99 protein-coding genes, 2 tRNA genes, 1 pseudogene, 2 riboswitches and 2 other annotated features (2 of these 106 running past the window's edge) are annotated in these 115,343 nt (G+C 31.2%); of the genes and pseudogenes, 36 read left to right on the top strand and 66 right to left on the bottom strand.

Annotation, left to right across the window (positions count from 1 at the left end; translation table 11 throughout):
* Window positions 1–283, top strand: the 3' portion of a protein-coding gene (locus tag BR66_RS0116615) for a cysteine hydrolase family protein (protein ID WP_035796480.1). 212 nt of this gene lie to the left of the window's left edge; only the last 283 of its 495 coding nucleotides appear in the window; the start codon falls outside the window, past its left edge; it ends in the stop codon at window positions 281–283.
* A gap of 201 nt (window positions 284–484) precedes the next feature.
* On the opposite strand, the gene BR66_RS0116610 is transcribed toward BR66_RS0116615, so the two are convergent.
* Both BR66_RS0116610 and BR66_RS0116605 read right to left on the bottom strand, forming a co-directional pair.
* Window positions 485–567: transfer RNA gene (locus BR66_RS0116610), tRNA-Leu, on the bottom strand.
* Window positions 568–719: 152 nt separating this feature from the next.
* The gene (locus BR66_RS0116605) at window positions 720–1,964 is read right to left on the bottom strand and encodes a VanW family protein (protein WP_026883899.1); all 1,245 of its coding nucleotides are present in this window, start codon (window positions 1,962–1,964) and stop codon (window positions 720–722) included.
* Between the two features lie 181 nt (window positions 1,965–2,145).
* Here BR66_RS0116605 and BR66_RS0116600 point away from each other — a divergent pair, with 181 nt between their 5' ends.
* The 3 genes from BR66_RS0116600 (at window position 2,146) to BR66_RS0116590 (ending at window position 4,684) form a co-directional block, all read left to right on the top strand.
* Window positions 2,146–3,177 (top strand): M42 family metallopeptidase, encoded by a 1,032-nt coding sequence (locus BR66_RS0116600; protein ID WP_026883898.1) that lies wholly within the window; start codon window positions 2,146–2,148, stop codon window positions 3,175–3,177.
* A 35-nt stretch (window positions 3,178–3,212) separates the two neighbouring features.
* Window positions 3,213–4,073 carry a YitT family protein gene (locus BR66_RS0116595; RefSeq protein WP_026883897.1) on the top strand — a complete coding sequence of 287 codons (861 nt, stop codon included), beginning with the start codon at window positions 3,213–3,215 and terminating at the stop codon, window positions 4,071–4,073.
* Between the two features lie 221 nt (window positions 4,074–4,294).
* Window positions 4,295–4,684 (top strand): nuclear transport factor 2 family protein, encoded by a 390-nt coding sequence (locus BR66_RS0116590; RefSeq protein ID WP_026883896.1) that lies wholly within the window; start codon window positions 4,295–4,297, stop codon window positions 4,682–4,684.
* Between the two features lie 52 nt (window positions 4,685–4,736).
* Here BR66_RS0116590 and BR66_RS0116585 read toward each other — a convergent pair whose 3' ends face one another.
* From BR66_RS0116585 to BR66_RS0116570, 4 genes are all read right to left on the bottom strand, one after another.
* The gene (locus BR66_RS0116585; RefSeq protein ID WP_026883895.1) at window positions 4,737–5,477 is read right to left on the bottom strand and encodes an SDR family oxidoreductase; all 741 of its coding nucleotides are present in this window, start codon (window positions 5,475–5,477) and stop codon (window positions 4,737–4,739) included.
* Between the two features lie 22 nt (window positions 5,478–5,499).
* Window positions 5,500–6,078 carry a TetR/AcrR family transcriptional regulator gene (locus tag BR66_RS0116580; RefSeq protein ID WP_026883894.1) on the bottom strand — a complete coding sequence of 193 codons (579 nt, stop codon included), beginning with the start codon at window positions 6,076–6,078 and terminating at the stop codon, window positions 5,500–5,502.
* Between the two features lie 188 nt (window positions 6,079–6,266).
* The gene (locus BR66_RS0116575; RefSeq protein WP_026883893.1) at window positions 6,267–7,109 is read right to left on the bottom strand and encodes a YjjW family glycine radical enzyme activase; all 843 of its coding nucleotides are present in this window, start codon (window positions 7,107–7,109) and stop codon (window positions 6,267–6,269) included.
* A complete protein-coding gene (locus BR66_RS0116570; RefSeq protein ID WP_026883892.1) occupies window positions 7,099–8,625 on the bottom strand; it encodes a YjjI family glycine radical enzyme in 1,527 nt (508 codons plus the stop codon). Before BR66_RS0116570 ends, BR66_RS0116575 begins: the two co-directional genes overlap by 11 nt.
* Window positions 8,626–8,846: 221 nt before the next feature.
* Between BR66_RS0116570 and BR66_RS0116565 the strand changes: the two genes are divergently transcribed.
* A complete protein-coding gene (locus tag BR66_RS0116565) occupies window positions 8,847–10,037 on the top strand; it encodes a metallophosphoesterase (protein ID WP_051624278.1) in 1,191 nt (396 codons plus the stop codon).
* 102 nt (window positions 10,038–10,139) lie between these two features.
* Here the strand turns inward: BR66_RS0116565 and nth are convergent, their stop codons facing one another.
* From nth to epsC, 4 genes are read right to left on the bottom strand one after another with little or no spacing between them, the layout of a single operon-like run.
* Window positions 10,140–10,772: an endonuclease III gene (nth, locus tag BR66_RS0116560; protein ID WP_026883890.1), complete on the bottom strand. Its 633-nt coding sequence runs from the start codon at window positions 10,770–10,772 to the stop codon at window positions 10,140–10,142.
* A gap of 14 nt (window positions 10,773–10,786) precedes the next feature.
* Window positions 10,787–11,491, bottom strand: coding sequence for a lysophospholipid acyltransferase family protein (locus BR66_RS0116555; protein ID WP_026883889.1), 705 nt, complete (start codon window positions 11,489–11,491; stop codon window positions 10,787–10,789).
* 56 nt (window positions 11,492–11,547) lie between these two features.
* Complete coding sequence (queG, locus tag BR66_RS0116550) at window positions 11,548–12,531, bottom strand: tRNA epoxyqueuosine(34) reductase QueG (protein WP_026883888.1); 984 nt, start codon at window positions 12,529–12,531, stop codon at window positions 11,548–11,550.
* Window positions 12,528–13,094 carry a serine O-acetyltransferase EpsC gene (gene epsC, locus BR66_RS0116545; RefSeq protein WP_026883887.1) on the bottom strand — a complete coding sequence of 189 codons (567 nt, stop codon included), beginning with the start codon at window positions 13,092–13,094 and terminating at the stop codon, window positions 12,528–12,530. Before epsC ends, queG begins: the two co-directional genes overlap by 4 nt.
* Window positions 13,095–13,638: 544 nt before the next feature.
* On the opposite strand from epsC, the gene BR66_RS24140 reads away from it, so the two are divergent.
* Window positions 13,639–15,489 (top strand): YgiQ family radical SAM protein, encoded by a 1,851-nt coding sequence (locus BR66_RS24140; protein WP_035796476.1) that lies wholly within the window; start codon window positions 13,639–13,641, stop codon window positions 15,487–15,489.
* Between the two features lie 132 nt (window positions 15,490–15,621).
* On the opposite strand, the gene BR66_RS25805 is transcribed toward BR66_RS24140, so the two are convergent.
* The 4 genes from BR66_RS25805 to BR66_RS0116520 form a co-directional block, all read right to left on the bottom strand.
* Window positions 15,622–15,912 carry a hypothetical protein gene (locus BR66_RS25805; RefSeq protein ID WP_156946315.1) on the bottom strand — a complete coding sequence of 97 codons (291 nt, stop codon included), beginning with the start codon at window positions 15,910–15,912 and terminating at the stop codon, window positions 15,622–15,624.
* Window positions 15,913–16,361: 449 nt separating this feature from the next.
* Complete coding sequence (locus BR66_RS0116530; RefSeq protein WP_026883885.1) at window positions 16,362–17,243, bottom strand: YegS/Rv2252/BmrU family lipid kinase; 882 nt, start codon at window positions 17,241–17,243, stop codon at window positions 16,362–16,364.
* Window positions 17,244–17,392: 149 nt separating this feature from the next.
* Window positions 17,393–17,821, bottom strand: a complete 429-nt coding sequence (locus BR66_RS0116525; RefSeq protein WP_026883884.1) for a CBS domain-containing protein — start codon at window positions 17,819–17,821, stop codon at window positions 17,393–17,395.
* A 91-nt stretch (window positions 17,822–17,912) separates the two neighbouring features.
* Complete coding sequence (locus BR66_RS0116520) at window positions 17,913–18,581, bottom strand: TVP38/TMEM64 family protein (protein WP_026883883.1); 669 nt, start codon at window positions 18,579–18,581, stop codon at window positions 17,913–17,915.
* 259 nt (window positions 18,582–18,840) lie between these two features.
* On the opposite strand from BR66_RS0116520, the gene pssA reads away from it, so the two are divergent.
* Window positions 18,841–19,377, top strand: a complete 537-nt coding sequence (gene pssA, locus BR66_RS0116515; RefSeq protein WP_026883882.1) for a CDP-diacylglycerol--serine O-phosphatidyltransferase — start codon at window positions 18,841–18,843, stop codon at window positions 19,375–19,377.
* 19 nt (window positions 19,378–19,396) lie between these two features.
* On the opposite strand, the gene BR66_RS0116510 is transcribed toward pssA, so the two are convergent.
* From BR66_RS0116510 to BR66_RS0116490, 5 genes are all read right to left on the bottom strand, one after another.
* Window positions 19,397–19,726, bottom strand: coding sequence for a hypothetical protein (locus BR66_RS0116510; RefSeq protein ID WP_026883881.1), 330 nt, complete (start codon window positions 19,724–19,726; stop codon window positions 19,397–19,399).
* 29 nt (window positions 19,727–19,755) lie between these two features.
* The gene (locus tag BR66_RS25800; protein WP_156946314.1) at window positions 19,756–19,923 is read right to left on the bottom strand and encodes a hypothetical protein; all 168 of its coding nucleotides are present in this window, start codon (window positions 19,921–19,923) and stop codon (window positions 19,756–19,758) included.
* An 88-nt stretch (window positions 19,924–20,011) separates the two neighbouring features.
* The gene (gene sdaAA / locus BR66_RS0116500; RefSeq protein ID WP_026883880.1) at window positions 20,012–20,890 is read right to left on the bottom strand and encodes an L-serine ammonia-lyase, iron-sulfur-dependent, subunit alpha; all 879 of its coding nucleotides are present in this window, start codon (window positions 20,888–20,890) and stop codon (window positions 20,012–20,014) included.
* Between the two features lie 2 nt (window positions 20,891–20,892).
* The gene (gene sdaAB / locus BR66_RS0116495) at window positions 20,893–21,576 is read right to left on the bottom strand and encodes an L-serine ammonia-lyase, iron-sulfur-dependent subunit beta (RefSeq protein WP_026883879.1); all 684 of its coding nucleotides are present in this window, start codon (window positions 21,574–21,576) and stop codon (window positions 20,893–20,895) included.
* Between the two features lie 19 nt (window positions 21,577–21,595).
* Window positions 21,596–23,254: a nucleoside kinase gene (locus BR66_RS0116490; protein WP_026883878.1), complete on the bottom strand. Its 1,659-nt coding sequence runs from the start codon at window positions 23,252–23,254 to the stop codon at window positions 21,596–21,598.
* Between the two features lie 121 nt (window positions 23,255–23,375).
* Here BR66_RS0116490 and BR66_RS0116485 point away from each other — a divergent pair, with 121 nt between their 5' ends.
* From BR66_RS0116485 to fba, 3 genes are all read left to right on the top strand, one after another.
* Window positions 23,376–24,050 carry a DUF421 domain-containing protein gene (locus BR66_RS0116485; RefSeq protein ID WP_026883877.1) on the top strand — a complete coding sequence of 225 codons (675 nt, stop codon included), beginning with the start codon at window positions 23,376–23,378 and terminating at the stop codon, window positions 24,048–24,050.
* A 10-nt stretch (window positions 24,051–24,060) separates the two neighbouring features.
* Complete coding sequence (locus BR66_RS0116480) at window positions 24,061–24,441, top strand: DUF4363 family protein (RefSeq protein WP_026883876.1); 381 nt, start codon at window positions 24,061–24,063, stop codon at window positions 24,439–24,441.
* A 181-nt stretch (window positions 24,442–24,622) separates the two neighbouring features.
* Complete coding sequence (fba, locus tag BR66_RS0116475) at window positions 24,623–25,549, top strand: class II fructose-1,6-bisphosphate aldolase (protein ID WP_026883875.1); 927 nt, start codon at window positions 24,623–24,625, stop codon at window positions 25,547–25,549.
* Window positions 25,550–25,677: 128 nt separating this feature from the next.
* Here the strand turns inward: fba and BR66_RS0116470 are convergent, their stop codons facing one another.
* Window positions 25,678–26,724: a nucleoid-associated protein gene (locus tag BR66_RS0116470; protein WP_026883874.1), complete on the bottom strand. Its 1,047-nt coding sequence runs from the start codon at window positions 26,722–26,724 to the stop codon at window positions 25,678–25,680.
* A 170-nt stretch (window positions 26,725–26,894) separates the two neighbouring features.
* Here BR66_RS0116470 and BR66_RS0116465 point away from each other — a divergent pair, with 170 nt between their 5' ends.
* Genes BR66_RS0116465 through BR66_RS0116455 form a run of 3 tightly spaced genes read left to right on the top strand, consistent with a single transcriptional unit; the run spans window position 26,895 to window position 28,958 of the window.
* Window positions 26,895–27,782 (top strand): DUF5685 family protein, encoded by an 888-nt coding sequence (locus tag BR66_RS0116465; RefSeq protein WP_026883873.1) that lies wholly within the window; start codon window positions 26,895–26,897, stop codon window positions 27,780–27,782.
* Between the two features lie 31 nt (window positions 27,783–27,813).
* Window positions 27,814–28,434 carry a J domain-containing protein gene (locus tag BR66_RS0116460; RefSeq protein ID WP_026883872.1) on the top strand — a complete coding sequence of 207 codons (621 nt, stop codon included), beginning with the start codon at window positions 27,814–27,816 and terminating at the stop codon, window positions 28,432–28,434.
* 17 nt (window positions 28,435–28,451) lie between these two features.
* Window positions 28,452–28,958 (top strand): hypothetical protein, encoded by a 507-nt coding sequence (locus tag BR66_RS0116455; protein WP_026883871.1) that lies wholly within the window; start codon window positions 28,452–28,454, stop codon window positions 28,956–28,958.
* 37 nt (window positions 28,959–28,995) lie between these two features.
* Here the strand turns inward: BR66_RS0116455 and BR66_RS0116450 are convergent, their stop codons facing one another.
* Window positions 28,996–29,682 (bottom strand): uracil-DNA glycosylase, encoded by a 687-nt coding sequence (locus tag BR66_RS0116450; RefSeq protein ID WP_026883870.1) that lies wholly within the window; start codon window positions 29,680–29,682, stop codon window positions 28,996–28,998.
* A gap of 97 nt (window positions 29,683–29,779) precedes the next feature.
* Here BR66_RS0116450 and BR66_RS0116445 point away from each other — a divergent pair.
* Both BR66_RS0116445 and leuS read left to right on the top strand, forming a co-directional pair.
* A tRNA-Gln gene (locus BR66_RS0116445) sits at window positions 29,780–29,855 on the top strand.
* Between the two features lie 78 nt (window positions 29,856–29,933).
* Window positions 29,934–30,192: a binding site (T-box leader), on the top strand.
* Window positions 30,193–30,279: 87 nt separating this feature from the next.
* A complete protein-coding gene (gene leuS, locus BR66_RS0116440) occupies window positions 30,280–32,718 on the top strand; it encodes a leucine--tRNA ligase (protein WP_026883869.1) in 2,439 nt (812 codons plus the stop codon).
* Between the two features lie 78 nt (window positions 32,719–32,796).
* Here leuS and BR66_RS0116435 read toward each other — a convergent pair whose 3' ends face one another.
* Entirely contained in the window at window positions 32,797–33,915 is a 1,119-nt protein-coding gene (locus BR66_RS0116435; RefSeq protein ID WP_026883868.1) for a Ger(x)C family spore germination protein, read from the bottom strand.
* Window positions 33,912–35,315 carry a spore germination protein gene (locus BR66_RS0116430; RefSeq protein WP_026883867.1) on the bottom strand — a complete coding sequence of 468 codons (1,404 nt, stop codon included), beginning with the start codon at window positions 35,313–35,315 and terminating at the stop codon, window positions 33,912–33,914. Before BR66_RS0116430 ends, BR66_RS0116435 begins: the two co-directional genes overlap by 4 nt.
* Window positions 35,316–35,537: 222 nt before the next feature.
* On the opposite strand from BR66_RS0116430, the gene BR66_RS0116425 reads away from it, so the two are divergent.
* Window positions 35,538–36,632 (top strand): GerAB/ArcD/ProY family transporter, encoded by a 1,095-nt coding sequence (locus tag BR66_RS0116425; RefSeq protein WP_026883866.1) that lies wholly within the window; start codon window positions 35,538–35,540, stop codon window positions 36,630–36,632.
* Between the two features lie 63 nt (window positions 36,633–36,695).
* Here the strand turns inward: BR66_RS0116425 and yjbM are convergent, their stop codons facing one another.
* Window positions 36,696–37,490: a GTP diphosphokinase gene (yjbM, locus tag BR66_RS0116420; protein WP_026883865.1), complete on the bottom strand. Its 795-nt coding sequence runs from the start codon at window positions 37,488–37,490 to the stop codon at window positions 36,696–36,698.
* Between the two features lie 235 nt (window positions 37,491–37,725).
* On the opposite strand from yjbM, the gene BR66_RS0116415 reads away from it, so the two are divergent.
* Window positions 37,726–38,505, top strand: coding sequence for a DUF2225 domain-containing protein (locus BR66_RS0116415; RefSeq protein WP_026883864.1), 780 nt, complete (start codon window positions 37,726–37,728; stop codon window positions 38,503–38,505).
* A gap of 19 nt (window positions 38,506–38,524) precedes the next feature.
* Here the strand turns inward: BR66_RS0116415 and BR66_RS0116410 are convergent, their stop codons facing one another.
* The 3 genes from BR66_RS0116410 to BR66_RS26485 are packed head-to-tail and all read right to left on the bottom strand — an operon-like array spanning window position 38,525 to window position 41,683.
* Window positions 38,525–39,220 carry a metallophosphoesterase gene (locus BR66_RS0116410; RefSeq protein WP_026883863.1) on the bottom strand — a complete coding sequence of 232 codons (696 nt, stop codon included), beginning with the start codon at window positions 39,218–39,220 and terminating at the stop codon, window positions 38,525–38,527.
* A gap of 4 nt (window positions 39,221–39,224) precedes the next feature.
* Complete coding sequence (locus BR66_RS0116405) at window positions 39,225–39,497, bottom strand: EscU/YscU/HrcU family type III secretion system export apparatus switch protein (RefSeq protein WP_026883862.1); 273 nt, start codon at window positions 39,495–39,497, stop codon at window positions 39,225–39,227.
* 14 nt (window positions 39,498–39,511) lie between these two features.
* A complete protein-coding gene (locus BR66_RS26485) occupies window positions 39,512–41,683 on the bottom strand; it encodes a hypothetical protein (RefSeq protein ID WP_242841174.1) in 2,172 nt (723 codons plus the stop codon).
* Window positions 41,684–41,990: 307 nt separating this feature from the next.
* Here BR66_RS26485 and BR66_RS0116395 point away from each other — a divergent pair, with 307 nt between their 5' ends.
* The 4 genes from BR66_RS0116395 to BR66_RS0116375 all read left to right on the top strand — a co-directional run bounded on the left by BR66_RS0116395 (window position 41,991) and on the right by BR66_RS0116375 (window position 47,637).
* Entirely contained in the window at window positions 41,991–43,172 is a 1,182-nt protein-coding gene (locus tag BR66_RS0116395; protein WP_026883860.1) for an aminotransferase-like domain-containing protein, read from the top strand.
* A 1,334-nt stretch (window positions 43,173–44,506) separates the two neighbouring features.
* Window positions 44,507–44,674: a hypothetical protein gene (locus tag BR66_RS25795; protein WP_156946313.1), complete on the top strand. Its 168-nt coding sequence runs from the start codon at window positions 44,507–44,509 to the stop codon at window positions 44,672–44,674.
* A gap of 25 nt (window positions 44,675–44,699) precedes the next feature.
* A complete protein-coding gene (locus BR66_RS0116380) occupies window positions 44,700–46,259 on the top strand; it encodes a B12-binding domain-containing radical SAM protein (protein WP_156946312.1) in 1,560 nt (519 codons plus the stop codon).
* A gap of 82 nt (window positions 46,260–46,341) precedes the next feature.
* On the top strand, window positions 46,342–47,637 hold the full coding sequence (locus tag BR66_RS0116375; protein ID WP_026883858.1) for an MFS transporter: 1,296 nt from the start codon (window positions 46,342–46,344) through the stop codon (window positions 47,635–47,637).
* Window positions 47,638–48,048: 411 nt separating this feature from the next.
* Here BR66_RS0116375 and tyrS read toward each other — a convergent pair whose 3' ends face one another.
* A complete protein-coding gene (gene tyrS / locus BR66_RS0116370; RefSeq protein ID WP_423219386.1) occupies window positions 48,049–49,284 on the bottom strand; it encodes a tyrosine--tRNA ligase in 1,236 nt (411 codons plus the stop codon).
* A 56-nt stretch (window positions 49,285–49,340) separates the two neighbouring features.
* Window positions 49,341–50,429: a sensor domain-containing diguanylate cyclase gene (locus BR66_RS0116365; RefSeq protein ID WP_026883856.1), complete on the bottom strand. Its 1,089-nt coding sequence runs from the start codon at window positions 50,427–50,429 to the stop codon at window positions 49,341–49,343.
* 347 nt (window positions 50,430–50,776) lie between these two features.
* Here BR66_RS0116365 and BR66_RS0116360 point away from each other — a divergent pair, with 347 nt between their 5' ends.
* On the top strand, window positions 50,777–50,941 hold the full coding sequence (locus tag BR66_RS0116360; RefSeq protein WP_026883855.1) for a zinc-ribbon domain-containing protein: 165 nt from the start codon (window positions 50,777–50,779) through the stop codon (window positions 50,939–50,941).
* Between the two features lie 150 nt (window positions 50,942–51,091).
* Complete coding sequence (locus tag BR66_RS25790; protein WP_156946311.1) at window positions 51,092–51,253, top strand: hypothetical protein; 162 nt, start codon at window positions 51,092–51,094, stop codon at window positions 51,251–51,253.
* 81 nt (window positions 51,254–51,334) lie between these two features.
* On the opposite strand, the gene BR66_RS0116350 is transcribed toward BR66_RS25790, so the two are convergent.
* The 16 genes and pseudogenes from BR66_RS0116350 to hemB all read right to left on the bottom strand — a co-directional run bounded on the left by BR66_RS0116350 (window position 51,335) and on the right by hemB (window position 65,496).
* Window positions 51,335–52,105 carry a cobalt-precorrin-6A reductase gene (locus BR66_RS0116350; RefSeq protein WP_026883854.1) on the bottom strand — a complete coding sequence of 257 codons (771 nt, stop codon included), beginning with the start codon at window positions 52,103–52,105 and terminating at the stop codon, window positions 51,335–51,337.
* Window positions 52,102–52,818, bottom strand: a complete 717-nt coding sequence (gene cobJ / locus BR66_RS0116345; RefSeq protein WP_026883853.1) for a precorrin-3B C(17)-methyltransferase — start codon at window positions 52,816–52,818, stop codon at window positions 52,102–52,104. Before cobJ ends, BR66_RS0116350 begins: the two co-directional genes overlap by 4 nt.
* A 69-nt stretch (window positions 52,819–52,887) precedes the next feature.
* A pseudogene (cbiG, locus tag BR66_RS24135) lies at window positions 52,888–53,890 on the bottom strand (cobalt-precorrin 5A hydrolase).
* Window positions 53,887–54,639 carry a precorrin-4 C(11)-methyltransferase gene (gene cobM / locus BR66_RS0116335; protein ID WP_026883852.1) on the bottom strand — a complete coding sequence of 251 codons (753 nt, stop codon included), beginning with the start codon at window positions 54,637–54,639 and terminating at the stop codon, window positions 53,887–53,889. Before cobM ends, cbiG begins: the two are co-directional and overlap by 4 nt.
* Window positions 54,640–54,649: 10 nt before the next feature.
* Window positions 54,650–55,315, bottom strand: a complete 666-nt coding sequence (locus tag BR66_RS0116330; RefSeq protein ID WP_026883851.1) for a cobalt-factor II C(20)-methyltransferase — start codon at window positions 55,313–55,315, stop codon at window positions 54,650–54,652.
* Window positions 55,308–55,877 carry a precorrin-6Y C5,15-methyltransferase (decarboxylating) subunit CbiT gene (cbiT, locus tag BR66_RS0116325; RefSeq protein WP_026883850.1) on the bottom strand — a complete coding sequence of 190 codons (570 nt, stop codon included), beginning with the start codon at window positions 55,875–55,877 and terminating at the stop codon, window positions 55,308–55,310. Before cbiT ends, BR66_RS0116330 begins: the two co-directional genes overlap by 8 nt.
* Window positions 55,861–56,496 carry a precorrin-6y C5,15-methyltransferase (decarboxylating) subunit CbiE gene (cbiE, locus tag BR66_RS0116320; protein ID WP_242841173.1) on the bottom strand — a complete coding sequence of 212 codons (636 nt, stop codon included), beginning with the start codon at window positions 56,494–56,496 and terminating at the stop codon, window positions 55,861–55,863. The genes cbiT and cbiE overlap by 17 nt, the downstream gene beginning before the upstream one ends.
* Window positions 56,480–57,559 carry a cobalt-precorrin-5B (C(1))-methyltransferase CbiD gene (gene cbiD, locus BR66_RS0116315; RefSeq protein WP_026883848.1) on the bottom strand — a complete coding sequence of 360 codons (1,080 nt, stop codon included), beginning with the start codon at window positions 57,557–57,559 and terminating at the stop codon, window positions 56,480–56,482. Before cbiD ends, cbiE begins: the two co-directional genes overlap by 17 nt.
* An 8-nt stretch (window positions 57,560–57,567) precedes the next feature.
* Complete coding sequence (locus BR66_RS0116310) at window positions 57,568–58,194, bottom strand: precorrin-8X methylmutase (protein ID WP_026883847.1); 627 nt, start codon at window positions 58,192–58,194, stop codon at window positions 57,568–57,570.
* 28 nt (window positions 58,195–58,222) lie between these two features.
* On the bottom strand, window positions 58,223–59,530 hold the full coding sequence (locus tag BR66_RS0116305) for a cobyrinic acid a,c-diamide synthase CobB (protein WP_026883846.1): 1,308 nt from the start codon (window positions 59,528–59,530) through the stop codon (window positions 58,223–58,225).
* A 2-nt stretch (window positions 59,531–59,532) separates the two neighbouring features.
* Window positions 59,533–60,072 (bottom strand): cob(I)yrinic acid a,c-diamide adenosyltransferase, encoded by a 540-nt coding sequence (locus BR66_RS0116300; protein WP_026883845.1) that lies wholly within the window; start codon window positions 60,070–60,072, stop codon window positions 59,533–59,535.
* A gap of 55 nt (window positions 60,073–60,127) precedes the next feature.
* Window positions 60,128–61,195 carry a pyridoxal phosphate-dependent aminotransferase gene (locus BR66_RS0116295; RefSeq protein WP_026883844.1) on the bottom strand — a complete coding sequence of 356 codons (1,068 nt, stop codon included), beginning with the start codon at window positions 61,193–61,195 and terminating at the stop codon, window positions 60,128–60,130.
* Complete coding sequence (gene cbiB, locus BR66_RS0116290; protein WP_026883843.1) at window positions 61,192–62,139, bottom strand: adenosylcobinamide-phosphate synthase CbiB; 948 nt, start codon at window positions 62,137–62,139, stop codon at window positions 61,192–61,194. The genes BR66_RS0116295 and cbiB overlap by 4 nt, the downstream gene beginning before the upstream one ends.
* The gene (locus BR66_RS0116285; protein ID WP_026883842.1) at window positions 62,136–63,659 is read right to left on the bottom strand and encodes a cobyric acid synthase; all 1,524 of its coding nucleotides are present in this window, start codon (window positions 63,657–63,659) and stop codon (window positions 62,136–62,138) included. Before BR66_RS0116285 ends, cbiB begins: the two co-directional genes overlap by 4 nt.
* 1 nt (window position 63,660) lies before the next feature.
* Complete coding sequence (locus tag BR66_RS0116280; RefSeq protein ID WP_026883841.1) at window positions 63,661–64,500, bottom strand: sirohydrochlorin cobaltochelatase; 840 nt, start codon at window positions 64,498–64,500, stop codon at window positions 63,661–63,663.
* Window positions 64,501–64,527: 27 nt separating this feature from the next.
* Window positions 64,528–65,496: a porphobilinogen synthase gene (gene hemB, locus BR66_RS0116275; protein WP_026883840.1), complete on the bottom strand. Its 969-nt coding sequence runs from the start codon at window positions 65,494–65,496 to the stop codon at window positions 64,528–64,530.
* A gap of 136 nt (window positions 65,497–65,632) precedes the next feature.
* A riboswitch (cobalamin riboswitch) is annotated at window positions 65,633–65,872 on the bottom strand.
* Between the two features lie 181 nt (window positions 65,873–66,053).
* On the opposite strand from hemB, the gene BR66_RS0116270 reads away from it, so the two are divergent.
* Window positions 66,054–67,295 (top strand): Nramp family divalent metal transporter, encoded by a 1,242-nt coding sequence (locus BR66_RS0116270; RefSeq protein ID WP_051624299.1) that lies wholly within the window; start codon window positions 66,054–66,056, stop codon window positions 67,293–67,295.
* Window positions 67,296–67,361: 66 nt separating this feature from the next.
* On the opposite strand, the gene BR66_RS0116265 is transcribed toward BR66_RS0116270, so the two are convergent.
* From BR66_RS0116265 to BR66_RS0116245, 5 genes are all read right to left on the bottom strand, one after another.
* Window positions 67,362–68,540 (bottom strand): acetyl-CoA C-acetyltransferase, encoded by a 1,179-nt coding sequence (locus BR66_RS0116265; RefSeq protein ID WP_026883838.1) that lies wholly within the window; start codon window positions 68,538–68,540, stop codon window positions 67,362–67,364.
* A gap of 38 nt (window positions 68,541–68,578) precedes the next feature.
* Entirely contained in the window at window positions 68,579–69,148 is a 570-nt protein-coding gene (locus tag BR66_RS0116260; RefSeq protein WP_026883837.1) for a TetR/AcrR family transcriptional regulator, read from the bottom strand.
* Between the two features lie 167 nt (window positions 69,149–69,315).
* Window positions 69,316–70,530 carry an HlyD family secretion protein gene (locus tag BR66_RS0116255; protein WP_026883836.1) on the bottom strand — a complete coding sequence of 405 codons (1,215 nt, stop codon included), beginning with the start codon at window positions 70,528–70,530 and terminating at the stop codon, window positions 69,316–69,318.
* Between the two features lie 23 nt (window positions 70,531–70,553).
* A complete protein-coding gene (locus BR66_RS24130) occupies window positions 70,554–72,110 on the bottom strand; it encodes a DHA2 family efflux MFS transporter permease subunit (RefSeq protein WP_035796470.1) in 1,557 nt (518 codons plus the stop codon).
* Window positions 72,111–72,266: 156 nt separating this feature from the next.
* Window positions 72,267–72,893 carry a TetR/AcrR family transcriptional regulator gene (locus tag BR66_RS0116245; RefSeq protein WP_026883835.1) on the bottom strand — a complete coding sequence of 209 codons (627 nt, stop codon included), beginning with the start codon at window positions 72,891–72,893 and terminating at the stop codon, window positions 72,267–72,269.
* Between the two features lie 130 nt (window positions 72,894–73,023).
* Between BR66_RS0116245 and BR66_RS0116240 the strand changes: the two genes are divergently transcribed.
* Window positions 73,024–73,989 (top strand): phosphatase PAP2 family protein, encoded by a 966-nt coding sequence (locus tag BR66_RS0116240; protein WP_026883834.1) that lies wholly within the window; start codon window positions 73,024–73,026, stop codon window positions 73,987–73,989.
* Between the two features lie 207 nt (window positions 73,990–74,196).
* Here BR66_RS0116240 and BR66_RS0116235 read toward each other — a convergent pair whose 3' ends face one another.
* A complete protein-coding gene (locus tag BR66_RS0116235) occupies window positions 74,197–75,786 on the bottom strand; it encodes a peptide chain release factor 3 (RefSeq protein WP_026883833.1) in 1,590 nt (529 codons plus the stop codon).
* 367 nt (window positions 75,787–76,153) lie between these two features.
* Between BR66_RS0116235 and yidA the strand changes: the two genes are divergently transcribed.
* Window positions 76,154–76,957, top strand: coding sequence for a sugar-phosphatase (yidA, locus tag BR66_RS0116230; RefSeq protein WP_026883832.1), 804 nt, complete (start codon window positions 76,154–76,156; stop codon window positions 76,955–76,957).
* A gap of 201 nt (window positions 76,958–77,158) precedes the next feature.
* Here the strand turns inward: yidA and trpS are convergent, their stop codons facing one another.
* Window positions 77,159–78,172: a tryptophan--tRNA ligase gene (trpS, locus tag BR66_RS0116225; RefSeq protein ID WP_026883831.1), complete on the bottom strand. Its 1,014-nt coding sequence runs from the start codon at window positions 78,170–78,172 to the stop codon at window positions 77,159–77,161.
* A 51-nt stretch (window positions 78,173–78,223) separates the two neighbouring features.
* Window positions 78,224–78,439 (bottom strand) — a binding site (T-box leader).
* Window positions 78,440–78,490: 51 nt separating this feature from the next.
* Complete coding sequence (locus tag BR66_RS0116220; protein ID WP_026883830.1) at window positions 78,491–78,865, bottom strand: desulfoferrodoxin; 375 nt, start codon at window positions 78,863–78,865, stop codon at window positions 78,491–78,493.
* A 180-nt stretch (window positions 78,866–79,045) separates the two neighbouring features.
* Between BR66_RS0116220 and BR66_RS0116215 the strand changes: the two genes are divergently transcribed.
* The 3 genes from BR66_RS0116215 (at window position 79,046) to BR66_RS24125 (ending at window position 81,170) form a co-directional block, all read left to right on the top strand.
* Window positions 79,046–79,237: a hypothetical protein gene (locus BR66_RS0116215; protein WP_026883829.1), complete on the top strand. Its 192-nt coding sequence runs from the start codon at window positions 79,046–79,048 to the stop codon at window positions 79,235–79,237.
* 169 nt (window positions 79,238–79,406) lie between these two features.
* Complete coding sequence (locus tag BR66_RS0116210; RefSeq protein ID WP_026883828.1) at window positions 79,407–79,838, top strand: MarR family winged helix-turn-helix transcriptional regulator; 432 nt, start codon at window positions 79,407–79,409, stop codon at window positions 79,836–79,838.
* A gap of 87 nt (window positions 79,839–79,925) precedes the next feature.
* Window positions 79,926–81,170: an MFS transporter gene (locus tag BR66_RS24125; RefSeq protein ID WP_051624298.1), complete on the top strand. Its 1,245-nt coding sequence runs from the start codon at window positions 79,926–79,928 to the stop codon at window positions 81,168–81,170.
* 245 nt (window positions 81,171–81,415) lie between these two features.
* On the opposite strand, the gene BR66_RS24120 is transcribed toward BR66_RS24125, so the two are convergent.
* The gene (locus BR66_RS24120; RefSeq protein WP_156946310.1) at window positions 81,416–89,938 is read right to left on the bottom strand and encodes a GH36-type glycosyl hydrolase domain-containing protein; all 8,523 of its coding nucleotides are present in this window, start codon (window positions 89,936–89,938) and stop codon (window positions 81,416–81,418) included.
* A gap of 236 nt (window positions 89,939–90,174) precedes the next feature.
* On the opposite strand from BR66_RS24120, the gene BR66_RS0116195 reads away from it, so the two are divergent.
* Window positions 90,175–91,470, top strand: coding sequence for a hemolysin family protein (locus BR66_RS0116195; protein ID WP_026883827.1), 1,296 nt, complete (start codon window positions 90,175–90,177; stop codon window positions 91,468–91,470).
* A gap of 111 nt (window positions 91,471–91,581) precedes the next feature.
* Here the strand turns inward: BR66_RS0116195 and lysA are convergent, their stop codons facing one another.
* Together lysA and BR66_RS0116185 are read right to left on the bottom strand one after the other, a co-directional pair.
* Complete coding sequence (gene lysA, locus BR66_RS0116190) at window positions 91,582–92,883, bottom strand: diaminopimelate decarboxylase (protein WP_026883826.1); 1,302 nt, start codon at window positions 92,881–92,883, stop codon at window positions 91,582–91,584.
* Window positions 92,884–92,906: 23 nt separating this feature from the next.
* Window positions 92,907–94,106 carry an aspartate kinase gene (locus tag BR66_RS0116185; RefSeq protein WP_026883825.1) on the bottom strand — a complete coding sequence of 400 codons (1,200 nt, stop codon included), beginning with the start codon at window positions 94,104–94,106 and terminating at the stop codon, window positions 92,907–92,909.
* A 195-nt stretch (window positions 94,107–94,301) separates the two neighbouring features.
* Window positions 94,302–94,470: riboswitch (Lysine riboswitch) on the bottom strand.
* 201 nt (window positions 94,471–94,671) lie between these two features.
* On the opposite strand from BR66_RS0116185, the gene BR66_RS0116180 reads away from it, so the two are divergent.
* Entirely contained in the window at window positions 94,672–94,860 is a 189-nt protein-coding gene (locus tag BR66_RS0116180) for a hypothetical protein (RefSeq protein ID WP_026883824.1), read from the top strand.
* 50 nt (window positions 94,861–94,910) lie between these two features.
* Here BR66_RS0116180 and BR66_RS0116175 read toward each other — a convergent pair whose 3' ends face one another.
* The gene (locus BR66_RS0116175) at window positions 94,911–96,092 is read right to left on the bottom strand and encodes a cation diffusion facilitator family transporter (protein WP_026883823.1); all 1,182 of its coding nucleotides are present in this window, start codon (window positions 96,090–96,092) and stop codon (window positions 94,911–94,913) included.
* Window positions 96,093–96,299: 207 nt separating this feature from the next.
* Here BR66_RS0116175 and BR66_RS0116170 point away from each other — a divergent pair, with 207 nt between their 5' ends.
* Window positions 96,300–97,601: a M18 family aminopeptidase gene (locus BR66_RS0116170; RefSeq protein ID WP_026883822.1), complete on the top strand. Its 1,302-nt coding sequence runs from the start codon at window positions 96,300–96,302 to the stop codon at window positions 97,599–97,601.
* 121 nt (window positions 97,602–97,722) lie between these two features.
* Here BR66_RS0116170 and wsfD read toward each other — a convergent pair whose 3' ends face one another.
* From wsfD to ftsH, 4 genes are all read right to left on the bottom strand, one after another.
* Window positions 97,723–99,189: a glycan biosynthesis hexose transferase WsfD gene (gene wsfD / locus BR66_RS0116165; protein WP_026883821.1), complete on the bottom strand. Its 1,467-nt coding sequence runs from the start codon at window positions 99,187–99,189 to the stop codon at window positions 97,723–97,725.
* A gap of 66 nt (window positions 99,190–99,255) precedes the next feature.
* Window positions 99,256–100,611 carry an MATE family efflux transporter gene (locus tag BR66_RS0116160; protein ID WP_026883820.1) on the bottom strand — a complete coding sequence of 452 codons (1,356 nt, stop codon included), beginning with the start codon at window positions 100,609–100,611 and terminating at the stop codon, window positions 99,256–99,258.
* A 371-nt stretch (window positions 100,612–100,982) separates the two neighbouring features.
* On the bottom strand, window positions 100,983–103,124 hold the full coding sequence (locus BR66_RS0116155) for a HelD family protein (RefSeq protein WP_026883819.1): 2,142 nt from the start codon (window positions 103,122–103,124) through the stop codon (window positions 100,983–100,985).
* The gene (gene ftsH, locus BR66_RS0116150; RefSeq protein ID WP_026883818.1) at window positions 103,100–104,944 is read right to left on the bottom strand and encodes an ATP-dependent zinc metalloprotease FtsH; all 1,845 of its coding nucleotides are present in this window, start codon (window positions 104,942–104,944) and stop codon (window positions 103,100–103,102) included. Before ftsH ends, BR66_RS0116155 begins: the two co-directional genes overlap by 25 nt.
* Window positions 104,945–105,260: 316 nt before the next feature.
* Here ftsH and BR66_RS0116145 point away from each other — a divergent pair, with 316 nt between their 5' ends.
* The 4 genes from BR66_RS0116145 to thrC are packed head-to-tail and all read left to right on the top strand — an operon-like array spanning window position 105,261 to window position 109,440.
* A complete protein-coding gene (locus tag BR66_RS0116145) occupies window positions 105,261–105,704 on the top strand; it encodes an ACT domain-containing protein (protein ID WP_026883817.1) in 444 nt (147 codons plus the stop codon).
* A 4-nt stretch (window positions 105,705–105,708) separates the two neighbouring features.
* The gene (thrB, locus tag BR66_RS0116140; RefSeq protein ID WP_026883816.1) at window positions 105,709–106,602 is read left to right on the top strand and encodes a homoserine kinase; all 894 of its coding nucleotides are present in this window, start codon (window positions 105,709–105,711) and stop codon (window positions 106,600–106,602) included.
* 40 nt (window positions 106,603–106,642) lie between these two features.
* The gene (locus BR66_RS0116135; RefSeq protein WP_026883815.1) at window positions 106,643–107,932 is read left to right on the top strand and encodes a homoserine dehydrogenase; all 1,290 of its coding nucleotides are present in this window, start codon (window positions 106,643–106,645) and stop codon (window positions 107,930–107,932) included.
* Window positions 107,933–107,952: 20 nt separating this feature from the next.
* On the top strand, window positions 107,953–109,440 hold the full coding sequence (thrC, locus tag BR66_RS0116130) for a threonine synthase (RefSeq protein ID WP_026883814.1): 1,488 nt from the start codon (window positions 107,953–107,955) through the stop codon (window positions 109,438–109,440).
* A gap of 59 nt (window positions 109,441–109,499) precedes the next feature.
* Here thrC and BR66_RS0116125 read toward each other — a convergent pair whose 3' ends face one another.
* The 5 genes from BR66_RS0116125 to BR66_RS0116105 form a co-directional block, all read right to left on the bottom strand.
* Entirely contained in the window at window positions 109,500–111,194 is a 1,695-nt protein-coding gene (locus tag BR66_RS0116125) for a methyl-accepting chemotaxis protein (protein WP_026883813.1), read from the bottom strand.
* A gap of 235 nt (window positions 111,195–111,429) precedes the next feature.
* Window positions 111,430–112,071, bottom strand: a complete 642-nt coding sequence (locus BR66_RS0116120; RefSeq protein WP_026883812.1) for a lactate utilization protein — start codon at window positions 112,069–112,071, stop codon at window positions 111,430–111,432.
* A gap of 148 nt (window positions 112,072–112,219) precedes the next feature.
* On the bottom strand, window positions 112,220–112,756 hold the full coding sequence (locus BR66_RS24115) for a DUF1003 domain-containing protein (RefSeq protein WP_035796468.1): 537 nt from the start codon (window positions 112,754–112,756) through the stop codon (window positions 112,220–112,222).
* 46 nt (window positions 112,757–112,802) lie between these two features.
* The gene (locus BR66_RS0116110) at window positions 112,803–114,632 is read right to left on the bottom strand and encodes an ABC transporter ATP-binding protein (RefSeq protein WP_026883811.1); all 1,830 of its coding nucleotides are present in this window, start codon (window positions 114,630–114,632) and stop codon (window positions 112,803–112,805) included.
* Window positions 114,633–114,692: 60 nt separating this feature from the next.
* Window positions 114,693–115,343, bottom strand: the final stretch of a protein-coding gene (locus BR66_RS0116105) for an ABC transporter ATP-binding protein (protein WP_026883810.1). It continues 1,143 nt past the right edge of the window; the window shows 651 of its 1,794 coding nt (coding positions 1,144–1,794); the start codon falls outside the window, past its right edge; its stop codon occupies window positions 114,693–114,695.

Raw genomic sequence — 115,343 nt, 5'->3', positions numbered from 1 at the left:
AGACAATGATTTTTTTGTGCAAAAGACCTATAGCAATGCTTTTTGGGAAACACAGCTGGACACTATCCTAAAAAGTGAAGATGTAGACTGTATTGTTATAAGTGGATTTGCAGTAGAGCATTGTGTACTCTTTACTTATAATGGTGGTATTGAAAGGGGTTATAATACTTTCTTGCTGCAAAATGGTATCGCTGGGTTTGATGATGATGAAATTAAACGCATTCATTTGTTAAGATCTGTTGTAAGTTATGAAGCCCTTGAGTATTTTTTGAAAGAAATTTAAATAAATTTCTTATATAATGCAATAATCGCTAAAGCTTGATGCCATTAAAAATATTCTATTATTAATAAGGCCATTTGAATCTATTTTTATAACAATTTAAAATCATTACTCGATTTGAATAAAAACTATGTTAGCAAACACTCTAAAATAAAAAGTATAAGGCTTCCAGTGAACTCACTGGAAGCCTTGCACTTTATGCCTTGGTGCGGATAACAGGACTCGAACCTGCACTGATTTCTCACTAGTACCTGAAACTAGCGCGTCTGCCATTTCGCCATATCCGCATACAAATTCTTCTATAACATTATATCATAAATTCATAATAAATCAAAAGATGCCAGTGAATTTGTTTGCATAAATTCACTGGCACCTTTATTTTATGGGCTTTTCTGCCTTAGCAGAAACTTTTTATTAGCTTTTAATTATTAAATATTTATCAGTTTGTGTAAGTATCATTTACTATCAACTCATTACTAAGCGTTACTCCATTTTGAATAGTTTGTAGATAAACTTTAACATTCTTACCACCTGGTGCAACGTTGCTAGTCAAGCTGTAAGTTTTGCTAAGTAAACTCTTATCTGAATAAATATTAAATGTTTCAACTCCATTAGCTGAACTGGATTCAATATACATCGGAAAACTAAGAGTATTTTTAAATTGATAATCTAAATTTCCATAATCAACTGTAGCGTCAAATCCTAGTGGCACATAGGTCGATGGGATTGTATGATGCATTCTTACTGTGGATTTAACCCCTGCACGTATTACTGAATTATAAAGTGTTGTTGAAACTTGACAAATTCCGCCTCCAAGTCCCATTCCAGTTGTTTTTCCAATGTCCACTGGTGCCGCTTGATATCCTTTTGCTGCTGTTCTTTCACCAACTACACCATTAAAACTAAACGTTTCACCAGGCATTAATAAAAGTCCATTTATTGCACTAGTTGCCAGTTGAATGTTAGTTGCTCTCCCAGGGCTTGATATAGTTCCATACTGAGTACTATAAGTAGATACTAAGGTATTAACGCCTTGAAGTTTTTCCTTTGTCTTACTAGCTTTTAATGTTTCTATATTAGCTTGTACATTAGCATCTTGACCAATTTTCCCATTAATTGTTGCTATTATGTTAGTTTTTAGTTCTACATCCTTTAACTTATACCCATCAACATCGGGGGTAATTACAAAGCCAGCACCACTTTTTGTGATGGCTCCATTTTGAGGTTGCTTGTTTACAGCTACTTTTATATTATTGATAACATCATCTATTGGCTTAGGATTATAAGTAAATGATAATTCCATTGGTTTTACAACTGAATTCTTTATTAATTTATATTTATCAATAATATTTTTATCTTTCCCATAGTCAAATGCCTCTTTAACTACCTTATCAATATCATATTTTGCACCAAGTTGGGTATAATTAATTGTATAAGTTTTATCATTAGCTTTAATATTTATTTTTTTATTACCCACTGGGGTTTGATACTTATCTTCAAGTATTTTTTTAGCTTCTTCTACTGTTTTCCCTGACATGTTCTCTCCATTAATCTTTACAGTAGGATAAATATAACCATCAAAACTTTTTACTTTTGAATATACTTTATATGTAGGAATAGAAATCCCTAGAATAACAATTATTGAACTTATAATTCCCGTGATAATTACATTTTTTTTCTTCATTGATGAACCCCTCTCGTGTCTTTCTATATTATTATACTACATAATTGCCTTTGATAATACTTATAAAATCTTAATAAATATAAAGTTTTTAAAACTTTCTCTATTGTGATAAAATGATTCTAAAGAAACTTAAATAATTGCCCAATAATTAAGACACAGTAACCATTACAGGAGGTATAAAATGTATAATTTAGACAAAGTTAAATATTATCTTAACAACATCCTAACAATTCCTAGCCCAACCGGATTTACCAGTAATTTGATGGATTATATTAAAGAAGAACTACATATATTGGATATATATTACTATACAACAAATAAAGGTAATGTCGTAGCCAAATTCAATGGCGAAAATACAGATATTGTAAGAACATTTTCATCCCATATTGACACTTTAGGTGCTATGGTAAAAGAAATCAAATCAGATGGTAGGCTTGCACTTTCTCCTATTGGGGGTTTTATGATGAATTCCATTGAAGGAGAAAACTGCACTATTGAAACTATAGACTCCAAGACCTACAGTGGAACAATACAAACTATAAAACCTTCTGTACACATTCATAGTGACGCAAAAGATTTAAAAAGATCTCCTGAAAACATGGAAGTTGTCATTGATGAAAGAGTTACCTCAAAAGAGGATGTTGCTAAACTTGGTATAGATGTCGGGGACTTCATAACCTTTGACCCAAGGGCTGTATTTACTCCAAGTGGTTATATAAAAAGTAGGCATCTTGATGATAAAGCCAGTACTGCGATACTCCTGTATACTTTAAAATATATTAAAGAAAACAATATAAAATTGCCTTATACCACAAACTTTTTATTTAGTACTTATGAAGAAGTTGGCCACGGTGCTTCTTCTATCCCCGCAGATACCACAGAATTTATTGCTGTTGATATGGGTGCTCCTGGTACTGGACAAAATTCTTCTGAATATAGTGTTTGTATATGTGCAAAAGATTCCTCTGGTCCTTACGATTTAAATTTCAGAAAAAAGCTAATTGAAATATGTAAAAGAGAAAATATTTCCTATAAAGTTGATATTTACCCAAATTATAGTTCTGATGCTTCTGCAGCTTTAAAATCTGGTTATGACATAAAAACAGCTTTAATCGGAACGGGTGTTTTTGCATCCCATGGTTATGAAAGAACACATATTGATGGTATCATGGCAACCTTAGACTTAATAATAAAATATTGTACTGAAGAATAGTTCAAGATATAAACAGAACACTGGAGGCTTCCATAATGTCAACTTTTTCACAAAAACCTCACTCTAACTTAATTTATAATTTTGAAATATTATTAGGATCTTTTGTAACTGCTATAGGTTTTAATGCTTTTCTTAATCCAAATGATATTGCATCTGGTGGAGTGGCTGGTATCTCTGTTATCATTAAACATTTATTAAATATTGAGCCTGCAATAACTCAATGGGCTCTTAATATTCCATTATTTTTCCTTGGTCTATTTGTACTAGGTAAACTTTATGGACTGAGGACAGTTGTTGGTTCTTTCTTTTTACCTCTATTTATTTACTTTACAAAAAATGTCCCCCCTCTAACCACAAATCCACTTCTTGCATCTATATACGGTGGGCTAGTGGTTGGTATAGGGCTTGGTCTTGTATTTAAAGGTAATGCTTCAACTGGAGGTTTATCAATAATTGCTAGCATAATAAATAAATACACAGGTTTTAGTATGGGGAAATGCCAAATGCTTACTGACGCTTTTGTAGTAATTTCCGCATCTTTAGTTTTTACCCCTGATAAAGTATTGTATGCACTAATATCAATTTTTGTAACTAGCAAAGCTATTGATTTAGTACAACTTGGTTTTACAAGTTCCAAAGTTGCTTTTGTAGTTTCAGATAAATCTGATGACATTAGTAAGATAATTTTACGAAATTTAGACCGTGGACTTACTAAATTATCGGGGCAAGGCGGCTACACAGAAGAAAAACGAACTGTTCTAATGGTAGTCATGGAACAGTCAGAAATCACAAGATTTAAAAATTTAGTTGAGACAATTGATCCTACTGCATTTATAATTATTAGTAATACCCATGAAGTACTTGGAAAAGGCTTTAATTTACATAAACAAATTTAGAAAAGCTGTGGCAATGGTTATTTAATTTGCCGCAGCTTTTTTATTCTAAATTTAATAAGTATTTCCAATAATTCATACTCACAGAGTGTGAGTTCTATTTAACTACCACCTACGATAATCACTAAAAATGAATACATATATCAATTGTAATCATTTTACATGATGTTACTTCTATTGTAAACTATATTTAGATTTAAAAATAAAAGGAGGCATTTGAAAATATGGTTAATCAAGTAAATCAAAAAATTGCTGAAGACTTCCTATTTGCATATAAAGCTCACGACTGGGAAGGTATTAAAAGTCTTTTGCACGCTGATATCAAATGGACACTTCCTGGTGATGGAATGATTTCGGGAACTGCTGAGGGAATGGATGCTGTTATCGAACGCACTAAAAATATTATTGGAGGCGGAGTACAAACAAAGCTCCACCACATTCTTGTGGGACAAAATGGACTTACTCTATCGCTAAATAATACTGCGACATCAGCAGATGGACGCATTTTAGATGAAGAATTGGCAACTGTATTGACCGTTGCCAATGGACTTATTATAAAAATCGATACCTATCTTTCCAATGTTCCTATGATGGAAAAATATTTTTCTAAGTAAAAAAAAGATTTGTTCATTAAATTGAACAAATCTTTTTTTTATTGTAACTTATTTAAATAAATCCACCATTGACACGAATTGTTTGACCAGTTATCCATTTTGATTTATCGCTTACTAAAAATTCAATGACATTCGCGATATCTTCAGGTTCCCCAAGTCGGCCAAAAGCATTCATCTTTTTCATGCCTTCAATTTGTTGCTCAGTTTTTCCTATATTAAAAAGCTCGGTGTTAACAGGTCCAGGTGCTACTGCATTAATTGTAATTCCTTTGGAGCCAAATTCCTTTGCAAGTTGACGGGTGAATTGTTCAACTGCACCTTTTGTACCGGCATATACGCTGTACGCCGGAAACATTTGCCCTGTTACTGACGTAGAGATGTTCACTATTCTTCCACTGTTTTCCATGTGTAGCATAGCTTGCTGACAAGCAAAGAAAGTGCCTTTAACATTCACTGAAAATTGTTTGTCAAAATCGACTTCCCTTATATCTGCAAGAGGTTTGTTGATCATTAACCCTGCATTATTAATCAGAACATCGACTTTACCAAATTTATCAATTGTTTTTGTAAATAAATCTTCAACATCACCTAATTTACTTATATCAGCTTGAAGAGCTATGGCTTTACCACCTTTTTGAATGATACCTTCCATCACTTCTTCTGCTTTTTCGGGATTACTGGAATAATTAATCACCACTTTAGCACCCAAATCAGCTAGTTGTTCAGCAATTATGCGTCCAATTCCTCTGGAAGATCCTGTTATTATAGCTACTTTCCCTTCTAAAATTTTCATTTTTATTTTCCTTCTTTCTTTTTTATTTTAAACCTTTTTCAATTAAGTCCCATACATCTAAAAACTCGTTATAAATCGTTGGACTTTTCCATTCATATGCATGAGACGGGTGATGGAATCGTATCGTAGCATAAAAAATAGCATGTGCTAATCTAGATGATTCCTCAGTTTTTTTACCACCACGGGTAATTATTTGGCTCATTTGATCTGTAATATGATTAATGTGTTTATAAATTAAATCGGCAGCTTCTTCTGTTACTTTTGCATACATTTTAAACATTTCTTCATCTTCACGAGCAAAGTGATGTTTTAACTCTATTAGTGTCTGTATATATGCTTGCAAATGCTTAGGTCCATTCATTGAAGTATCATTACAAACATCTGTCAATGGATTAATGATTTTTTCATCAAGCCACTTTTCTGTAACCCCTTCAAGAAGCTCGCTCTTGCTTTTAAAGTGTCGATAAATTGTTCCGTGACTTACATTCAATATATGAGCAACATCCGTTACAGAGGTTTTTGCTACCCCAAAACGTCTGAGCGCCTCTTCTGTTGCTACAAGTATCTGCTCTTTTGTTAATATTTCTGAAAATTTTCCCATAACGTATGTTTCATCTCCTTGAAACTATAATAACACAACAAATATGGAATGACAAGTATTGTTTTTTGTCATTCCATATTTGTTTCAATGTTTTTCTACCAGAAAAAAATAACATTAGATGAAAAAATATTTATATTTTCATCTAATGTTTTTCTTCTGCCATTTATGTTTGCCACAACTTCTTTATTCTAAAGAATATACTCTACTTTTTTAACTCCTATTTTTTGTACTTTTCCTGCAAGCTCTTTCACATATTCCTTGGATGGAATATGTTTCTCCATCAGTTGTTTTTGCTTTTGGCTTAAACCACTACTATGGACTCTTATTAGTTTATATATAACTTCCGGGTAATCTTTTAAAATATTAGACACAACATTAATGGTATTTTCTATGTCCATGTATTCTTCTATAATAACTGTTCTAACCTCATAAACTTTATCTAACTTCAAAAGATATTTAAGATTTTCCAAGTTATTTTCTAAGCTACTTCTGCACAAAGTTTTTATTTGACTAACTGCCTTAATATCCACCATAAATTTGTCTGTCACCTGAATAAGATTTGATAAATGATTTTTATTAAAAAATCCATTTGTATCCACAAAACTTGTTAATCCAAGTGTTTTTACCTTTTTAAACAATTCAGTTATAAAATCCGCCCTCAAAGTTGCTTCCCCGCCGGAAACGGTAATACCACTTATAAAAAGCTTGTATTCCTGAATTATCTCAAAAAGTTCTTCAACTGTATATTCTTTTGTTCTTGGAGATGAACTATTAGGACAAATTTTTATACAAGTATCACACTCTATACATTTTTTTTCATCATAATTCACCTTTCCATTAATAAAAGTTATAGCACCTACAGGACACTTTTTTACACATATAAGGCAAGTTGTACACATATTAATTGTCTCGTGATTATGACAATAAATACAATTTGCATTACAACCTTGAAAAAATATAGCTACCCTATTCCCTGGTCCATCTACATTGGAAAAAGGTATTATCTTATTGATAACTGCTTTATTTTCCATCTTTTCTAACTCTTCTCTCAAATACGTGAGCATTACTATTGGTACCAAACCCCATCAATTCAGTATCTCTAAGTACAGGTTCCCCATTTCCTACTTGCATAACTTCACTCTTTTTAACAAGATAACCTGTCACTCTCACTAAATCAGTATTATGAAGATATGTGGTAATATATCTAGCTCCTGAAGCAAAGCTACCTTGGATAATATCCAGTACTGCATCCACATGATCTAAATAAGTTTGATCTAATGCAAACAAATCCCCTGTACCTGATGTGAAATATTCATGAAAAGGTGCTGCCTGTTTAATATGAATAGGTAGAATTGGTTCATCCCCTACAGTTATTCTATGTGCAGGTGTATTATCCTTATCCTCTTCACTGAGATTAGCTCCAACTTGTGCATGTAAAAGATATCTATTATTAGTTCTTTCACAATACACTGCTTCATGTTTACTGGCTATACAATCAACTACCTTTAAAATACTGTGACCAATTTCATCACCTCTTTTTGAAGTTCCGAATTTTTCCTCCGATCCTTCAAGTTTCAGAATGTAATTCACTGCATCTGCAAGACCAACCACCCCAAACATTGCAGAAAAATTTTCTCTACTAATAAAACCTTCCTTAACAAGGAAAGAAGTTTCGAAAAAGTTTGACTTTTCAACAATAAAACTAACTCTTTTATCCATCATAGTTGCCATGGCATTTGTTACCTTAGGAAGTCTATGATTTAAAAGTTCATCTAAAGATTTTACTCCTTTAACAATAGTTCCAAGCCTAAGCCTTGGAAGTGTATATGCTCCACCACCGTATGGAAGTGCATTATAACAGCTTACTATTCTATGATCTCCCATTTCATTTTCGTATTTTTTATTATTACTAAACGATGGTTTTGACACTCTAAGACAAGCTTCTGCTGCCATTAATGCAAAATCTCTTGGTGTTATATCCTTATCGTACCTTATTGTCATATTAGGTGTTGGATTTTCTAGTTCCACTATTGCTTTTAATATTAACTCACCTGCTCTGGTTTTTTCAGGTCCTATATCTGCATGGCAGAAAGAATCTACTATAGTTTTATCTATATGATTTAAAAATCTTTTTATTTTTATATAATCCGTTTTTTCATCACTTATAAATGGTTCCATAAGCTTGTCTAAATCTCCTATAAAAACTGGAAAAGAAGTTATAGATGGAACATGGCTGTATAAAATAAGCAAACTATCAAGAAGCTCATCTAAATCTGTTGGTGGATCGAGCTTTAGAAATTTACAACCTTTTGATAAAAGCACGTAATAATCCGGCACAATATATCTTGGCCTGTAAGGCACATAACCCTCATTCAAATCACATATCATATCATTTTCAATATACATCATTTCCTCGTCTGTGTATCCTAATACTTCTCTCGGATCTACAAGTCTCTCTGCCACATTTGCCATGTTAAATAGTTTTTGCTGGTAGGTACTGCTTTTACTTGTTGCTACATCAAGAATATCCTTCATAACTGATCTCATTTAAGCACTCCTTCTATAATTAATTAACCTGCTATATCTCACTACAATAGCAGTACACTTCTTCCAATAACTTATGATAATATTATAAACATTTTCCTACTTAAAGTCTAATAATGTTTCTGACTGTAATGTTAAAAACTGATATAATATATACATATCACCTATGGCAATAATAAGTATGGTTGTCCATAGCTGAATATTTTAGGAGTGTGATTTTATTTATGAATTCTAAAAAACTTAAAAATTTATCTTATATTGTCCCTGTGATAATATTAATTATAATATTATCTTTATACAGTTTATTAAGTTTTTATATTGGTAAACAAAATTTTTTTGCTTTTTCTTATATATATCCTCATATTAATAGATTAATATATTGGTCAATATTCTGGATAATGACTTTTTCATATATAATAGGGTTTTTGTTTAAAAAGCTTTGTAAAGATAAACTTTCAAAATTGTTTGTAAATATAGGTTTTTTTTGGTTTGGATTATTTTATTATTTTTTATTGGTATTTTCTTTAATTAACATTTCAAGATTAATAATTATAAATTTTCATTTGCTTAGTAAAACCTCAATTTTTTATAAAATTCTTGTTGATTATAATAGCTTCTCAATATTAATTATAGTAGCTATTATTAATATTTATGGTACATATGTTGGAAGACATCGTATTGTTACAAAATATAATATAACTATAGATAAAAAATGCACTAATCTTGCAAAACTTAATATTGTTTTTATTTCAGATGTGCATCTTGGCACAGGGTTTGGTAAAAAATCTTTAGAGAAAATGGTTTTAAATATAAATAATTTAAAACCAGATATTATATTCATTTGTGGAGATTTGATAGATGAAAATACTCCTGAGAATTTAAAAGATATAATAGCTCCAGTGCTTAAAAATTTAAGTTCACTATATGGAACCTATGCTGTACTTGGCAACCATGAATATGGCGCTGGAAATCTAGAAGGAACTATAAATATCTTCAAAAAAGCCAATGTTACCTTGCTAAGAGATTCTTTTGCAAAGATAGCTAATAGTTTTTATGTGGTAGGGCGGGATGATTTAAGTGTAAAAAGAAAATCTAAAGGAAGGGACAATATTACTGAAATTTTAAATGGAGCAGATAAAAATATGCCCATAATAGTTCTAGATCATCAGCCGGTAAGGCTTGACCCCTTAGAAAAAGAACAAATTGACCTTCAACTATCCGGGCATACTCATCATGGACAATTTTTTCCTAATAATCTGATTACCAAAACAATTTATGATAATTCCTATGGTTACTTAAAAGATAAAAATTATCAGCTTCTCGTATCTTCTGGATATGGTACCTGGGGACCATTAATAAGACTTGGAACTAAAAGTGAAATTGTGGAAGTACAAGTTGATTTTTTTAGCAGTTAGATGCTTATCCAATGGATACCATCCGTATTATGGTATAACGGCTGACACGTCCCCGGATAACGATTTTTAAGTTTCGTGTGGAGAAAAAATCTCCATACGAAACTAAGAAATTTGTTTATAATAAGCGCAATACTCACTAATAGGGCAGATCCCACACTCTGGCTTTCTTGACTTGCATATTTTTCTTCCGTGCCATATTAAAAAATGATGAGCTCTACTCCACATATCTTTAGGAATAGCCTTCATAAGTTCCATTTCCACCTTTAAAGGATTATCTCCAGACGCAAGTCCAATCCTCTTTGATACTCTAAATACGTGTGTATCAACTGCTATCGCTGGTATATTAAACGCATTTGACATAACTACATTTGCAGTTTTTCTACCTACCCCTGGAAGCATTATGAGTTCTTCCATAGTGTCTGGTACAACTCCACTGTATTCCATCAGGAGTTTTCTGGATGTTGCCAAAATATTTTTAGCCTTATTTCTGTAAAAACCACAAGAATGTATTTTTTCTTGAAGCTCAACATCGCTTAATTCCACCATGGTTTCAGGAGTATTATATTTCTTAAATAATTTTTCTGTAACCAAATTTACTCTAACATCTGTACATTGTGCAGATAAAATTGTTGCAATAAGAAGTTCATATGCTGATTTAAAATTTAATGCACATTCAGCATCACTATAAACCTTACTTAAAATATCTAATGTGCTCTTTATATCTTTTTTTTTCAATTTATCACCAAGCCTTATTTATTGTATACTCCTCTATACTCCTCTGGTAAAAGTTCAGCAATTTTTTTCATTGCTTCTTCTGTTGCTCTTTCCTCATAAACCTTTCTGTCTTCATCCTCGTTTTTTACAGCTATTTCAAAAGGCTTACCTATATTTACATAAACATCTGCATGATGAAAAGTCTCACTACCCATTTCCCCATCCTCACTAATTGGAAGAAGTTTTTCCGTACCATGCATACCTATAGGTACAATCTTTGCCTTGCTCATCCTCGCAAATAAACTTATACCTGGCTTTGCCTTAATTAACGTTTTTTGCCTACTCCTAGTTCCTTCTGGGAACATCAATACACTTTCTCCACTTTTAAGTAGCTTTACAATCTTTGCCATTCCTGACTTATCTGCTGAGTTAGGTATTAAAGGAGTCACCTTTACCACTACCATGCCTAAATACGTTACTGGGTTTTCATTTAATTTAACCCCAGCTACAAAGGTTGGGTCCCATTTTTTTAAAACCCTCCATAAAACAATGGCGTCAGAATTACTTAAATGATTACATATAAAAATTACTGCTCCATCTTTATCTGCCAAATTTTCTTCACCAGTAACATGTATTTTTGCATATTTATTATTTAAATGATTTAGAAACCATGTAGAAAAAGCTCTAACAACCCCCTGTGGGCAGGATTCTATTATCTTTACAAATCTTGGTGAAATTATCACCTAAATCACGTCCTTCAAGAATATAATGTTTAAAAATACCATATACTATCCTATTATAATTTATTGTATTTTAAAAGTCTATGGTAATACTCCTCTACATAGGTGGAATTTGTGCGAAAATTGTCCATGCTTATAATTTCTTTATTAGTTAATAAGTTAATTATTGCATTCCTTTGAATGATATTTTTACCTCTCCAGCCAGATGAGGTTAAAGCATACTTAGCTTTAAATATCAAATTATCTATGTTAGCTAGCTCATTTATATTAATCTTATCCATAAATTCAAATGGCCGTAGCTCCTCTAAATTTGAGTAATCTATAATTCGGTTAAATGGGCATACATCCTGGCAAGTGTCACAACCAAATAATCTTCCTTTAAACTTATGAAAATACTCCTCATCAATATGCTTTTTTTGTGTTATATATGATAAACAAACATTGGGATCACATTTCTTTTCTGAAATTGACTTCGTCGGACATGCATTCAAACATTTTTCACATTTACCACATTTACCAGTTACTAATTCATCAGGTTTAATATCTAAATCCATTATAATTTCTCCAAGAAAAGTATATGAACCATACCTTTTGTTAATAATCATATTATTTTTACCTACAAACCCTACTCCACTCTTTAATGCAATATATCTTTCAGGTAGAGCATTACTATCAACAAAATATATTGCTTTTCCACCTAAACCTTCTTCTATGAAATTGCACACTTTACTCAAATATTCTGACACAACTTTATGATAGTCACGCCCTCTTGTATATAGCGAAAAATATAACTCTTCCTTTACTTTCTTATTAAACAAATAAGGAAAGGCAATAGACATAATCGTCTTGCCTTCCTCCATATAAAGTTTTGGATTTATTCTTTTATAAATATTCTCCTCCTCAAACTCATTTTCAAGATTTAATTCTTTTCTCTTTTTAAAAAATGTCTGTGATTCATCAAATATCTGGCATTTACAAAAACCAACTTCAGAAAGTCCTAATTCATTGCAGAAATCTATAATCTCTGATTTCTTACTCATCTTAAAAAATCTACCATATCTATCACATTTTTATCTTGTTTTTTTTCTACTATCCTTGCTGGTATTCCAACTGCAGTAGTTCCACTAGGTACGTCAGATAAAACAACTGCATTTGCTCCAACCTTTGCATTGTCTCCAATTTTCACAGGTCCAAGTATTTTAGCTCCACTGCCAATTAAAACGTTATTACCAACTGTAGGATGCCTTTTTTTACCTTTTTCCTTGCCTCTACCGCCTAATGTTACCCCATGATATATTGTTACATTGTTTCCAACTTCAGCTGTTTCTCCAATTACAACTCCCATACCATGATCAATGAATAACCCATTACCTATAGTAGCACCGGGATGAATTTCTATACCAGTAAAAAATCTTCCAACCTGAGAAATAAGCCTTGCCATAAAAAACATTTTTGCCTTATAAAAAGGATGAGCCATTCTATGCCAAAGAATAGCATGAACACTTGGATATAATAAAAAAACCTCAAACCTATTTCTAGCAGCAGGGTCGTTTTCAATTATTCTATCTAAATCATATATTAAATTTTTAAACACTAACCTCACCTCATAAATTTCTCAATATTTGTAAAGTACAAAAAATAAAAAAATCCCCGTCTCTATAGAGACGAAGTCACTTAAGCCCAGCATCCACTCTAATATAATCAAAGCTACAAACACATATATGTTCAGCCGCTATAACGGGCTCTCCCGATATCTTTTACTTAATTCAAAGATATTACTCCAAAGGGCACTTCTCATAAATTTCCTTTAAGAATCTTTCCAGCTTCCGATTCTCTCTCTGTAAATTTCATTTAAGATACTTTCCTTTTTCAACGTATTTCCAAGTGATTTACTCTGTATTCTTAATAATATTATATTCTATATGGATTTTTTGTCAACAGTATTTTTTATTTTTTCGAATTGTCCCAGTACTTAACATTTATACTATAACTGGAGAGATTTTAATTCCATAAATAAGGGTTTTTAAAAGCTAGACCATATAAAAACTATGCCTCATCCCAAGAACTCTGTTTATATTTATCATTTATTATGTTAATATTACTAGATAGCAACGACAATAACTAGTCTTAAATAGGAGAGCTTAAATATGAGAGAAAAAAACATTTTTTTGCCTATAAGCAAAGAAGATTTACAAGAAAGAGGAATTAATCAACTTGATTTTATTATAATAACAGGTGATGCATACGTTGATCACCCTTCCTTTGGCACAGCAATAATTGGTAGAGTTCTTGAAAGTGAGGGATTTTCTGTAGGCATAATTCCTCAACCAGATTGGCATAATGCTGACGCTTTTAAGATTTTAGGAAAACCTAAATATGCATTTTTTATTAATTCAGGAAATATTGATTCAATGGTGAATCATTACACTGCTGCAAGGAAAAAAAGGCACGATGACTTTTATTCACCTGGTGGTGAAGCTGATCACAGACCTGATAGAGCTGTGATTGTATACTGCAATAGAGCAAGAGAAGCCTATAATGATGTTCCAATAATTATAGGTGGTATTGAAGCAAGTCTTAGACGATTCGCCCACTACGATTACTGGTCAGATAAGGTTAGAAGAAGCATACTTATTGACTCAAAAGCCGACCTTCTATCCTATGGTATGGGTGAAAAAACTACTATTCAAATTGCAAATTTATTTAAATATGGAATGGATATAAAATCTATGACAAATATTTGTGGAACAGAGTATATAACTTCTGATATAAGTGATTTGCATGATTATGTAGAGACACCTTCTTATGAAGAAGTTTCCCAAAATAAAAAGGCTTATTCAAATTCCTATAAGCTTCAGTCCATGGAACAAGACGCTTTAATCGGGAAAACTATTATTCAAAAACATGGTGATAGGTATGTAGTTCAGAATCCTCCTCAATCACCACTTACTGAAAATGAAATGGATGAAGTGTATAACTTGCCATATACAAGAACCTATCATCCAATATATGAGGCTAGTGGTGGAATACCTGCTTTAAAAGAAGTTAAATTTTCTATAACAAGCCATAGAGGATGTTATGGTGGGTGCTCCTTCTGTGCATTGACCTTTCATCAAGGAAGAACAATACAACATAGAAGTCAAGATTCTATAGTTACAGAAGCTAAACTAATGACTGAATACCGTGACTTTAAAGGATATATTCATGACGTTGGTGGTCCAACTGCAAATTTCAGGCATGTATCATGTGATGAACAACTTCAGCGTGGAGTGTGCAAAACAAAGCAATGTCTTTTCCCTGAGCCTTGCAAAAATCTTAAAGTAGATCACTCAGAATATTTATCACTCTTAAGAAAATTAAGAGAAATCCCAAAGGTTAAAAAAGTGTTTATTCGTTCTGGAATAAGATACGATTATTTGATGTATGATAAGAACACTGATTTTTTTGAGGAATTATGTAAATATCATATAAGTGGTCAACTAAAAGTAGCACCTGAACATGTAAGTAATAAGGTACTAAGTAAAATGGGAAAACCAAATAAAGCTGTTTATGATAGTTTTGTAAAAAAGTATTCTGAAATAAATAAACGTTTAGGTATGAATCAATTTCTTGTACCTTACCTTATGTCAAGTCATCCCGGAAGTGATTTAGACGCTGCCATAGAATTATCGCTATATATTAAAAAAATGGGTTATACCCCAGAACAGGTTCAAGACTTTTATCCAACTCCAGGAAGTCTTTCTACCACAATGTATTACACTGGAATTGATCCATTTACTGAAGAAGCCGTTTATAGTCCCCACAAGCAACATGAAAAAAATATGCAGAGAGCTCTACTTCAATTTTCCAAACCAGAAAACTATAAATTAGTTAAAGAGGCTCTTATTTCTGCCCATAGAGAAGATCTTATTGGCGGAGGTCCTAATTGCATTATTTCCGATTCATCAAGATTAAGACACCATCATAGATCTAATGGACATAATAGTAGAAGATCTTAGACGCAACTACTGGAGTTAAGTTATAAGTAGTAAGCAAGTGACAAGCTATGGATGATTTTTCTCCTAACGCATAAAAATCAAGGAATGCAATTAGATTTGAACAATTCTAATTCCATTCCTTTTTTTAATTTGTCACTTGCCACTTTTAACTCTTTTTCCTGGTCGCTTTACTGTTTTTGAGAGGCAGTAATCTAATGCAATAACCCAAATTAATTCTCCCATGCAATATTGTGGAATAATATTATTAAATAAATATGGAAGCATTATTATTACAATGGTAAACAATGAAGCAAAAATAATAAGGGTACCTCCAACTTTATCTGATCTATCTTTGTTAAAAATATTAACAGTTACAATCAAAAAAGCCACATTTATAAAAAGGTATATGATATCCACATACCAAAGATTATTTTTCAAATTCATGGCATACCCCAAGTTGTAATTATTCATCAATATAATCTTTACAGAAGCTCTTAATACCCATATAAAGTACATAATAATGTATAAAAAAGAGATCAGCACTACATATTTAAAATTTATATTATCATTTCTCAATAAAATGTACAAACATATTACCCCAAATATTGGTATACAAACAAAATATAAAAAATAGAATGATTCTAGCATGTACATATATTTTATATTTTCTTGAAAAATCATTATAAAAAGCGATATGTATCTTAATAACAAGATTACTAATGATATGCTACTTATAATTTTAATTTTATTTGGTACTCTTAAAGATAATTTTATTCCTACTAAAATTCCTATACTGGTAATTACTAATAAGATTATATATGTATAAAGAAGCATTTTATATCTCCTTGAACTTTTTATTACTTATTAATATTAAAACCAAATGCAATTTATTCTTATTTAACTCCTAAAACTTTTAATCCATGTTTTATGCAAGTTATTTTAAGTGGAAAATCAGGTCCTTTTTCCCCATCAATGTCAGTTACTATATTTTCATTGCTCTCTATAGTAAGCTCGTCTGTTTTAAAGTAAACAAGACTAGAACTTCTATCCAGATGATTTCCATTAAACATATCAAAAAGCAATCCTATTATATCTACTGGGTTACTTGCTTTTATTATTATTACATCTAAAAGTCCATCATCTATTAATGCTTTATATGCAAAATTTAAGTTTCCTGCTGTTTGTCCATTAAATACAAGCATCAGATATATATCTCCGTCAAATTCATTATCTTTTGATTTAACCTTAAAACTAAGTTTTCTAAAATTAGGTATTTGTTCTAAACCCTTTAAATAATATGCAAGCTTACCTATAGTATTTTTAACATTAATATCTGTTTTTTGTGATACATCTGTAAAAAGTCCCATACTAGCAACATTTATAAAATATTTGTCATTTATCTTGCCTATATCAACCTCTTTAACTTTTGAATTTAATATTTGCTTACATGCTTTATCTACATCTAAAGGCATTTTTATAAACTTTGCAAAATCGTTTGCTGTACCCGTTGGAAGTATTGCAATAGGCAAATCTATTTCATTATTTTTCATATAGTTAACTATATTATCAACTGTTCCATCTCCACCGGCTATTAATATATATTTATAATCCTCATCCAAGTCTTCAAATGCTTGTGCTATACCAAATTGCATACTTATCCTATATGGTATTATAGTATATCCACGTTTTTGGTGTGCTTTAATAACCTTGTCAATGTTATTTGCAATAGAATTTTCTCCTGAATATGGGTTATAAATAAATTTAACTTTATTCATACTTAGCTCTCCCATCTCTATGTTAATTTATGTTAATAATATCACTTTATATGTTAATAGTAAAACTTTCTATAGTTTTAACAAAATACCTGAAAAATAGTTACGCTATTTGAGATTCAAGTGACAAGTTTCAACTTGTCACTTGTCACTTAAATCACTGGTGTACATGGCTCAGACACTCCAGAAAGTGTTCCTTCAGCATCATCTTTAAGTTTAGGATCCGTAGCTATGTCACCAAGAGAAACAAACCCAACTAACTTTTCATTTTGTGCCACTGGTAGTCTTCTTATTTGTCTTTCACCCATTATCCTAGCAGCATCATGTGCATCCATCTCAGGATCAATAACCACTGGGTTAGAAGACATTATTTCACGTACAATTTGTGTTCTTGGATTTTCACCTTTTGCAACAGTTCTTAGTGTTATATCCCTGTCAGTAATTATTCCAACTACATTTTCACCACTACATACAGGTACAGAACCAACGTTGTGTTCAACCATAACCTGTGCAGCTCTCTCAACAGTATCATCGGTATTTAAACTAGCAACACTTTTCGTCATAATTTCACTAACTTTCATAATAAAACACCTCCTAAGTCTATTTTAACCAAGAGTATTTTTAATATAAGAGTTAATAACATTCATGTTTGGTAAACTATACCGCAAAAATCTACTTTGCTTTCCTACTTTTATAATTATTATAAAAATAATAAGCTATTAAAGCAATTAATATAATTGCTATAATTGGCATAATTAACTTTTTTATTATAAAATGCTTTCCTAAATTCTTACCAATATACGAATAAAGAATCATTTCTGGTATTATTCCTAAGATAGACCCTAAAATAAAGTCTTTATATTTAACTTTTGTAAGTCCACAAGCATAGCTTAATCCATCATATGGAAATACAAAAGATAATCTCATAAGTAACATTATGGGAAACCCATGTTTTTCTACACTTGAATCTAATTTTACAATTTTACCTTTAAGCATTTTGTCAACAAATGGTTTCCCTAAAGATCTTGCAAGAAAAAAAGCCACAGTAGCCGAAAGAAAACACCCAATCATGCTATATATAAACGCATAAAAAGATCCAAAAATATTACCTGCAACTATTGATAATAATGATGCTGGTATTATAAATACAATTGGTTTTAATGAGTATATTATAATAAAAATTATAGATGAAAATTTACCATAACTCAATATATAATGTTTTACATGCTTAAAGTTTATATTTCTAAATAATGGATGTAATTTAAAAATCAAAATTAATACAAAAATAATCAGTACTGCTAATCCAATATACTTTAGTTTGTCTTTAAAGAAATTCCTCATTAGTTTTTCCCCCCGAGTTATACTATATATAATATCATTTGATTAGTCCTATTTCTAGTAGTTGTAAAAAACTATCAGAATTTATTATTATATAGCAATATGGACTTACCTTATTTGACCGAATAGGTTATAATATATTATGTTGCTATTACGCTAAAACAATTAAAATATTTTTTGTTTATTTATGTTATAATAGATTATCATAAAGTTTATGGTCTTATTCTATTTTTTTATTTAAATACATAGGAGTGATAATGAAATGTCTAAAAGTGCTTTACCAAATATTTTTACATTTAGTAATTTAGGTTGCGGTATATTGTCTATTTTAATGACATTTGAAGCATCTACCAAAAACATTGCTGCTTTCAAATGGGCTTGTTTTTTTATATTATTAGCTGCGCTTATTGATAGATATGATGGAAGAATAGCTAGATTCCTCAATGTTTCAAGTGATCTTGGAAAAGAACTTGATTCACTTGCGGACTTAGTTTCTTTTGGCGTTGCGCCATCTATTCTTGCTTATAGTTTATATAATTTTTCAGTATTTGGTCCACTTGGTTATGTTTTAGTTCTATTATTTCCAATTGCAGGAGCTTACAGATTAGCACGATATAATTCATCTGAATTTGACGGTAACTTCATGGGTATTCCTATTACTATTGCTGGAGTTTTACTTGCGTTTTACTCCCTTATTATTTTAATAGTTGATTCGAAGCCTAATATACCAATTACAATAGTATTTATTATAATGTTGTCCTACCTTATGGTATGCAACCTTAAATTCAAAAAAATTTAAGAACTAAAAAAACTCCATTTTATGGAGTTTTTTTTAGTTCTTCTTCAATTTCCTCGGATATATACATTTCATCAACCATTTCTCTCATTAATTCGTCTTTTATTTTATTATATTTTATATAAGCTTTATTTCTATCATTCATATCCTGGATTATGTTATCAATAACCCCACCAAGTTTATTAACTCTTTTTATGGCATCTTTAACATCATTTTTATTTGCAAGTGCAATACCATTTAATTCACCGGCTCCACCAATGAGCAATCTATATGAATTAATAAGCTTCCCTAATAAATCAACTTGATTATTTATATCAAAATAATAATTTTCTATAACGTTTCTATTAGACAATTGTCTTCACCCTATAAATATGCTATTACTTATTTTTCTAAAGTTTCGGTTATATATTCATCATCTATAATTTGATATAAATTTTCACCTAGCTCGTTTTCTTCCTCTAATTCTTGCCTATAAAAGTTTTGGTCATCATCTATCTGTCGCATGTCAAAATTTGGAAACAAAAAATATTCAGGATAAGCTATATACATAAAATCTCCTCCCTATTTAAAATCATAAATTATCCTCCACTTAAAGCATTCCTATATTAATTTATGATTTTAAAATTGAATTGTTACTCTATTTCCCTGCCTTAATTAGATCGCTTAATTTTAGTCCGGTTTTGGTAACTGCAAGACCACCAAGTGCTGTTTCTTTTAATTCACATGGCATATCCTTTCCTATCTTGTACATTGCACTTACGCAATCATCAAAAGGTACTTTACTTTCCACTCCACTAAGGACTAAATCCGCTGTTGATAAAGCACTTACTGCTCCAGCAATATTTCTTTTTGCACAAGGTATTTCAACAAGACCAGCTATTGGATCACAAACAAGGCCCAATATGTTTTTTATAACTATTGCTGCTGCGTCCAAAGATTGTTTTACTGTCCCCCCCATCATTTCCACGGCAGCAGCTGCTGCCATCGCTGCTGCTGAGCCACATTCTGCCTGACAGCCACCTTCTGCTCCTGCTAGAGTTGCATTTTTTGCAATTAGAATACCTATACCAGAAGCAGTAAATAGTGCTTTAACAAGTTCTTCCTCTGATTTTTTATATTTTTCTCCAAGGGTTATTATAACCGCTGGTAATATACCACAAGATCCTGCTGTAGGTGCTGCAACAATTTTGCCCATGGAAGAATTTACTTCTGCACAAGATAATGCTCTTGCCATTGCCATTATCAAAAAATCCCCGCAGATGCTATTACCATTTTTTGCATAGGCATAAACCTTTACTGCATCTTTTCCGATTAATCCACTAACAGAAGAAACTTCGTGAGTCAAACCATATTCCGCTGATTCCTTCATTACAGCTAAATTTCTCTTCATTCTATTCATTATTTTTTCTTTTTCACTACCGCTTCTTTTAATTTCCTCTGATAGAGTGTATTCCCATATAGTTATTCCTTTACTAATGCATTCCTGCATTAATTCATCTCCTGTATTTACTTGCATTGTTATTCTCCTTCGATAATTGGATTTATAAATCTAATGCTTTCAATGTTTCCAAGTTCTTTTATTCTTTTATTAGTTCCCACTGGTATAACACTGTCGGTTTCAAATATCATTGCAGCACTATGTCCTCTGTCTTTCCTATATACCTTCAAGAAGGCAATATTTATTCCTGCCTCATATATGATAGTACTCACTTTTGAAATCATTCCTGGTGTGTCCTTATGCCTAATTATAAGTGTAGGATAGTTACCAGTAAACTCAATTTTTTGACCATCAATTTCAGTGATTTTTATATTGCCTCCCCCTACAGATGAACCCATAACTTCTACGGTACTTTTATTTTCTTCTATAAATACAAATTTCACTGTATTTGGATGCTCATCACCTAGGTTACTTTCTATAAATTCAAATTGTAACTCTCTTTTCTTTGCTATCTGGAAGGAATCTTTAAGCATTTCATCCCAAGGATTAAGGCCCAAAACCCCAGCAACCAAAGCCTTATCTGTTCCATGTCCCTTATAAGTTTTAGCGAAGGAACCATGTAAATAGAACTCAACTTTTGTAAATTTATTTTCACCTGCTATGATAGCCGCAATTTTTCCAAGTCTTGCTGCTCCAGCCGTATGCGAACTTGATGGTCCAATCATTATAGGCCCTAAAATATCGAAGCAACTATATTCACGCATTTTAACACCCCTATATTAATTAATATTTATAAAAACAGCTTCCACCAATAAACTCTCTAAGTATAGAATTTTCTGGTACAAATTTACCATCTACTTCTTTAAAAAAATTTAAAAAGCTCTTTAATCTAATACTTTCACTGTATACATCACTATCATGCTCTATTTTATTCAATTCTAAAATGGCATATTTTTTCAATATACATAATTCATATACCAGTGTTGAATTAAACATAACATCTGCTTCTTCTTGAAATACAAATATATTTTTTTCCTCACCTCTTCTAACCGAATCCCACATTCTTAATGTTTGTTCCCCACCATAACCTCTGGATAAATAATCCCTAACTAGTCTTCTTATCATCCTCACATCAGTTGTGGATATTCTATTGTGTTTATCAAGATTCAGTTGTGTTAATGCGCTTATATATATTTTGAATTTTTTATTTTTAGGAATAGATTGAGTTAGAAGCTCATTTAATCCATGTATTCCTTCTATAATTATTATTCCCTTATTAGGTAATTTAATTTTGGAAGAACTCCATTCCCTTGCACCATTTTTGAAATCAAACTTAGGTAATAAAACTTCTTTTCCCTCCATGAGATCCCTAAGATTCTCATTAAAAAGTTTTAAATCCAATGCATTAATAGATTCAAAATCATAATTTCCCTTTTCATCTCTTGGTGTTTCATCTCTATTTAGAAAATAATCATCTAAGGAAATTGGAACTGGAATAAGTCCATTTACCCTAAGTTGTACTCCAAGCCTTTTTGAAAAAGTTGTTTTCCCAGAAGACGACGGTCCCGATATTAGAACCACTTTTACACCTTTTCTATCGTTTATCATATCTGAAATGTAGACAATTTTCTTTTCATGGAGAGCCTCTGATACCCTTATAGTATCAATTATATCTCCACTTATAACTTCCTCATTTAAGCTACCCACATCTCCAACTCCAAGAATATTACCCCACACTTCAGTTTCATGGAAAATATTATATAGACTTTTTTGTTCCTTAAATTCAGTTAATTTAAAAGGTTCTTCACTGCTTGGGTAATTAAGCAGGAACCCTGATTCATATGGAAAAATATCGAAATTTTTTACTACACCAGTAGAAAATGCCATATCTCCATAAAAATAGTCATATCTACCATCTAACTCGTATAACTTTAACTTTTCATAGCCTACAGTTTTTAATAGTTTTACCTTATCTTCCATTCCATAGTCTTCAAAAATTTTCATTGCCTTATCCCTACTTACAGAGATTTTTTTAATTTGTAAATCACGACTTATTAGTTCTAGCATTCTGTCCTTAATTTTTAATACGTCATCCTTTGATAAAGGCTTTTCCTTATGAATTTCACCAAATAAACCTTTGCCTAAAGTGTGTTCTATAGTTATTTTAGCATCTTTAAATAAATCCAGAGTAGCCTTAATAAGTACAAATTGTAGTGTCCTCACATAGGTCTTTATTCCTATCTCACAACTTATATCAACAGTTTCAAAGACTCCATCATTTTTAACCACATCGAACAGTTCATATATTTCATTATTAAATTTTGCAAGTACTGCAGGGATACTTCCCTCTAATTTGTTTTGCATCAAAATATCATGAAAAGTTGTTCCCTGATTTACTGTTATTTCTTGTCCATTTAATATGATTATTTTCAATTGTTTCATAATTTCACCTTCAATAATTAGTTTTTAACAATATTATTATACTTTATAATTATAAATAGTGTATTTTTTTTTCAAAAGCTGCAAACATTATCTATAATAAGTAATGTAAAGGGTGGTAAATATGTTCACAATATTGCTAAGAACAATTATATTATACACACTGGTAGTTTTAATTATGAGAATCATGGGGAAACGACAAATTGGAGAACTACAGCCCTTTGAACTAGTAATAACCATAATGATTTCAGATCTGGCCTCACTCCCTATGCAAGATACTCGAATCCCTCTTATTCATGGCGTAATACCTATTGTTACCCTGTTGTTTTTAGAAATAATCATATCATTATTACAGTTAAAAAGTGAAACAGCGCGGCTTGTTATATCTGGTAAACCAAGTATTCTTATCAATAATGGAAAAATAGATATAGACATAATGAGGAATCAAAGATTAAACCTTAATGACCTTATGGAGGAAATAAGGTTAAAGGGATACTATAATCTAGAAGACATTGAATTTGCAATTTTGGAAACTAGTGGTCAATTGTCTATTATACCAAAAACAGAACTTGCCAATGCTACAAAACAAGATTTAAATATGAAATGTCCCCAAGATGTTATTCCAATTACACTGATTCTAGATGGTAAAATAAATTATAAAAATCTCAAAATACTTGGTAAAAGTGAAAAGTGGCTTATTACTACACTTCATAGTAAAAATATTACATCAACAAAGGAAGTTTTTATTGCGCTTGCAAATTCAAAAGGAAAATTCTACATGCAAACATATAAAAATTAGGAGAGTTAAAATGAGAAATGTAATTATAACAATAATTTTATTTTCAACTACAGTTTTAATTTGTTTCGTATCTGTCAAATATCTAAATAAAATATCCAACAATATTTATACTGAAAATACTTCTATAATGAATAATATTAAAGATGGAAATTGGAAAAGAGCCATGACTACATCTACAAATATGTCAAAAGATTGGCATATTTATTCTAATAGATGTTCCATATTTGTAAATCATACCTTTATAGATGACATTAGCCTAGAAGAACACAAACTGGAAGCTTACATAAAAACTAAAGATAAAGATGAGGCACTAGCTAGTGCTAATAGTATAGAATTCTTGCTTGAAAGAATAAAGAAGCTAGAAACTATAAATTTTGAAAATCTTTTTTGAAGATGCCTAAATAAACTTTCCTAACATCCTTTAAAACAATTTTATTTAGGACTATAATAGAGGTGAGGAAAGTGTCCCGCATGGGCATTATATGTCCCGCGACAACAATTTTATCCCATAGTTCTGAGGCAAAACCCACCATATGCGATAAAATATGTTTATATGAAAGGTGGAATATAAAATGGCATTAGTTACTACAAAAGAAATGTTTAAAAAAGCTTATGAAGGCAATTATGCAATAGGAGCCTTTAATATCAACAACATGGAAATAATTCAAGGTGTTGTTAATGGTGCAAAGAAAAAAAAATCACCAGTCATACTTCAAGTATCTTCGGGAGCCTTAAAGTATGCTGGTCCTAAATATTTAAAAGCAATGGTTGATGCTGCAATAGATGTTACGGGAGTTGATCTTGCTCTTCATTTAGATCATGGTCCTGACTTTGCAACTGTAAAACTTGCAATAGCTAGTGGTTTTACTTCAGTAATGTACGATGGTTCACAGTATGAATATGAGGAAAATGTAGCTAAAACTAAAGAAGTGGTAGACTACGCTCATAGTCACGGAGTAGTAGTTGAAGCAGAACTTGGCGTCCTTGCTGGTGTTGAGGATGATGTCCACAGTGAAAAACATGTATACACAGATCCAACTCAAGCAGTAGATTTTGTAACTAGAACCGGAATAGATTCTCTTGCAATTGCCATAGGAACAAGTCATGGTGCTTTTAAATTCACTGGAGAACCTAAACTTAGATTCGATATTTTAGAAGAAGTACAAAAGAAATTACCAGGTTTTCCAATAGTATTACACGGTGCTTCATCAGTTGATCCCAAATCCGTTGCAACTTGCAATAAATTTGGAGGGGATTTAGGTGGTGCTCAAGGAATTCCTAATGAAATGTTAAGAAAAGCTTCTTCACTTGCAGTTTGCAAAATAAACATGGATACGGATATAAGACTTGCAATGACAGCATCAATAAGAGAAGTATTTGGAGAACAACCAAAAGTATTTGATCCAAGAAAATACTTAGGTGCTGCTCGAGATAACATACAAGCTCTTGTTGAAGCTAAAATTGACGATGTACTTGGTTCAGCAAACAAACAACTATAATTTTTAACTATAGTTCGTTTAAAATAGCTTGTAAGTTGCCAAACAGCTTTACAATGACAAGCTACATAATAGGGATTAAAGTAGATTTCTTTGTAAATCAACTTTAATCCCTATCTTTTTCATATGTGTTATTTCTCAATATAATTCTTAACGTGCTTTATCCGCATATCAATGGTTCCATCGCCATTTCTTACTACTTCAAACTTTGTTTTATCACCATACACTTCTTCATCAATATATATGTCAATTTGCTTGTCAATCTTAAGTCTTACTCGTTTGAATTTATTTTCAATCCATTGTTTATCAACTTCTATATTTTCACTAACCCCACGTTCTTTTGCATATTGAACAAAATTTTGTGAGACGTCAGCATTATCACCAAATATATCCTGGGAAAGCTCATTTATATTAATGCTATCCTCCTCTTTAAGTTTTGTTTTAATTGATGTTCTTACTTGTTCTGCTTTATCAGCGTTATCTTTTAAATTATCTCTGGTCCATTTTTCTGTTGTCTTAATGAAATTACGTGTTGCATCCCTCTCATTATCTACAACTGTACATCCTAAAAAATTGCTAATAAAATAATTAGGGTCATAACCTTCGCTTTCCCTACTTTCCTTGCTTTTGCTCTGTTTATCAATAACCATTACATCAAATTTGTTTTCATCTTTAATTGGTTTTATAAACGCACATTTTTGAAGTCTTTGTCCTCCAGGTGGAAGACCTACAAACTGTGGTGTAATATTTATACCAATCTTATCCTCTACAAAATCAATGGTATGTGTATAATTTTTTACATAATCCATCTTTAAAATAGCCAGCATTAATCCATACTCCGTAGATATTGATACTACAATTAAATCACATGATGGAATAGTTGAATTTGATTTCATAAGCGCAAAAAGTTGCTTTGCCATTTCTTTTGACGCTGAAATCAAATCAGTATGAGCATTAAAATATTCCTGAGAAATTTCCTTTACAATATTACTATCATCATTAAAAATAGCATATTTTAGTTCCTCATCTTTAAGTGATTTTTGTATATGTTTCAAAATGTACTCGTATGTTTCGTCTACGAGCTTTAGTGGATACTCATTATAAACAGGCTCTGTGCCATTATTGTCTAATACATGAATAATCGCTTCATTTAAATTTACTTCATTGATATATTCCAAATTTACACCTTCCTAAAACGAAAAAATTAATATTCCAATTATATCATATAAACTATTATAAAACTGTTAACATTACATGTAAAAACATATATCTATTTAATTTACTATGTTATAATAAGGTAAACTTCACTGATTTGGTGAGAACAAAAGAAAGGTGTGTTTTAACTTTAATGTTTGGTTATGTTACACCATGTAAGTCTGAACTTAAAATGAAAGATTATGAGAAATTTAAAGCCTATTATTGTGGGCTTTGTTTATCTTTAAAAAAAAATTATGGAAATATACCAAGATTACTCATTAATTATGACATGACTTTTATAGCCGTGCTATTAGATGCCCTTAGCGAAAAGAAATGTGACTATACAATCGGAAGGTGTATAGCACACCCTTTGAAAAAGAGGATATTCATAGTTAATAACTCCGCCCTAAACTATGCAAGTTTTCTAAACTTAGCTCTAGCGTACTACAAACTTGCAGATGACGTAAAAGATGAAAAATCATTAAAATCAATTGTATTTACCCACATTATTAAAAACTATGTACATAAATTCCCTGATAGACTAAAAAAGCACAGTGATTTTATTAAAGGTAGACTAAATGCCTTATATAAATTAGAGGACAATGATGTTTCTATGGGTATTGATGAATTATCACATCCATTTGCTGAATTAACAGCATTTATTGTAAGTGAATACCCAGAAAATAATCTGCAAAAGGATTTGCTTTATAATCTAGGTTATAATTTAGGAAAATGGATATACATTATTGATGCTTTTGATGATCTTGAAGATGATATAGCTAGTAACAAATTTAATGCCCTAGTTAGAACACTAAATACAGATAATTTGAATTTTGAAGATTTTAAATCATCAATTAAGGAAAGAATAGACTTCATATTAGTAACTTCAGCAAGAAATTGCTTCGAGAGTTTAAACAAATTGTCACTTTGTACAAACAATGATATTCTATATAATATATTACAAAATGGATTATTAGAAAAGATGGAAAATGTATTCCATAAAAAAGATTCTACAGTAGATGCAAATTTAAATTTATAGACTTATGTATAAAACAAGGAGGAAATTTTAAATGCAAGATCCATATGAAGTACTTGGAGTCAAAGAAGGGGCTTCTCAAGAAGAAATAAAAAAAGCCTACAGGGAACAAGCTAAAAAGTACCATCCTGATCAATATGGCAATAATCCCCTAAAAGAGCTTGCCGAAGAAAAAATGAGAGAAATTAATGAGGCCTATGATTATCTTCTTAAAAATAGCTCAAGTAACAATTCTCATAGTGGTGGATTTAGTGGTAGTCAAGGTAGTCAAAACCGTTCACAAAGTAGTAATGCTGAATATAGCTCAATAAGAGTAGACATTAACAACGGAAACTTAGATGCTGCTGAACAAAAACTCAATGTGGTAAAAAGTAGAGATGCAGAATGGAACTTTTTAATGGGTAATTTATACCTTAAAAAGGGTTGGTATGATAATGCCTATTCATATATAAACAAAGCTTATAATATGGAACCTCAAAACCAGGAATACAGGAATGCTTTTCAATCTTTAGGTCAAAGAAACAACTCATATAGAAATCCCTATGGCGGCAATGGCGGCAATAGAGACAATGATTGTTTAAGCATGTGTATTTCAATCTGGTGTTCAGAACAAATTTGTGACTGTATGGGCGGTGGAATGGGTGGAGGCTGCTAAAAAGGAGATGAATAATCATGTCAAAGGCAAGCAATTTAGCTAAAGGAGGCATATTCACAGCTTTATCTATTCTGTGTATATATCTTTCTAGCATAATACCTACAACTAAATTATATGTATTAGGAATAGCCTGTTGTATTATTCCAATAGCTATCTTAACTACAAATGTGCGGAACAGTTTAGTTGTTTATGCCGCAACTTCTATTCTTGCAATTTTACTACTTGGATTTAGATGGAATGTTTTTGCCTATATACTTTTTTTTGGAAGCTATGGTTTTATTAAATTTTACATAGAAAAAATTAATAAAATTCCCATTGAAATAATACTAAAACTTGTGTTTTTTAATGTTAGTATGTTTGTATTTTACTTAATATATAAATTGCTTTTCACAGACCTATTAAATCTAAGAATCTCACTTACTTTTGTAGTTATTGGCACAGAAATCGTGTTTTTAATTTGTGACTATGCCATAACACTATTTATAGCTTATGCAAATAGACGTTTCATAAAACATATAAAATAATACTATGGCACGACAGAAGCTAAGTGACAAGTAATTGTCACTTAGCTTCTATGTTTGTAATTTGCCAATCAATACTTTCTTTTCCTATGCCTTCAAGAAATTTATTGGTTTTAGAAAAAGGTTTACTACCAAAAAAGCCTCTAGAAGCTGAAAGAGGACTGGGATGTACAGATTTTATTATGTAGTGCCAAGAATTAGTTATAAGCTTTTCCTTAGAAATGGCATTATTACCCCATAAAATGAAAACCACGGGTTCTTCTCTTTCATTTAATAATTCTATTATTTTATCAGTAAGTATTTCCCACCCAATATTTTTGTGAGAATTCGCTTCCCCAGCTCTTACAGTCAATGATGTATTTAATAAAAGTACACCTTGATCTGCCCACTTTTTTAAATAGCCGTTATTGGGTATGTAGCAGCCTACATCATCCCTAAGTTCTTTATATATATTAACTAAGGACGGTGGTGCCTTAACCCCTGGTTTAACCGAAAAACTCAGTCCATGAGCTTGATTTGGTCCATGATATGGATCCTGACCCAAAATAACTACTTTCACATCTTTAAAAGACGTAAAATGTAATGCATTAAAAATGTCATACATATCTGGGAATACAGTTTTCTTATTATACTCATTTGATAAAAAATGTCTTAGTTTTACATAATATTCTTTGTTAAATTCATCTTTCAATAAGTCTTTCCAATCATTTTTTAAATTAACTGACATATATATCACCTACCAATCAAATTATACCACAAGTAAATTTTTCCTCAAATGCTATTGACATTAATTTAAAATAAGATATAATATTAATTGTTGCTGATGCTCTATAGCCAAATTGGTAAGGCACCTGATTCTGGTTCAGGCATGTGTGGGTTCGAGTCCTGCTAGGGCAGCCAAAAGTTAAGATATTATCTTAGCTTTTTTTATTGTTGACAATTCTTTATTAATACATTATAATTTTTAATAACAATTTTATATTTGCTTTGATCAAGAGTAGTAATATTCTAGCCACCTTAAGAGAGCTGTTGGTAGCTGAAAAACAGTGATGGTAAAATATGAACTCACTTGTGAGCTTATTACGTAGCTAGTAATACGGTTAAAACCGTTATATTATAAAGTGAGGTTTTAGTTTTTCTTTGAAAAAATAGTTTTTGTCAGTTAACTGCTTTTATTTTTTCAGGATGACTTAATCTAATTAGAGTGGTACCACGGAGTATATCCTTCGTCTCTTTTGAGACGGAGGTTTTTTTGTTTTTTTAGTATATTCAAATACAATACAGCTGTATGGCACGTAAGTGCATAAATTTAGGAGGTTGCCTCATGGAAATTTACGGTACAAAGATTGATAAAAAATGGCAGAAAATTTGGGAAGATACAGATCTTTATAAATTTGATAAAGATAATCTTAAGGAAAAGTTATACGTGCTTGAAATGTTTTCATATCCTTCTGGCGCAAAACTTCATGCTGGTCACTGGTTCAACTATGCTCCTGTTGACTCCTGGGCAAGACTAAAAAAGATGCAAGGTTACAATGTATTTCAGCCTATGGGATTTGATGCTTTTGGTCTTCCTGCTGAAAACTATGCAATAAAAACAGGACTTCATCCAAAGGATTCTACTCTTAAAAATATAGAAACCATGGAAAAGCAGTTAAAAGCCATGGGTGCTATGTTCAATTGGGATGCAGAAGTTGTAACTTGTAATCCCGATTATTATAAATGGACTCAATGGTTATTTTTAAAGCTTTACGAAAAAGGTCTAGCCTATAGGAAAAAGGCTCCTGTAAATTGGTGTCCTAGTTGTAATACAGTTCTAGCAAATGAGCAGGTTATAGATGGTACTTGTGAAAGATGTGGCACTGAAGTTACAAAAAAAGACTTAACTCAATGGTTCTTTAAAATAACAGATTATGCAGATGAACTTTTAGAGAAACTTGAACCTCTAGATTGGCCTGAGAAGACAAAATCCATGCAAAAACATTGGATAGGTAAATCTAAAGGTGCTGAAGTTACTTTTAAAGCTTATGATTCTGATATTACCTTTGATGTATTTACTACAAGAGTTGATACTCTATTTGGGGTTACCTATGTGGTTCTAGCTCCAGAAAGTCCATTAACAGATAAACTTACCATTGATGAATATAAAACAGCAGTAGAGACGTATAAGCAGCATACTAAAAAGCAATCTGAAATTGAAAGACAATCTCTAACAAGAGAAAAAACTGGAGTATTTACAGGATCTTATGCAATAAATCCTGTAAACGGTAAAAAAATTCCAATATGGGTGGCTGATTATGTGCTTGCAACCTATGGAACTGGTGCTGTTATGGCAGTTCCATCACATGACGAGAGAGATTTCGACTTTGCTACAAAATATAAACTACCTATTATAAGAGTTATTGAAGGTGGAGAAAAGCTTCCATATGCTGGTTACGGTAAACTAGTAAGCAGTGAAAATTTTAATGACTTATCTGGAAATGAAGCTAAAGAAGCTATTATTAATACCCTATCCAAAAAAGACCTTGGTCGTTGGAAGGTAAACTATAGACTTCATGATTGGCTTGTATCTAGGCAAAGATATTGGGGTGCTCCAATACCTATTGTATACTGTGATACATGTGGAATTGTTCCTGTTCCAGAAGATCAACTTCCCATTGAACTTCCCTATGACGTAGAATTTACTCCTGATGGAAAATCACCACTAGCAAAAAGTGAAGACTTCGTAAATACAACTTGCCCACATTGTGGCGGCAAAGCTAAAAGAGAAGTTGATACTTTAGATACCTTTGTATGTTCATCTTGGTACTATTTAAGATATGCTGATAATAAAAATAGTGAAATGGCTTTTGATCCTAACAAGATAAATAAAATTTTACCTGTTGATAAATATGTTGGTGGCCCTGAACATGCTTGCATGCATCTTTTATATGCAAGATTTATGACAAAAGCTCTTAGAGATATGGGATACCTTGATTTTGATGAGCCTTTTAAATCTTTAAGACACCAAGGTTTAATACTTGGACCAGATGGGCAAAAAATGAGTAAATCAAAGGGCAATACAATTTCTCCCGATGATTATATATCTAAATATGGTGCAGATGTATTCAGACTTTATTTAATGTTTGGTTTTGATTTTGTTGAAGGTGGAGCTTGGAGCGATGATGGTATAAAAGCCATGGCAAAATTTGTTGATAGAGCTCAAAGAATTTTATCTAAGTGCACAGATTATATAAATTTAGGTGGAAAATCAAAAAATACCATAGATAAAGCTGAAAAAGAACTGAACTATGTAAGACATTTTTCAATTAAAGGAATTAGTGAGGATGCAGAAAAATTCCAATTTAACACTTGTATAGCAAGAATAATGGAATTTACCAATGCTCTGACTAAATACTCAAGTTGCCAAGTTAAAAATCCCGTTTTTCTAAAGGAATGTTTAGATGATTTTATTAAAATCCTAGCACCTTTTGCTCCCCATTTTTGCGAAGAACAGTGGAGTATATTAACTAACAACTTCTCTATTTTTAATGAAAAATGGCCAGAATTTGATCCAAAAGCACTTGTGAAGGACGAAGTAGAAATAGCCATTCAAGTTAATGGTAAGATTAAAGCAAGATTTAATATTCCTGCAAATCTTGATGACACGTCCATAGAAAACGCTGCCCTAGAGGATTCTTCTGTAAAAATAGCTCTAGAAGGAAAAACCATTTTAAAAATAATTGTTATTAAAGGAAGATTAGTTAATATTGTAGTAAAATAACATTCTTCATTTAATTTAATAGATAAAGCCCAGACAATCACAACTTGATTCTCTGGGCTTTAAATCTTCATTGATTTGTCACTTGTATGTTCTCGCCTTTCCAGCACTATTTATTATTACATTTGGTTCTATTATTATTGTGGTCTTTTTTAATATTTTATTTTCGTCTTTTATTGCTTCATCCCCATATTTATTGGCAATAGAGTCACCAAGCATAAATATATCAAGATTTTCTTTTTTATATTTATTAAAAACATTAGTGCATGACGTAATTAAATTTTTCTCTGCACCATACTTTATCTCTTTCAATTCTTTAGCAGTAAGGTTTATATAGTTTTGTGTCTCCACAATGCTAGCATTCACAGTTATCTTTTTCTTAAAAATAATACTTTTACCACTATAATTAACCTCTGTATCAGTTTTAGATTTCTCTATTCTAAGTGAAACAAACTTATTTTTATTATTGGGATCATTAATTTCCATAGATCCATATTGTACTTGATTGGTTAAAAAATTATAAGCCTCTCCCTCTGTTTTTTGCACCATATCCTTTAGTTTATCATGCTTTATTATGGCTCCACCTTCAAGTACAAGAGTTGGCGTTGGTTCCTCATTAGAAATTTTAATTACAGTGAGAACATCAGTCTTTTCTGGTGAAACCCTGAGTGATAAAAATTTATTTAATGATGATTGAACAGTCCTAGAACTTGCACCTGTGTTTCTTATAAGATCCCAAAGGAATAAACCTACAAATTGTTCTTCTTCGAAGTTCCCTTGGCTTAGCCTCTCAACATCGCCATCATATACGGCCATATACGGCCGTGTTATAAATTGAGTACTCCTTCTAAATATATCAAAAAATGAACCAATACCGTATTGTGCAGCTCGCTTTGTGTAAATGATAGCCTTATTTTGCGTATAATCAATTTTATAACTTGAGGCTAAATTTACATCATTTAATGCTTCGTAAGCTGTCTTACCTGTTCCTTTAAGCACTATTCTCTCAGCTTTTTCAGAACTTTTGGCTGATGTTTTAGCAGGTTTAAATATCTCAAGATAAATAACCGGGTTATTTGTTTTATCAATATCAAATATCACTGCAGTAACAAAGGCTGCATCATTTATATCTTTATATCCATAACATCCATTTAGAAAAATGCAACTTATTAAAAAAAAGCACATTAAAGTTTTTTTCATTTTTTATCATCCTCATTTGTAAAACCTTCTGATATTGAATCTAAATTATCCCTTAGAATCAAATCTCTAAAGTTGAATTTTTTTAAAGTACCCATTGGAAATAAATACTTAAAACCACAGCTTTTTAAACTTCCAAGTTCAGATAGAAACATAAAAAAGCCAACAAAAAATCCTGGTAATCCTGCTACGGCAGCAATTATTATTAAAAATGTTGACCAAAATGCTATTGCACCATATAGTTTGGGTGTTAAGAATGCTGAAATTGAAGCCAAAGCTACTATTATAACTGTAGTTTCAGAAGCAAAACCAGCACTTACAGCAGATTGACCTAAAATCAAAGCCCCAACAATGCTCATTGCCTGACCTATAGGTTGTGGTAGCCTTATGCCTGCTTCTCTCAAAACCTGAAAGAAAAAAATCATGAGCAAAACTTCCACTACCATTGGAAAAGGAACACCTGCCCTTGAAATTGATAGCCTAAATACAAAAATTGATGGTATTAGTGAAAAGTGATTTGTAGTTAATGCAACATACAGTCCTGGTAAAAGTGTTGATAAACCTAGTGCAATCCACCTTAATATTCTCATTGCATTAGAAATATATTTATTTAAATAATAGTCGTCTGACATTTGAAAATTCTCATAAAAAAAATACGGCACTGTTACTACAAATGGTGTTCCATCTACTATTACTGCAACTCTCCCTTCAAATAATTTTGAGGTTACTACATCTGGTTTTTCTGAATATCCAACTGTTTCATAAAGCGTTCCTTTTTCACTTAATCTCTCTTCAATATAATTTGTATCCAATATAAACTCTACATCCATATTTTTTAATTCTTTTTTTACTTGTGCTACAACTCTATCACTGGCTACTCCTTTTATATAAGATATTATCACCACTGTTTCTGATTTTTTACCTATAAACACATTTTCAAATTTTAAATCTGCATTTCTTGCTTTTCTTCTTATAAGTGATATATTATCTACAAATGCCTCTGTGAATCCTTCTCTAGGTCCTTTTACTACACTTTCTGTAATTGGAATACCTACAGCTCTTCTTGTATAATTTTTAGCTTCACAAAATATAAGTCCTTCATAGAAATCTGAAATTATTACAACGTCTCCTGATAATATATGGTATAACATTTCATGTGTAGTTTCTATAATACCTATAGAGTTTGCAAAAAGTATACCTTTTCTTATATCATTTGAATTCTCAATGTTTTCTCTTTTATTAATAATAGGTTGAATAATATATTGGCTTATGAATCTTGAATCTGACATATTATCAATAAAAACTATTAATATATTTCCTTTTTTACATTGTATTTGTCTGTACTTTACATCAATATTTCCTTTGAATTTTTCTTTCACAAAAGCAATATAATCCTCGTTCATGTTATCACCTACTTATTTCTCCGATTTATTGAATAATATTCATTAATTATCAAACAATACTATTGTGACTAATTACTCTAATCATAGTATGGATTTTTATAAATACTTTATGCAAAATATATAAGGCATCTGAAAGAAAATAGTCAGCATGCTAGACTACTTTCTTTGGGATGCCTTATAATTACAATTTAAAAATGGTATTAATATCATAGGAGGAAAAATATGGATAAATTTAACGGTGGTCACTTGTTTTTTATTTTATCTGGAGTTACTATAGTCTCTATGAAAACCTATCCAACTATATATACTTCTATAGGTGGTAAGGATTCTTGGATTTCTGTAATTTGTTCTGGCTTGCTTATTTTTGCCTTTGCCTACATAATAATAACAATAAGCAAAAACAATAATAATTTTAATATATATGACATATATTGCACAGCTCTTGGTAAAACACTAGGTAAAATTTTCTTATGGCTTTTTGCTCTGACTCTAGTTTTAACTTTAATAGAGTGTTCTTCAGTGGAGGCCAACTCTATGCATATTAATGTACTTATAGAAACCCCCCCTTGGTTTTTTATAGTATTTTTTATATTCCCTGCACTTTATACTGTAACTCGGGGTAAAAATGCGGTAATAATTGTAACAATAATAGGAATATGTTTTGTTATTTTTTCAGGAACAAACTTAGCTATATTAACTCAAAATTATAAGCACTTTGAATATATACTTCCAATTATGAGCAATGGAATAACACTTAAATTTGTTGGGTGCATAATCAAAAGTTTAGCTTATTTCGCTAACTTCGCTATTATACTACCTATGCTTACAGAAATTGCGAACAAGAAAACTATGAGAAAAAACATATGTTGGAGTCTTATATTTATAATACAAATGGAAGTTGTTGCTACTTTAGGTGTGATTACAACTTTTGGCGCTGCCAGGTTAAATAACATCTATTACCCTAAATTAATTCAAACTCAACTCATTAACTACTTCGGATTTTTGGAAAGTGGTGAATTATATGTACTTTTACAAATGATAGGTGGTTGGTATATAAAATACATTTTAACTTTTCTCGCCTTATCTTTTCTTTTAGAAAAATTAGGCGTAAAAAGCAAACTTAATATATTTATTATCACAATCATAGTTGGAATATCCGCTTATTTATGTTCTTTTAATACATTTATATTATTCCAACTTTTAAACATATTTTTGGACGTAATTTTATTAAATTTTGTTATAATTCCAATAATTGTTTTTATAATATATAATGCAAAAAACAAAAAAATGAAGCTACAAACTAAAAATGATAAGTGACAAATTAATGAGGATTTTTCTCCGCGGCGGAGAAAAATCCTCATTAACTTGTCACTTGTATTATTAGCTTCTGTTATAACTGTTGATTGTCTTTTCAATTGAGTTTAAAAGGTTACTTAGTTCAACTTCATCTCCAGCTTCAACAAGTTTATTAAGTTGATTTCTATAGCGTGAAACTTCATTCAGCTTACCTAAAGATGACAAAACAATCAATTGGTTCATAATGTCCGAGGTCAAGCTTGATTTAACTTCAAATAATTTCTGTGCATCCTTTATTTCATCTTTTATTTCAAGCATTTCTTGATCAAGTTTAAATGCTGCGTCAGCTCCATTTTTTAATTTTGCCCTTATATGTTCAGGTATGTCCTGTTTATATTTATAATTGAGAGAATGTTCTATAGTGGCCCAGAAATTCATGGCCAATGTTCTTATTTGAAACTCTGCTAAAATTTCCATTTGACCTTCCGCCATGCTGACAGGATATTTTATTATCATATGATAACTCCTATATCCACTTTTTTTCACATTATTCACATAATCTTTTTCATATAAAATTTGCATATCTTTTCTTTGCCTTATTAGTTCAACAACCTTTTCAACATCATCAACAAATTGACACATTATTCTGATACCTGCTATATCCTCCATTTCTAAATGAATCCTATCTGTAGGTATATTAAATTTATTAGCTTTTTCTAATATACTAGATATTTCTTTAACCCTTCCAGTCACAAATTCTATTGGAGAATACTCACTTTTTTTTCTGTATTCTTTTCGTATACTTCTTAATTTAACCTTTAATTCTTCAACTGCCTGAGTATAAGGTATCAAAAAAGTTTTCCATTGAATAGTAGCCATAGAAATCATCCTTTTCATATAAATTTATTAATTCACCAATATAATTCTATCTAAATATAATTATAACTCAATATGTAAATTATTTAAAATGCACTTGGTAAAAAATAAATAACTATGACATATTTATTTATTTTGGTATAATATTATTATCAAATTAACTATTAAATTAAATGTTGCTAAATCTCATTTTTAATGGTTATTTGATTTTAAACTATATGAAAGAAGTGAGACTTGTATGACATCAAATAATGATGAAAGTTTAAATACATCTAACCTGTTATATGATAAGACTGTTAGATGCCCTGTATGTGATAATGAATTCAAGGTGAGATCCGTAAGAACATCTTCCTACAGAATTGACAGAAAAGACAGTGACTTTTTCATTCACTACACTAGAATAAATCCATATTTTTATGACATATGGCTTTGTAACTCTTGCGGTTTTGCTGCAATGAAGTCAGATTTTTCTAGTCTTAGATCTTCAAAAAAGGAATTAATTCTTAATACTATTTCTAAAAGATGGCATCCCAAGGATTATCCTAGTGTATATAATGAAAAAATAGCCATTGAAAGATATAAACTTTCACTGATAAATTATACAGCTATAAATGCAGAATCGTATAAAAAAGCCATGAATTGTCTGAAAATAGCTTGGATGTATAGACTTTCTGGTGACATTGAAAATGAAAATACTTATGTTAAAAATGCACTCCAAGGCTTTAATGATGCTTACTATAATGAAGATTTTCCAATGTACGGTATGGACAGGTTTACTGTTATATACCTAATTGGAGAATTAAACAGACGTATTGATAACCTTGATGAAGCTTTAATTTGGTTTGGTAATGTTATAACTTCTTCCATGGCACAACAAAAAATAAAAGATTTAGCAAGAACTCAAAGAGATTTAATAAAAGAAATAGGCCAGATTACACCTACTGAAAATGAAGAAAATAATACTGAAAATAAAAATACAAAAAAAAGATTTTCTTTTATAAACCCATTTAAATCATAAAATTTTGCACCAGTAAAAATCAGTCCATGATTTTTATTGGTGCAAAATTTATATAATCGCAAGAAGTAATTATATACTCCACATCATTCCTATTAACTATATTTTTTATCTTTTGAAGTGATGAACCGTGTAGATGTCCATATATTACTTTTTTAACTCCATACTCTTCTAATATATTTACCATTCTATTATCATCATCACATGTCTCTACAAATGGTGGAAAATGAACCATAACAATTATATTCTTATATCCATCTTTTATAGCTAAATCTAAAGATAACTTTAGTCTAATCAGTTCCCGGGTGTATATTTTTTCATCATGCACTGTGAAATTTTCATATTCTGGGCTAACCCACCCTCTAGTTCCACAAATAGCATAATCCTTATAATTAAAATAATTGTTTTGAATAAATTTCATATCAGCATAAAGACTATTTAGTTTTGTAATGGAAGTCCAAAAATAATCATGATTTCCTTTAACAAATATCTTAATTCCAGGAAGATTATGAATCCACTCTAAGTCCTTCATACCTTCCTCCATATGCATTGACCAAGATATGTCACCTGAGATAAGCACAGTGTCCTCTTCAGTAACTGTTTTTAACCAGTTGGCCTTTATCTTTTTATCGTGATTCAGCCAATTTTCTCCAAATACATCCATTGGTTTGTCCCCACTTAATGCTAGATGAAAATCAGATATTGCATATAAAGCCATGAGTTTATCTCCTCTTGTTTAAATTTCCGTCTACCTTCAAAACGTAAGCTATTACTTCTGCTACAATTCCATATATCTCCGGAGGTATACTGTCGCCAATATCTACATTCTGTAATAGTTCTGACAACTCTTTATTATACACTATTGGAACATTGTTTTCATCTGCTTTTTCTATTATTTTATCAGCAATAATTCCAATACCTGCTGCAGTTACTATTGGAGCTTCGTAGTTTTGCTCATACCTTAGCGCTGCTGCCTTTTTTCTATCATTAGGCATTTTATTTTAACCTCCTATACTCTTTTGTCTAATTTTCCAACAATTTCACTGTTGAAAAAATTTCTACAGCTTACAATATTTAATTCTTGTTTTTTTTCATCCACACTTATATTTACATTGTATCCCATCTGCCCAACGTTATTCATCAATACATTTTTGGCAGATTCCAATACTTTAATCCATTTTCCTTCTGATTTTATATCTACACTTAAATTTTTGTTGTTTACGGTTATAAACGCATCTACTACACCCATATTGGCAGTTTTTATAGATGTGGCAAGTTTTACATTTTTTGAATCTATTTTTTTACCTCTTTTCCTGTCATCTTTTACTATTAATTTACAATTATAATCCTTATCTTTATAGTTTACAGGAACATCCATATAATAGTATCCTTCTGACATTGTGTTAAATACCTTAAAATCATTCAAATTATTACTTAGAGCATTAAATATTTTTTCCATACCAGCTTTATTTAAATCCCCAAGACCAGTAAGCTGTTTTATAGTATCCTTCATATCACTCATTTTTGAATTGATTTGTTCCATTATTGCCTTGCTATCACTTATATTATTAGTTTTGTTTATATTATTTCCCTCAATTATATTTGTTATGTCCTCTAAAGAAGTTTTACTTGGTGCTATTACATCTTTTGGATTAAAAACTTTTTGTATTTCCTGTTTTAATTCTTGAAGTTCATTATTTATTTTAGAATCGTTTCCAAACACATTATTAAAACTTTTTATATTTTCATCCGTAAGATCAATTCCATTTTCAACGAAAGTAGCAATCTCTTCCGTACTAAAACTTTTTAGTTCTGTAAAAAAATTTTTCACAGAACTTTTTATGTTCTGTCCCTCAGTACTACTTTCATCTATTCCTTTACTAGCCAAATATGAACTTATAAATTTATCCTCGTTTTCGGGATTTTCCATTATACTATTTCTAAATTCCATTACTGTTTTACTAAAAGAGATATTTTCTTTAGTCAATGGTATATTGTGTTGTAAAAGTGTTTTTAACATTGTGTAGTCCTCACCTGTTAAATTTTCTCCACCATATTCCTTCAAAACACTATTTAATGTATCATCTTGAGATTTATTAGTATCATCTGCAACAAGTTTTTTTATTATTATCTTTCCATCTTCATATCCTTCAACCGCAAATTTACTAAGTGAATTCTCAGTTAAATTAACTGCGCCATCAAGTTTAGCATTAAATTTCCAACCATCACTTAATTTTAAAACTGCTTCACCTTTTTCTTCATCGTAAGAATCTACTCTTGCTCCAAAAGTGTCTCCAACTTCAAAGCTTAATTTTCTTGTGTATTTATTTTCGGTGTTACCTTGTCTGTTTACATTTGAAATACCCGCCATAATTCCGCCTCCTTTCGAATTGCCTTCTATTACTAAACTTATTATGGAGTTTATTTTAGGATTTATCTTAGTATCAATTAGATTTATACTTTGTTTTTCTGTAGGTAATTTTAGTATTTCATTCTTTATGTCTGACAAACTATTAAAAACTGAACTATCCCCCTTGAAAACATTGTTAAAACTCTTTATATTTTCACCAGATAAATCCACTCGATTTTCAATAAAAGTAGCAATTTCCTGAATATTGCTACTTTTTAGCTCACTTATAAAGTTTTTTAAAATTGATCCCACTTCATTAGCCTCATCACTATTTTCCGTAATTCCTCTACTTCTTAGATATATGTCAATAAATTCATCAGCTTTTAAAGGATTTTTAATTACGTTACTTTGAAAATCTAAAATCGTTTTAGCATATAAAATATTTTCCTTTGTAAGGGGGACTCCGTACTTCACCAAAGACTTTATCATTGAATAATCTTCTGAACTTATATTATTACCAAGAGTTTGCTTTATAATTTTATCCATGCTACTTTCATTAATATCCGTTGTGACTTTAGCTATAACTATTTCTCCATTCTCATATCCCTTAACTACAAATTTATTTTGTCCATTTAAATTTAAGTCCACCGCACCATCAAGTTTGGCATTTATTTGTTTTCCATCGCTTAGTTTTAAAATTACTTCATTGTCACCTTTATTACTAGAAACAACCTTTGCAGTAATAACTTGACCAACTTGGAGGGTAAAATTGTTTGCCATTTGGATATTAGTGCTTTGAGAAATATTCGTAATATTTGAAATTTCGCCCATATTATTCGTTACCTCCTTCCCAAATCATTATTCAATTATTATATAATACTTATATTATCGTAAATTTATCGCATCCATTTATAAAAATAATTTAAATCCTATTTTATAACTTTATTTTATACTATACTATATTATAATGTATCTGTACAAATGTAGGTGTTAGTAATATCTTATTCATAGACAATATTTCAATACAGTATACAAATTTTCTTAATTTATGATAATATATAAGTTATATAAAAAAATATCAGTTCAACCATGGAATGGGTATCTTTTAATTAATATCAACTTTAAAGAGGTGTTTTATTTGAATTATAAATTTGCCAAAAGAAATGATTATGTTAAGGCGTCAGAAATTCGTGAAATATTAAAAGTTACTGAAAACCCTGAAATAATATCCTTTGCTGGGGGATTGCCTGCATCTGAACTTTTTCCCATAGAAGAATTGAAAAAAGTTTGTTTTGAGGTTTTAGACAAAGATGGGGAGGCTTCTCTTCAGTACAGCACAACAGAGGGCTATCTTCCACTAAGAAAATCTATATGCAAAAGAATGGCAACACTAGGTATTAATTCTACAGAAGATAACATATTAATTACAACTGGCTCCCAACAAGCATTGGACCTATCAGGAAAAGTGTTTATCGATGAGGGTGATACTATTATTTGTGAGAGTCCTACATATCTGGCTGCAATAAATGCATTTAAAGCATATATGCCAAAGTTTAAGGAAGTTTCTATGGATAGTGATGGTATGATTATGGAAGACCTTGAATCAGTACTTAGAGGTAATCCTAATGCTAAATTCATTTATACGATTCCAGACTTTCAAAATCCAACAGGAAGAACTATGAGTCTTGATAGGAGAAAAAAACTCATAGAGCTTGCTAACAAATACGATGTGGTAATTATTGAAGATAATCCATATGGTGAAGTAAGGTTTTCAGGTGAAAAGATTCCACCAGTTAAACATTTTGATACTGAGGGTAGAGTAATATATATAAGTACATTTTCAAAAATATTTGCTCCTGGTTTAAGAATTGGATGGATATGTGCAGACACATCATTTTTAGAACATTATGTTCCATTCAAACAAAATGTTGATTTACATACAAACATCTTCTCTCAAATCATGACCTATAAATATATGGAAATGTATGATATTGAAGAACACATAGATAAAATCAAAGAAGTATACAAACACAGAAGAGAGCTAATGATTCAATGCATTAAAAATTATTTTCCAAAAAATATTGAATACACCTTACCAGATGGTGGCTTATTTATTTGGGTTGAATTACCTTCTAATGTTGATTCAACTGAAGTATTTACTAAATCAATAGCCAATAACGTTGCTTTTGTTCCAGGTAACCCTTTCTTTCCAAATGGTGGATTCAAAAATACTTTTAGATTGAATTATTCAAACATGCCAGATGACAGGATTATTGAAGGAATTAAACGCTTAGGAAAAGTGCTTTACGAATTTTGTTAATATTTTATAAAGGCAAAGAATCCTTCAAAAGCTATTGGTGACAAGTTTCAGGCTATGCAATGCATCTGTGTCATATACTGAAATGTAGCTTATTAATGTTAATTTTAAGTGTTGTGAATGCTGCACAAATAGTTATTTGTGTGACATTCACTTTCTTTATTTATCAAGGATTATAGCTGTTTTACGCTGAAAATTTTGAAACCCCGCCTGTTGCTATACACTTAATCAATACACAATTACACTTTGGACACAAATAACTCATATAATTATCTCCTCATTATAAAAAATTTTGAGTATCTTAAATTCACCTTCCTTGCCAATAAAATTTCAAATCATTTATTATGATAATATGTAATTATAGTTAAAATAATTATATATTATCATACTATAATTGGTCAAAATAAATGTTATGTCTATAATTAAGCATAAAAACAAAGGTTCATGGCATTCTTTTCCTTAGAGTGGGTTTTGTCGAAAATGTTTGCGGGACCTCTACAAGATTTTCCTTTTCGATTTTCAATATATTTCTAAGATTTATTAAAATAACATTTATAAAAATGAATGCAAAGAAATGAGTTTAGCATAAAATTGATAATCCTCCAAATATGAACAGCTCATAAAAGCCAATATTTTTAAAACTATTTGTCGAACTTTATATAATGAAACAAAGTCATTAAAAATTGTGTTGGTAAATTTATATATCATGGTTCACATTTTGACAGAATAAATTAAACCATTAATGTATACTAATGTAATTAGACAAGTCTTGTTTAATTATGTTGATAATATATTATATATTTAACTTATAATATATTAAGTAAATAATAATTTCAATAATTGCAATTATTGGAAATCTCAGCAGGGCGAAGTGTACAAGCTATACTCTTGGTTCTAGCAAAATCATTTAAGATTTTATGAACAAATTTAAAGTTAAAAACCTACCTGTTATATTTCGATTTTTCTAATATGTGGCAGTTTAGGAATATATGGAAAAGAGGAATCAGTATGAATATAGATGAAAAATCATCTTTTGAATTACAAGGAGATCCATCCTTAATTCAAGCAGAAGAAGATCAAATTACTATTGGTGTTACCGTTACTATTGAGTAATATCATTTAAATGATATATAGCTTGTATACTTAGATTAATTAAAAATTTAGTATGCAAGCTATATTTCTAAACAACGAATTTTAATATTGTAGGTTAATTTATAAATTGTAGAGTTAGTTATAATTTTAAGAAGTGGAGTTAGCGGAATCAATAAACGCAATTGTAATGAATAAAGTTACATAAACTTTTATGCATTGAGCATACGAAAGGGATGAAAGTTAATATGAAAGATATAATATTTATTAATACAATAGATAATCGTTTAGACAAAGGGTATGATTGTATAAACTTGGGAAGCTTATCTTTAGCAACTATTTTAAGAAACAATAATTATGATGTAGAAATAATTGACTTTAATTCTTTGTATAAAAAAAAATATCATCTATTATAATGATTTTAATAAAGATCTAGATAGTATGGTAGATTATATTTTAAAAATTAAGCCTAAAATTGTAGATTTTTATACTATGACTAATTCATATTGTACTTCGTTATTATTAGCTGAAAAATTAAAGAGAAAGAAATCTAATATAAAAATATTACTTGGAGGTCCCCAAGCATCTTTAACTGCAATTGATTCAATGAAAGCATTTCCTTGGATAGATGCTATTGGAATTGGTGAAGGAGAACTTACAATAAGAAAAATAGTAGACATATTAATTGAGAATAAAAGTTTTCATAATGTCAAAGGAGTAGTTTATAGAGAAAATAATAATGTTTGTTATAACGGAAAAGAAAGTTTAATAGAAGATTTAGATAGTATACCTATGCTTGATTATTCACTTGTGAATATTGAAGGATTAGTTAAAATGCCATTAGATGTGGGCAGGGGATGTCCTTTTGGATGTATATATTGTTCGACCAAAACATTTTGGCAAAGACATTTTAGATTAAAAAGTTCCGAGAGGATTATTAAAGAAATAAAATCTGTTATTGATAATTATGGTATAAGAAAATTTAATTTTGTTCATGATATTTTTACGGTAAATAAATCAAAGATTATGGAATTTTGTAAACTTGTTTTAAAGAATAATATTGAAATACAATGGGACTGCAGTGCAAGAATAGATACATTAGATGAAGAAATGATAAAAATAATGAAAGAATCAGGATGTGAACATATATATTTAGGAATTGAAACTGGTTCTAAAAGAATGCAGAAAATTGTAAATAAGAATTTAATTTTATCTGATGCTGAAGATAAAATTAAAATTTTAAATAAATATAAAATAGAAGTTACAGCTTCTTTTATATATGGGTTTCCAGAAGAAACAATAGATGATGTAAGAGCAACATTGAGGTTAATTGATATTTTGCGTAGAGAGGGTGTAAAATACACGCAACTGCATCTTTTAGGCATATTACCAGGAACAGAGTTATATGAAAATTTAAAAGATAATCTAGTATTTTCTAATAATATATCAGACATTTCTAAAGATAAAGGAATAGACGATTTTCCAAAGAACATTATTTTAAACAATAAATCAATTTTTTGTCAATATTTTGACTTTGAGTCTGAATTAAGAGAAAATTTAATATATTTAGACACATTTGTCGCTGTATTTTATTCTTTTTTATTTAATAATATGTTTATGACTTATAAAATAATTATGGAATATTATAATAATGAATTATTAGATTTTTTCTTAGATTTTAAAATTGTGAACTATAATATATTATATAAATCAGAGAACATTACCAAAATACAAAATACAATTGGGACATTAAAAAAATTTATATTTACTCAAAATTTTGGTAAATATACTTCTTTGATAAAAGAATGTTTTGAATTTGAATTTGACGTATTTAACTTTATGTATTTTGATGATAGTGAAGAAAAAGTAGTTAACTGTAACTATAATGTTTATGATATTAAAAAAAGTGGAGTATTTAAAGACATTGATATAAAATACCCTATTAAAATTATATTAAAAAGAATTAAAGATTGCCATATTAAATTGAATAGAATAGTATAACTGTTCACAGCTGACAACTACAAACATTTTACAATAATTATATTATTCTTGGTATTCCTATGTTTAAAACACTAATTTATCTATTGGAGGGTATTATGAATTTATCCATTTTCAAAAAAAGAATATTTCTTTATTAATGTTAAGTAAATTTATATCAGTAATTGGTACACAAATGCAAGAATTCGCATTATCATTATACGTATTATCATTATACGTATTAAAAGTTACAGGTTCAGCAACTTTATTTGCGTCTGTTTTAGCAGTTGCAATAATTCCACAATTGATATTAGGAATATTTGCAGGTGTTTTAGCTGATTGGTATGACAGAAAAAAAATAATTGTTTTTTTAGACTTATTTAATGGAGTAGTTGTAGGAGTATTCACCATAATATTTCTACTAACAGGTTCATTGTCCATATATAAGATTTATGGTTTAGTAATATTATTATCAGTTATTACTGCTTTTTATGGGCCAGCAATAGGAACTATCATACCAAGTATTGTTGAAAAGGATAAATTAATAGACGCTAATAGTATAAGCTCCTTTATTTCAAATTTATCTACATTGATTGGGCCTGTATTAGGAGCTATGCTTTTTGGATTTTATGGTATATTCATAATATTAGTAGCAAATGCATTTAGTTTTATCTTTGCAGGTATATTGGAAATGTTTATAAGTATTCCAAAGAGCAATAATAAGCCAGAAAATGTTAATTTCAAGGCTTTTAGAAATGATTTTATCGCTGGGCTTATATTTATAAAAAATGGGAAATTCATATTAACTGTAGTTATTGTTGCAGTAATAGTAAACTTTACAATGGCACCACTTACGGTATGCTTAGCATATGTATCAAAGGTAACTTTAAGAGTATCTGATTTTCAATTTGGTTTACTTGAAGGAGTTTTGGCTTTTTCCATGGTGGTAGCACCTATAATTGTGGGTAAAATTTATAAAAGACTTCAAACAGGAACAATCATGTTCTTTAGTGTATTTATTGCAGGTATATTAATGATTATTATGAGTATAATATCGGCGAAATTTTATTTGAATTTATTTAAAGGGAATACTATTCCTTATTTAAGTTTGGTGTTTCTATGTTTTCTTGTAGGCGCAATAGTAACTATTTGTAATATATCACTAAGTGTGGCTTTTCAAAAAGCTGTCCCTTTAGAAATTATGGGAAGAGTAGGCGCAGTAATGAGCTCTGGATGTTTAGCCGCTGTACCACTTGGACAAATTTTAATTGGAGCAATGTTAGATAAATTCAGTACTAGCCTATGTTTATTATTTATGGGAATTGTACCTGTGATTACAATGCTTATTTTTAGAAAAAATTTAATGGATGAAGGTACATTTGCATCAAGTAAAAAAGCGTAATTGTACCATACTCTCACTTAACTATGGGTTAAGAAAGTAAAAAAATACAGCTTTATGCAGGTGATAATCAACTTATGTATTAGGGTATTTTTGCCCATCCCCCCGAAAAGGTGGAATAATCAACATTTTAGAGATGACTTAATATGATAGTAAATAGAGTAATTTAAAACACTTCTTTTAAAAATATAATTAATTACGTACGTTGCACAATATGAATATTATATCTCATTTTCCTAGCGAACTATTCATTACCTAAATCTACAATTTATACATAAACCAAATTTCACTTAAAAACAAATCCAGTAAAAATAAAATTTTTACTGGATTTTACATGCAAATGCTCTGCATTTTTTGTTTATTTGTTTTATTTTCCCCCAAGGCAAAATTTGCTTAACTTGTCACTTGTCACTTTTATTCTATGGTTATCTTGTAGAATTTTTTCTTTCCTCTTTTTAACATCATGCTTCCATCTTTAAAGTCCGTTTCTTTTACAGTAGCATTCACATCAGTAACTTTCTGGTCATTAACAACTATTCCGCCCTGCTGAATAAGCCTTCTGCCTTCTGATTTTGATGGTACTATCTTAGTATAGACTAAGGCATCTAACAAGGATCCACCCATCATATCCTTTGTTATCGCTACTGTTGGAACATCACTCATATCTTTACCTGCTCCGAAAAGAGCCTCCGCTGCTGTTTCAGCTTTTTTAGCTTCTTCTTCTCCATGAACACTTTTGGTAACTTCATATGCTAAAATTTTTTTTGCTTTATTTATTTCAGCATCCTTTAAGCTTCCTAACCTTCTTACCTCGTCCATAGGGATGAAAGTTAAAAGTGAAAGACATTTTTCTACATCAGCGTCTTCAACATTTCTCCAGTATTGATAAAAATCATAGGGTGATGTTTTCGCAGGATCAAGCCATACGGCACCGCCTACTGTCTTACCCATCTTCTTACCTTCACTATTTGTTAAAAGAGTAGCTGTCATTGCAAATGCCGGTTTTTTTTCTTTTCTTCTAATTAAATCTACACCTGCTATCATGTTAGACCACTGATCGTCTCCACCTAGCTGCATAGTACAATTATACCTCTTGTTTAATTCAAGAAAATCATATGACTGCATAAGCATGTAGTTAAACTCCAAAAATGATAATCCTTTTTCCATTCTCTGTTTAAAACAATCTGCTGTGAGCATTTTATTTACTGAAAAATGTACGCCCACATCTCTTAAAAATTCCACATAATTTAAATTCATAAGCCAATCTGCATTATTTGCCATTATAGCTTTATCGTCTTCAAAATCAATAAACCTACCAACCTGTTTTTTTATACATTGAACATTATGTTCAATATCATCTGGTGTAAGCATTTTTCTCATATCAGTTTTACCTGAAGGATCACCTACCATAGCTGTTCCACCACCAACTAGTACAATTGGTCTATGTCCTGCTCGTTGCATATGTGACATAAGCATAAGTGCCAAAAAATGACCTACATGTAAACTATCTGCTGTTGGATCAAAACCTATATAAAAGGTTACTTTTTCTTTTTCAAGAAGTTCCCTTGTTTCTTTTTCATGTGTGAATTGTTTTATAAATCCACGTTCTACTAAAACATCTATAACACTTGACAATTCTATCAACTCCATAAGGCTATTTTCACTTTATCAGTATATATTTAATTTAAGAAATTATCAACTAGCTTTTATGAACTTATTACTTTATTCCTACCTGAATTTTTTGCTACATAAAGCATAGAATCTGCAACACTTAATACTTTTTGCACAGTATCCCCATTTTCAGGATAGTAGCTTATTCCAAAACTTGCTGTAACTGATTTTTTTTCATTTCCATGTTCTACCACATGGTTAAAAAGCTCTTCTCTTAAATTATCAACTTTTTTAAACACTTCGCTATAACTTCTAACATTGTTTATATATATAACTATTTCTTCTCCACCATATCTAGCTATTAAATCCTCTTCATCATCTATATTATCCTTTAGTACCTTTGTAGTTTCTATAAGTACCTTATCACCAAATTGATGCCCATATGCATCATTAAACCTTTTAAAATTATCTATATCTATCATTACAATTGCGAATCTTCCCTGTGGATCTTTAATTACTTTTTCTTCCAAATAGTCAAAAAAATATTTTCTATTATATATATTTAGCAAGGGGTCGGTGATGGAACTTTCTTTAACCTTACTGTATAAAAAATTATTTTCTAAAGCTATACCAATTTGGTTAGTTATAGATGAAATAAAAGCAATATGATCTTGACTAAAAAAATTCAAAAGCGTATGTTCTACTATGATATATCCTTTGAAAATATCTCTAGAATATATTGGTACTCCAATTATAGAGTGAATATTAACTTTTTTGTTACCTGATGAAAAAATAGAATCTTTACAATTCACAACAAATGGTTCTTCATTATTAACCATACAGTAGATTCCATAATTTTCAAAGCTAAAATCATCATTTTCAATATTTGTTGCTTTAGCAATTAAATTTTTATCCTTGTCATCTATAAGATATATGGATGAATAAGTAACTCCCAATATACCAATAATCATGTCATTTATCATTGGTATCAAATTTTCATCACTCACATTTGAATTTATATATTTACTTATTTCCACGATATTTGTAAGAGCATCTAAATTTCTCTCTAATCTAGTATTTTTCTCATTTATCATTTGCATAGTACTCTCTGCAAAATTTTGATAAGTCTCAAATTCATCTTTAAGTTTTAAAAATTTTTGCTGAATGTCATTGCTATTATCCATAAGTTCCCACTTTCCTTTTATTACGTTTACAGATGTACTTATATTATAATAATTTCTTTACCTTACAAGCGTATTATTATAAAATTCTGTACCTTGTTGTATTCTACAAAAACAGTGAAATTCCTTCTTTTATATGGTTTAAGTCTATAATTTATAATTATACTAAATTAATTTTATTTTTTCCATTAATTCCTTTAAAAAGATGTAACCGTGTGCTACAATAGATATAGAGTTTTTACTCGTTAATTTATAGGTTAATTATCAAGGTGATTTCAACTCCTTTTATCATAGGAGGAGACAATTATCAAGATGTATTATTCCTATGGTAATTTCAAGGAGGGTTTTTAATGCCAGATAAAACTATTGTTTGTAAAGATTGTGGAAATGAATTTGTATTCACTGAAGGTGAACAGGAATTCTACAAAGAAAAAGGATTTGAAAACGATCCAGTTAGATGTCCTGATTGTAGAAGAGCAAGAAAGAACCAAAGAGACACATATCACAGAGATTAAGTGTAATTTAAGAGAGGATTTCCCTCTCTTTTATTTTTTTATATTTTATAAATTGGTATTGTTAAAATGTTTTAGGCATATATATCGCTTTTTGTGGTTAAAATATAATCACTAATATGACGAAAATAAGCCTACATTGGAGGAATACTTATGAAAGTTTTACGTTGGATATGCTCTATGGTACTTTTAATTTGCCTAATAAGTTTAATCTTTAAAGCTGGAAGCAGTTTTATAAATACTATTCTTGTATTATCATCGCTTTTATTTATTTTAGATATTGTTTTTGAATATAAAAATCACCTAAAAAATTAATTTTATTACATGCCATCTAAAAAACAATAAGTCAAAGGTGCCACTGATATTTTTTTGATGGTGCCTAGTTAGTATGCTGTTCTATTCTTTGTTTATTATTAATCCAAGTATAAAATCAACTACAGTTTCTTCATTATTAAAAGTATTTGGGACCTCTGTGTTCTTCCTTTCAATTACAAGTGCAATAATACCCATAAAAATTGCAGCCCTTATTTTTTCATCCGTTCCACCTTGAATCCCACTATCTTTTAAAATTATAGCCTTTGCATTGTATTCCTTTATAAAACTACAATTAAGTTCAAAGCTTATTGGTCCTTTAATGGCTATTATGTCCTCAGTTGCAATTCCTAGAGAAAAACACCGTTCCATAACCTTAATGGATGGAAGAACTCTATGAACTATTCTACTTTTCAGTTTCATATTTATAAATTTATCCACATTTGTGCTGCCCGTTGTATTAAGTATCGTACCATCTATATTCTGAATTTTTAAATATAACTCTTCATAATCTTTTACATTTATCACATGGGAATCTTCATATTGGGCAGCTTTAGGCCTTTCATATCTCACATAGGTTATGCCCAGTTTTCTACATGCTTCTAATGCATTATTAGTTATGATTTCAGCGTATGGATGAGATGCATCTAGCAATATATCTATTCCATTTTTATTTATTTCATATATGAGCTCATATAGATCTAATGGTTTAGTATTAAGCACCTTATACTTATAATCCTTAAGTAATTGCCCTCCATATTCAGTAGCTGTTGATATAAATATATCATCCGTATATTTGTTAAGAAGTGAAAGTATTTTTTTCCCTTCTGAAGTTCCAAGTATTAACCCTATCATATTTTATAGCCTCTTGGTGTTATAAAAATACCGTCTTTTATATAGCTTTGACTATTTCCTACTATCACTATACACATCATATCAACTTCATCATCTTTAAAAGAATCAAGGGTAAATAATTTTACATCCTGACCATCCCTTAATGCATGTTTTACTACAGCAACTGGTGTAGTTCCTTGTCTATATTTTTTAATAGTTTCTATAGTTTCTCTTAAATAATGTTGTCTACCTCGGCTTTTGGGGTTATAAAGTGATATTACAAAGTCCGAAGCTGCCGACATATCCACTCTCTTTTTTATTATTTCATAGGGCGTCATTAGATCGCTAAGGCTTATATTACAATTATCATGCATAATTGGAGCTCCTAGGATTGATGCTGCTGCAGAAGATGCAGTGATTCCAGGAATAACTTCTACATCTTCCTCTTTTCTCAGTTCTAAAATAAGTCCTGCCATGCCATAAATTCCGGAATCACCTGTACTTATAATTGAAACTGTTTTCTCTTTAGACAGCATTAATGCCTGTCTGCAACGTTCTTCTTCACCCTTCATTCCTGTAGAAAAGACCTCTTTATCTGCAATCAATGGTTTGATTAGTTCAATATATTTAGTATATCCTACTATAATTTCACTTTCTTCTATTGCTTCTTTTGCTCTTATAGTCATATTTTTTATGCTTCCTGGACCAATACCAACTACATACAATTTTCCCATCTATTCTTCCCCTCTTCTTAGGCATACTCAAAAAACAACAACTTAGCATGTTATTTTCTTTCAGATTCCTTATGCTCTAGATTCTAATTTTAAAATTCCAATACATAAAGTCATTCCAGATAAATTCATTTTATCAGTTAACAATGTAGCATTACTCAATTCAACGCAAGGCTCACAAACCGAACGTACCCCAATACTCTTTTCAACAAAATCACTGCCTTTGTAATTATTCTGAACTGTTTTTATCTCCTCAATGCTAAAGGTTTTAAACTCAGCATTAAAATATTTACTTAGAGCAATAATGGCCATTTCATCTTTTTTAATTTCCACTGATGTTACTATTTTTATAGCCCTTTCATCTATGTTGTTTTCCTTGAGTTTTTCCTTAACTACATTTATCATTGTTTTAGCAGAATAATTTTTTTTTACAACCAATTCCCAGCACTATATTTTTTCTTATAAGTTTTAGCTTTGGAATATTTGGGTCACTTTTAACATCTTCATTTTTATTTGTTACATATACAATTCCCTCTGCCAGTTGAAGATTTTCTGTATAACCTTTAGGCAATGAAATTTCTCTTTCCCCGTCTGAAAAAAACACATTTTTCCCATCGACTAATAAAGCAGATATTTCTTTTGCTATTTTCATATCTCCAATTATTAGTCCATTTTCCATAGCAACAATATCCGGTGCAGTAACGTTTAAACTGTCTGTAGCTGTTGTAATAATTGGCTGAGCTCCAATTATATTGGCTATTTTTTCTGTAAGGCTATTTGCTCCTCCAAGATGACCGCTTAAAAGGCTAATTACATATTTCCCAAAAATGTCTATTACAATTACTGCTGGATCTTCCACTTTATTTTTAATAAAACTAGCAATAGACCTTACAGCTATTCCTGTAGATGATAAAAATATAATTGCTTCATAACTTTGCATAAGCGTGGCTGCTAAAGTTATTATATTGAAGTTTTTTATGTTATTTCTTGAGTATATATCAATTGGCACCTGCTTATTAATTTTTGCTGCCAAATCATCTCCATATTTATTAAGGCTAATTGCCGCTATTTTCATTTTTTAGCCTCTCTAAACATATGTGAAAAATTTTTATCGTAAAGCTTACTCTTCTCATAGTCACTGTCTATAAAATCTCCTACAAGTATTTGAGCACATTTTGTTATTTTTGCTTGTTTTACCTTTTCTGAAATATCATCAAGTGTGCCAAATATTATTCTCTCGTCCTCGTAAGTTGCTCTTTCCACTACAGCAATAGGAACATTTTTGCCATAACCTTTTTTAAGCTGTTCCACAACCTTTTCTATCATTGAAATTGATAAAAATATTGCCATTGAAGCACCTATAGATGCTAATTTTTCAAGATTTTCTCCAGTAGGTACTGGAGTCCTGCCTTCAACTCTTGTAAGTATCACAGTTTGGCTTACCCCTGGAAGTGTAAATTCCTTTTTAATTGCAGCAGCAGCTGCTGTAAACGAGCTTACACCTGGAATCACTTCATATTCTATGTTAAGTAAATGGAGTTCATCCATCTGCTCTTTTATGGCCCCATATATAGAAGGGTCACCTGTATGAAGTCTAACTATGCTTTTACCCTGCTGACTAGCTTTTTTATATACATCAACCACTTCGTCAAGATTCATAGAAGCAGAGTTATAAATTTCTGCTCCTTCTTTACAAAATTCTAAATGTTCTTTGCTTACTAGGGATCCTGCATATATAACTATGTCAGCCTTACTTAAAATATTTCTTCCCTTAACCGTTATTAAATCTACATCTCCTGGCCCTGCACCTATAAAATAAACCACAAAATCACTCCTACTCTCTATTAGCTATAATTAATGACATGTATTCTCTATTTCTAATTATGGAATCTCTATCTCTTAAAACCTCTTGTCCTTCTCTTCCTGCTTTCTTAATATATACGTATTTAAATCCCTTTTCTTCTAAAGTGTTTATTATTTCTTCTTCTCTCTTGTATACCTTCATCACCACAACATATTTTTCTTTATTTATTGTAGCTATTCTATCCCCTGGAATTATTAAAAGTCCTTCATCGCCTATTACTAGTGGCTGTCCCGCAATGCTTGCACATGCACAAAAAGAAGTTATTCCAGGAACTGTTTCTACTAAATAACCCTTTTCCTGAATATATTTTAGCAAATAAATGTATGTGCTATACACAAAGGGGTCACCTATAGTTAGAAAAGCCACATCCTTACCTGCCTTAAGTTTTTCTTCTATAGCTTGAAAAGCTTCATATATTTTTCCTTCTTGCTCTTCTGTGCCCATGGGAAAATGTTTCACTATAACTTCGGCATTGCTATTTATATAGTCCTGTGCTATTTCAAGGGCTATACTTCTTCCTCCTGCCTTGCCACTAGGAACAACTATTACAGGCACTTCACCTATTATTCTTACAGCTTTTAATGTAAGTAGCTCTTTGTCCCCTGGTCCAACTCCAATACCGTATAATTTACTCATGTATTTCTCTCCTCGCTGTTATGATAAAAATCGGATTTAGTGCTATAAGCATATGACTTTTCCCCTTTGAGCGGCTTATTGAAAGCTGAATGAGTTCAGTACTGTATTTCAAATTTTCAAGTATATTAATAGCCTTGTATACATTATCTATGGTAATAAAATTTAAAACCATAACTTTTCCAGGTTTTAGTCTTTTCCCGTATATGCTTATTATTTCCTCTAAATTTCCACCACTTCCACCAATAAATATACCATCAAATTCACCTTGTATTTGCTTCTCTACGTCTATTGCTTCACCCTTTATTATTTGTAAATTATCTGCACTGAATTTTTTCTTATTTTTTTCTATAAGCCCAAGTGCTTCTTCATCCATTTCAACTGCAATAACCTGTCCTAAATACGCGATTTTACTCATTTGAACTGACACAGACCCTGTGCCTGCACCAATGTCAAGAAGCCTATAGTTATTCTGAATATTTAGCTTTGAAATACTAACTGTACGTATTTCCTCTTTGGTCATTGGACTCTTACCCCTAATAAATTCTTCATCCCTTATAATCATTGTCTATCACCACCACTGTTAAATCACTAAATTTTTTATCAATAAATTCATTTTGCTCACCAAAGGATATTTTCTCATCCTCATAGGACAAATTTTCACCTATATACATCATTACATTTAATTCAGCCTTATTTAGCTTTCTACACATAACCTGAGGAGTATTTTTATTATCTGTAAGCCATATGGACATCTTATTATCCTTTACTTCCTTTATAAAATCTTCTTCCCTTCCATGAAGACTTCCAAGATGTGCTCCCTGCCAAGCCTTCCCCAGTTTTCCCATCATGTATTGAAATGAACTTATTCCAGGTACTATACTTATATTTCCCTCATAATTTTTTTTAATATATTCCCCTATTCCATAAAATAATGGATCGCCAGACCCAATAATGGCTACATTTTTATCTTCATTTACCTTAACGAAATTTAATATATCATTCAGATTATTAGCTATAATCTTATATTTTCGAATAAATGATATACTTTCAATTGCCCTTTTAAAGCCAATTATAATATCTGCATCTTCTAAAACTGAAATCGCCTTGCTTAACATATATTCTCTATTTCCAGGACCAATTCCTACAATGTAGACCATATTATCCTCACTTTCTGCTATCATATAGTATTCCAGCTTCCATAGCAAAAATTACAACTTCAGCTTGAATTTCATTATAGCAAAATTCATTTATTTTATGTTTTATCTTTTCACCCATACTTGCATACAAAGTATTATAACCCTTACCTAAAAGCTTCACTGCACCTTCTGTGGTTTTTTCTTCATAAACTTTTTTAACAAGTTCTATATCTGCTCCCATTAAAGCAAGTTCTAGTGCTATTGTTTCAAGTCTAATTCCACAAACTCTACTGTGAGTATTAAAACAGCCTACCGCAATTTTACACATCTTTCCTATATGACCCACAATAGTAACTTTTTTTATTCCAAGTGATCTACATGAATTAAGTGCAAAACCCACATAGTTTGACATTATAACCATAGTATTTTCATCTATTCCTAAAGATTTTGCCTTAACTTCCCCCATGTTACCAAAAACTAAAACAATGTGTTTAATACCAGAAAAAACTTTTTGGCGCAATTCAATATTTATGGATTCTGTAAGTGCATCTTCTGACATGGGAATTACAATTCCTGTTGTTCCTAATATGGAAATTCCTCCAATTATATTTAATCTGGGATTAAACGTTTTTTTAGCAATCTCCGCCCCTTCTGGAACAAAAATTGTTATCTCAACCCCGCGGCCTTCTGGTAATACTTCCTTTACTTCTTTCTCTATCATACGTCTAGGAACTGGGTTTATGGCAGGTTCACCTTTTTTCACATAAAGTCCTTCCCCTTGTACAACTCCAACTCCTAGGCCACCTTTTAAACAGTAACCGTAGTCTTTTTTCGTGGCTCTTGCCCATATTTCAATGCCATGGGTTACATCAGGATCATCTCCACCATCTTTTATAATTGAACATTCCACGAAGTTTTCTCCAAAGTTTATATTTTCAATAGGTAGAAGCAATTCTATTCCTTTGGGTGTATCTATTCTAATCTCACTTATTTTTTCTTTGTAATAAAGCATTCTAGTTGCAGCTTTTGCTGCTGCTGCACTACAAGAACCTGTAGTATATCCACATCTTAATTTTTTTCCATCACAATTTACGTATAAATCTAACATAATTTTTATTACCTTTCAATTAACATATACATAAGAGCATTCACAATAGATGCCGCAACGCTACTTCCACCTTTTCTTCCTCTTACCGTTATAAGTGGCACGTCAAGAAGTTTTTCTATTTCAATTTTTGATTCAGCCGCTCCAACAAATCCTATTGGTGCTGCAATGATAAACTGGGCATTTGCCTTACCCTCAATTATAAGTTCTTTTAGCTTGTACAATGCTGTAGGTGCATTTCCAAATACAAAAAACTTTATCCCATCATTTGTTGCTTTCTCAACGGCTGCCATAGAACGTGTAATTTGTTTTTCTTTTGCTGTCTTTGCTACATCTTCTCTTGATACAAAACATTCTGCTTTACAATTTAAAGCTTTTAATGCAGATTTATTTATTCCCGCTAAAGCCATATTAGTATCTGTATATATTGTGATTCCCTGTTTTAATAACTCCAATGCTTTATCAATGGCTCCATCTCTAATATACACTAGATTCTTATATTCAAAGTCTGCAGTAGTGTGTATTACCCTTTTTACAATACTAAGCTCCCTTTCTGAAAAATCATGTTCACCCATTTCATTACCGATTATTTCAAAACTTTTTTTCTCTATACCCCTAGGGCTTTTTAAATAATCCAATTTTTATAATTCTCCTTTCTTTATCTTGTCACCTTTTCGTTAGTTCTCGTAACATACCTAAATTTCCAAAAAAGTGCACATGTGCATAAGTTGCAATGGTCATCTTTTTTTGGTATCCACATTTCCATTGTTTAACTGATCCATCATATTTGTCTTTTTCAACTTGGTATATTGTATTTTCATTAAGTTCTACAGATGATTTATGAAATTCATGACAATTTATACTAGTTCCTTTTGATATAACACTATTTTCTTTTACCACATTTATTTTTGCATAACCAAAATTCTGAAGTCTTTCTGTCATATAGGATTTTCCATTTAAAAATCCAACCGTGGGTTTCCCCTCTATACTTTCAGATAAATACATTAAGCCTCCACATTCTGCGTAGCATTTAGTTCCAGCTTCTAATGAAACTTTTATACTATTAAGCATGGTTTTATTTTGACTTAACTCATCAATAAAAACCTCTGGATAACCTCCACCTAAATACAAAAAATCAACATTTTTTGGTATTTCTTTATCTTTTAGAGGACTGAAATATTGGACTTCACCAAGCTCTTCTAGAAGTTCAATGTTTTCTCTATAATAAAAATTAAATGCTTTATCATAAGCTACTGCTATTTTTAGTCCTTGGTTATCTAAATGAAAATCATCTTTATAATTTCCTGGATTAACCCCAATATTAAAAAGTTTATCCATATTGACATGTTTTTTAACAAGCTGTGAACATAGCTCTATTTTTTTGTCCAAATCTTCTATTTCAATACTTTGCACTAGTCCCAAATGTCTGCTTTTAAGTATAAGCTCCTGGTTTTTTGGAACATATCCTAATACATCTGTATAGCAGTATTTTTCTATTGAAAGCTTTAATAAATTATAATAACTCTCATTTATATTATTTAATATTATACCTGCTATATTTACGTGTTCAAAATTCATAAGCCCATTAATTTCAGCACAAATTGTTGCTACCTTAGCTTTTGGTGATAATACTAATACTACAGGTAAATTAAGCACCTTGGCCACGTGTGCTGTTGAATATTCACTACTGATTCCCTTACCATCATAAAGCCCCATAACCCCTTCTATTATTCCTATGTCACCATGACCTCTAGAAAAGCTAGCCTTAATTCCATCCTCACCCATAAGGTATAAATCAAGATTTCTTGCCCTCACTCCTGTTATGTGTTGATGAAAATTTCCATCAATATAGTCGGGACCAACCTTATAGCTCTGAACTTTATATCCCATATCCTTAAAAGCTTTAAGTATACCTAAAGTTACTGTTGTCTTTCCTTTACCGCTTCCATTAGAACTTATAATAAAACTCTTCATTTTTAGTACTCTATCCCTTCTCTAGCAGGAACACCTCTGCTAAAATAGTGCTTTATTTCCCTCATTTCTGTAATAAGGTCAACCTCCTGTGCAATTTGTTCAGGAACATTTCTTCCTGTTAAAATAAGTTCCACATCCTCAGGTTTTATATGAATAAGCTCTATAACTTGTTCTACTGTAAGCAGTTTATTAGAAAGTGCCCCCATAACCTCGTCCATTATTAAAACATCACATGCTTTGGTTTTAAGTGAATCATAACAAAATTTATAAGCTTTATCTATCTCTATTTTTAATTCAGCCTTTTCCTCCTCACTTAATGTCCAGAAAAAGCCTCTCTTTTTTTCAAATCTAAATATTTTAAAATCAGGTTCCAATCGTTTTACACTTTCCAGTTCTCCTGTTTTAAATGTTTTTAGGAATTGAACCATATACACTTTAAGCCCATTTCCTACTGATCTAAATCCTTGTCCAAGTGCTGCTGTAGTTTTTCCTTTTCCATTACCTGTATAAACTTGAACGTATCCCTTCTCCAATTTTCCCATTCTATGAAACCTCCTTATTATAAGTTAGACATCTAAAAAATAACTAGTCAGTATGCTAGTCTATCCTTTTATTAGATATATTTATGCCTTTTAGAACTTTTAATAATTTTTCGTTAGATACCCTATCTTTAATTGCAAGTCTTATAAAGCTTTGGTCAAGCCCTTTAAAATTATGTGCTTTTCTTATAATTATCCCCTGTTTAATACAAAAGTTATACACCTGTTCTTCATTTACATTATCAAGCTTACATAATATAAAATTTGCTCTAGTTGGAAATATGTTTTTTATGCATTGAATTTTATTTAGCTCCGCTAATAAAAATTTTCTTTCTTCCTTAACCCATTGAAGTGATTTTTTAATATACTCTTTATCATTTAAAGAATACTTAACTGCAATCTCTGCAAAACAATTAATATTCCAAGGGTTTTGTTTTTCTGCTATTGCCTTAGTAAGTTTTTCATCACTACTTATGCCATAACCAAATCTAACTCCTGGCATAGCAAAAAATTTTGTTATAGCTCTTATTATGAATAGACATCTATAATTTTCAGTGTAATTTATAAAACTATCCTCTAAATTACCTGTAAATTCAATGAAAGCCTCATCTATAATAATTGTTTTGCCTTCTTTTTCGCAAAACTCTAAAATTTCATGAAAATCTTTCTTGTTTATTATACTTCCATTAGGATTATTAGGATTTCCTATTATCAAAGCCTGCATTTTTGAAAGTTTTTTTATAATATCCTCGTAATTTATCTCCATTTTCGGAGATAAATATGAATATTCTATATTAGAGCCCCATTTTTTTGCATCTAACTCATATTCCACAAAAGATGGTACCACTATCAATATGTTTTTAAAACAGCTTATGGACAAATCAATAACTTCTGCTGCTCCATTTCCCAGTATAACATCACCCTTTTCTACTCCAGTATAATCTTTTATATTTCTAATTAGTTCTCTATATTTAATATCAGGGTATCTCACCGCATTTTTCAGTGCCTCGCCTATATTGTCTGAGAATCCCTTTGGAAGTCCTAATGGATTTATGTTAGAACTGTAATCTAAAAGTTCCCTTCCCTTTAATAATCCCTCTGTATATATATCTCCTCCATGTATCAAACTGCCATCACCACCTTATTTATTAGAATATAAATAATCACAAGTAATATTTCTGAAGCATACATAAGTAAAATGGTTGATTTAATGTGCTCTTTTGTTAGAACTTCTACGTTATCACCTATAGTTGGTTTATACACAAGTTCTCCAAAATAACTGTTGGTTCCACCAAGTTGAATTCTCATGGCTCCAGCTGCTGCGCCCTCCGGATATGCACAATTAGGACTCTTATGATTTTTCCTGTCTCGCAGCATTATCTTTAGGCTAAAAATAACATTCCCTTTAACTAAGGGGGAAACTATAGCTATTAGAATCCCTGTAATTCTTGCAGGTATTAAATTAAAAATATCATCCACCTTAGCCGGAAAAAATCCAATATAATAAAACTTTTCATTTTTATAACCAAGCATAGAATCCATAGTATTTACCGCTTTGTATAACATTGCTAAAGGGGCTCCACCTAAAATTGCAAATAGTATTGGCGCAATTACCCCATCAGATGTGTTTTCAGCAACAGTTTCCACATCTGCTCTTATTATTTCATTTTCACAAAGTTCCTGCGTATCTCTACCAACTATATACGACAATTTGATTTTTGCATCTTCCAAATCATTGTTTTTAAGTGCGTAATATACTTTAACTGCCTCCTTATGTAAACTCCTGGCAGCAAAGGTTGTCCAAATCATAACAATGTTTAATATGTGATGCACTATTACATATTGTGATGTTAATTTTAATATTAAAAATGGGATTATAAAACTTACAAAACAAACCACAAAAACAATTACAAATCCAAATATCTTTAATGCCTTGTTACTTCTGCATAACTTTCTACCCAATTTTTCAAGAAAGCTTATAAATTTTCCAATATAAATTATGGGATGTGGAAACCAGTATGGATCCCCAATTAAAAAATCTATCATCACTGCTATAATGATATCTATCATCCTTTCATACCCATAATTTTATAAATAGACTCCATATCAATGTTTTTTCTAACTATTTCAGCTAATTTAGCCAACTCTTTTTCTCTTTTGTGTTCATAATTTTGTGCTGCTTTAAGTTCTATTCCTTTTTTATCTCTCAAATAATTTATAATATACTCTCTAAACGATGCCCCATCGAATATACCATGAATATAAGTTCCCATTATATTGCCATCATTGTTTATAGCTCCATCCATATAGTCCACCTTTTCGCCATTTTTATCCTTAATAGAAAAAAGTGGATTACAATTTTCTCCGCAAGTGGAATTACCCATATGTATTTCGTAGCCATATATTTTACCTATTTTCTCACCATTTATTATATATCTAGCAAAATCAGGTGTGATGTTTTCCCATATTATATTTGCATTAATCCTAGTTGTAACCTTATGTTCTTCAAATGTAGTTCTCACATTTAATAGATCCATTGCGTAAATTTCCCCTAGCTCTGTTTCAACCTTATATGGGTCCTTTATACTTTTCCCTAGCATTTGATACCCACCGCATATACCAATTATTGTTCCATTTTTACTATAATCCTTTATAGCTTTTTCTATTCCATTTTCCCTTATACTTAAAAGATCTTCTATTGTATTTTTACTACCTGGTATTATAACTAAATCAGGTTCACCAAATTCCTCTACAGAGCTAACAAATCTTACAGATACATCATCTTCTTCCTTCAAAGCATCTAAATCTGTAAAATTAGATAGGTGCATGAGTTTTATAACCGCTATATCAATAGGTGCTCTTACTTTTTTATTAAACTCCACCGCTCCATCCTCTTCTTCAAGATTCAGCTTAAAATATGGTACGACTCCAAAAGAAGGTTTATGGATTATTTCCTCAAGCATTACAAGTCCTGGCTTAAGTATTTCTATATCCCCTCTGAATTTATTTATTATTGTACCCTTAACTCTTGGCTTTTCTTCTTCCTTTAAAAGCAGCATTGTTCCTGCAATAGAAGCAAATACCCCACCTTTATCAATATCTCCTACTAATATTACCGGTGCATCCACAAGTTCTGCCATCCCCATATTTACAATGTCTTTATCTCTCAAATTTATCTCTGCTGGGCTTCCTGCGCCTTCCATAACTACAATGTCAAACTGTTTCTCCAATTTTTCAAACTGTTCTTTTAATAACTCTTTAAATCTAGGCTTTAAATTATGGTATTCCATAGCCGTATAATTTCCATAAACCTCACCATTTAAAATGACTTGGCTTTTCTTATCTGAAGTTGGTTTAAGTAAAATTGGATTCATATAAATCTGTGGTTCAATTCCTGCGGCATAAGCCTGAAGGACTTGTGCTCTGCCCATCTCCTTGCCATCTATGGTTATATATGAATTCAAAGACATGTTTTGAGATTTAAAAGGAACAACGCTGTAGCCATCTTCATGAAATATTCTACATAAAGCTGCTACAAGAATGCTCTTACCCACTGAGGAAGCCGTACCTTGTATCATGATTTTACCCATTTTACATCCCCTTCTTTGTTTTTCCAATATTTTTATAATTCCCCACTATAGCATCCTTTACATGCTTAACAAAAATATCTTGAATCATTGTATTTTCACCAATGCCATGCATATAAATATGGACCTTAAAACCTTCTTTTAAAAGTATTTGTTTCCAGGAATTCTCCTCATCTGAAGCCATATCAATGTTAGAATGATTCCCTGCCACTATCATAAAAGGCATAAGTGTAACTTCCCTTACTTTTTCTCTCTTTAGTGTATTTATTACATTTTTAATACTAGGATAGCCTTCTACTGTTCCAATGTATACATTATTTATTCCCTTGTCTCTAAATACAAGCTGAAGACAGGAATAACATGCGTTGGCAGGATGTGTTGTACCATGTCCCATAAATACTGCGGCATGTTTTTTTGAAATTTGAGCCTCCAATGCTTCTGCTGCTATAGAATAATCATCTACTAATTCTTCTCCGTCACCCTTAAAATAAAGTATAGGCCTCCCAATTACTATTTTTTCAAAGTTATTTTTATAGTTCTCAACAACCTTTGATACATATTCATATTCCTCACCAGGCATTATATGAAGCGATTGAACTACAACCTCTCTGTAACCTTCATTTTTTATCTTTTCCAATGCTTGTTCTGGAGTATCCACAATAAGTTTATCTCTATTTCTTAACACCTTTATTATTATGTGAGAGGTGAAGGCTCTTCTTATTTCATAATCCGGAAAATTTTTTTCTATGCTTTTTTCTATGCTTTCTATGGTCAATTTCCTTGTTTCTTCATAAGTTGTTCCAAAACTTACTACAAGAATCACCTTATCTTTTATGTTTGACAAATTATTTCCTCACCTTCCAATTATCTCTTAACTTTGTGTAAGCCATCTTGCTGCATCTATAGCATAATACGTTATTATTATGTCCGCACCTGCTCTTTTTATTGAAGTTAACATTTCAAGCGCTATTAATTTTTCATCTATAACCCCTAGAGATGCAGCAGCTTTAACCATAGCAAACTCTCCACTTACACTGTAAGCTGCTATAGGATGATTAAATTTATCTCTAGCCCATCTTATTACATCCAGGTATGAGATGGCTGGTTTAACCATAATAATATCAGCACCTTCACTAATATCGTCTTCGATTTCAAGCATGGCCTCTCTTATATTTGCAGGATCCATTTGATAGCCTTTTCTATCACCAAATTGTGGTGCAGAATCTGCTGCTTCCCTAAACGGTCCATAAAAAGCTGAAGAATATTTGGCACTATAGGCCATTATTCCTACATCTTTATAACCATTTTCATCCAATTTTTTTCTAATAGCTTGTACCCTTCCATCCATCATATCTGAAGGTGCCACCATATCTGCTCCTGCCTTTACATGTGAAAGTGCTGTTAGTGAAATATATTTTAAAGTTTCATCGTTATCCACTTTTTTGTCTACAATTATTCCACAATGTCCATGACTTGTGTACTCACACATGCAAACATCTGTAATAATCCAAAGTTCTGGTGCAAGCTTCTTTATAACCCTTACTGCTTTTTGAACAATTCCATTCTCATCATAGGCTGAATGTCCAACCTCGTCTTTGTGATCAGGAATTCCAAATATCATTACGCCCTTAACTCCCGCTTCGGTTACATCTTTAATTAATTCAGGAATCCTATCTAGTGACCAGTGATAATTATTGGGAAGAGAACTTATTTCTCTTTTTATCTTTTCTCCTTCAACAACAAATAATGGATAAATAAAATCTTGTGAGTTTAAAACTGTTTCCCTTACCAAACTTCGTATTGTAGCATTTTCTCTTAACCTTCTGTGTCTTCTAAACATTACTGTCACCCCTTAAAATTTTTTCATCAAAAAAATCCCTTCAACATAGCGTTAAAAGGATTGAAAAACATCTTATTATTCATGAGAAATGTGAAAGATATATTCAACTTTAACACCTCCCTATCGCTCGTAGAGAAAATGGCGAGAAACATTGGCAGGTCTCCTGACTTGAAAATCATCAATTAAGTAGGCCTTCCCAGTTACCCAGTGGCATATATTACTTAACTTATTTTCTTACAGTGGCGGGACCGTTCAGGACTAAACATCTTCAAAAAAATAACAAGCAAGAATGCGAGTTCAATTTTTTATGATGCCTTAACCTGATTCCCTTTTAATTAATCAACTATATGATCAAACCAATATCTTATTCAATTAGTTTTAAGTATATACCCATGCTAAATAAGTGTCAATTTAAATGTTTCCTTCATAATTTATATAGAAAAACAAATTTAGTGTAGACTAAAAAGGTTACCCTTGTGCAACTTTTTATGTACATTCATATTATTAATTTGAAAGGGGATATCTTAATGCAAAATGAAGATAACTTAGATACAAAAATGTTAAGTTCGCATAAATATATTGACATAAATGTGAAACAATTACTTAAATTTATAGGTCCCGCTTTTATAGTTAGCGTTGCATATATAGATCCTGGTAATTTTGCAACAAATATAAGTGGTGGTTCTAAATTTAATTATTCACTTTTATGGGTTATTTTATGGAGTAATTTAATGGCAATATTTCTTCAAATAATGTCCGCAAAACTTGGGATAGCCACTGGCCATAATCTTCCTGAAATGTGCGCTAAAGTGTTTCCAAAATCCGCTAATTGGCTTTTTTGGATAATTGCAGAGCTTGGAGCAATGGCAACAGATTTAGCTGAATTTCTTGGAGGAACTTTAGGTTTATATATTTTATTCAAAATCCCTATGATATATGCTGGACTTATCACAGGAATTTTAACATATTTAATTTGTTATATGGAAAAATACGGTCAAAAGGTTATTGAAATTATAATAGGAGGCATGGTGACTATTATTGGTATTTCCTATACACTGGAGTTATTTCTATCAAAACCATCTTGGTCACAAGTTGGAGTACACACACTAATTCCTAGCATTCCAAATGGTGATGCTTTACTAATAGCAGTTGGAATGCTAGGTGCCACGGTTATGCCTCATGTTATATATCTTCATTCTCACCTAGTTCAATATAGATGTATTGATTGCTCGGATGAAGGTAAATTAAAACATCTCCATATGGAAAAAGTTGATGTATTTATAGCTATGAATATTGCTTTTATAGTAAATGCTGCCATGATTATAGTTTCTGCTGCAGTATTTTATAGACACCATATTGACGTTTCCACCATTGAAGATGCTCACAAATCCTTACAGCCCTTACTTGGCACACTATCAAGTGGTGCCTTCGGAATTGCGCTCCTTGTTTCTGGCCTTTCCTCTTCTGCGGTTGGAACAATAGCTGGGCAGACAATAATGAAAGGTTTTGTTAACTTAAACATTCCAGTAAACATTAGACGACTTATAACTATGATACCTGCATTAACTATTATTGCTATTGGAATAAATCCTATGTATGCTCTCCTTTTAAGTCAAGTTGCCCTTAGTTTTATTCTACCTTTTCCCATTATACAAATGCTTGTTATAGCAAAACGAAAAGATCTTATGGGCAAACTTGTCAACAAATTTTCTGTAAGGGTATTAGGTATTATAATAGCGGCCGTGATTATCTCATTAAACATAGTGCTAATTTATTTCACTTTTAAGGGGAATACTTAGAAAGTATTCCCCTTAAATTATAGACTAACCTTTCAGCTTGTTATTTTTTTCAAATGCCTAAGATAATTAATCTCTCTCAACAACTAATGCAGTTCCTTGTCCTCCACCTATACATAAAGTAGCAAGTCCCTTCTTTGAATCTCTCTTCTGCATAGCATATAATAAAGTAACTAATATTCTAGCACCAGAGGCTCCTATTGGGTGACCGAGAGCAATGGATCCCCCATTTACATTTACTCGTTTCATGTCAAAATTCAAGTCCTTAGCAATCGCTAAACTCTGTGATGCGTATGCTTCGTTTGCTTCTATTAAATCTAAATCTTCAGCCTTTAAATTTATTTTTTCTAAAGCAATTTTAGTTGCATAAAAAGCACCATATCCCATTATTGATGGATCAAGACCAGCTGAGCCATATGAACTAATTTTAGCAAGTGGTTTTATTCCTAATTCCTTTGCTTTATCTGCACTCATTATAACTAATGCTGCAGCACCATCATTAAGACCTGATGCATTTCCTGCTGTTACTGTTCCATTTGTCTTGAAAATTGGTTTAAGTTTACCTAGAGCTTCTATAGTATTGCCAAATCTAGGGAATTCATCCTCATCAAATATAATTTCACCTTTTTTAGTTTTTATTACTACAGGAACTATTTCATCTTTAAACTCTCCATTTTTAATGGCTTTCTCGGCCCTATGCTGTGATTCAAGTGAGAACTTATCTTGTTCCTCTCTAGTTACTCCCCATTTTTCAGCCACATTTTCCGCAGTTACTCCCATGTGATATTCATTAAATGCATCCCATAAACCATCTTTAATCATCTCATCAACTAGTTGTCCATTTCCCATTTTATAGCCCCATCGTGCATTATCTACTAAGAAAGGCGCCCTAGACATATTTTCCATACCACCTGCTACAATTATATCTGCATCTCCAGATTTTATTATTTGTGCTGCTAAACTAACTGTTCTTAAGCCTGAACCACAAACCTTGTTAATTGTTAGTGCAGGAACTTCTACTGGTAAGCCCGCCTTCACAGCTGCCTGCCTTGCTGGATTTTGACCTAATCCTGCTTGAAGTACATTTCCAAAAATCACCTCATTTATCCATTCACCTTTTATTCCAGCCCTCTTAACTGCTTCCTTTATTACTATAGCTCCTAGTTCAACTGCGGGTACATCCTTAAGTGTTTTTCCATATGAACCTATGGCAGTTCTTACTGCACTTACTATTACTACTTCTCTCATTTCAAATTACCTCCGTTTTTTATTTTTTTAACACCTTATTAACTTTTATTTATACTTATAAGATCTGTTAGCATCATCCTTAATACATTTATATCTTTACTTACTCTGAAATATAATAAATAGCCTTCATATATAGCAAAAGCACGATTTGCAATGGCAGAAGCGTTAATTGCAGGAACTCTAGAATACTCTAAAACCGATGTGAATATATCTATTAATTTCTTCATGGATTTTGAATAATATTCTGCGATATCCGGTTCAGAAAATGCAATTTCAAGTCCTAGAACGGCAAATGGACATCCAAAAAAATTTTCACCCTCAGCCTCTTCAATCATTTGTCCAATTAATACTTCTATAAAATCTTCCCACACTCTTCCCTTTGCCGTATTTAATATCCACACACCAATTTTATTTTCATAATAAATTGAAACCTTCACTGCTAAATCTTTTTTACTGGGAAAATGAAAATAAAATGATCCTTTAGGAAGTCCTGTACCTGCCAGAATATCACTGATTCCAGTGGCATTATATCCTTTTTGCATAAATAATTCAGCTGCACATTCAATAAGTTTGTTTTTCGATTGCTCACCCTTTGTATTTTTAGGCATTTTTTATATCCCCTTTTATAATTTTAACTTCCTTAATTTGATAATAGACCAATCAGTCTGTTTTGTCAATACATATTATAAAAAATCCACCGTACTATAATTTAAAGTACAGTGGATTTTTTAATTAGTCATCTTTAGTAAAATAACAAGTCAAAGATTCTGATTTATTATTTTATCTGTATTTTTGCAGTTACAGACATTCCAGGAATAATGTTATCATTCCCTGATTCTAAACTTAATTTCACCGGTACACGCTGGCTTACCTTTGTGTAATTTCCTGAATTATTTGATGTGCTAAATAAACTAAACACAGATGAAGTTGCAAGACCAATGCTTTGAACTTTTCCTTGAAAACTTGTTCCTTTAAATGAGTCTACACTTAATTTAACATTTTCATTTAATTTTATCTTTTCAACATCACTCTCTAAAACATATGCCGTTACCTGAAGCTTTGAAAAATCAACTAATGACATTATTCCCTGTCCTATTGAAACCGTATCACCAACATGTGAGTTAATCTGCACAATAGTACCATCAATTGGAGCCTTTACCTTAGTATTATCCAAATTCAATTTAACTAAATCATAGCTTGCTTGAGCTGATTTTACTTGATCTTCAGCTATAGCTATATCTTTATCTGATGCCCCTGCATTTGTAAGACTTAACTTACTATTAGCAGCATCTATACCTGCTTTTGCCGCTGAGATTTGCGAATTATTAGCATTTATTTGTCCTTGCAAAACAGATATCTGATTTTCTAATTGTTGCTTTGCAGAAAATAATTGTTCTATGGACTCTGCTTTTACAGTGTACTGAGCTTCTGTTATTCCATTAGCTTTTCGCGCAGCATCCAATTGTGAAAGTGCATAACTTGCTTCATAGTTTCCATTAGCTGGATTTTTAAAAGCTGACATTTGTGAAATCAATGTATTATATTGTGATTGCAGATTATTTAAATTTGTAGTTAAATTATCCTTGCTCGTCTGTGCACCACCATATGAAGCGCTTGCTTGGTCAACAGTTGCTTGTGCTCCTGATATTTCCTGACTTCTTGCTCCACCTTCTAATTTTGTAAGTTGTGCTTTTGCAGTGTCGAGACCTGCCCCAGCCTGATTTAATTGTGCTTGTACCTGGTCTGGCTCAATGCTAAACAATATATCTCCTTTTTTTACCTTGTCGCCTTCTTTAACATTTTCACTTACAATTTTTCCAGACACTTTTGGACTAGCATTTATTATATCGCCACTTACCTGTGCATCATCTGTTGAAACAAAATTTGTATTTTCATAGTACCAATTATATCCAAATATACCGAGTCCTATTACAATTACTAAAACTACAATAAAAAATATTTTTCTCTTTGATGTTTTTTTACTTTCCATGTGATCCTCCTGTGTTAATTTATTTATGCAATTAAATCATCTATTTCAATTTCATTTTTCTTTTTCTTTTTATTATCTTTTATAAAAAATGCTAATGGTACTCCTGCAAGACAAATTAAAGTAGAAACTAATAGTGCGTCGTTTATTCCTGCAATTGCTACGGCTTTCATCAAACTGCTGTAAATCTGAGTTAAAAATGCTGTTTTAGTATCTCCTTGACTTAATCCATGTTGCATAGCTATACCTGCAAAGGCATTTTGGGCTTTAATTACTGCAGGTGAGTTTAAATTAATATTTTCTGCATATCTAACAGCATGGAAAGATTCTCTTTTTTGAAGTACCGTAGTTAACAGCGCAATTCCTATAGAGCCACTAATCTGCCGTACAGTACTATTTAATGCCGTTGCCCTACTAGTAAGATTTTTGGGTACCGAATTCATACCTGATGTTTGTGCTGGCATCATTGCCATTCCCATACCAAGTCCTCTAAACATCATAATTATCACAATACTTACATAAGCAGTATCTAAACTCAATTTACTCAGAGCAAAGGATGCAGAGGCTAATATAATAGTGCCAATTATAGTTATCCATTTAGCTCCATATTTATCGAATATTCTGCCGCTAATAGGCATCATTATTCCAGTTATTATAGCTGATGGTAATGATATCATTCCTGACTGCATAGGAGAATATCCTCTAACATTCTGAATATAAATTGGAAGTAAAAATAGCGCTCCATACATACCTATAGTTGTTATTATTGATATTAATAAACTTAATGTAAATGGAAATATCTTTAATACAGTTAAATCTAAAAGTGGTTCCTTTACATTTAGCTCAATAAACACAAAAGCAGAAAGTGATAACACTGCTGTTATAAATAGAATAAGTTCGTATCCTGAACTCCAACCTTTTGAGTTTCCCTGGCTTAAACCAAGAAGTAATGTAAATAGCCCTAAAGCTGAAGTAATGGCCCCTAAATAGTCAAATTTTTTCCCTTTTTTTAGTTCTGTTTCCTTTAGCATTATAACTGCCAGGGTGACGCCTATGATTCCTACTGGAATGTTAATTGTAAAGATTAGTCTCCAATCCATATTCTGAACAATATAACCACTTAACGTTGGTCCTATGGCTGGTGCTGCCATAGCCGCTATACCCCAAATTCCAAGTGCTAGTCCAGTTTTTTCTAGAGGTACAAGTTGATAAATCATTGACATACCTACAGGCATTATCATTCCTCCACCAATAGCCTGAACAACTCTGGCCGCAATCATAGTTTCAGTACTTGTAGCTAAGCCACAAAGTGCCGAACCAACTGTAAAAATAGACAATGCAATAATATAAAGCTTTTTTAATCCAAACCTATCTCCTAAGTAACCGGTAAGGGGGATAATAATACTCATTGTTAACATGTATCCAGTTACTACCCATTCAATTTGATCTGTTGATGCACCAAAAACAGTCATCATTTTAGGAATTGCAACATTTACAATACTAGAGTCCAATATTGACATAAATGTTCCTACAATAACAACACCTAATGCAAGCCACATATATCTATCTTGACTTTTTTTCATTTTACACATCCTTTCTAAAAACTAACTGTTTAGTTAATAATATTATTAAAATCAGAGTTTGATGAATTATTACAAACTTTGGTATAACTAACTGTTTAGTTAACAGCCTCAAAAAAAAAGGATTCTATATCTTTCAATCCTCTTAGACATACAAGGCTACTTATCTTTTTGTATATGCCTTAAATAAACATACCTATGTTGTAAAAATATTTCTTTATATTTTTTTCTTACTTCTTGTTTGTCAAAACCATAAAATTTCGCCCACCGATCTCCTAATGTGACAAAAAAAGTCCATGAAACTGCGTTATAAAAAAATGAATCGATTAAAATACCCATTTCATCCTCTTTGCTTAATTCCACGCCACTATCTTTAAATCCTTTAATTTTAAGCTCAAAAGATCCAAGCAGTGAATCAAACATTGGAACATCCCGATCTTCTGACTTTAATGATTCTACTAATATAATACGCAATATATCCTTTTTATTTTCCATGAAATGAAACATTTTATTTATAACTATATCTAGTTGAGCTTCATCATGTACATCCACATCTTTAAAGATAGATTTTTTTAATTCAATTGACTCATTTACATATCTTTTTACTATTTCTTCCAGCAGTTTTTCCTTGCTCTCAAAATAATAATAAAGCATTGCCTTATTAACCTTTGCCCTTAATGCAATTTCATCAACCCTGGCTCCATCAAAGCCCTTTTCAGAAAAGATTTCTGTTGCAGCTTCAATAATCCTTGATTGGGTTAAACATACTTTTTCCTTATCTTTCATATTTTTCACCCTATCTTATTAACTGACTGTTTAGTTTATTATATCATACTACATTTATTTTGCAATATAATATTAAGTTTAGGTTAATTTTGTGTTATAATTTAATCTGTTATTTAAAGGAGGTTTTCAAATGGAAACGCTTAAAAATGTTAACTTAAAAACTACATTAATAAAAACTTTGGAGTTTTTAGACGATAATTACACCATTTTACTTGGTATAATACTTTTTACTTGCGTATTACCTATATATTTAAGTTCTGCAGGAATGGGCGAAAAAATTGTAGCTTCACTTTATTGGTTTGCTGCCGCCACTGCTTACCCTGATCGTAGAAAAGACATAAAATGGCTTACCTTTGTTATATTGATAATACCATTTGCTTTCTTTCTTACTTACATACAGAAATACGGTTACACAATTTGGGGGAACATTTTACATGTAGAAGCAACTAAAAAAATATCCGTAATTGACTTAAATCCTATATTCAGAAAAATTCCATTTAATGATGGAGCTTTTGCACGTATTTATAAAAGCCAAACTTTAACTTGGTTTATGAGACTTGTTTATAACAATGGTTTTGTAGTCACTGCTATTATTCCAATATACAGGTCCGCAATATGCAAGGATATTAAAAAAATGATAAGATACCTTCTTTCAGCTCATGTACTCCAAATACTTCTAATTAGTCCATTTTACGTAACCTTCCATTTGCAAGAGGTTTGGTATGTATTAAGCCAACCAGATGGTCTAGACAGACATTTAACAGGAGCTGCTGCTGCCGGTTGGACATTAAATTGTTTTCCATCGATGCATACGTCAATTTCCTTTGCTATGTTTTTACTTGTACTCAGGGAGAAAGATGTTATCTTCAAATGGGTTTGGGGTTTCTTCTGTCTAAGTGTAATTTATTCTACACTTTATCTTGAGGTACATTGGGTACTTGATATATTCGCAGGAATGTTACTTGCTTACCTCACAGTAAAAATAGTTGATTTTTTAATATCAAAATTGGATAAACGTTTACTAAAATATGGCAGGTTCTTTTACAGAAATAAAAATTCTTTTCTTTTGAAAAATTCTATATCTAAAGAATCTTAATTTTAGACTATGCTTTAATTGTGCAGTGGTTATGAGCATAAAAACTAACACAATACTTACTTGTTGTTTTTTTCATGATGACTTAATACATAATAAAATAAAAATGGGAGTAGGTAGTTTTGTATACACAAAGTTACCTACTCCCATTTTATCTATTTTTCTGCTTCAGTAAAAAGATATCATTTTCTCTTAACTATTTTTATGATTCTATTTCTTAGAAATATCAGATAGTACTAGTCCCTTATTGTGCTGAAGCGCCCAGTTTATAGCCCAATCAGTTTGAAAAAGAAGTAATGTCCTGTCATCCAAATCTTTAACAATCTTTGTATCCGATGTTAAAACTAAAGTTTTAGGATCAATATCAGCATTTTCTACCCATCTTATATTTCTAAAAGCTAATATATCCATTCTTATATCTACATTATATTCATTTTTAAGCCTATATTCTAAAACTTCAAATTGTAGTACTCCAACAACACCTAGTATTAACTCCTCTACACCAATATCAATTTGTTTAAATACCTGGATAGCACCTTCTTGCGCTATTTGTGTTATTCCCTTAATAAATTGTTTCCTCTTCATTGTATCCACTGTTCTAACTCTAGCAAAATGTTCTGGTGCAAATGTTGGTATTCCTTCAAACTTAAATTTGTCACTGCTCTCGCAAAGTGTATCCCCTATACTAAATATACCTGGATCAAAAACTCCAATAATGTCTCCAGCATAAGCCTTATCAACTATTTCTCTTTCTTGAGCCAAAAATTGTTGTGGTTGAGTTAGTTTAACTTTAGTTCCATTTTGCACATGATAAACTTCCATACCTTTTTTAAACTCACCGGAACAAATGCGCATAAATGCAATTCTATCTCTATGTGCCTTATCCATATTTGCTTGGATTTTAAATATAAAAGCCGAGAAATCCTTGCTTAATACATCTATTTCCCCTTTATCGGAATTTCTTGAAAGAGGCATTGGCGTAAGTTTTAAAAATTCCTCTAGAAATGGTTTTACACCAAAATTGGTTAACGCACTACCAAAAAATACTGGTGTAAGCTCTCCACTTCTGATTTTTTCTAAATCGAATTCATTTCCTGCACCATCTAAAAGTTCTATATCTTCAACAAGTTTATCATGAAGATCGTCCCCTAATAAATCTCTAAATATGCTGTCTTCAACGTTTCCTTCAATGGTTTCTACTTCAAATTGTCCGTGCTTTCCACCGTCAAATACTTGTATTTTCTTTTTATCTCTTTCATAAACACCTTTAAATTCTTTACCTGATCCTATTGGCCAATTCACAGGATAACACTTTATACCAAGTTCATCCTCTAACTGTTGCATAAGTTGAAATGGATCTCTACTTTCTCTATCCATCTTATTTATGAATGTAAATATAGGAATATTTCGAAGACTACAAACGTTAAATAGTTTTCTTGTTTGAGCTTCTATTCCCTTGGCTGCATCCACTACCATTACCGCACTATCTGCTGCAGTTAATGTTCTATAAGTATCTTCACTAAAATCTTCATGTCCAGGAGTATCCAATATATTAACGCAATATCCTTCATATGCAAATTGCATAACTGAAGACGTAACTGAAATACCTCTTTGTTTTTCTATATCCATCCAATCAGATACGGCATGCTTTGAGGCTCTTCTTGCCTTTACAGATCCCGCCATCCTTATGGCACCTCCGTATAGAAGCAATTTTTCCGTCAATGTGGTTTTTCCTGCATCTGGGTGAGATATTATTGCAAAAGTTCTTCTTTTCTCTATTTCATTTATATAATTATCCACTTAATCGTAGTCACTTAAAACTTATTAAACCTTATACACTCAAGATTTATATTATTACCTGTTTATAAGTAACTCTCCCCTCCTTTAGCTCTTCATATTTTTATGAATTACGCTGTAACAAGCGCATTTTATAACATTTTAGCTTTATCTACATTGGGTTTCCTCCTCAATTATACATATGAAGTAAAACTATGACTAATATTTAAAAGGTGTGCACAAACACATACCTAAAAAAGCAAAACAACTTTAATTATATCATTTTTACAGAATTTTTCAACAAACCATAATTGAATAATTCTGCGATTTTAAATATGTTATGTTATAATATTAACAAATTCATTTATATAACACGATTGGAGGACAAAACATGTACAAATTAATAGCTCTTGATATGGATGGTACTCTTCTAAGTAGTGACAAAACCATTTCAAAAGCAAACTTAGAAGCCATTCAAAAAGCAAAAGCAAAAGGTGTAAAAATTGTTTTAGCTACTGGAAGACCTATTAAAGGAATAAAAAAATATCTTAAACAATTAAACCTATTAGAAGAAGGCGATTATGCTATTACTTATAATGGTTCAGTTGCTCAAAGCACAAAAAATGAAGATATAATATCTGAAATTATATTGTCTACCGATGACATTGATAGACTATATTCACTTAGCAAAGATTTAGGAGTTAACATACATGCATATACAAATAATGATTGCATAACCCCAAAGACAAGTAAATATACTTTATTTGAAGCTGAATTAAATTCTATTCCAATAAAGGTAACAGATTTCAATAAACTTCCTAGAAATACACCTATTATTAAAATAATGTTTATTGACGAGGAAGATATTTTGGACAGGGCTATCGCAAAACTTCCAAAAGAACTTTATGATAAATATACAATAGTTAAAAGTGCTCCATATTTTTTAGAATTTATTAATAAAAAAGTTAACAAAGGCGTTAGTATTAGAATTCTTGCCCAAAAGCTAGGAATATCCATGGATGATGTTATATGCATTGGTGATCAAGAAAATGATAAACACATGGTTGATTATGCGGGTCTAGGCATTGCAATGGAAAATGCTACTGATGAATTAAAGGAAGTTGCTAATTTTGTTACAAAAAGCAATGATGAAGATGGCGTAGCCTATGCAATAAATAAGTTTATATTAGATTAGCAATTCAATCCGTGAACTGAAGTAGATCTTTATAAAATCCCGTGTTTTATAGGGACAAGTTTCAAGTCACCAATTGTTTACATTTTTTTCTGACGAAAAACAGCCAACCGAATATGTTAATATTGGGTTGGCTGTTTTTTATATTATCCTTACTTTGCTCCAGCAAAATATCCTCAACTGGCTTGCAACTTGTCACTGTTTCTATTTAGACACTGGAATAAACCCGATTTTTTTCTGCATCTTTCTTAGGGTCTTATTTGCAATATAGTTTGCTTTTTCTGCTCCAGCTTTATATATTTTTTCTAAATTGGTTTTATCTGCTAAAATCATCTCTACCTTATTTTGTATAGGCTCAAATTCATTTATAATTGCAGTTGCAACATCTTCTTTAAATTCAGCATACCCTTTTCCTGCATATTTTTTCTCTATGCAATCAAAACTTTCTCCTGTTAACGTATTTAGAATATTCATTAAATTTTTAACACCAGGTTGTTCGTCTGAATATTTAACTATTCCAATGCTATCAGTTACAGCTCTTGAAATCTTCTTTTTTATAACTTCTGGAGGGTCCATAAGTAGAATAAAACTATTGGGATTCTCTGAGGACTTTGACATTTTTTTTAATGGTTCCTGAAGGTCCATAATCTTTGAACCTTCTTTTGGTATATATGGTTCTGGAATTTTAAATGTTGGGCTATAGGCATTATTAAATCTTTCTGCTATATTCCTAGTCAGTTCTAAATGTTGCTTTTGATCTAGTCCTACAGGCACTAGATCCGTTTGATATAAAAGTATATCTGATGCCATTAGCACTGGATAATTCAGTAGTCCTGCGCTTATAGAAGTATCATTACCAAATTTACTCGACTTGGTTTTATATTGAGTCATTCTACTTAGTTCTCCAACATAAGTATTACAGTTTAAAAGCCAAGCGGCTTCTGTATGGGCAGATACATGTGATTGTATAAACATAGTGTTTTTTTCTGGATCAAGTCCTGCTGCTAAATAAATTGCAAGTATTTCTAAAGTTCTCCTTCTTAAATCCTTTGGTTCCTGTCTTGCAGTAATTGCATGTAAGTCTACTACACAATAGTAACAATCATATTCATCTTGGAGTTTCACCCAGTTTTTTAATGCACCCAAATAATTACCTATTGTTAAATTACCTGAAGGCTGTATTCCACTAAATATAACTTTTTTACCTGTTTCTTCCAAATTAATCACTCCTACAAAAAAATTAAAAGCCCCGAACAAAGTCTTAACCTTGTTCAGGGCGAAATATACGCGGTACCACCTAATTTTAGAAAACTTAGTTTTCCCTCATTTAAAAATCCTTATAACGCAAGGAAACGTCTAGGAATACTAATTTTCTTCCCAAATCTCAGAAATCCATTCAACTTAATCATAATTGCTGCATTACACCATACACAGCTCTCTTAAAATCTGTTTTTAAGTTTACTTACATTTCATCATCAAACTCAATTGTGTTTACTATACAGTTAATATAATATTATATATGTTTTTTGTCAATAATTATTTTTTCCACAATCCGTGAAGATTACAATATTCTCTTACTAAAACTATATCTTCATCTATAATAAAAGTTGCTTCTGGTTTTTCATTTGGCTTTAAGAATTTTTTATATACCTTGTTAGCTGTAATAACTTCTATCCATTGGATATAATGTTCTTCAGTCATTGGATGCTGAACTTCTCCAACCTTTACAAATACTTCTGAACCTTTTTTCTCAACTACAGGTACATGTTTTTCAACGGCTGCATCTACAGAATTTGCTTCCAATAAAAGCATTGGTTTTCCACAACACACTAAAGTTCCGCCTGCTTTTCCTACAATTTCAACTATGTTACCGCATATTGGACATTTATAAATTTGATTTAATTCTGTCATAATATAATCGCCTCCATTAAATTTATATTTGGTTCTTACTATATTATATCACTTATCATACATAGGTTAAGTACTTTGACAAATAATTTAAACATAATTTAATTTTTATTTGGAATACTATTTAATACAGACAAACTACTAACTATTATTATGTCTGATATTTGAAAGGAGAATACATCAATGTCTAAAAAACCTTATTTACCAAGAGAAAGAGGCTATATGGAAGAAAAAACAAAAAAAATAAAAGCATACTCCAAAAGTGACTACACAGAGCTTCCTGATCCAGTAAAGGACCCTATTGCTTGCAATAATATTGCTTGGCAGGAATTTGATTATACCTATGACGAAACTAAAGATGAACCAGACAAGTGACAAATTAATAGAGACTTCTCTGCCGCCGCAGAAAAATCTCTATTAAAATAAAATAACATAATGAAGTTTCTTTATATTAACTTAATTCATTTACAATAGTATTGACAAAATATAGAATAAGTTTTATTATAAATATAGTTCATATATGAAATGATTTAGGAGTAAACATATGTCAAAAGAATTATTACGAAATATTTACATGAAAGTTCGTCATATAAATGATGTTTCAGTTAACCACTTTGCTGACTCAACATCAGGTTGTGATGCTACAGGAGTTCAGTTTGGAGTTCTTAGGAATATACCACCTGAAAGTTCTATTACCATGTCGGAATTAAAAGACAAGGTAAAATGTGCTGCGAGTAATATGACAACAATAATTAGAAGAATGGAAAAACAGAAGCTAGTAGTAACTTTTAAGAACTCTACTGATATGCGCCAAACTATGGTTTCACTAACTGAAAAAGGACTTGATGTTAGAAATACTATGGAAGTTACATACCAAAGCTTTTTGCTAGATATGTATGGTGTATTAAGTGATGCTGAACAAGAAACTTTAAATAGTTTACTTAAAAAGATAGAAGGGAACCTTAAAAATAAATGAGGTTTTTCTTTTGATAATTTACTTCATATATGAAGTAAATTCAATTAAACAAATAAAAGAAGGATGTTGGAAGGATTGTATTTTGCTATGAATAACGAGAAAAATGTGAAAAATTTAAATGGAATTGTTTTTATTTTATTTATGATTATCTTTTTAATTGGTTCTGATACTTTCTTAGTTTCTCCACTAATACCAACATTAAGTAAAAGTTTTAATGTTACAGTATCAGAGGTGGGGCTTTTAGTAATTGCATATTCCCTTCCTTATGCAATTTGTGGTTTTGCTTTTGGACCTTTATCCGATAAAGTGGGAAGAAAAGTAATGCTTAAATGGGGAATACTTGCCTTTACCATATCTACATTTTTGTGTGGCTGCGCTTGGAGTTTCTGGTCCTTATTTTTCTTTCGTGTTTTATCTGGTATTGCCGCAGCAACTTCACCACAGGTTTGGGCAATAATAGGGGACCTTGTTCCTTTTAAAAAACGTGGTCATGTTATTGGAATTGTAGCAGCAGCACTTTCAATCAGCCAAATTCTTGGAGTTCCATTTGGTGCTTTTGTAGCTGGTGCTGCTGGATGGCGTTTTTCTTTCTACGCTCTTGGCATTTTAGGAGTAATCGTTACTTTATTAGTAATCTTTGCCTTGCCCGTAATTGAAAATACTACTGCACCAGTTGCTAAGGCTGCTTCTTCAGAGCTTAGTCATTCTTTAAAGCTTGTTTTAACAAATAAAAGGGCTGTGGCTGGATTACTTGTTACTTTCTTCATGATGTTTGCAAGTTTTGGAATGTATTCTTTCTTAGGAGCATGGCTTTCTAATTCATTTAATATGAGCGTTAGTACAATAGGTACTGTTATTGTTGTAGTTGGTTTTGGTAATTTAGTAGGAAACCTTTCAGGTGGATTCTTGGGAGATGCTTTTGGTAAAGGACGTGTAGTTATTATAGGATTAACAATTTTAGCAGTATCTCTTATTTTATTACCATATACTTCTTCTAATCTCATTTTTGCAATGGTTTGTATTTTTCTATGGTTACTTAGTGGAGGTGCATCATTATCTTCTCTTAATTCAATAGTAAGTGAACTTGTACCATCATTACGTGGAACTGTAATGAGTTTAAATAGTTCTTTTATGTATATGGGAACTACCATGGGAGTTATTGTTGGTGGTGTTGCAATCAATAAATTTGGATATGTTGGTCTTGGTTTTGCAAATGGAATCTCTGCATTTATTGCAATGCTCCTTATTTGTTATTTAATAACACGTCAAAGATGCGACGGATATTTTGTGTCAGACAAGGAGACATGTCCCGCAGATAGTGTTGCTATCTAAGGGTTATGTGGACGCAGTATGACGCAAAATAGACTAGCATACTGGCTTGTTATTTCTTTGAAGATGCCTAAAATCTAAACCAGAAAAATTCACCTTGAAAGTTCCAACTAAAGCAAGTTGAGCAAACACATCAAAATTTCTTGTAATAAAATAGGAATGTAGGAAGATTTGTCTACAAATCTTCCTACATTCCCGATTTTTCTGCCCCAGCAGAAAAATCCTCCTTAACTTGCAACTTGTCACCTTTACATGATGACAAGAACATCGTGCTCACCACTCTCAAAGAATGGTATAACTCCTGTGCTAATAGGTTTCCCATCAACATTCACTGTTTTTTTCTCGCCTCTTGTTACTTTAATATTATATTTACATTTTTCATGAGTATAATTTATCTCGTATTCATTCCATTCTTTAGGTACACATGGATGTATTTTAAATCCTTCACCACTAAAAAGAGTTAATCCCAGTATACCTTCAATTCCAACTCTATACATCCAACCTGCAGCACCTGTATACCAAGTCCAACCTCCTCTACCAACGTTTGCTTGTTGTGAATATACATCTGCTGCCATAACATAAGGTTCCACCTTATATATGTCACTTTCCTCCTTAGTCGTAGCATGATTTACAGGATTTATCATATTAAAAATTTTCCACGCTTTATCCTTTTCACCAAGTCTTACCATAGCAAGAATCACCCAAGTTGCTGCATGTGTATATTGTCCTCCGTTTTCTCTCACCCCGGGAATATAACCTTTTATATATCCAGGCTCAAGCTGAGAATTATTGAACGGTGGTGTTAACAATAACACCATTTTATTATTTTCTTTAACAAGATATTTTTCCAAATAATTCATTGCAATCTTAGTATGTTTAATATCTCCAGCTTTAGATATAACTGACCAAGATTGAGAAAGTGAATCTATTTTACACTCATCATTTTGTGATGAACCTAGTGGTGTGCCATCATCAAAGTATGCTCTTTTATACCATGCGCCATCCCAAGCATTTTTTTCTATATTTTCTCTAACAAAATCACACAAATGGGAATACCTTTCACTTCTATATTTATCTTTTTTGAATTTGCATATATCTTTAAAGTCATTGAGTATACTATATAAAAACCATCCAAGCCATACACTTTCACCTTTGCCCTTGTTTCCTACAGTACTCATACCATCATTCCAGTCTCCACTTCCCATTAGAGGTATATTGTGGCTACCAAATTTCAAGCCTTTCTCTAATGCTTTCATACAATGCTCATATAGTGTGCCTGACTTATCTGATTTTGGTGACACATTATATCTTTCATCTTCTCCATCTTTTAGAGGCGCATCTTCAATGTAAAAGACCTGTTCATCAAGAATACTGTAATCTCCAGTATTTTTAATATAATCACTAGTTACGTATGGTAGCCATAACAAATCATCTGAAAATCTAGTTCTTATGCCACTGTCAACTATTGGATGCCACCAATGCTGAACATCGCCTTCCAAAAATTGTCTAGATGCACTTAAAAGTATCTGCTTCCTTGTCATCTCAGGTTTCAGAAAACACAATGGCATTACATCCTGAAGTTGATCCCTAAACCCATATGCACCACCTGATTGATAAAATGCAGTTCTTGACCATAATCTACATGCAATAGTTTGATACATTAACCATCCATTTAACATTATATCCATACTTTCATCAGGTGTTTTAACCTTTATCTTTCCAAGTAGATCGGACCAATATTTTTTCGTATTTTCCAGTTCAACTGTAGTACTCCGAGTCTTTGAATATTTATCTATAATACTTTCTATTTTTTCAAGGCTTTCATCTTGGCCAAAAACTATATTAACCGTTTTTTCTTCATTTTGTTCCAAACTCACCTTGGTGTTTTCTGCCATACATGGATCTAATCCAGCACCAACGTTATTTGAAAGCCTTTCTTTTGTAATTACAAATGGACTTTCCATACTTCCGCCTCTTCCTATAAACTCCTTCCTGTCACCAGCAAAACTCTCTTCATTACCTCCTATTATTTTAAGATAAGCAAAACTTCTACCGAAATTTCCACTGTATGGATTTTGAGCATATATAAATTCACCTTTCTTTTGTAAAAAGGTTACTGTATGCAAAGCTGTATCTCTTGGAACTACACCTAGTACTAGTTGAATATAATATGTCAAAGACAATTTTCTTCTAATATTGGATATATTTTTTAGTTTAACTCTAATAATTTTAACTTTTTCGTCCATTGGCACAAACATTGTTGTTTCACCTATTATTCCAAAAGCCACGTGCTTAAAATTAGAGTATCCTCTACCATGTTCGATAATATAGTCGCCCGCATCTCTTATAGGTTTAGGTGAAATACTCCATACATCTCTTGTCTCTTCATCTCTGATATAAAGTGCTTCTCCTAATTTATCACTGACATAATCATTTGACCAAGTTGATAATTTATTTTCCCTACTATTTTCACACCACGTATACGCACTTCCAAGTTCTGAAACATGAAATCCAAAATTCTCATTTGAAATCACATTAATCCAAGGTGCTGGTGTATTTTCATTATCTCTAAGTCTAATTACATATTCGTTTGTAGCTATGTCAAATCCGCCATATCCATTATAATATTTCAACTTTCTCTCCGGGAAATTATAGTCCTTTTCTTCATATTCCCTATGTTTTTGGTTTAACGTAGGCACATCATAGTTAAGCTTTATGCTGTTTTTTACTTGCTTTACTAAAAGCCCTTTAGCTGAATCTATAATAAATCTAGCTATACCAATGAGAAATCTTATATTTTCTTCACTTATAATTGACTTTCCTAGTAAGAAAACTCCACCGGATTTATTCTCTTTATCTTTAGAATGTCCTGAGTTAATTACATCACTCAAAGAATTGGTTAGGTTCTGCAAGTAATTACTATCTTCCATGTTAATAATTACTAGATCAACTTTTAAACCTTTTATTGACCAGTATTCATGTGCATTCAATACTTGCTTTACAAGTCCAATATCTTCTTCACCCCTAACTAACAATAATAGTATTGGCAAATCTCCTGATATACCGTAGGGCCATAGCTCTTTTTGAGACTTATTTACACCTTTGATATATTCTTCTCTATCTCTCACCATAGTATTAATGAAAATAATCTTTGATGCCATACATTGATATAGATTAGCTTGGTTTGGTTTTATGCCTAAGTAATTTAGTTCAACTTGACTTTGACTCCACGCTAGACTAAATACTCTCTTTACATTTTGTAGTTCACTATATTTTTTAGCCAAGCTAACGGCTTCCTCTTTTGATTCAGTAATGGAACTTATATACGATATAATGCAATTACCTCCAGATTTTATCTTTATTCGCCTCCTTATAGATATCACTGGGTCTAGTACATCTCCTACAACGTTTTTAAGATCATTATTATTTTTTATAGCCAAAGGATAATTTATATTTCCACCTCTTCCTATAAAATTTACCCTGCTAGTTTCATATTGAACATCTCCAATTGTTATGCCATCCACTACCATAGTTTGCATAATCCAAGGTTTTTTCTGATTTTTAGCCCTAGGTCGTCTATTGGCCAATATGCACATAGGTTCTTTTAAAAATTCAGTTCTTATAAACAAATTGCTGAAGGCAGGATGAACTTCATCCGCATTCATAGGCGCCAAAGTTACCTCACAGTAGCTAGTAACCTCAATTAATTTTTCCATATTACTTCCGTTTTTAATTACAATTCTTCTTACCTCTGTGTTATCTTCATTTGATACAGCAATTTCAGTATGAGTTTCAATGTTATTATCCTTTCTCTTAAATTCCACTTTATCCAAAGCAAATATGGCTTCATATGCTTCCCCCGCTGTTTTACAAGGTTCATATGTTGCACTCCAAACCATTTTTGTGCTTAGATCCTTAATATAGAAAAATAATCCACTATCATCTAGTGTTACGTCTTCTCTCCATCTGTAGGCGAACATATCTTTGAACTTTCCATAACCACTGCCACTATTTGTAATCATAATAGAGTAATCACCGTTGGACAATAAATGTGTTTCTGGCATTTCAGTATTCTGATTATAACGCCTTACTATAAAATTTGCTCTTTCATCATTAGGCTGAGGTACTTCAAAAGACTGTTCTCTATCATAAGTAACCACCTTAGGTACTCTTTCCTGCAAAAGCAATTCGGCTGACTTTACTTTTGGTATAGCATGAAATCTATTTTGAAGTATATAGCTATTAAGTATGTTGTCAATTGCCATAAGACACATTCCTTGGTGATGTACCATAAAGCATCGTACAATCTCACTTTTAACTCCTTTAGGCATCCTATCCATGGTATAATCAATGGCTTCATATAATCCATAATTTCCCTCAAGTCCTTGTGAAATTAGTCTCTTTAAATTCGCCAGCCCTCCGCTTAACTGCTCCTGCATTGCTAAAATTGTAGAGTATGGCGATATTACTAGTTCATCCACAAGGCCCCGTTTTAACCCTATTCCAGGTACCCCAAAAGCTTTATATTTGTAATTTTTTGCCACATCAAAGCTATAAAATGCAGATTCAGAAATTCCCCAGCAAGGTATGCCTCTACTCCTTGCATATTTTTTTTGCCCGTTAATTACGCTTTTATATGTCTCATTGAGAAGAGTGTCAGGGTAGTTTTTCATAATAAGTAGTGGCATGAAATATTCAAACATTGTGCCACTCCATGAAACCAGCCCCTTACCTTTGCCCATAAATGTCATAGCTCTACCAAGCTTAAACCAATGAGTTTGCTCCACCTCACCACTGGCAATCGCAATAAAACTTGCCTGTCTTGATTCAGATGCTAACAAATCATAATAACAATTTGTTAAAATTCCTTTATCTACATCATATCCAATTGAAAATAGTTGCCTACTTTTTTCATATAACATCTTAAAGTTCATTTGTTCCGACATGTTTTTAAGCCTAGTTTTTATACTATTTATTTTATCTCTAACCTTCTGGATCTCAGTTTTGCTACTACTAAGCATATCCTTTAAATTATTAATCCATTTTGTATCCTCACCGAAAGCATCATCACTAATTTTAATTGTGCTTATTATCCTGTCGATTTCTTCTTGTATATTGTTAAATGGTATTTTATATGATAAATCTTTTATCTTTTCCGCCTTATCATTTATCATCTCTGCCCTATTATTGGCAACTTCTGCCCAAGGAAAAAGCCTCTCCAATTCTTCCAGCCTCTTTTCAAGCTGATGTTTAGCTTTTGAATTCCAATAAAGCACTATGTTCCTACTGTTTTTTTCCAGCTTGTCACACTTATCCTTTACATCTTTAAAAGTCTTTTTCAATTCACTAGCTTCAAGTTTTGAAGCTTCAATAAGAGTAATGGAATCATTATAATAGTTTTTAATAGAAAGTTCCCTCTCTATTTCCTCATTTGCAATTCTTAAAGTATCACAAATTCCTTCTCTATATATGCCACTTATTAGTGGCTTTGACATATAATCATCTAAAGCTTCCTCAGTGAGCCAAATATAGCCCAGCAGATTCCCACTATCTACTGTTGAAATATATTTTGGGTTTAAAGGCTGTTTTGTTTTTGTATCGTACCAATTATAAAAATGTCCATTAAGTTTTTCTAGAGATTCCATACTCCCTATTATCTTATCAAGTTTCCATATCAATTCATCTAAACTTGTATATCCAAGATCATATCCTACAAGATTAGAAGTTATCCCCATGCCCATATTAGTTGGGGATGTTCTATGTGCCACGCCAACAGGTGGATTTTCTTGATAATTATCCGGTGCTAAAAAGTTTTCCTCTTCATTAATAAAATCTTCAAAATACGCAAAAGTTTTTCTACTTATTCTTCTAATTAAATTTCGTTCTTTATCCGAAAGTTGCATTATAACTTCTTTTCTATCTCTACTTATTAAAAATGCAATAGCTGGGCTAAAAAACCATAACATACATGATGGAAGCATAACGAGACCTATTTCTATTCCTCTTCCAAATGCTAATGTTCCAATAAACAAACTTAATATACTCCCCTGCCACATAAACTCTATATAATCTATGATCTTTTTCCCGCTACTCATTTCCACTTCTTCTGCGGTCTGCCATTTTAACAGGTTTCTCTTAGTGAAAATAAGTCTATATAGCGTTGTTAATATAGCTCCAATCATTAAACAAGCATTAAATGCTAGAAAACTAAAAATCAAAAATATCTGTAGTATTAAATTTTTATTATTATTCATTTTACCAGTTAAACTTATTCCTCTCATCGGTGATGCCACGACTTCTGAAACATCAAAAAGCCAAGGAAAAATTAATGCTATGAACGCTAAACTAAGCCATTTTTCAAATCCATCTGGCACAATTGTAAGTGATATTATTATCAAAGCCATTATAGAAGGCGCCAAAAGGCTTCTTCTTAAATTATCTACCATTTTCCATCGGGATAAAGCATTCACTCCTAATTTGCTACTTATATATGGTATAAGTTGCCAGTCTCCCCTAACCCATCTATGAAGTCTTTTGCTACTTGCATTATAATAAGCTGGATAACCATCAATGAATTCCACATCTGATATTAGTGCACATCGTCCTAATGCCCCTTCTAAAAGATCATGACTTAGCACCGTATTTTCCTTTATTTTACCTTGAACAATGTTTTCAAAGACATCTATATCATAGATGCCTTTACCAGTGTAAATTCCTTCACCAAATAAATCTTGATATACATCTGATACAGCCATACTATATGTGTCTATCCCTGTCTCTCCAGAAAATATTTTCGAATAAAATGTTTTATTGGATTTCACAGTACTTATGCATACCCTAGGTTGCATAATACCATATCCTCTTGTTACCTTTCCATTCTCTATCTTTGCCTCATTTAATATGTGGCTCATAGCACCAATAAGCTTTTTAGCTGCATCCATAGGCAATTTAGTATCCGAATCTAATGTTATTATATACTTTATATCCTGTAGCCTTTTTATATCGCCACTTACCACATTAAAACTAGTATTTTCATTACCTTTTATCATAGAATTAAATTCCATGAGTTTACCTCTTTTTCTTTCCCATCCAAGCCACATATTTTCCTTTTCATTATATATCCTATATCTATTGAAAAAATAAAAGATCTCTCCATCTTCCCCCTTATATTTTTCATTTAATTTTTTTATTAGCTTTAAAGCGGCTGAATTAATATCATCATCATTAGGTAATTCCTTCTCATTTTTACTATCTTTAAAATCTCCAATCACAGCAAAACATAGATTTTTCTCCTTATTGGACAAGTAGTAAACTTCAAGCTTATTTATAAGTTCCTCAGCCTTTTTCGCATCACTAATAATTGCTGGAATTACTACCATTGTTCTAGCTTCTTCTGGTATACCATTGTATAATTCAATCTTTGGTATAAATCTAGTATCAGTAAGATGATTTACACTCCAATTCAGTACTGAATTAACTATTTCACTACATGGCAAAATAACTGCAATCCCTGCAATAACATATTTCCAAATTACAATATTTTTATCACTTGCTAGGCTGATACTTATAATAATTCCCATCAAAGCTAACGTTCCCAGTATATTTGTGAATATGTACCAAAAAATTTTATGATTTTTAAATGGTATAGTTAAAATATGAATACCCTTTTCTTTAAAATTTATTTTTTTCTTAAGACAAAGGATCCCTTTGTCAACAATATAGTAACCAACATGTTTCTTATATTCTTTGTTATCATCCACTTCCGCTTGCTCTGCACATTGGATGGCCATTTTAGCTACATACGCTTCAGATATTTTCATGTATTTTGCTATTTTTTCAATATTATGTCTATAATAATCCCTTGATGCAAAATCCATTTTTTCATATATTTTAGCTGGGTCTTCTCTTAATACTCGCTCCACATAGCTCAATTTTTCAAAACACTCTCTCCATGTTAAAGCTTCCACCTCTCTTATTGAGTTAATACAACTTCCCATTAAAAGTTTTAAATTTGATTGCATCTGATGCTCAAGTGAAATAATTTTACTTGTATTACTTGATACTTCATCAAGTTTATTATCTATCCATGAATATATTTGCTCATTATCTATAGCATTATCCCTAAGTATCTTTAAAAGTCTCTCGCTGAAATGAGGCGTAAACTTTATATCCTCTGATAGAATAGCATTTAATTTAGAGTCATCTGTGCCTTCATTTACTGTATTAATGATTTTATCCCCAATTAAATCCGCTTTACGTTTTTCAATTTGAGCATATACAATTTTTTCTGTAATATCACTTATACTCTGTATTAAAGATATTCTAAGCATTTTAGGAAGTACCCAAAGCTCATTATCTGTTAATATAAATTGATTTTGATATTCAGCAATAAATTGTATTATTGTTTTTTTATCTATTTTATTTTCTGATTTGCATATTATTTCCTGGGCAATATCATATATTCGTGGATAACCTTTAAAAGTACCTTTTTCTACAATAGGTATATTTTTATAAAAGTCTTTGGTCATATTATGTTTTATATCTTTATACTCTTTTTCAATTAAATATATGTTATCCATTAACCATTCTGCTACGGGTATTACATCTCTTTTATATTTCATTTCGTCATCAATGTACTCATACCCCTTAATAATAATTTTATAACTTCTATCCAGATTTTTTATTATTTTTTTCTTACTACTTCCTGTTTTAAATATTTTATTGTAATCAGATGCATTAGTAGCATGGTTTAGAAACTCCTCATTAGGCATATATAACCATCCTTTCCTGAAAGTTATTAAAAAGTGAAGCTTCTTTTAGTATTCCCGAAAATGAAAATAAAATTATAAAATTTATAACACAGATTTTTTTGGATATATTATTTATATTTAATGGATAATTTAATTACAATATAAATTAAATACCTATGGTATAATATGAATTAATATTTATAATCTTATAAATATACAAATGCTATGTAGGTACTTGGAAGGGGAATTACTAGAATATGATTATCTTAATAAACATTATTATTGTGTTTCTACTTGTTTTTATAAATGGATTCTTTGTGGCAACGGAATTTGCCATGGTAAAAGTAAGAAAGTCTAGAATAGAAACATTGGTGCTTGAAGGCAATAAGAATGCAAATCACACTTTAAAAGTTGTTAATAATTTAAATTCATACTTGTCAGCATGTCAGCTAGGAATAACTTTAGCCTCCTTAGGTTTAGGATGGATAGGAGAGCCTGCTGTTTCCGATGCTTTAATGCCATTATTTAATCTACTTAATATGCCAAAGGCTACAATAGAATCAATTTCATTCGTTTTAGGCTTTGCACTTATAACATGCTTTCATATTGTACTTGGTGAATTAGTCCCTAAATCCTTAGCAATTATAAGCGCAGAAAAAATAGCTATTTATACCGCTTTGCCACTCACATTATTTTATAAAATAACTTATCCCATAATGTGGTCTTTTAATCATAGTACTAACTTTGTTTTGAAGATATTTGGGATTTCACGTGTTGATGAAGAGGAAGCTGCACATACTGATGAAGAAATAAAATTATTGGTCCAAGAAAGCTATAATCATGGTTTAATAGACAAAACTGAATTGACTTTTGTAGATAATATATTTGATTTTTCTGAGAAAACCGCAAAAGAAATAATGATACCGCGTACTGATATGACGTGTATTTCTAACAATGATTCTTTTGAAAATATTATATCATTTGCTTTAGAACAAAGGCATACTAGATATCCATTATATTCTGATAGCAAGGATAATATTATAGGTTTTATCCACATTAAAGACTTATACAAACAACAAATAGAAGGTACTAATGAAAATATAAAAGACATTATTCGTGAGATTAAATTTGTTCCTGAATCCATGCCCATAAGTGAACTACTAAAGGTATTTAAAAAAGAAAAAACTCAAATAGCCATAATTATTGATGAATATGGTGGAACCGCAGGCCTAGTAACCATCGAGGATATTTTAGAAGAAATTGTTGGTGAAATTCAAGACGAGTTTGATGAAAGTGCTGATGAAATTACTAAAACTGAAGATAATAATTATATAGTTGATGGGAAACTCATTCTTGATGATATAAATGACCTTTTGAAAATCAACATTGAATCTGAAAACATTGATACTATAGGTGGATGGATTTATTCACAGTTAAATTCATATCCACAAATTAATGACAAAATAACCTATGCAAATTACGATTTTTTTGTATTACAATGTAACAGAAAAAGGATAACAAAAGTTCTAATTAAAAACTCCCCTGAAAAATAGGAATTATCTGAAAAAAATAGGAATGTAGCCAGATTTGTTTTGCAAATCTCCCTACATTCCTATTTTAACTTGTCACTTGTCACTCTTCACTTGCCTCTTCCGAATTTGTTTTTAAAGTAGTTTCAGTTCATTTTCTATAAGTTCTTCATAACTCTGTCGCTTGCAAACTAATTTTGCATTTCCATCAGCTACAAAAATTACCGCTGGTTTTTGGGCCTTATTGTAATTACTACTCATGGAATACCCATAGGCACCAGTACTTGCTACTGCTAGGATGTCACCACTAACAGCTTTAGAAATCTCAACATCCTTTATTAAAATATCACCTGATTCACAGCACTTTCCTGCTATTGTTACTTTTTCGTTAGAATTATCATTCATCTTACTTACAATTGCACATTGGTATTCAGCGTGGTACAGTGATGGTCTTACATTATCTGTCATACCACCATCAACTGAAACATATTTTCTTACACCCTCGATATTTTTTATTGCACCAATTGTATAAAGTGTTGTTCCTGCATTACCTATAATAGACCTTCCAGGTTCAATTATTAAACTTGGCAAGTTGATCTCTAATTCCTTAGCTTTTTCTTCAGCTCTTTTTAGTATAATACTGCAGAAATCTTCTATTTTTCTAGGTTCATCCCCATTGGTATAGTAGATACCAAATCCTCCACCAAGATCAAGTTCCTTTATTTCATGACCAGTTTTTTCTTTTATATCTTTTATAAGATTCAGCATAACATCAACTTCATCTTCATAAGGCTTAATTTCAAAAATTTGAGAGCCTATATGTGCATGTAACCCTACTAATTCAATGTTAGAAAATTCTATAGATTTCTTAACAGCGTTTATTACATCATCACTTATAAGATTAAACCCAAATTTAGAATCTATCTGACCCGTCTTTATATATTCATGCGTATGAGCTTCAATTCCAGGAGTGATTCTCAAAAATATTTTTTGAATTTTATTATTCACCTTTGCAATTTCATTTATTTTTTCCATTTCGTAAAAATTATCCACAACAAATATTCCAACCTTAAGTTCAATTCCCATTTTAATTTCTTCTGTAGTTTTGTTATTTCCATGAAATAAGATTTTCTCCATAGGAAAATCACTTTTATAAGCTGTAAATAATTCACCACCAGACACTACATCAAGATTTAAGCCCTCTTCATTTATTACTTGGCACATAGCAATAGTTAAAAATGCCTTGCCTGCATATGCCACTTTGTTAATTCCTTTTTCTAAACCAAAAGCTTTGTAATACTTTTTGCATTTATCTCTCAAAAGCTGCTCATCTATAACATAAAGCGGTGTTCCAAAATTTTTGCATAGATGACTACTACTTACACCGCCTATATACAATTCATCTTGATTAATATCCATTGTTCCAAAAAGTTTCATTTAAATGCCCCCTCGTATATAAATTAAAGGTTAAATTTATGTGCAACTAAATTTACTGCCTTTTCCTTATCCTCTTGTTTAATTGCACATGTTATTCTTATTTCTGAAGTAGTAATTAATTTTACATCTATTTCATTTTCCGTGAAAAGCTTAAACATCTTTGATGCTGCACAAGATGTTGTCTTCATTCCTATGCCAACCATAGAAAATTTTGTTATATCCTTATCCACAAAAATATTTTTAGTTTCAGCAAAACTTTTTATTATTGTTGTGCATTCATCAATATCATTTTTAGGTATTGTAAATGAAACATTGACTTTACCTTGCATTGGTGCAGTCTGACTGATCATATCGATATTTATCTTACGACTACCTATTGCCTCAGAAATATTCGATAAAATATTTTTATCCTGATCAATTCCATTTATGGTAATAGCTATATTATTATCGCTTGTTGCTATTCCTGTTACTGGTTTACTCTCCATATTCATATTATTTACTTCTTTTATCTCTGTTCCTTGAATTTCTCCACAACTTAATCCAACATGTATTGGAACTCCATATTTTTGCCCAAGTTCTACGGACCTTGGATGCATAATCTGTGCACCAAGACTAGCTAGTTCTAGCATTTCTTCATAATCAATTTCTTTTAACCTTTTAGCCTTGTTATATTCCCTTGGATCTGTTGTATATATTGCATCAACATCTGTATATATCTCACAAGTACCATTAAGCTTAACAGCTAAAGCAACTGCCGTAGTGTCGGAGCCTCCTCTACCTAATGTGGTTATATCACCAAACTCATTTATTCCTTGAAAACCTGCTATTATAACTATCTTTTTTTCATTTAAGCTTTTGGTTATTCTTTCTATATCTAAATCTTCAATTAGGGATTTCCCATATTCACCACTTGTTTTCATTCCAATTTGATATGCAGTATAGCTGACGGCATCATGACCCATATTTTTTATTGCCATAGCAAGGAGAGCGGATGAAATCACTTCACCTGTTGACAATATTACATCTAGTTCTCTCTTGTCTGGCTTTTCTGAAATTCCCTTAGCTAGACTTATTAGCTCATCTGTAGTATCTCCCATTGCAGAAACTACCACAACCATTGCATTTCCCTTTTCTTTCCTTTTAATTACTGTTTCTGCTACTTTTCTTATTTTTTCTGTGGTGGCAACGGAACTGCCACCATACTTTTGTACAATTACTGGCATGATATTGAAATCCCCCTTGTGTATCTTTTTATAATTAAGGATTTTAATCTTAGGATACTTTATCATTAAAGTATAAGGCATCTAACACAAAATAAAATTTTATCTTGTGTTAGATGCCTTACAGCAAAAAATACAAAATATTGCGTCAAAGGAACACCTTTGCCGCAATATAATCATCCATACGCAACCTTGTGTGTACCTTGTAGCTCTCCACTTTTATCAGTGACAACTTAACATATATTCTATGCAAAGTCAGAAAATAAACCTGTCAATTCATTTTCTTCGGCTGAAATTCCTTTTTTTATTCTTCTTAGCGCACCCGCTCTGAATAAATACTCATAATTACAGCACCTCTACCCTAGGTTAACAAACCTTATTAAATTATTTTTTATTGTATCATATATCAATGAATATATCAATGTAAAAAAAGACATTTCAAATTAAATATACTTTTATTCCAATTTTTTTTCACATGCATAGGTGATATTTTTAATAGTAAACTTACTTTTGGTTAAACTAAAGTAATGCATCACTGAAAAAAATTTATTAGAAAGGAGATATAATCTTGACTAATTTTAATTCCTTAAATAGTTCGAAAGCCAATATTCAAAGTGTTCGTGATCATGATAAAGAAGCAAAACTATCAATGAAAGCAAAACTGAAAGAACAAAGTCAATCTGAATTTAATAAATTTAATATGAACGGTGAAAATCAAAGAGGAGACGATTTGGAGCGAAGCAAAAACCAAAACTAGTAAAAAAAGAGGCAAGTGACAAGCTTGTAACTTGCCTCTTATCACTGATTCTATGAAGTGTAGTCTCTGTCAATTGTTATAACTGTATCATAACCTGGGTGTTCAAGTTTAATTGCATTATCAATGTTTATTTTAAGTTTTGCCTCATCTTCTTCTGTTACTTTGTTATCAAAACTAATAACCAAATCAAATATTAAATTTTTATTTTCACCATTTCCAACTATTCTAAAATCATGAATTGAACTTACAACGGGAAATTTTTTCAGTACCTGAACAACAGTTTTTTTTGCATCCGTAACTTCCTTTGAATCTGTATACACTGGATCCATGTGTATTACAATAAACATATTTAATCTTTTTGAAAGTTCCTTTTCAGCTCTATCAATTACTTCATGAATCTTCATAATTGATATGTTATATGGCACTTCTGCATGAAGCGAAGCCATGGTTCTCCCAGGTCCATAATTATGAATAATAAGATCATGCACTCCAAGAATATGTTCATAACCAAGTACCGAGTTTTTTATTTCTTTTACAAGCTTTGGATCTGGTGCCTGACCTAAGAGTGGATTTAATGTTTCTTTTACAAATGATAATCCTGACAAAAATATAAATATTGCTACCACCATACCAACATATCCATCTATATCAATTTTAAAAATATATGATGCCATAAGTGAAATTATAACACCACTTAGTATTGCCACATCATTCAGTGCATCCGCTCCAGTTGCCTTAAGAGTTGATGAATCAATCATTTTACCTAGTGCCTTATTAAAATAACTGAGCCATAACTTAAATGGTATTGCTAAAATTATAATTACAAAAGTAATAATATTAAAATTAACTTGCTGGGGATGTAGTACCCTATCAAAGGAAGTTTTAATAAATTGAAGTCCAACTACTAAAATTACAAATGAAACTATAAGTGCAGATATATATTCCATTCTTCCATGTCCAAAAGGATGTTCTTTATCTGCTGGTTTATTTGAAAGTCTAAACCCAACAAGAGTTACAACGGAAGATGTTACATCCGCAAGATTGTGAAATGCATCAGCTATTATAGCAATACTATTAGTGGTTGCACCAAGAATAATTTCAATTATAAACAAAGCTAAATTTACAATTATTCCAATAATTCCACTTACAGTTCCATACTCTTGTCTAACCTTCCTATTATTTATATCTTCATAATGTTTAACAAAATGTGATATTACAAATTTTGCAGTCATTTTTAACACTCCTCAGTGCTGTAAGGCATATTCAGAAAATAAACAATGCTGCGATATTTATTTTCTGAATATGCCTAAAGTAATTATTAAATTATATTATACAATATATTCTTAAAATAGTATAATAAGATTGCTATATTTAATATAGTTTTTATAATTATATATTGGGTATCCATTAATTTACCATATATATACAGGAGGAATAAAATGAATAAAGAACAATTATTGGCAGAAAAACTTATAAATTTTATATATGAAAGTCCTTCAGCTTTCCATGCCGTAAAAAATATGAAGAATGACTTGAATGGAAAAGGATTTGTAGAACTAAGTGAGGGTGAGAGATGGGAAATTCAAAAGGGTGGACATTATTACGTCAGTAGAAACGATTCTGCCCTAATAGCATTCACAGTAGGAAGTGGCATAATTGCAAAAAAAGGCTTCAAATTAATAGGTGCACATTCAGATTCACCTGGTTTTAGAATCAAACCTTCACCAGAAATCACTTCCGAAGGTAACTATATTAAATTAAATACCGAAGTATATGGCGGTCCAATTTTAAATACATGGCTTGATAGACCTCTTTCCTTAGCTGGTAGGATTACAATAAAAAGTAACAATGTATTATTTCCAGAAACAATGCTACTTAATATTAAAAAACCCATTCTGATTATTCCTAACTTAGCTATACATATGAATAGATCAATAAATAAAGGTATAGAGCTTAATAAACAAATTGATTTGATACCTTTAACTTGCATGGTTAATGAATCTCTTGAAGAAGACAATCTTCTTATAAAAACCATCTCCAAAGAACTTGGAGTGAATATAGATGATATATTAGACTTTGATTTATATCTATATGAATTTAATAAAGGAAATATAATAGGTCTTAACAATGAATTTATTTCTAGTAGTAGACTTGATGATTTAGAGATGCTCCATGCAGCTTTTTGTGCATTTATAAGTTCAAATACAACACATGGCACAAATGTTTTAGTTTGTTTCGATAATGAAGAGGTTGGTAGCCAAACACAACAAGGTGCTAACTCAGAATTTCTAGCAAATGTACTTGAGCGAATTGTTATATGTTTTGGAGGAGATCGTGAAGATTATTTTAGAGCCTTAAATAAATCATTTATTATTTCTGCTGATGCAGCGCATGCAGTTCATCCTAATAAAGGAGAAAAAAGTGATCCTACAAATAGACCTATAATTAATAAAGGACCTGTACTAAAAATCAGTGCTAACCAAAAATACACATCAGATAGTGTTAGTTCATCAGTTTACCAAACAATTTGTGAGCAGTGTGGTGTCCCCGTTCAAAAGTTTGTAAACAGATCTGATGAACCTGGCGGAAGTACTATTGGTCCAATATCTTCATCTCATGTAAGTATACGCTCAGTCGATGTTGGAACTCCTCTATTAGCAATGCACTCCATTAGAGAGCTTTGTGGGGTAATGGATCATAGCTATGTTGAAAAAACCTTTGAGGAATTTTACAAACTCTGATAACAGCAATATCGATTTCAAGTTGATAGTGCACGTTGATGAAGATTTTCTGTTATTATTAAAATAGGGATATAAGTGAAGGGGTCCCTTCACTTATATCCCTATTTCAACTTGTAACTTGTCACTTTTCCTTATATCTCCTAACCGCTTTTTCTCCAAGATTTGCAACCCAAAGCAAAGAAGTTCCAGCCATAATATCATAGGATAAATTCAAAAGGAATAAATGTTTTCCAAAATCCCCATGCCCTGAACCTATAACCGGTAACATAAGTTGAGATGATCCTGATGCAAGAATAAACAGCAACATTAATATGAGAAGACGTTGATCTTTATCTTTATGCTTTATAAAATAAAACACAGCTATTCCTAAATACAAAATTGAGAATATAATGTATATATTTATATTGTGGTGAATATACGGATATTTTTTTATAAGTCTTGTTCTAAAAGTATTTACAAGCTTATTAGAAGTATACTGACCCTTTATAAAATTGCTTTTACTAGGCAACGAAAAAGCATATGCATTATCTGCTGAGTCAACAATTTTTTCCCAAAGCCTGTCCAAATGATTAAAATAAAAACCTAGTACTTTAACAGGAGAAACCTTCGGGTAGAATTCTTTTAGCATCTCTTGTCCCACAGGATCATTTCCATTATATGTCTCATAAAATGAATGACCATAAAACACCATAAATTTCTTATTTATACCAAGTTCCTGTAAATCCTTCTCTGGAGTTTTAGATCCCCTGAGTATTCCCGAAAAAACTGATTGATACACATTATTTTCATTCATAGTATCTGTCAATGAAAAATATGAAGCCGCACAAATTATAATGACCAATATCGAAGCAATCACAATACATTTTCTTTGTGACTTGCCTTTGTAGTAAATAAAAAGAGCTATATATATAATTAACATAAAAATAAGTAATGGTAATTCCTGTGATTTGGAGGTTAAAAAACAAGCTGAAGCTACAAAAAAATATATAAAATTTCTTATTTTAGGTTTATCCTTACTGATTAAATTTAGGTATGTTCCAATGCTGAGAAAAAAGAATACTATGGTACCTGCTTCTCCAAAAAAAGAATTAAAGAACTCCAAATATGAAATATCTGTGAAAAACAAAATAATAAAAATTCCTGCTGTTACTTTAAGCAAATATGAGAATTTTTTAAAATTAATTATTAGAAATATACCTATTAAAAATATTATAGAATAGATAAAAGATAAATATCTTATATCAAACAAACTATTGTGAAAATTATGTGCAAACAATGAAATGAATACTGCTAACTTTAGCGGTATAGTTTCAGAAACCCAATCTATGTAAAAAGGAATGTATATACCTGGCATTGATATTGAATAATTGAGATGTACAAAACCATCATAAATTTCCTTATATCCATTGGATAAATTTGAAAGCCCTCCAAATAAAATTAATCTATGAAAATCCCCGTTATCACTTTTACCCATTATTGGATATATAAATAATGTATTTAATAATATAGCACCAACTACTACCAGTACCATTATTTCAATGGTGTACTTATATTTATGATGACTTAAAATTTTTTTCAACCACGCCATGTATCATTTCCTCCTCAAAATTCCTATACACCTATATTGTTTTATAAAGCACCAGTTATATATATATCAACTGGTGAGACTTTTAACTTGAGAATTATTTTTCATTTCAACTACAATAAAAATAGCAGCTACTAGCGCAGATGTAATATCTGAAACAGCTCCTGCTATCCACACACCGTTTAGTCCAAAAAAATTTGGTAATATAAGTACTAATGGTATAAGCAATATAATCTGCCTTGATAAACTTAGAAACATTGAATGTTTTGCCTTCCCAATTGACTGAAAATAATTTGAAAAACTTGCTTGCATTCCAACAAAAGCAAACATCTTAAGATAAATAGATAATCCATTAGACCCTATACTTATAAGCCTAGTATCACTTGTATTGAAAATGCTAATTATTTGAGTAGCAAATAATTGCACTAGTATAAATCCAATTATTGAAACACAGCTTGCAGCAATAGTAGCATATACCAATGTTTTTTTAACCCTAATCATATCTTTAGCACCATAATTATATCCAATTATGGGTTGTGCTCCTTGATTTATTCCTATCAAAGGCATAAGTATGAGCACCGTAATACTAGTTATAAGAGAGTACGCTGCTATAGCAAGATCTCCACCATATCTTTTAAGTGTTGTGTTAAAAGCTATGGTAACTATGCTTGCTGCAATTTGCATAGCAAAAGGAGACATTCCTATTGCTATGATTTCTCTTACTATAACCTTTTTAAGTTTCATGTTTTTTCTTCTAAGCTTTAACAGACTCTTACCTCTAGTAAAATAAAGTAATATCCAAACTGAACATACTGTCTGAGAAATAACTGTGGCAAAAGCTGATCCTCTGACACCAAACTTAAAAACAAATATCAAAAGTGGATTTATCATAACGTTTAAAATAGCACCTATTAGCATAGTTAACATAGCCATCTTAGGTGCTCCCTCGGAACGCATAAGTGGATTCAATCCAAACCCCACATTTTGTAGCACTGCTCCAGCTAGCAAAATTATTGCGAATTGCTTTGCGTATATAAAAGTTTCCGAGCTTGCTCCAAGTAATTTTAATATTGGATTTAGAAATATAATTCCTAAAATACTTAATAGTATAGATAAAATAACTGTCATTGTATATGCATTGCCTATTACTTTTTCCGCACCATTTTTATCTTTTTTACCAAGTTTAATTGATATAACTGCTGCTGCCCCTGTTCCAACAAGCATTCCAATTGCCATAATTACATTTGTTATTGGAAATGTTATGGCCACACCTGAGAGTGCCAATGATCCAACACCCCTGCCAACAAATATCCTGTCTACAACAGAGTACATTGCATTTACAAGCATACCTATAACAGCCGGTATAGAAAATTTCAAAAGCAGTTTTCCTATTTTTTCATTTGCCAATTCCTTGGAACTATCCATCATGTCACCTCCCAGTATAATAAGAATTAAAAGTGACAAGTTAAAAACCCTTATAATTGTTTTCATTCTACTTTTATTGATTTTTCGGCTAAATCCGCAGACTTCTCCTTACCTCTTAACTTGTGAACCTTTTAACTTATAAAATCATAGTTTCCTCAAAAAGGTTAACATAGTTTAACAAATATTTCAAGTTTATTAAAAAAGGTGCCCTAGGAAAATACTTAATAGCATTTTCCTAGAGCACCCTCACAAGCTTCTCACTTGTCACTTGTTACTTGTTACTTGTCCTTAATAACTTATGAGACGTAGCATAGCTATGCACGTGAAAAATGCTATTTGAGCATGCATCACCATGATACCCTCATTTTTCATTATGGCTGTAGTTTTACTACTGATAATTCATGTAGTGCCCTTGTTGACATAACGTACATGTATTTGTCTTCTTTTTGTTCTGCTTCATCCAAAATTATAACTGCGTCGAATTCAAGTCCTTTTGCAAAATATAAAGGTATTGCAACAATGCCGCCCTTATACATCATGTCTTCTCTATCAATAATTTTTATATTCTCTATTTTTTTTAGTAACCTACCATATTTTTCAGTACTCTTTAAATCTTTACATATTATGGCTATGCTTTCATATTGTTTTTCTTTGTATTCATTTACTAATGAAAGTATATTATCTGTAACCTCTTCTACCTTTGAAATTTTTATTACATTTACAGGCTCACCATTTCTAACTAATGGTACAATAGCTTCGTCCTTTAAAAACTTATTAGCATATTCCATAATTTGCTGAGTAGATCTATAACTCTTGTTAAGTTTAAAATGCTTAACCTCAATATTATGTATTATATTTTCTATGCTGTTAAAAGGTATTTCTACTTTAATTGGTATAATTCTTTGGTTACTATCTCCAACTATCGTCATACCTAATGTTCCTGTGATTTCTCTAATAACCTTTAATGCTAAGCTACTGTAATCTTGAGCTTCATCAATAATTACATGTTTTATTTCTCTGCCCATTGAAATTCCTTCAAATTTTAATGTAAGATAAAGTAAAGCAGTTAAATCATCTATGGTATAAAAATCTCTTTTATTTATGCTGCTGTATAATTCATAAATACTTGGGTTATCAAGCCAAAGAAGTGTTTCTTTAACTTTCATAATCTCTCTGACTACATTTTTAATTTTAAGTCTTCTTTCATAGTCTATAGACGTTCCTTGTAATGTTAATTCGTCTTCACTCAAGGCTTTTAATGTATTTCTATACTCTTCTTCTATTTTTCTAACTTTATTATCTCTTTCATCTTTTAATTTAGAAAATATTATCCTTCTTATTTTCCTCGTTCTTCTAAAAAGTGGTAACCTTTTATAATATTCATTGTACATTTTTTCACATTCTTCTGTGCTAACAACAACTTTATCATTATATATTATATCTTCAAATTTATATTGTTTTTTTTCAATATTCTCTATTAATTTGTTTAGTTCTTCTGTAAAGTCATCACTATTTTTATATATTAAATCTTCTATAAATGCTTTGTCATTACTCAAGATTTTTTCCATATACACTTCAGAACTCATAACCTTATTTTTTCTTATATCCATAAGATCTAAAGCAAAATCGGCATAGGTTTGTTGCATAGTTCCACCCTCCCCAAGACTAGGAAGTACAGAAGATATATATTCCATAAATATAGGATTTGGTCCAAGAATTAGTACCTTGTCTTGAAGTACTTCTCTATTATTATAGAGTAAAAATGCAACCCTATGAAGTGCAATAGTGGTTTTACCACTTCCAGCAACTCCATTAACTACGACTATATTATTTCTTGGTTCTCTAATTATTTTATCTTGTTCTTCTTGTATGGACATAACAATATCAGTAAGCTTTTCCTCTGCATTTTTACTTAACACTAGCTGTAATATTTCATCTCTAACGTCTACTGCAGAATCAAAAAGCCCCATCAATTTTTCCTTTTTAATTATATACTGTCTTTTCTTGAGTATATCCACTTCTATTTCACTTTTAGGTGCCCTATACCTGTTTGGCCCAAGACTTGACGTATAAAATAGAGATGAAACTGGTGCTCTCCAATCTACCACTAATGGCTCATATTGACCCTGTGTGGTAACCCCGAACCTTCCTATATAAACTTTTTCCTCATCAGAATCTTCATCTTTAAAATCTACCCTGCCAAAATAAGGAGAAGTTTTAAGAATAGTAAGCTCTTTAAACTTTCTATCTATAGTTTTATAAGATTCCTCCTTAACAAATGTCTCATGATCAAAATATTCCATTACTCTATCTTCATCATCTTTAAATTCCTCGATGTTTTTTTTCCTACTATCAATTATATATTTAGTTACTTCTTTTCTCTTTCTAACATAGTTAAGTATTTCTTTAGTTATTAATTCTATTACACCTTTGAGCCTATTTTCTTCTATAATGAATTCATTATCCTCTTTTTCCTTCATTAACTCTTCTAAACTTCTATCTTTTCCTTCCATGCTGAACTCTCCTTTACGATTTCCATAAACTCATCACCCATAATAGTTTCTTTTTCAATTAAAACTCCGGCTATTTTTATAAGTAAATCATGATTTTTAGTTAGTATTGCCTTTGCCTTTTCATGAGCTGTTCTTATTATACTTAATGTTTCCCCATCAATCAACGTAGCAGTTTCAGCGCTACAAGTTTGAACTGGTCTTCCATCTAAATATCTGCTTTCAACTGATTCTAGTGCCATCATATCAAATTTATCTGTCATGCCGTATATTGTCACCATATTTCTTGCCATCTTTGTGGCTCTTTCTATATCATTTGAAGCCCCTGTAGATATACTATTAAATTCAACTTCCTCTGCAGACCTACCTCCAAGTAACACCGTAATCTCATCTATCATTTCTTCCTTTGAAACTAGATTTTTTTCTTCTTCTGGTAATTGCATTGTATATCCTAAAGCGCCCATGGTTCTAGGAACAATAGTTATTTTATGAACTGGATCTGTATGTTTTAATAATGCCGCCACAATTGCATGCCCAACTTCATGGAAAGCTACTGATTTCTTCTCCGGTCCAGATAAGATTTTATCCTTTTTCTCTTTACCTGCTATTACCACTTCTACAGCTTCTTCAAGATCTCCTTGGCAGATCTCTTCTCTTCCATTTTTAACAGCAAATAACGCTGCTTCATTTATCATATTGGCAAGGTCTGCGCCCACTGCACCCGAAGTTGCTTTTGCAATTTTATCAAGTCTAACCTCACTTGAAAGTTTTACACCTTTGGAATGTACTATTAAAATATTTTCTCTACCCTTTAAATCCGGTCTATCAACTATTACCCTTCTGTCAAATCTACCTGGTCTTAATAATGCCTTATCTAAAACTTCTGGTCTATTTGTAGCTGCAAGAATCACAACTCCCACTGAAGAATCAAAACCGTCCATCTCAGATAGTAGTTGATTTAAAGTCTGTTCTCTTTCATCGTTACCGCCACCCATACCGGCTGTATCTCTACTTTTACCTATTGCGTCTATTTCATCAATAAAAATTATACACGGTGCTTTTTGTTGAGCTTGCTGAAATAAGTCTCTTACTCTTGATGCTCCCATTCCCACAAACATCTCCACAAAATTGGAACCTGACATAGAGAAAAATGGCACTTTTGCTTCTCCTGCCACCGCCTTTGCAAGTAAAGTCTTCCCTGTTCCTGGAGGTCCGACTAGTAATGCTCCCTTAGGAAGCCTTGCACCTATTTTTATATATTTATCCTGATTATGAAGAAAATCCACTATCTCCATAAGGGATTCTTTAGCTTCATCTTGTCCTGCAACATCTAAAAAAGTAACCCCTGTCTCGCTTTCAGCATATACTTTTGCATTGTTTTTGCCAAAAGACATAACCCCACTACCAAGTTTTTTATCTATTCTACCAAATAAAAATCTTCCAGCTATTAGTAATATTCCAATAGGTATTACATATGTAAGCAGAAAATTTATTAGAGGATCATCATTACTTGATGGAGCTGTTATATCTGCACCTGAAGCCTTAAGTTCATTCTTCAGATCAAGATCACTAATTCTACCAGTATACAATATTTTTTTGCCTATTCCACTGTTATCTTTAGGAATTATTGTAAGTCTATCTTGAGTTACTTGCACCTCTGAAATCTTCTTTTGCGAAAGTAAATCTAGAAATTTATTATAAGTAATTTGCTCGGTTTTCATACTGACTACCATATAGTTTAATATAAGAACTGCAATAATTACTCCTAAAGAATAAAAAGCTGCAATTTTAAATTTTTTATCTCCAAAATTTTTATTAAACATAATGCTCCCCCATTTCTTCTCTTGTATTCCGCACCTAGAACAAAATATACTAATATATAAATTAGTTATTGTTTTGAAGATACCTTCTATAAGTTTAGCATTTAATACTTAATATTACTATCTAACTTTTTTAACGTTTTATAAACAAATTTTTAAAAATAGCTTCATATATATTATAACCTAATTCAACCTATGCTCTCATCTAAAATTTTGTTGTAATAAAGTAAATAATATGATAGGATATCATATATAATCCTTGATACGTATACAGCTGTATGTATGTAGTGTACGTTTTTTAATGGAAGGTGATATAAATATGGAAAATAAATATCTATTAGTTGATACAAAAGTTTTACCAGATATATTTAAAAAAGTAATCCTGGTTAAAGATCTTTTAAATACAAAAAAAGCCCACGATATAACTGAAGCAGTAAGATTTGTTGGAATAAGTAGAAGTGCTTATTACAAATATAGAGATTCTGTATTTACAGTTTCTGAATCTGGGAAAAGCAATAAAGTTACAATGTGCCTACTTCTTGGCCATAAATCTGGCACACTTTCAAGAATACTGGATATAATGGCTGATAATCATGCTAATATCCTTACAATAAATCAAGACATACCTATAAACAATGCTGCAAATGTTACAATAACCTTTGATATATTTAATTTAATAATTGAATTTGAAGATTTACTTCAAAATATAAAAAATACTGAAAATGTAATTAAACTTGACTTAATTGCAATGGATAGGGGATGAATTTATGATAAAAATCAAAGTTCCAGCAAGTACTGCTAACATTGGTGCTGGATTTGACTGTTTTGGACTTGCTCTCAAACTTTACAACGAATTTGAATTTGATGAAATTGAAAGTGATGGCCTAATCTTTTTACAAAATGGTAAGCCATCCTCAATAGCAATAGAGGATAATCTTATTTATTTCAGCATGTTAGAAGCTTTTAAGAAATACAATTTTAAACACAAGGGTTTTTATATAAATGTTATAAACTCTGATGTTCCCCTTTCAAGAGGTCTAGGCAGTAGTGCTACTTGCATAGCTGCTGGAATTAATGCAGCAAATTATTTTATGAATAAAATAATGACGGAGCAGGAAATCATAAATCTAGCTACCAAAATCGAAGGACATCCTGATAATGTTGTCCCAGCTTTAATTGGTGGATTTAATATATCTTTAGTTGAAAATAATAATGTTGTTTACTCTAAAATCAATCTTCCTGAAGATTTATTGTTTGTGGCTTTAATTCCAAACTTTCAAATGAGTACTGAAAGCAGTAGAAAGATTTTACCTGAAAATTATAGTAAAAGTGATTGTGTATTTAACATTTCAAGAGCTGCTATGCTTATTTCTTCACTATATAAAAAAGATTTTTCAAACCTAAGAACAAGTTTACAGGATAAGATACATCAACCTTTTAGAGGACCTGCTATAAAAGATATGGACTTGATTTTTGATAAATCCAAAGAATTTAATGCTCTAGGGGAATTTATAAGTGGTTCCGGATCAACTCTTATGATTATTATAGATAAACACAATAGTGAATTTTATAACAAAATGGATGCTTTTTTAAAAACCACAAGTGCCTGTTGGAAAATGAAAATTTTAGAACCCGATATATGTGGTGCCATAATTGTATAATAAAATTATCAAAAGCATATGATTTTGAGGAGGAATATTAATGAATAAAATAGAAATCGCATTACTTGGGCTTGGTAATGTAGGTAAAGGTGTTTGGCACATTTTCCAAAATAATAAAGAAGAAATAACAAGGCGTTCAGGCTATGACATTGAAATAACAAAAATACTTGTAAATGATATTAGTAAAGAAAGAGGCATAGACATACCTGTTGGGGTATTAACTACTGATATTGAAGAAATACTAAGTAATGACAACATTAAAATTGTTGTTGAGTTATTAGGTGGAGTCCATCCTGCAAAGGACTATATGTTAAGTGCAATAGAAAACTCCAAACATGTAGTTACTGCAAACAAGCAAGTTATCGCTCTTGAAGGTACTGAACTATTAGATGCGGCACGAAAAAATGGCGTACTGCTTTATTATGAAGGAAGCGTTGCTGGTGGAATCCCAATATTAAAAGGCATCGAAGAAAGCCTTACAGCAAATAAGATTCAAGAAATTGTAGGCATAGTGAATGGAACTACTAATTACATTTTAACTAAAATGTCACTGGAAAATATGGATTTTGATGTTGCACTAAAACAAGCTCAGGATAAAGGCTTTGCTGAAGCCGATCCAACATCTGACGTTGAAGCCTATGATGCTGTATATAAACTGGCAATATTAACATCTTTATCCTTTGGAATAAACGTTGATGTAAAAGATATTTATAGAGAAGGTATTTCTAATATAAGTTCTTTAGATATAAAGTATGCTAAAGAGTTTGGATATACTATTAAGCTGCTAGCTATAGCTAAGGAGAACAACGGTTCCCTAGAACTTAGAGTACATCCTACAATGATACCAATAGCACATCCCCTTGCAAATGTAAATGACTCATTTAATGCAATTTTGATAAAAGGTAATGCTGTAGGTGATTTAATGTTCTACGGACAAGGTGCTGGTTCACTTCCTACAGGAAGCGCTGTTGTCAGCGATATTATTTCAATATTAAGAAATGATATGACACTTCGCTCAATTTCAACTGTAGAAAACAAAGCTGCCTCTAAGCTTATCCTTAATCAACAAGCTTATAAATCTCAATACTATCTAAGATTTTCAGTAAAAGATATGAGCGGTGTTTTAGGAGAAATTTCTTCAATTTGGGGTAAAAATAACGTAAGCATATCTTCTATAATTCAGAAAGATGAAAAACAAGGTATTGTTACACTTATTATTGTAACCCACGATGCTATTGAGGGGGATATAAATAAATCAGTGGCAGAAATAGAGCATCTTGATAGTGTTTACAACATTGATAACCTTATACGCGTTGAAAAATTGAATTAATAAATAAAGGGGTGTCTACTTTGAATCAATTAATGTATAAAAGCACTAGAGGTAGTGCTAAAGAAGTTACGTCTTCAGAAGCAATACTTAACGGAATAGCAGAAGATGGTGGATTATATGTGCCTTCCTTTATTCCATCAATTGATTTTGATATTGACGAATTATCAAAACTTGATTATAAATCTTTGGCCTATTTAGTTATGAGCAAATTTTTCACTGATTTTACAGAAGAAGAACTAAAATCATGTATAAACAAGGCCTATGACCATAAATTTACCACAGAAGAAATTACCCCTGTAAAAAAAACAGGAGATAACTATTTCCTTCAGCTATATTATGGCCCAACACTAGCATTTAAGGATGTAGCACTATCAATTCTTCCTCATCTTTTAAAAACCTCTATAAAAAAGCAAGGAATTAATAAAAACGTATTAATTCTTACTGCTACCTCTGGAGATACTGGTAAAGCTGCTCTAGAAGGCTTTAATAATATAGATGGAATAGATATTATCATCTTTTATCCTGTGGAGGGTGTTAGTGCTATCCAAAAGCTTCAAATGGTTACTCATAATGGCGAAAACACTCATGTAATTGCCATTAAAGGCAATTTTGATGATGCTCAAACTGCTGTAAAAAATATATTTACAGATAAGGCTGTTCAAAAAACCTTAGATGAAAAAGGATATATGTTCTCATCTGCAAATTCAATAAATATAGGAAGACTTATTCCACAAATAGTATATTATTTTTATTCTTATCTTAGCCTTTACAAAAATGGTGAAATTACCAAAGGTGAAAAGATAAATATAGCTGTTCCCACTGGTAATTTTGGTGATATACTAGCTGGTTACTTTGCTAAAAACATGGGCGTTCCAATTGATAAACTAATATGTGCTTCCAATGAGAACAAGGTACTGTATGATTTTATTACCACTGGTATATATAATAAAAAAAGAGACTTTTATATTACTAATTCTCCATCCATGGATATAATAGTATCAAGTAACCTTGAACGACTACTTTACTTTATTAGCGGTAAAGATTCAACTAAGGTAAGTGAATTTATGAATGCTTTAACCTCCAGTGGTGAATATGAAATCACACCGTACATGAAAAACAACCTAGGTGATTTTTACGGTGGATACGCTTCTGAAGCGGAGACAAACCATGCTATAAAACACATCTATGACAATAACGAAGAGATAATAGACACTCATACCGCTGTGGCATATTCTGTATATAAAAAGTATAAAGATGATACAAAAGATTCAACAAAAACAATTATTCTTTCAACAGCAAGTCCATATAAATTTCCCAAATCAGTTATGGTTGCAATTGATGAAAAATATTCGCATTTTGATGAATTTAAGCTTACAGAAGAAATGGATAAACTTTCTGATTATAAAATACCTGCTTCAATTAAAGACATAGACAAAAAAAAGATTGTTCATACTAAAGTATGTGAAAAATCTGAAATCAAAGATGTAATCTTAGACCTGGTTAAATGAAATCTAAAATAAAAAAAAGTTGATGAAAAATGATTAAAACCATTTTGCATCAACTTTTTTTATATCTTAAATTGATTTACGTAGTCGTTTAATTTCTTTGATGCAACTTTAGCATCTTTTGTATGCGTAGTCACTAAATTTCCCATATCCACTATGTTATTAGTCTTCAGTGCAATATTAGTAGTACCATCAGCGCCCTCAGTAGCTGCAGCAGTAACTTGTTCTATAGCTTCCACCATATTACTCATGGATACTTTAAGACCATTGGCAGTTGAACTAAATTCCGTCACAATTTCATCTATTTTATCGGCATCTTTACTGTAGCCATCACCAGTTGCCACAAACATGTCATAATCACTAATAACTTGTTTATCCACAAAATCAAGTATTTCATTTGAACTAACCACTAAGTTATCCACTGATTCCAAAACAGTTTTTGTAACTTGTTGAATTTGTATTACAGTATTTTCTGAATCTTCAGCAAGTTTTCTGATTTCATCTGCAACAACTGCAAATCCTTTTCCAGCTTCCCCAGCCCGTGCTGCTTCAATGGCAGCATTTAATGAAAGTAAATTAGTTTGTGATGTTATCTGAAGTATTGAATCTGACAACACTTTAATTTCTTCAATTCCCTTAGATTTTTCAATTGCAGCCTTAAGTTTATTCTGTGAATTTGAAAACATTTCATTAGCATTTTGTCTGGATATTTCAAAACTATCTTTCAATTCATTTGCTTTTCCACTTATTTTTTTTGCTACAACTGATCCATCCATAGCCTTATTTGCAATATTTTCAGCCACATGTCCTATTTCTGTTGAAGTAGCATTCATTTCTTCCATTGATGCCGCTGTTTGCTCCATCCCTGCTGAAATCTCTTGAGTTGTTGCTGATACATCTTCAATATTCTGTGTCAACTTAGAAATACTCTCATTAGAAGAATCTAGTGTTCCATCTAAATTATTAGCTTCCTCAATTACGGTTTTTATAATGCCCCTAACTTCCGCTTGCATTTTAGAAGCAGATTTTGCCATATCGCCAACTTCATCTTTAAGATTTAAATGTTCCTTAGTTATTTCCTGTGTAAAGTCTCCATTTGCCATATAACTTAGCTGTTTACTTATATAATTTACTGTGTTTACAATTTTTGTGCTTATATAAAATGAAATAAGTATGCCAATTGCTAGCATAAATAATATAATTAGTCCTATAACAATCATTATTTGAAATATTTCATTTTGTACAGTTGAATAATCTATGCCAACAAACCACATACCAATTACATTGTTACTGCTATCCTTCAATGGAATATAATATCCTAAAGCCTTCTTGTTTAATATAGTGACTTGTGCTCCATAATCATTTCCATTTTTAATTACAGCAGTTACTACAGGTAAAGAAGCTTTAGTTCCTATAGCACGATTTCCAGTAGTATTGAGTATATTAGTTGAAATTCTTGTGTCATTCATGAATAGGGTTACATAAAATCCTGTGGTATTTTTAACATAATCAGGTATTTCATAATTATTATTTATTAATTTATCACCTTTATAAAGCTTGTTATCTTTTAATTGCCATTGTCCTTTGTACTTTACGTTTAGATATGAATATCCTAATTCAGCACTAGCCTTTACATTTGAGGTAAAGTTAGCATTTACAACGGTATCAACTTTATAATAAATAACTAATGATATAATTAATGCAAAAATAATTAAGATTGAAGAAAACGACGTTACAATCTTTTGTCTCAGCCCCATATATACTACCCTCTTTCGCACTATTTTCTTATTGAAATAATTATATCATTATTATGAATTCTTCACTACAAAAACTTACATTTAAATCATTTTAATTGCTATATTCGACAATATTTTCTTGTGTTCAATATACAAATTAAAATCTTTAGAAATAAACAGGGGTATAAGTAGATTTCTACAAACAAATCTACTTATACCCCTGAAATTTTGCAACTTAGCTTGTCACTTGTCGCTCTTAGTATCCAAGTTTTTTATCAATAAATATTACTTTTATTCTTCCCTTTATAGGCTGTCTCTTGATTAAAGTATATTCATTACAAATTCTCTCTTCACTGCTACAATCCATACAATATCCAACCTTAGCACAGGGAGTTTTCCTATTAAGCCTTTTGGCATTAGCCGGAGCTGAGTATTCTTGATTTCTCTTAATTGCTGCATCTAAATCCTTAACAATTTTATCGGTACTAACAACTACAATAACTTTATCTGGACCATAAATCATAGCTGCTACTCTATTCCCAGTACCATCTACATTGTATAATTCTCCATTTTCCGTAATTGCGTTACTGCTTGCAAAATAGCTATCTGCAAAAAAACTTTTTCTGTATACTTCCTTCAACTCTTCTCCACTTATATCATCTTTATACCTGTCCAAAAAATTGAAGTTTCCATTTTTCAAGTAATCAATTACTCCAGTTTCAAAAAGAGTCATTGAACCTCCTACAGCAACAGTTTCTCCCTCCTTGGTAAATTCAGATATCTTCTTTATTAATTCATTTTCATCCTGAACATAATATGCTTCCATATTATGTTTTTCAAGGTTTTCCATTGTTCTTTCTAGTTTTTTATCTTTTAACCATTTAATATTTTCATCCATAAAATTATATTGGGAATCGCTATCATACTATCTGCAATCCCAAATTCCCCCTTTCGTACTTTTTATTTTAGGAAAACTTAATAAGGCATCTGACACAAAATAAACTAGCATACTGACTAGTTATTTTTTTGAAGATGCCTTATTAATATTATAACTCTTTATCAATTTTTTTTAATAATAATTCTATATTTTTTTTATTTTCGTCCTGTTGTTCAATCAGTGCATCCAGCTTCTTGTGTAAATCTTCTATTATAATTTCTGATTTTAAATTCACTAGATAATCATTTGAAGCAGTTAATCTATCTTTCTCGGCCTGCCGATTTTGTGACATCATAATTATAGGTGCCTGCAATGCTGCAAGGCATGACAATACTAAATTTAACAATATAAATGGATATACATCAAATGCTTTTTGGGACAATAGAATGGTATTGGACGTAATCCATACTATAATTATTACTACAAAGCCTATAATAAAAGTCCAACTACCACCAAAAGACGCAATGTTATCAGCAGCCTTTTGTCCAAGTGATACATTTTTATTTTGAACTTCATTTATGTTTTTTGATACCTTACCATTAATCAGCTCATGTATCAAATCCTCGTCAATACTAGAATTACTTAAATCCTTGTCATTATCTAATATTTTTTTTACTAATTGTTCTTTACTAATTAATTCGTCCATACGTATCCACCTTCCTTTTAATACTCATTTTATCATATTAATTAGCTTAGGATGCATTTATACTTTCCATTTCTTTTTCCTCTAGGCGTTGGTTTGTATAAAGCTTGTAGTAATATCCTTTCATTTTCATAAGCTGTTTGTGATCTCCACTTTCATAAATTTTGCCTTGCTTTATAACAAGAATTTTATCTGCAGAAACTATGGTTGAAAGTCTATGAGCAACTACAAAACTGGTTCTATCTGACAAAATCTTTTCTATAGCATTTTGTATTATCCTTTCATTTTCCGTATCGATTGAAGAAGTTGCTTCATCTAGAACGAAGATAGCTGGATTACCAACAATAGCTCTTGCGAAGGAAATAAGCTGTTTTTGTCCAGTTGAAAGGCTTCCTCCACCTTCACCTACTTCCAAATCGTAACCTTTTTCATTTTCAATTATAAACTGGTGGGCATTAACAAGTTTAGCTGCCCTCTCTATCTCTTCATTTGTAGCGTCAAGTTTACCGTATTTTATATTATCTTTTATTGTACCGCGAAAAAGATGTGGGCTTTGAAGTACATATCCAATATTAGATTGTAACCATAAAAGAGAACGTTCTCTGTAATCTTTACCATCGATCAAAATTTCCCCACTTGTTGGTTCGTAGAATCTGCATAATAAATTTACAATTGTACTTTTACCTGAGCCAGTTTCCCCAACTAGAGCTATAGTATCTCCTTTTTTAACTTTTAGATTAAAATCTTCAAATACCTTCTCACCATTTTTATAGGAGAAATATAGATTATTAAATTCAATATCTCCATTTATTTTTTCCCAGTTTTCCTTCTTTGGATTAAATAAATCTCCATATATTTTCACTACCTGTTCTTTATCCCATATATCTGGTTTAGTCTCCACAAGTGATATTATCCTCTCCGCAGAAGCCTGTGCCTGTTGAATTTCTGCTATGGTTCCAGCAAGCTGACTTACAGGATCAAAGAACTGAACTGTATAGGATATAAACATTACAAAAGTACCATAAGATAGCCCATGTAACATAACACTATTACCACCAAACCATATGGCAAAACCTGTTCCTATACTCCCCATGGATATTACTATGGGAAGAAATAAAGCAGAGAATATACCTGCCCTTACAGATGAGTGTCTCATTTTATCTGCATCATACTTAAATTCATTTAAATTTTCATCTTCTCGAACTAAAGTTTTTGTTGTTTTTGCTCCAGCTACTTCTTCATTAAAGTCTGAGGTAAGCTGAGAATTTAATTTTCTTACACTCCTATATGCTTTCAATATTTTCTTTTGAAAAAACATTCCTATTATAAATAGTGGTGGAACAACACACATACTTATAAGGGTTAATTTAACATTATAAAAAAGCATTATTCCAATAAAACCTATCATCATTACAATAGCCCAAACCATATCAATAAGTCCCCAAGAAATCACCTCACTTAGCCTTGCAACATCCGAAGTCATTCTTGACATTAGCCAACCTACAGATGAATTATCATAATATGAAAAAGATAACTCCTGTAATTTCTTAAATCCCATTTTTCGTATATGATAAGCAAGTTCTGTTTCAATTTTACCTGCCTGCCTTATGAATATTTTTACATTTATAGCTTGAACAGCTACTATGGAAAAAAACACTAAAGCAAAAGTTTTAAGAGTCTCAGTTGTATGTTTTTCCACAAGATTATCTATAGCATATTTCGTTAATAAAGGCATTATGGAATCAATTCCTGCAACTATTACCATTAGAAACGCGAGAAATATTAATGAATTTTTAAATTCCGAAAGATATTTAAAAAGTTTTCTCCATATACCTAAATTTAATTTTTCCGTAACCTTTTCTTCCTTTATCCTAGACATTTATTTTCACCTCTTTATTTTAGGCATCTTCAAATTCTGTACTTGTTCTTTTAACATGCCTTATGCAAAATTTTCTTCAGATTCTGTATCTGAAGCATTTTGTATTTCCCATATTCTTTTGTATATTCCCTGTTTCTTTATAAGCTCCTCATGTTTTCCAATAGCCTCAATCTTTCCATGATTTAATACTATTATTTTATCTGCATCTATAACGGTAGATATCCTATGCGCTATTATAAATGTTGTAACATTTTCACTTTTTTCTTCAAGTTTTTCTCTGATAATCTTATCAGTTTCTGCGTCAACTGCACTTAAAGAGTCGTCAAAAATCAGTATAGGAAATTCGTTTATAAGCGTTCTTGCTATAGCCACTCTCTGCCTCTGCCCTCCAGATAAAGTTACACCTTTTTCTCCAACTGTGGTATCATAGCCACTATTAAATGAAGTTATAACCTGATGAACCGCTGCCATGGAAGCAGCACTTACAATTTCACTATCTTGGGCATCAAGTTTTGATATTTTAATATTATCTTTTATTGTTCTTGAATATAAAAAAGGTTCTTGAAGTACAATACCAATTTTGCTCCTTATCCATTTTCTCGAGATATCTGAAAGTTCTACACCGTCAACTTTTATAGAACCACTTTTATAATCATATAGTCGTAATAATAGGTGGACAAGTGATGATTTTCCAGAACCTGTAGGCCCTAC

The organism is Clostridium akagii DSM 12554 (assembly GCF_000686725.1).
In the GTDB taxonomy this organism is placed as follows: Bacteria; Bacillota; Clostridia; order Clostridiales; family Clostridiaceae; genus Clostridium_I; species Clostridium_I akagii.
Note: the sequence above shows the minus strand (reverse complement) of the source record. Positions and strands in the feature narration are given on the sequence as shown.

What these genes read in the sequence shown, in the direction of transcription:
- BR66_RS0116605 (WP_026883899.1), bottom strand. Translation starts at nt 1,964, where the DNA reads ATGAAGAAAAAAAATGTAATTATCACGGGAATTATAAGTTCAATAATT.
- BR66_RS0116600 (WP_026883898.1), top strand. Translation starts at nt 2,146, where the DNA reads ATGTATAATTTAGACAAAGTTAAATATTATCTTAACAACATCCTAACA.
- BR66_RS0116595 (WP_026883897.1), top strand. Translation starts at nt 3,213, where the DNA reads ATGTCAACTTTTTCACAAAAACCTCACTCTAACTTAATTTATAATTTT.
- BR66_RS0116590 (WP_026883896.1), top strand. Translation starts at nt 4,295, where the DNA reads ATGGTTAATCAAGTAAATCAAAAAATTGCTGAAGACTTCCTATTTGCA.
- BR66_RS0116585 (WP_026883895.1), bottom strand. Translation starts at nt 5,477, where the DNA reads ATGAAAATTTTAGAAGGGAAAGTAGCTATAATAACAGGATCTTCCAGA.
- BR66_RS0116580 (WP_026883894.1), bottom strand. Translation starts at nt 6,078, where the DNA reads ATGGGAAAATTTTCAGAAATATTAACAAAAGAGCAGATACTTGTAGCA.
- BR66_RS0116575 (WP_026883893.1), bottom strand. Translation starts at nt 7,109, where the DNA reads ATGGAAAATAAAGCAGTTATCAATAAGATAATACCTTTTTCCAATGTA.
- BR66_RS0116570 (WP_026883892.1), bottom strand. Translation starts at nt 8,625, where the DNA reads ATGAGATCAGTTATGAAGGATATTCTTGATGTAGCAACAAGTAAAAGC.
- BR66_RS0116565 (WP_051624278.1), top strand. Translation starts at nt 8,847, where the DNA reads ATGAATTCTAAAAAACTTAAAAATTTATCTTATATTGTCCCTGTGATA.
- queG (WP_026883888.1), bottom strand. Translation starts at nt 12,531, where the DNA reads ATGAGTAAGAAATCAGAGATTATAGATTTCTGCAATGAATTAGGACTT.
- BR66_RS24140 (WP_035796476.1), top strand. Translation starts at nt 13,639, where the DNA reads ATGAGAGAAAAAAACATTTTTTTGCCTATAAGCAAAGAAGATTTACAA.
- BR66_RS25805 (WP_156946315.1), bottom strand. Translation starts at nt 15,912, where the DNA reads ATGAATTTGAAAAATAATCTTTGGTATGTGGATATCATATACCTTTTT.
- BR66_RS0116530 (WP_026883885.1), bottom strand. Translation starts at nt 17,243, where the DNA reads ATGAATAAAGTTAAATTTATTTATAACCCATATTCAGGAGAAAATTCT.
- BR66_RS0116525 (WP_026883884.1), bottom strand. Translation starts at nt 17,821, where the DNA reads ATGAAAGTTAGTGAAATTATGACGAAAAGTGTTGCTAGTTTAAATACC.
- BR66_RS0116520 (WP_026883883.1), bottom strand. Translation starts at nt 18,581, where the DNA reads ATGAGGAATTTCTTTAAAGACAAACTAAAGTATATTGGATTAGCAGTA.
- pssA (WP_026883882.1), top strand. Translation starts at nt 18,841, where the DNA reads ATGTCTAAAAGTGCTTTACCAAATATTTTTACATTTAGTAATTTAGGT.
- BR66_RS25800 (WP_156946314.1), bottom strand. Translation starts at nt 19,923, where the DNA reads ATGTATATAGCTTATCCTGAATATTTTTTGTTTCCAAATTTTGACATG.
- sdaAA (WP_026883880.1), bottom strand. Translation starts at nt 20,890, where the DNA reads ATGCAAGTAAATACAGGAGATGAATTAATGCAGGAATGCATTAGTAAA.
- sdaAB (WP_026883879.1), bottom strand. Translation starts at nt 21,576, where the DNA reads ATGCGTGAATATAGTTGCTTCGATATTTTAGGGCCTATAATGATTGGA.
- BR66_RS0116490 (WP_026883878.1), bottom strand. Translation starts at nt 23,254, where the DNA reads ATGAAACAATTGAAAATAATCATATTAAATGGACAAGAAATAACAGTA.
- BR66_RS0116485 (WP_026883877.1), top strand. Translation starts at nt 23,376, where the DNA reads ATGTTCACAATATTGCTAAGAACAATTATATTATACACACTGGTAGTT.
- BR66_RS0116480 (WP_026883876.1), top strand. Translation starts at nt 24,061, where the DNA reads ATGAGAAATGTAATTATAACAATAATTTTATTTTCAACTACAGTTTTA.
- fba (WP_026883875.1), top strand. Translation starts at nt 24,623, where the DNA reads ATGGCATTAGTTACTACAAAAGAAATGTTTAAAAAAGCTTATGAAGGC.
- BR66_RS0116465 (WP_026883873.1), top strand. Translation starts at nt 26,895, where the DNA reads ATGTTTGGTTATGTTACACCATGTAAGTCTGAACTTAAAATGAAAGAT.
- BR66_RS0116460 (WP_026883872.1), top strand. Translation starts at nt 27,814, where the DNA reads ATGCAAGATCCATATGAAGTACTTGGAGTCAAAGAAGGGGCTTCTCAA.
- BR66_RS0116455 (WP_026883871.1), top strand. Translation starts at nt 28,452, where the DNA reads ATGTCAAAGGCAAGCAATTTAGCTAAAGGAGGCATATTCACAGCTTTA.
- BR66_RS0116450 (WP_026883870.1), bottom strand. Translation starts at nt 29,682, where the DNA reads ATGTCAGTTAATTTAAAAAATGATTGGAAAGACTTATTGAAAGATGAA.
- leuS (WP_026883869.1), top strand. Translation starts at nt 30,280, where the DNA reads ATGGAAATTTACGGTACAAAGATTGATAAAAAATGGCAGAAAATTTGG.
- BR66_RS0116435 (WP_026883868.1), bottom strand. Translation starts at nt 33,915, where the DNA reads ATGAAAAAAACTTTAATGTGCTTTTTTTTAATAAGTTGCATTTTTCTA.
- BR66_RS0116430 (WP_026883867.1), bottom strand. Translation starts at nt 35,315, where the DNA reads ATGAACGAGGATTATATTGCTTTTGTGAAAGAAAAATTCAAAGGAAAT.
- BR66_RS0116425 (WP_026883866.1), top strand. Translation starts at nt 35,538, where the DNA reads ATGGATAAATTTAACGGTGGTCACTTGTTTTTTATTTTATCTGGAGTT.
- yjbM (WP_026883865.1), bottom strand. Translation starts at nt 37,490, where the DNA reads ATGGCTACTATTCAATGGAAAACTTTTTTGATACCTTATACTCAGGCA.
- BR66_RS0116415 (WP_026883864.1), top strand. Translation starts at nt 37,726, where the DNA reads ATGACATCAAATAATGATGAAAGTTTAAATACATCTAACCTGTTATAT.
- BR66_RS0116410 (WP_026883863.1), bottom strand. Translation starts at nt 39,220, where the DNA reads ATGGCTTTATATGCAATATCTGATTTTCATCTAGCATTAAGTGGGGAC.
- BR66_RS0116405 (WP_026883862.1), bottom strand. Translation starts at nt 39,497, where the DNA reads ATGCCTAATGATAGAAAAAAGGCAGCAGCGCTAAGGTATGAGCAAAAC.
- BR66_RS26485 (WP_242841174.1), bottom strand. Translation starts at nt 41,683, where the DNA reads ATGGGCGAAATTTCAAATATTACGAATATTTCTCAAAGCACTAATATC.
- BR66_RS25795 (WP_156946313.1), top strand. Translation starts at nt 44,507, where the DNA reads ATGAAAGATATAATATTTATTAATACAATAGATAATCGTTTAGACAAA.
- BR66_RS0116380 (WP_156946312.1), top strand. Translation starts at nt 44,700, where the DNA reads ATGGTAGATTATATTTTAAAAATTAAGCCTAAAATTGTAGATTTTTAT.
- tyrS (WP_423219386.1), bottom strand. Translation starts at nt 49,284, where the DNA reads ATGGAGTTGATAGAATTGTCAAGTGTTATAGATGTTTTAGTAGAACGT.
- BR66_RS0116365 (WP_026883856.1), bottom strand. Translation starts at nt 50,429, where the DNA reads ATGGATAATAGCAATGACATTCAGCAAAAATTTTTAAAACTTAAAGAT.
- BR66_RS0116360 (WP_026883855.1), top strand. Translation starts at nt 50,777, where the DNA reads ATGCCAGATAAAACTATTGTTTGTAAAGATTGTGGAAATGAATTTGTA.
- BR66_RS25790 (WP_156946311.1), top strand. Translation starts at nt 51,092, where the DNA reads ATGAAAGTTTTACGTTGGATATGCTCTATGGTACTTTTAATTTGCCTA.
- BR66_RS0116350 (WP_026883854.1), bottom strand. Translation starts at nt 52,105, where the DNA reads ATGATAGGGTTAATACTTGGAACTTCAGAAGGGAAAAAAATACTTTCA.
- cobJ (WP_026883853.1), bottom strand. Translation starts at nt 52,818, where the DNA reads ATGGGAAAATTGTATGTAGTTGGTATTGGTCCAGGAAGCATAAAAAAT.
- BR66_RS0116330 (WP_026883851.1), bottom strand. Translation starts at nt 55,315, where the DNA reads ATGAGTAAATTATACGGTATTGGAGTTGGACCAGGGGACAAAGAGCTA.
- cbiT (WP_026883850.1), bottom strand. Translation starts at nt 55,877, where the DNA reads ATGATTATAAGGGATGAAGAATTTATTAGGGGTAAGAGTCCAATGACC.
- cbiE (WP_242841173.1), bottom strand. Translation starts at nt 56,496, where the DNA reads ATGATAGCAGAAAGTGAGGATAATATGGTCTACATTGTAGGAATTGGT.
- cbiD (WP_026883848.1), bottom strand. Translation starts at nt 57,559, where the DNA reads ATGTTAGATTTATACGTAAATTGTGATGGAAAAAAATTAAGATGTGGA.
- BR66_RS0116305 (WP_026883846.1), bottom strand. Translation starts at nt 59,530, where the DNA reads ATGAAGAGTTTTATTATAAGTTCTAATGGAAGCGGTAAAGGAAAGACA.
- BR66_RS0116300 (WP_026883845.1), bottom strand. Translation starts at nt 60,072, where the DNA reads ATGGGAAAATTGGAGAAGGGATACGTTCAAGTTTATACAGGTAATGGA.
- cbiB (WP_026883843.1), bottom strand. Translation starts at nt 62,139, where the DNA reads ATGATAGATATCATTATAGCAGTGATGATAGATTTTTTAATTGGGGAT.
- BR66_RS0116285 (WP_026883842.1), bottom strand. Translation starts at nt 63,659, where the DNA reads ATGGGTAAAATCATGATACAAGGTACGGCTTCCTCAGTGGGTAAGAGC.
- hemB (WP_026883840.1), bottom strand. Translation starts at nt 65,496, where the DNA reads ATGTTTAGAAGACACAGAAGGTTAAGAGAAAATGCTACAATACGAAGT.
- BR66_RS0116270 (WP_051624299.1), top strand. Translation starts at nt 66,054, where the DNA reads ATGTTAAGTTCGCATAAATATATTGACATAAATGTGAAACAATTACTT.
- BR66_RS0116265 (WP_026883838.1), bottom strand. Translation starts at nt 68,540, where the DNA reads ATGAGAGAAGTAGTAATAGTAAGTGCAGTAAGAACTGCCATAGGTTCA.
- BR66_RS0116260 (WP_026883837.1), bottom strand. Translation starts at nt 69,148, where the DNA reads ATGCCTAAAAATACAAAGGGTGAGCAATCGAAAAACAAACTTATTGAA.
- BR66_RS0116255 (WP_026883836.1), bottom strand. Translation starts at nt 70,530, where the DNA reads ATGGAAAGTAAAAAAACATCAAAGAGAAAAATATTTTTTATTGTAGTT.
- BR66_RS24130 (WP_035796470.1), bottom strand. Translation starts at nt 72,110, where the DNA reads ATGAAAAAAAGTCAAGATAGATATATGTGGCTTGCATTAGGTGTTGTT.
- BR66_RS0116245 (WP_026883835.1), bottom strand. Translation starts at nt 72,893, where the DNA reads ATGAAAGATAAGGAAAAAGTATGTTTAACCCAATCAAGGATTATTGAA.
- BR66_RS0116240 (WP_026883834.1), top strand. Translation starts at nt 73,024, where the DNA reads ATGGAAACGCTTAAAAATGTTAACTTAAAAACTACATTAATAAAAACT.
- yidA (WP_026883832.1), top strand. Translation starts at nt 76,154, where the DNA reads ATGTACAAATTAATAGCTCTTGATATGGATGGTACTCTTCTAAGTAGT.
- BR66_RS0116220 (WP_026883830.1), bottom strand. Translation starts at nt 78,865, where the DNA reads ATGACAGAATTAAATCAAATTTATAAATGTCCAATATGCGGTAACATA.
- BR66_RS0116215 (WP_026883829.1), top strand. Translation starts at nt 79,046, where the DNA reads ATGTCTAAAAAACCTTATTTACCAAGAGAAAGAGGCTATATGGAAGAA.
- BR66_RS0116210 (WP_026883828.1), top strand. Translation starts at nt 79,407, where the DNA reads ATGTCAAAAGAATTATTACGAAATATTTACATGAAAGTTCGTCATATA.
- BR66_RS24125 (WP_051624298.1), top strand. Translation starts at nt 79,926, where the DNA reads ATGAATAACGAGAAAAATGTGAAAAATTTAAATGGAATTGTTTTTATT.
- BR66_RS24120 (WP_156946310.1), bottom strand. Translation starts at nt 89,938, where the DNA reads ATGCCTAATGAGGAGTTTCTAAACCATGCTACTAATGCATCTGATTAC.
- BR66_RS0116195 (WP_026883827.1), top strand. Translation starts at nt 90,175, where the DNA reads ATGATTATCTTAATAAACATTATTATTGTGTTTCTACTTGTTTTTATA.
- lysA (WP_026883826.1), bottom strand. Translation starts at nt 92,883, where the DNA reads ATGAAACTTTTTGGAACAATGGATATTAATCAAGATGAATTGTATATA.
- BR66_RS0116185 (WP_026883825.1), bottom strand. Translation starts at nt 94,106, where the DNA reads ATGCCAGTAATTGTACAAAAGTATGGTGGCAGTTCCGTTGCCACCACA.
- BR66_RS0116175 (WP_026883823.1), bottom strand. Translation starts at nt 96,092, where the DNA reads ATGACTGCAAAATTTGTAATATCACATTTTGTTAAACATTATGAAGAT.
- BR66_RS0116170 (WP_026883822.1), top strand. Translation starts at nt 96,300, where the DNA reads ATGAATAAAGAACAATTATTGGCAGAAAAACTTATAAATTTTATATAT.
- wsfD (WP_026883821.1), bottom strand. Translation starts at nt 99,189, where the DNA reads ATGGCGTGGTTGAAAAAAATTTTAAGTCATCATAAATATAAGTACACC.
- BR66_RS0116160 (WP_026883820.1), bottom strand. Translation starts at nt 100,611, where the DNA reads ATGGATAGTTCCAAGGAATTGGCAAATGAAAAAATAGGAAAACTGCTT.
- BR66_RS0116155 (WP_026883819.1), bottom strand. Translation starts at nt 103,124, where the DNA reads ATGGAAGGAAAAGATAGAAGTTTAGAAGAGTTAATGAAGGAAAAAGAG.
- ftsH (WP_026883818.1), bottom strand. Translation starts at nt 104,944, where the DNA reads ATGTTTAATAAAAATTTTGGAGATAAAAAATTTAAAATTGCAGCTTTT.
- BR66_RS0116145 (WP_026883817.1), top strand. Translation starts at nt 105,261, where the DNA reads ATGGAAAATAAATATCTATTAGTTGATACAAAAGTTTTACCAGATATA.
- thrB (WP_026883816.1), top strand. Translation starts at nt 105,709, where the DNA reads ATGATAAAAATCAAAGTTCCAGCAAGTACTGCTAACATTGGTGCTGGA.
- BR66_RS0116135 (WP_026883815.1), top strand. Translation starts at nt 106,643, where the DNA reads ATGAATAAAATAGAAATCGCATTACTTGGGCTTGGTAATGTAGGTAAA.
- BR66_RS0116125 (WP_026883813.1), bottom strand. Translation starts at nt 111,194, where the DNA reads ATGGGGCTGAGACAAAAGATTGTAACGTCGTTTTCTTCAATCTTAATT.
- BR66_RS0116120 (WP_026883812.1), bottom strand. Translation starts at nt 112,071, where the DNA reads ATGGATGAAAATATTAAATGGTTAAAAGATAAAAAACTAGAAAGAACA.
- BR66_RS24115 (WP_035796468.1), bottom strand. Translation starts at nt 112,756, where the DNA reads ATGGACGAATTAATTAGTAAAGAACAATTAGTAAAAAAAATATTAGAT.
- BR66_RS0116110 (WP_026883811.1), bottom strand. Translation starts at nt 114,632, where the DNA reads ATGTCTAGGATAAAGGAAGAAAAGGTTACGGAAAAATTAAATTTAGGT.